Annotated in this window: 108 protein-coding genes, 2 tRNA genes and 4 pseudogenes (1 of these 114 only partly in view); 44 read left to right on the forward strand and 70 right to left on the reverse strand. The window is 62.8% G+C overall.

Going from position 1 to position 112,579, the window contains the following annotated elements; translation table 11 throughout:
* The 4 genes from K4A76_RS14010 to K4A76_RS14025 all read right to left on the reverse strand — a co-directional run.
* Positions 1-128 carry the 5' portion of a thiolase family protein gene (locus K4A76_RS14010; RefSeq protein WP_274410518.1) on the reverse strand. Its footprint begins 1,111 nt before the window's first position, so the window shows 128 of its 1,239 coding nt (coding positions 1-128); its start codon is at positions 126-128; the stop codon falls past the left edge of the window.
* Complete coding sequence (locus K4A76_RS14015; protein WP_274410519.1) at positions 125-2,008, reverse strand: feruloyl-CoA synthase; 1,884 nt, start codon at positions 2,006-2,008, stop codon at positions 125-127. Before K4A76_RS14015 ends, K4A76_RS14010 begins: the two co-directional genes overlap by 4 nt.
* A 74-nt stretch (positions 2,009-2,082) precedes the next feature.
* Positions 2,083-3,531, reverse strand: coding sequence for an aldehyde dehydrogenase (locus tag K4A76_RS14020; protein ID WP_182389933.1), 1,449 nt, complete (start codon positions 3,529-3,531; stop codon positions 2,083-2,085).
* A gap of 72 nt (positions 3,532-3,603) precedes the next feature.
* Positions 3,604-4,434: a p-hydroxycinnamoyl CoA hydratase/lyase gene (locus tag K4A76_RS14025; RefSeq protein ID WP_009685852.1), complete on the reverse strand. Its 831-nt coding sequence runs from the start codon at positions 4,432-4,434 to the stop codon at positions 3,604-3,606.
* A 198-nt stretch (positions 4,435-4,632) separates the two neighbouring features.
* Between K4A76_RS14025 and K4A76_RS14030 the strand changes: the two genes are divergently transcribed.
* From K4A76_RS14030 to K4A76_RS14040, 3 genes are all read left to right on the forward strand, one after another.
* Positions 4,633-5,103, forward strand: coding sequence for a MarR family winged helix-turn-helix transcriptional regulator (locus tag K4A76_RS14030; RefSeq protein ID WP_274410520.1), 471 nt, complete (start codon positions 4,633-4,635; stop codon positions 5,101-5,103).
* Positions 5,104-5,203: 100 nt separating this feature from the next.
* Positions 5,204-5,974 carry an SDR family NAD(P)-dependent oxidoreductase gene (locus tag K4A76_RS14035; protein WP_274410521.1) on the forward strand — a complete coding sequence of 257 codons (771 nt, stop codon included), beginning with the start codon at positions 5,204-5,206 and terminating at the stop codon, positions 5,972-5,974.
* A 178-nt stretch (positions 5,975-6,152) separates the two neighbouring features.
* On the forward strand, positions 6,153-6,917 hold the full coding sequence (locus K4A76_RS14040) for a hypothetical protein (protein ID WP_274410522.1): 765 nt from the start codon (positions 6,153-6,155) through the stop codon (positions 6,915-6,917).
* A gap of 49 nt (positions 6,918-6,966) precedes the next feature.
* Here the strand turns inward: K4A76_RS14040 and K4A76_RS14045 are convergent, their stop codons facing one another.
* From K4A76_RS14045 to K4A76_RS14070, 6 genes are all read right to left on the reverse strand, one after another.
* Positions 6,967-7,191, reverse strand: a complete 225-nt coding sequence (locus tag K4A76_RS14045) for a hypothetical protein (protein WP_054912409.1) — start codon at positions 7,189-7,191, stop codon at positions 6,967-6,969.
* Positions 7,192-7,470: 279 nt separating this feature from the next.
* Entirely contained in the window at positions 7,471-8,544 is a 1,074-nt protein-coding gene (locus tag K4A76_RS14050; RefSeq protein ID WP_274410523.1) for an aldo/keto reductase, read from the reverse strand.
* A gap of 115 nt (positions 8,545-8,659) precedes the next feature.
* Positions 8,660-9,568, reverse strand: a complete 909-nt coding sequence (gene glsB, locus K4A76_RS14055) for a glutaminase B (RefSeq protein WP_009685859.1) — start codon at positions 9,566-9,568, stop codon at positions 8,660-8,662.
* Positions 9,569-9,718: 150 nt separating this feature from the next.
* Positions 9,719-11,293, reverse strand: a complete 1,575-nt coding sequence (locus K4A76_RS14060; protein WP_236184074.1) for an aldehyde dehydrogenase (NADP(+)) — start codon at positions 11,291-11,293, stop codon at positions 9,719-9,721.
* Positions 11,294-11,328: 35 nt separating this feature from the next.
* A complete protein-coding gene (araD1, locus tag K4A76_RS14065) occupies positions 11,329-12,318 on the reverse strand; it encodes an AraD1 family protein (RefSeq protein WP_274410524.1) in 990 nt (329 codons plus the stop codon).
* 31 nt (positions 12,319-12,349) lie between these two features.
* A complete protein-coding gene (locus K4A76_RS14070; protein ID WP_009685862.1) occupies positions 12,350-13,657 on the reverse strand; it encodes an MFS transporter in 1,308 nt (435 codons plus the stop codon).
* 185 nt (positions 13,658-13,842) lie between these two features.
* Between K4A76_RS14070 and K4A76_RS14075 the strand changes: the two genes are divergently transcribed.
* Positions 13,843-15,576: an IlvD/Edd family dehydratase gene (locus K4A76_RS14075; RefSeq protein WP_029884936.1), complete on the forward strand. Its 1,734-nt coding sequence runs from the start codon at positions 13,843-13,845 to the stop codon at positions 15,574-15,576.
* A gap of 174 nt (positions 15,577-15,750) precedes the next feature.
* Positions 15,751-16,473, forward strand: a complete 723-nt coding sequence (locus K4A76_RS14080; RefSeq protein WP_009685864.1) for a FadR/GntR family transcriptional regulator — start codon at positions 15,751-15,753, stop codon at positions 16,471-16,473.
* Positions 16,474-16,493: 20 nt separating this feature from the next.
* Here the strand turns inward: K4A76_RS14080 and K4A76_RS14085 are convergent, their stop codons facing one another.
* Both K4A76_RS14085 and K4A76_RS14090 read right to left on the reverse strand, forming a co-directional pair.
* The gene (locus K4A76_RS14085) at positions 16,494-16,793 is read right to left on the reverse strand and encodes a hypothetical protein (protein WP_029884935.1); all 300 of its coding nucleotides are present in this window, start codon (positions 16,791-16,793) and stop codon (positions 16,494-16,496) included.
* Positions 16,794-17,040: 247 nt separating this feature from the next.
* A complete protein-coding gene (locus tag K4A76_RS14090) occupies positions 17,041-17,439 on the reverse strand; it encodes an NUDIX domain-containing protein (protein WP_054912401.1) in 399 nt (132 codons plus the stop codon).
* 377 nt (positions 17,440-17,816) lie between these two features.
* Here K4A76_RS14090 and K4A76_RS14095 point away from each other — a divergent pair, with 377 nt between their 5' ends.
* Positions 17,817-18,179: a YceK/YidQ family lipoprotein gene (locus tag K4A76_RS14095; protein ID WP_274410525.1), complete on the forward strand. Its 363-nt coding sequence runs from the start codon at positions 17,817-17,819 to the stop codon at positions 18,177-18,179.
* Positions 18,180-18,238: 59 nt separating this feature from the next.
* Here the strand turns inward: K4A76_RS14095 and K4A76_RS14100 are convergent, their stop codons facing one another.
* The 3 genes from K4A76_RS14100 to K4A76_RS14110 form a co-directional block, all read right to left on the reverse strand.
* Positions 18,239-18,502 carry a hypothetical protein gene (locus tag K4A76_RS14100; RefSeq protein WP_009685869.1) on the reverse strand — a complete coding sequence of 88 codons (264 nt, stop codon included), beginning with the start codon at positions 18,500-18,502 and terminating at the stop codon, positions 18,239-18,241.
* Positions 18,503-18,657: 155 nt separating this feature from the next.
* The gene (locus tag K4A76_RS14105) at positions 18,658-19,350 is read right to left on the reverse strand and encodes a lipopolysaccharide kinase InaA family protein (protein ID WP_274410526.1); all 693 of its coding nucleotides are present in this window, start codon (positions 19,348-19,350) and stop codon (positions 18,658-18,660) included.
* A 241-nt stretch (positions 19,351-19,591) separates the two neighbouring features.
* On the reverse strand, positions 19,592-20,536 hold the full coding sequence (locus K4A76_RS14110) for a GlxA family transcriptional regulator (RefSeq protein WP_274410527.1): 945 nt from the start codon (positions 20,534-20,536) through the stop codon (positions 19,592-19,594).
* Between the two features lie 105 nt (positions 20,537-20,641).
* On the opposite strand from K4A76_RS14110, the gene K4A76_RS14115 reads away from it, so the two are divergent.
* The 3 genes from K4A76_RS14115 to K4A76_RS14125 are packed head-to-tail and all read left to right on the forward strand — an operon-like array spanning position 20,642 to position 22,783.
* Entirely contained in the window at positions 20,642-21,436 is a 795-nt protein-coding gene (locus K4A76_RS14115; RefSeq protein WP_161892436.1) for an SDR family NAD(P)-dependent oxidoreductase, read from the forward strand.
* A 25-nt stretch (positions 21,437-21,461) separates the two neighbouring features.
* On the forward strand, positions 21,462-22,226 hold the full coding sequence (locus K4A76_RS14120; RefSeq protein ID WP_274410528.1) for an SDR family oxidoreductase: 765 nt from the start codon (positions 21,462-21,464) through the stop codon (positions 22,224-22,226).
* 38 nt (positions 22,227-22,264) lie between these two features.
* Positions 22,265-22,783, forward strand: a complete 519-nt coding sequence (locus K4A76_RS14125) for a carboxymuconolactone decarboxylase family protein (protein WP_274410529.1) — start codon at positions 22,265-22,267, stop codon at positions 22,781-22,783.
* 64 nt (positions 22,784-22,847) lie between these two features.
* On the opposite strand, the gene K4A76_RS14130 is transcribed toward K4A76_RS14125, so the two are convergent.
* Positions 22,848-23,309, reverse strand: coding sequence for a lysozyme inhibitor LprI family protein (locus tag K4A76_RS14130; protein ID WP_274412296.1), 462 nt, complete (start codon positions 23,307-23,309; stop codon positions 22,848-22,850).
* 106 nt (positions 23,310-23,415) lie between these two features.
* Positions 23,416-23,763, reverse strand: a complete 348-nt coding sequence (locus tag K4A76_RS14135) for a hypothetical protein (protein WP_274412297.1) — start codon at positions 23,761-23,763, stop codon at positions 23,416-23,418.
* Here K4A76_RS14135 and K4A76_RS14140 point away from each other — a divergent pair.
* Entirely contained in the window at positions 23,762-23,914 is a 153-nt protein-coding gene (locus tag K4A76_RS14140; protein ID WP_274410530.1) for a hypothetical protein, read from the forward strand. The two genes, K4A76_RS14135 and K4A76_RS14140, sit on opposite strands and share 2 nt — an antisense overlap.
* Positions 23,915-24,350: 436 nt before the next feature.
* Here the strand turns inward: K4A76_RS14140 and K4A76_RS14145 are convergent.
* The 3 pseudogenes from K4A76_RS14145 to K4A76_RS14155 all read right to left on the reverse strand — a co-directional run.
* A pseudogene (locus K4A76_RS14145) lies at positions 24,351-24,666 on the reverse strand (hypothetical protein).
* Positions 24,650-24,997 (reverse strand): annotated as a pseudogene (locus K4A76_RS14150) (chemotaxis protein); the annotation flags it as partial. The pseudogenes K4A76_RS14150 and K4A76_RS14145, both read right to left, overlap by 17 nt.
* A gap of 1 nt (position 24,998) precedes the next feature.
* Positions 24,999-25,901 (reverse strand): annotated as a pseudogene (locus K4A76_RS14155) (IS3 family transposase); the annotation flags it as partial.
* A 110-nt stretch (positions 25,902-26,011) separates the two neighbouring features.
* Between K4A76_RS14155 and K4A76_RS14160 the strand changes: the two are divergent.
* A pseudogene (locus K4A76_RS14160) lies at positions 26,012-26,711 on the forward strand (tyrosine-type recombinase/integrase); the annotation flags it as partial.
* A gap of 82 nt (positions 26,712-26,793) precedes the next feature.
* On the opposite strand, the gene K4A76_RS14165 reads toward K4A76_RS14160, so the two are convergent.
* The 9 genes from K4A76_RS14165 to thrS all read right to left on the reverse strand — a co-directional run bounded on the left by K4A76_RS14165 (position 26,794) and on the right by thrS (position 34,281).
* Positions 26,794-26,870 (reverse strand) — tRNA-Pro (locus tag K4A76_RS14165).
* A 115-nt stretch (positions 26,871-26,985) separates the two neighbouring features.
* The gene (locus tag K4A76_RS14170) at positions 26,986-27,342 is read right to left on the reverse strand and encodes a MerR family transcriptional regulator (RefSeq protein WP_009685877.1); all 357 of its coding nucleotides are present in this window, start codon (positions 27,340-27,342) and stop codon (positions 26,986-26,988) included.
* Entirely contained in the window at positions 27,323-27,625 is a 303-nt protein-coding gene (ihfA, locus tag K4A76_RS14175; RefSeq protein ID WP_003250679.1) for an integration host factor subunit alpha, read from the reverse strand. Before ihfA ends, K4A76_RS14170 begins: the two co-directional genes overlap by 20 nt.
* Positions 27,626-27,629: 4 nt before the next feature.
* Positions 27,630-30,011: a phenylalanine--tRNA ligase subunit beta gene (gene pheT / locus K4A76_RS14180; RefSeq protein WP_274410531.1), complete on the reverse strand. Its 2,382-nt coding sequence runs from the start codon at positions 30,009-30,011 to the stop codon at positions 27,630-27,632.
* 31 nt (positions 30,012-30,042) lie between these two features.
* Entirely contained in the window at positions 30,043-31,059 is a 1,017-nt protein-coding gene (gene pheS, locus K4A76_RS14185; protein WP_009685880.1) for a phenylalanine--tRNA ligase subunit alpha, read from the reverse strand.
* Between the two features lie 109 nt (positions 31,060-31,168).
* Complete coding sequence (rplT, locus tag K4A76_RS14190; protein ID WP_003250671.1) at positions 31,169-31,525, reverse strand: 50S ribosomal protein L20; 357 nt, start codon at positions 31,523-31,525, stop codon at positions 31,169-31,171.
* A gap of 27 nt (positions 31,526-31,552) precedes the next feature.
* The gene (gene rpmI, locus K4A76_RS14195; protein WP_003250667.1) at positions 31,553-31,747 is read right to left on the reverse strand and encodes a 50S ribosomal protein L35; all 195 of its coding nucleotides are present in this window, start codon (positions 31,745-31,747) and stop codon (positions 31,553-31,555) included.
* 60 nt (positions 31,748-31,807) lie between these two features.
* Complete coding sequence (gene infC / locus K4A76_RS14200) at positions 31,808-32,359, reverse strand: translation initiation factor IF-3 (RefSeq protein ID WP_012052879.1); 552 nt, start codon at positions 32,357-32,359, stop codon at positions 31,808-31,810.
* Positions 32,359-34,281 carry a threonine--tRNA ligase gene (thrS, locus tag K4A76_RS14205; RefSeq protein WP_009685881.1) on the reverse strand — a complete coding sequence of 641 codons (1,923 nt, stop codon included), beginning with the start codon at positions 34,279-34,281 and terminating at the stop codon, positions 32,359-32,361. Before thrS ends, infC begins: the two co-directional genes overlap by 1 nt.
* A gap of 334 nt (positions 34,282-34,615) precedes the next feature.
* Here thrS and K4A76_RS14210 point away from each other — a divergent pair, with 334 nt between their 5' ends.
* Both K4A76_RS14210 and K4A76_RS14215 read left to right on the forward strand, forming a co-directional pair.
* Entirely contained in the window at positions 34,616-34,921 is a 306-nt protein-coding gene (locus tag K4A76_RS14210; RefSeq protein WP_054904112.1) for a hypothetical protein, read from the forward strand.
* A gap of 162 nt (positions 34,922-35,083) precedes the next feature.
* On the forward strand, positions 35,084-35,296 hold the full coding sequence (locus K4A76_RS14215) for a cold-shock protein (protein WP_008100414.1): 213 nt from the start codon (positions 35,084-35,086) through the stop codon (positions 35,294-35,296).
* A gap of 758 nt (positions 35,297-36,054) precedes the next feature.
* Here K4A76_RS14215 and K4A76_RS14220 read toward each other — a convergent pair.
* A complete protein-coding gene (locus K4A76_RS14220; protein ID WP_009685884.1) occupies positions 36,055-36,384 on the reverse strand; it encodes an I78 family peptidase inhibitor in 330 nt (109 codons plus the stop codon).
* Positions 36,385-36,659: 275 nt separating this feature from the next.
* Between K4A76_RS14220 and K4A76_RS14225 the strand changes: the two genes are divergently transcribed.
* Positions 36,660-36,872, forward strand: coding sequence for a hypothetical protein (locus K4A76_RS14225; RefSeq protein WP_274410532.1), 213 nt, complete (start codon positions 36,660-36,662; stop codon positions 36,870-36,872).
* Here the strand turns inward: K4A76_RS14225 and K4A76_RS14230 are convergent.
* The 7 genes from K4A76_RS14230 to K4A76_RS14260 all read right to left on the reverse strand — a co-directional run bounded on the left by K4A76_RS14230 (position 36,844) and on the right by K4A76_RS14260 (position 43,786).
* Complete coding sequence (locus K4A76_RS14230) at positions 36,844-37,845, reverse strand: nucleoside hydrolase (RefSeq protein ID WP_029884926.1); 1,002 nt, start codon at positions 37,843-37,845, stop codon at positions 36,844-36,846. The two genes, K4A76_RS14225 and K4A76_RS14230, sit on opposite strands and share 29 nt — an antisense overlap.
* Positions 37,846-37,917: 72 nt before the next feature.
* Complete coding sequence (gene rbsD, locus K4A76_RS14235) at positions 37,918-38,316, reverse strand: D-ribose pyranase (protein WP_009685887.1); 399 nt, start codon at positions 38,314-38,316, stop codon at positions 37,918-37,920.
* Positions 38,313-39,221, reverse strand: a complete 909-nt coding sequence (rbsK, locus tag K4A76_RS14240; RefSeq protein ID WP_274410533.1) for a ribokinase — start codon at positions 39,219-39,221, stop codon at positions 38,313-38,315. Before rbsK ends, rbsD begins: the two co-directional genes overlap by 4 nt.
* 15 nt (positions 39,222-39,236) lie before the next feature.
* Positions 39,237-40,259, reverse strand: a complete 1,023-nt coding sequence (locus tag K4A76_RS14245) for a LacI family DNA-binding transcriptional regulator (RefSeq protein WP_047149978.1) — start codon at positions 40,257-40,259, stop codon at positions 39,237-39,239.
* Between the two features lie 4 nt (positions 40,260-40,263).
* Positions 40,264-41,256: an ABC transporter permease gene (locus K4A76_RS14250; protein ID WP_047149979.1), complete on the reverse strand. Its 993-nt coding sequence runs from the start codon at positions 41,254-41,256 to the stop codon at positions 40,264-40,266.
* The gene (locus K4A76_RS14255; protein ID WP_274410534.1) at positions 41,253-42,806 is read right to left on the reverse strand and encodes a sugar ABC transporter ATP-binding protein; all 1,554 of its coding nucleotides are present in this window, start codon (positions 42,804-42,806) and stop codon (positions 41,253-41,255) included. The genes K4A76_RS14250 and K4A76_RS14255 overlap by 4 nt, the downstream gene beginning before the upstream one ends.
* A 26-nt stretch (positions 42,807-42,832) precedes the next feature.
* On the reverse strand, positions 42,833-43,786 hold the full coding sequence (locus K4A76_RS14260; RefSeq protein ID WP_274410535.1) for a sugar ABC transporter substrate-binding protein: 954 nt from the start codon (positions 43,784-43,786) through the stop codon (positions 42,833-42,835).
* A gap of 400 nt (positions 43,787-44,186) precedes the next feature.
* Here K4A76_RS14260 and K4A76_RS14265 point away from each other — a divergent pair, with 400 nt between their 5' ends.
* Positions 44,187-45,275, forward strand: coding sequence for an asparaginase (locus K4A76_RS14265; RefSeq protein WP_009685895.1), 1,089 nt, complete (start codon positions 44,187-44,189; stop codon positions 45,273-45,275).
* 52 nt (positions 45,276-45,327) lie between these two features.
* Here the strand turns inward: K4A76_RS14265 and K4A76_RS14270 are convergent, their stop codons facing one another.
* Both K4A76_RS14270 and K4A76_RS14275 read right to left on the reverse strand, forming a co-directional pair.
* A complete protein-coding gene (locus K4A76_RS14270; protein ID WP_274410536.1) occupies positions 45,328-45,819 on the reverse strand; it encodes a GNAT family N-acetyltransferase in 492 nt (163 codons plus the stop codon).
* 117 nt (positions 45,820-45,936) lie between these two features.
* On the reverse strand, positions 45,937-46,857 hold the full coding sequence (locus K4A76_RS14275) for a LysR substrate-binding domain-containing protein (protein WP_029884919.1): 921 nt from the start codon (positions 46,855-46,857) through the stop codon (positions 45,937-45,939).
* Positions 46,858-47,017: 160 nt separating this feature from the next.
* Here K4A76_RS14275 and K4A76_RS14280 point away from each other — a divergent pair, with 160 nt between their 5' ends.
* The 8 genes from K4A76_RS14280 (at position 47,018) to K4A76_RS14315 (ending at position 52,659) form a co-directional block, all read left to right on the forward strand.
* Complete coding sequence (locus tag K4A76_RS14280; protein ID WP_182366533.1) at positions 47,018-47,806, forward strand: YqcI/YcgG family protein; 789 nt, start codon at positions 47,018-47,020, stop codon at positions 47,804-47,806.
* Between the two features lie 2 nt (positions 47,807-47,808).
* Positions 47,809-48,447, forward strand: a complete 639-nt coding sequence (locus tag K4A76_RS14285) for a LysE family translocator (RefSeq protein ID WP_115294176.1) — start codon at positions 47,809-47,811, stop codon at positions 48,445-48,447.
* Between the two features lie 39 nt (positions 48,448-48,486).
* Complete coding sequence (locus K4A76_RS14290) at positions 48,487-49,569, forward strand: hypothetical protein (RefSeq protein WP_274410537.1); 1,083 nt, start codon at positions 48,487-48,489, stop codon at positions 49,567-49,569.
* Between the two features lie 139 nt (positions 49,570-49,708).
* Positions 49,709-50,404, forward strand: a complete 696-nt coding sequence (locus K4A76_RS14295; protein WP_029884916.1) for a hypothetical protein — start codon at positions 49,709-49,711, stop codon at positions 50,402-50,404.
* A 121-nt stretch (positions 50,405-50,525) separates the two neighbouring features.
* Positions 50,526-51,218 (forward strand): AzlC family ABC transporter permease, encoded by a 693-nt coding sequence (locus tag K4A76_RS14300; RefSeq protein ID WP_029884915.1) that lies wholly within the window; start codon positions 50,526-50,528, stop codon positions 51,216-51,218.
* Positions 51,215-51,529, forward strand: coding sequence for an AzlD domain-containing protein (locus tag K4A76_RS14305; RefSeq protein ID WP_274410538.1), 315 nt, complete (start codon positions 51,215-51,217; stop codon positions 51,527-51,529). Before K4A76_RS14300 ends, K4A76_RS14305 begins: the two co-directional genes overlap by 4 nt.
* Entirely contained in the window at positions 51,526-52,359 is an 834-nt protein-coding gene (locus tag K4A76_RS14310) for an AraC family transcriptional regulator (protein ID WP_182389948.1), read from the forward strand. The genes K4A76_RS14305 and K4A76_RS14310 overlap by 4 nt, the downstream gene beginning before the upstream one ends.
* A gap of 72 nt (positions 52,360-52,431) precedes the next feature.
* The gene (locus tag K4A76_RS14315; RefSeq protein WP_029884913.1) at positions 52,432-52,659 is read left to right on the forward strand and encodes a hypothetical protein; all 228 of its coding nucleotides are present in this window, start codon (positions 52,432-52,434) and stop codon (positions 52,657-52,659) included.
* Between the two features lie 32 nt (positions 52,660-52,691).
* Here K4A76_RS14315 and K4A76_RS14320 read toward each other — a convergent pair whose 3' ends face one another.
* From K4A76_RS14320 to K4A76_RS14340, 5 genes are all read right to left on the reverse strand, one after another.
* Positions 52,692-53,183, reverse strand: coding sequence for a copper chaperone PCu(A)C (locus tag K4A76_RS14320; protein WP_274410539.1), 492 nt, complete (start codon positions 53,181-53,183; stop codon positions 52,692-52,694).
* Positions 53,184-53,792, reverse strand: coding sequence for an SCO family protein (locus tag K4A76_RS14325; RefSeq protein WP_009685906.1), 609 nt, complete (start codon positions 53,790-53,792; stop codon positions 53,184-53,186).
* Positions 53,793-54,093: 301 nt separating this feature from the next.
* Complete coding sequence (gene nfuA, locus K4A76_RS14330; protein ID WP_003250416.1) at positions 54,094-54,678, reverse strand: Fe-S biogenesis protein NfuA; 585 nt, start codon at positions 54,676-54,678, stop codon at positions 54,094-54,096.
* Between the two features lie 58 nt (positions 54,679-54,736).
* Positions 54,737-55,771, reverse strand: coding sequence for an acyltransferase family protein (locus tag K4A76_RS14335; protein WP_274410540.1), 1,035 nt, complete (start codon positions 55,769-55,771; stop codon positions 54,737-54,739).
* A 113-nt stretch (positions 55,772-55,884) separates the two neighbouring features.
* Positions 55,885-58,185, reverse strand: a complete 2,301-nt coding sequence (locus tag K4A76_RS14340) for a fatty acid cis/trans isomerase (RefSeq protein ID WP_274412298.1) — start codon at positions 58,183-58,185, stop codon at positions 55,885-55,887.
* A 179-nt stretch (positions 58,186-58,364) separates the two neighbouring features.
* Between K4A76_RS14340 and metH the strand changes: the two genes are divergently transcribed.
* Positions 58,365-62,072: a methionine synthase gene (gene metH, locus K4A76_RS14345; RefSeq protein WP_009685909.1), complete on the forward strand. Its 3,708-nt coding sequence runs from the start codon at positions 58,365-58,367 to the stop codon at positions 62,070-62,072.
* A 160-nt stretch (positions 62,073-62,232) separates the two neighbouring features.
* Positions 62,233-62,451: a DUF2970 domain-containing protein gene (locus tag K4A76_RS14350; protein WP_009685910.1), complete on the forward strand. Its 219-nt coding sequence runs from the start codon at positions 62,233-62,235 to the stop codon at positions 62,449-62,451.
* Between the two features lie 277 nt (positions 62,452-62,728).
* On the opposite strand, the gene K4A76_RS14355 is transcribed toward K4A76_RS14350, so the two are convergent.
* Positions 62,729-63,805 (reverse strand): ABC transporter substrate-binding protein, encoded by a 1,077-nt coding sequence (locus tag K4A76_RS14355; RefSeq protein ID WP_274410541.1) that lies wholly within the window; start codon positions 63,803-63,805, stop codon positions 62,729-62,731.
* A 213-nt stretch (positions 63,806-64,018) separates the two neighbouring features.
* Here K4A76_RS14355 and K4A76_RS14360 point away from each other — a divergent pair, with 213 nt between their 5' ends.
* The 4 genes from K4A76_RS14360 (at position 64,019) to K4A76_RS14375 (ending at position 68,460) form a co-directional block, all read left to right on the forward strand.
* Positions 64,019-65,671 carry a nitrite/sulfite reductase gene (locus K4A76_RS14360; RefSeq protein ID WP_182366548.1) on the forward strand — a complete coding sequence of 551 codons (1,653 nt, stop codon included), beginning with the start codon at positions 64,019-64,021 and terminating at the stop codon, positions 65,669-65,671.
* The gene (locus tag K4A76_RS14365) at positions 65,655-66,149 is read left to right on the forward strand and encodes a DUF934 domain-containing protein (RefSeq protein ID WP_029886967.1); all 495 of its coding nucleotides are present in this window, start codon (positions 65,655-65,657) and stop codon (positions 66,147-66,149) included. Before K4A76_RS14360 ends, K4A76_RS14365 begins: the two co-directional genes overlap by 17 nt.
* A 262-nt stretch (positions 66,150-66,411) precedes the next feature.
* Positions 66,412-67,215, forward strand: a complete 804-nt coding sequence (dkgB, locus tag K4A76_RS14370) for a 2,5-didehydrogluconate reductase DkgB (protein ID WP_182389952.1) — start codon at positions 66,412-66,414, stop codon at positions 67,213-67,215.
* Between the two features lie 96 nt (positions 67,216-67,311).
* Complete coding sequence (locus K4A76_RS14375) at positions 67,312-68,460, forward strand: M14 family metallopeptidase (RefSeq protein WP_274410542.1); 1,149 nt, start codon at positions 67,312-67,314, stop codon at positions 68,458-68,460.
* Between the two features lie 21 nt (positions 68,461-68,481).
* On the opposite strand, the gene K4A76_RS14380 is transcribed toward K4A76_RS14375, so the two are convergent.
* Genes K4A76_RS14380 through K4A76_RS14410 form a run of 7 tightly spaced genes read right to left on the reverse strand, consistent with a single transcriptional unit; the run spans position 68,482 to position 74,819 of the window.
* Positions 68,482-69,453, reverse strand: a complete 972-nt coding sequence (locus K4A76_RS14380) for a Csu type fimbrial protein (protein WP_125854541.1) — start codon at positions 69,451-69,453, stop codon at positions 68,482-68,484.
* Positions 69,450-71,840 carry a fimbria/pilus outer membrane usher protein gene (locus tag K4A76_RS14385; RefSeq protein WP_443218401.1) on the reverse strand — a complete coding sequence of 797 codons (2,391 nt, stop codon included), beginning with the start codon at positions 71,838-71,840 and terminating at the stop codon, positions 69,450-69,452. The genes K4A76_RS14380 and K4A76_RS14385 overlap by 4 nt, the downstream gene beginning before the upstream one ends.
* A 12-nt stretch (positions 71,841-71,852) precedes the next feature.
* Positions 71,853-72,629 (reverse strand): fimbrial biogenesis chaperone, encoded by a 777-nt coding sequence (locus tag K4A76_RS14390; RefSeq protein WP_274410543.1) that lies wholly within the window; start codon positions 72,627-72,629, stop codon positions 71,853-71,855.
* A 39-nt stretch (positions 72,630-72,668) separates the two neighbouring features.
* Positions 72,669-73,172 carry a Csu type fimbrial protein gene (locus tag K4A76_RS14395; protein WP_009685919.1) on the reverse strand — a complete coding sequence of 168 codons (504 nt, stop codon included), beginning with the start codon at positions 73,170-73,172 and terminating at the stop codon, positions 72,669-72,671.
* A 3-nt stretch (positions 73,173-73,175) separates the two neighbouring features.
* Complete coding sequence (locus K4A76_RS14400; protein WP_009685920.1) at positions 73,176-73,706, reverse strand: Csu type fimbrial protein; 531 nt, start codon at positions 73,704-73,706, stop codon at positions 73,176-73,178.
* Between the two features lie 18 nt (positions 73,707-73,724).
* Entirely contained in the window at positions 73,725-74,261 is a 537-nt protein-coding gene (locus K4A76_RS14405) for a Csu type fimbrial protein (protein WP_054913375.1), read from the reverse strand.
* Between the two features lie 30 nt (positions 74,262-74,291).
* Positions 74,292-74,819: a Csu type fimbrial protein gene (locus K4A76_RS14410; RefSeq protein WP_274410544.1), complete on the reverse strand. Its 528-nt coding sequence runs from the start codon at positions 74,817-74,819 to the stop codon at positions 74,292-74,294.
* Between the two features lie 267 nt (positions 74,820-75,086).
* Between K4A76_RS14410 and K4A76_RS14415 the strand changes: the two genes are divergently transcribed.
* The 3 genes from K4A76_RS14415 to K4A76_RS14425 are packed head-to-tail and all read left to right on the forward strand — an operon-like array spanning position 75,087 to position 80,226.
* The gene (locus K4A76_RS14415; RefSeq protein WP_274410545.1) at positions 75,087-77,345 is read left to right on the forward strand and encodes an ATP-binding protein; all 2,259 of its coding nucleotides are present in this window, start codon (positions 75,087-75,089) and stop codon (positions 77,343-77,345) included.
* Between the two features lie 6 nt (positions 77,346-77,351).
* Positions 77,352-77,813 carry a response regulator gene (locus K4A76_RS14420; RefSeq protein ID WP_009685925.1) on the forward strand — a complete coding sequence of 154 codons (462 nt, stop codon included), beginning with the start codon at positions 77,352-77,354 and terminating at the stop codon, positions 77,811-77,813.
* Between the two features lie 13 nt (positions 77,814-77,826).
* Entirely contained in the window at positions 77,827-80,226 is a 2,400-nt protein-coding gene (locus tag K4A76_RS14425; RefSeq protein ID WP_274410546.1) for a hybrid sensor histidine kinase/response regulator, read from the forward strand.
* 141 nt (positions 80,227-80,367) lie between these two features.
* Here K4A76_RS14425 and K4A76_RS14430 read toward each other — a convergent pair.
* Positions 80,368-80,442: transfer RNA gene (locus tag K4A76_RS14430), tRNA-Gln, on the reverse strand.
* A gap of 257 nt (positions 80,443-80,699) precedes the next feature.
* Here K4A76_RS14430 and K4A76_RS14435 point away from each other — a divergent pair.
* Both K4A76_RS14435 and zapE read left to right on the forward strand, forming a co-directional pair.
* Positions 80,700-80,942, forward strand: coding sequence for a DUF465 domain-containing protein (locus K4A76_RS14435; protein ID WP_009685928.1), 243 nt, complete (start codon positions 80,700-80,702; stop codon positions 80,940-80,942).
* Positions 80,943-81,072: 130 nt separating this feature from the next.
* The gene (gene zapE / locus K4A76_RS14440; protein ID WP_274410547.1) at positions 81,073-82,149 is read left to right on the forward strand and encodes a cell division protein ZapE; all 1,077 of its coding nucleotides are present in this window, start codon (positions 81,073-81,075) and stop codon (positions 82,147-82,149) included.
* On the opposite strand, the gene K4A76_RS14445 is transcribed toward zapE, so the two are convergent.
* On the reverse strand, positions 82,146-84,035 hold the full coding sequence (locus K4A76_RS14445; protein ID WP_274410548.1) for a propionyl-CoA synthetase: 1,890 nt from the start codon (positions 84,033-84,035) through the stop codon (positions 82,146-82,148). The two genes, zapE and K4A76_RS14445, sit on opposite strands and share 4 nt — an antisense overlap.
* 178 nt (positions 84,036-84,213) lie before the next feature.
* Between K4A76_RS14445 and K4A76_RS14450 the strand changes: the two genes are divergently transcribed.
* A complete protein-coding gene (locus tag K4A76_RS14450; protein WP_009685932.1) occupies positions 84,214-85,080 on the forward strand; it encodes a LysR family transcriptional regulator in 867 nt (288 codons plus the stop codon).
* Here K4A76_RS14450 and K4A76_RS14455 read toward each other — a convergent pair.
* From K4A76_RS14455 to K4A76_RS14475, 5 genes are all read right to left on the reverse strand, one after another.
* Positions 85,054-86,211 (reverse strand): HPP family protein, encoded by a 1,158-nt coding sequence (locus K4A76_RS14455; RefSeq protein ID WP_274410549.1) that lies wholly within the window; start codon positions 86,209-86,211, stop codon positions 85,054-85,056. The genes K4A76_RS14450 and K4A76_RS14455 overlap by 27 nt on opposite strands.
* A gap of 252 nt (positions 86,212-86,463) precedes the next feature.
* The gene (locus K4A76_RS14460) at positions 86,464-87,780 is read right to left on the reverse strand and encodes an ATP-binding protein (protein ID WP_274410550.1); all 1,317 of its coding nucleotides are present in this window, start codon (positions 87,778-87,780) and stop codon (positions 86,464-86,466) included.
* Positions 87,777-88,445 carry a response regulator transcription factor gene (locus tag K4A76_RS14465; protein ID WP_009685936.1) on the reverse strand — a complete coding sequence of 223 codons (669 nt, stop codon included), beginning with the start codon at positions 88,443-88,445 and terminating at the stop codon, positions 87,777-87,779. The genes K4A76_RS14460 and K4A76_RS14465 overlap by 4 nt, the downstream gene beginning before the upstream one ends.
* A complete protein-coding gene (locus tag K4A76_RS14470; protein WP_009685937.1) occupies positions 88,446-88,760 on the reverse strand; it encodes a PepSY domain-containing protein in 315 nt (104 codons plus the stop codon).
* Positions 88,760-89,068, reverse strand: coding sequence for a PepSY domain-containing protein (locus tag K4A76_RS14475; protein WP_029886952.1), 309 nt, complete (start codon positions 89,066-89,068; stop codon positions 88,760-88,762). Before K4A76_RS14475 ends, K4A76_RS14470 begins: the two co-directional genes overlap by 1 nt.
* 201 nt (positions 89,069-89,269) lie before the next feature.
* On the opposite strand from K4A76_RS14475, the gene K4A76_RS14480 reads away from it, so the two are divergent.
* Both K4A76_RS14480 and queD read left to right on the forward strand, forming a co-directional pair.
* On the forward strand, positions 89,270-90,349 hold the full coding sequence (locus K4A76_RS14480) for a patatin-like phospholipase family protein (protein WP_054881342.1): 1,080 nt from the start codon (positions 89,270-89,272) through the stop codon (positions 90,347-90,349).
* 53 nt (positions 90,350-90,402) lie between these two features.
* A complete protein-coding gene (queD, locus tag K4A76_RS14485; protein ID WP_009685940.1) occupies positions 90,403-90,759 on the forward strand; it encodes a 6-carboxytetrahydropterin synthase QueD in 357 nt (118 codons plus the stop codon).
* Between the two features lie 13 nt (positions 90,760-90,772).
* Here queD and K4A76_RS14490 read toward each other — a convergent pair whose 3' ends face one another.
* Positions 90,773-91,369: a hypothetical protein gene (locus K4A76_RS14490; RefSeq protein ID WP_274410551.1), complete on the reverse strand. Its 597-nt coding sequence runs from the start codon at positions 91,367-91,369 to the stop codon at positions 90,773-90,775.
* A gap of 129 nt (positions 91,370-91,498) precedes the next feature.
* Positions 91,499-91,966, reverse strand: coding sequence for a DUF1289 domain-containing protein (locus K4A76_RS14495; RefSeq protein WP_161892253.1), 468 nt, complete (start codon positions 91,964-91,966; stop codon positions 91,499-91,501).
* A gap of 406 nt (positions 91,967-92,372) precedes the next feature.
* Here K4A76_RS14495 and acnB point away from each other — a divergent pair, with 406 nt between their 5' ends.
* Positions 92,373-94,982: a bifunctional aconitate hydratase 2/2-methylisocitrate dehydratase gene (gene acnB, locus K4A76_RS14500; RefSeq protein WP_029888008.1), complete on the forward strand. Its 2,610-nt coding sequence runs from the start codon at positions 92,373-92,375 to the stop codon at positions 94,980-94,982.
* 253 nt (positions 94,983-95,235) lie between these two features.
* On the opposite strand, the gene prpF is transcribed toward acnB, so the two are convergent.
* The 5 genes from prpF to K4A76_RS14525 form a co-directional block, all read right to left on the reverse strand.
* The gene (gene prpF, locus K4A76_RS14505) at positions 95,236-96,426 is read right to left on the reverse strand and encodes a 2-methylaconitate cis-trans isomerase PrpF (protein ID WP_110679601.1); all 1,191 of its coding nucleotides are present in this window, start codon (positions 96,424-96,426) and stop codon (positions 95,236-95,238) included.
* A gap of 164 nt (positions 96,427-96,590) precedes the next feature.
* Positions 96,591-99,179 carry a Fe/S-dependent 2-methylisocitrate dehydratase AcnD gene (gene acnD / locus K4A76_RS14510; protein WP_274410552.1) on the reverse strand — a complete coding sequence of 863 codons (2,589 nt, stop codon included), beginning with the start codon at positions 99,177-99,179 and terminating at the stop codon, positions 96,591-96,593.
* A 124-nt stretch (positions 99,180-99,303) separates the two neighbouring features.
* Positions 99,304-100,431, reverse strand: a complete 1,128-nt coding sequence (gene prpC, locus K4A76_RS14515) for a bifunctional 2-methylcitrate synthase/citrate synthase (RefSeq protein WP_173890032.1) — start codon at positions 100,429-100,431, stop codon at positions 99,304-99,306.
* Between the two features lie 115 nt (positions 100,432-100,546).
* Positions 100,547-101,437 (reverse strand): methylisocitrate lyase, encoded by an 891-nt coding sequence (prpB, locus tag K4A76_RS14520; protein WP_029884943.1) that lies wholly within the window; start codon positions 101,435-101,437, stop codon positions 100,547-100,549.
* Entirely contained in the window at positions 101,434-102,150 is a 717-nt protein-coding gene (locus tag K4A76_RS14525; protein ID WP_009683857.1) for a GntR family transcriptional regulator, read from the reverse strand. The genes prpB and K4A76_RS14525 overlap by 4 nt, the downstream gene beginning before the upstream one ends.
* A gap of 307 nt (positions 102,151-102,457) precedes the next feature.
* Here K4A76_RS14525 and rloA point away from each other — a divergent pair, with 307 nt between their 5' ends.
* From rloA to K4A76_RS14550, 5 genes are all read left to right on the forward strand, one after another.
* Entirely contained in the window at positions 102,458-102,994 is a 537-nt protein-coding gene (gene rloA / locus K4A76_RS14530) for a retropepsin-like aspartic peptidase RloA (protein WP_029884944.1), read from the forward strand.
* A 5-nt stretch (positions 102,995-102,999) separates the two neighbouring features.
* Entirely contained in the window at positions 103,000-104,535 is a 1,536-nt protein-coding gene (gene rloB / locus K4A76_RS14535; RefSeq protein ID WP_029884945.1) for an osmotic stress tolerance membrane protein RloB, read from the forward strand.
* Positions 104,535-105,515 (forward strand): alpha-L-glutamate ligase-like protein, encoded by a 981-nt coding sequence (locus K4A76_RS14540; protein ID WP_009683854.1) that lies wholly within the window; start codon positions 104,535-104,537, stop codon positions 105,513-105,515. The genes rloB and K4A76_RS14540 overlap by 1 nt, the downstream gene beginning before the upstream one ends.
* A gap of 169 nt (positions 105,516-105,684) precedes the next feature.
* The gene (gene pabB, locus K4A76_RS14545; protein WP_274410554.1) at positions 105,685-107,028 is read left to right on the forward strand and encodes an aminodeoxychorismate synthase component I; all 1,344 of its coding nucleotides are present in this window, start codon (positions 105,685-105,687) and stop codon (positions 107,026-107,028) included.
* An 86-nt stretch (positions 107,029-107,114) separates the two neighbouring features.
* On the forward strand, positions 107,115-107,849 hold the full coding sequence (locus tag K4A76_RS14550) for a phosphoadenylyl-sulfate reductase (RefSeq protein WP_009683852.1): 735 nt from the start codon (positions 107,115-107,117) through the stop codon (positions 107,847-107,849).
* Between the two features lie 52 nt (positions 107,850-107,901).
* Here K4A76_RS14550 and cysB read toward each other — a convergent pair whose 3' ends face one another.
* The 3 genes from cysB to K4A76_RS14565 form a co-directional block, all read right to left on the reverse strand.
* Positions 107,902-108,876, reverse strand: a complete 975-nt coding sequence (gene cysB, locus K4A76_RS14555) for an HTH-type transcriptional regulator CysB (protein WP_009683851.1) — start codon at positions 108,874-108,876, stop codon at positions 107,902-107,904.
* A 127-nt stretch (positions 108,877-109,003) separates the two neighbouring features.
* Positions 109,004-109,501 (reverse strand): universal stress protein, encoded by a 498-nt coding sequence (locus tag K4A76_RS14560; RefSeq protein ID WP_009683850.1) that lies wholly within the window; start codon positions 109,499-109,501, stop codon positions 109,004-109,006.
* 126 nt (positions 109,502-109,627) lie between these two features.
* Positions 109,628-110,575, reverse strand: coding sequence for a putative 2-dehydropantoate 2-reductase (locus K4A76_RS14565; protein ID WP_054912009.1), 948 nt, complete (start codon positions 110,573-110,575; stop codon positions 109,628-109,630).
* A 232-nt stretch (positions 110,576-110,807) separates the two neighbouring features.
* Here K4A76_RS14565 and K4A76_RS14570 point away from each other — a divergent pair, with 232 nt between their 5' ends.
* Positions 110,808-111,884, forward strand: a complete 1,077-nt coding sequence (locus K4A76_RS14570; protein ID WP_009683848.1) for a 3-deoxy-7-phosphoheptulonate synthase — start codon at positions 110,808-110,810, stop codon at positions 111,882-111,884.
* 49 nt (positions 111,885-111,933) lie between these two features.
* On the opposite strand, the gene K4A76_RS14575 is transcribed toward K4A76_RS14570, so the two are convergent.
* Entirely contained in the window at positions 111,934-112,215 is a 282-nt protein-coding gene (locus K4A76_RS14575) for a GNAT family N-acetyltransferase (RefSeq protein ID WP_009683847.1), read from the reverse strand.
* Positions 112,216-112,579: the final 364 nt, after the last annotated feature.

Here is a 112,579-nt window from a genome sequence, read left to right on the forward strand (position 1 = left end):
CGCCCGGCCTTGATGGCCAGGTCAATGGGTGAAACGGTTGCCAGCGCACCCCCAAGGTCAACCCAAGGGGTGCGCACCATATCGACGATGGCAACGTCGTCGAACACGGTGCACAGCCCGCCGCTCATGGCCGCGCCTGTGCGTGCAACTGGCCCGGGGCTTCGCGCCGATACAGCGCCTCGACCAGGGCAGCACGCCGCTGCAACACCGCACGCTGGTTGATCGAGCCCTTGTCGGTGATTTCGCCCGCGTCGATCGAGGGCGGCTCTTCGAGCAGGGCCAGCCATTCGATGCGGCTGGCGTTGCCTTGGGCGTCCCGGTTCAGGTGCGTCAGCCAATTGGCAAACCACTGGCGCACCGCGTCGCTGCCCAGCACCTGGGCGTCGCTGGCCTCTGCCCCAAGCCCCGCCAATTGCCGGCACTCGGGTAGCCGCGGAAACACCAGCATGCCCAGGCACTCGCGATCGGGCGCCGCGACCACGACGTCCTGCACATAGGGCGAGCCTTCCAGCACCGCACGGTTGCGCAGTGGCCCGACACTGACGAATACACCCGACGACAGCTTGAAGTCCTCGGCGATGCGGCCGTCGAACATCAGGCCCTGCTCCGGCTGTTGCGGATCGGCGAGTTTCAGGGCATCGCCCGAGCAGTAGAAGCCCTCCTCGTCGAACACCTCGGCGGTCTGCTGCGGCGAGCGCCAGTAGCCCGGCATGATATGCGGGCCGCGAAACCGCGCTTCGAGCTTGTCGGCCTGAGGCACCAGCTTCACTTCACAACCTGGTGCCGGCAAGCCGACGTAGCCGGCCATCGACAGCGGCCCGGTGGTAAAGGTGCAGGACGGCGCCGCCTCGGTCATGCCCAGGCCCGCCATCATGCGGATACGCTCGCCGCAGTGCTGCTCGGCGATACGGTCCAGGCGGTCCCAAACGCTTTGCGAAAGACCCGCTGCGGCAAAGAAGAACAGCTTCATGCGGGCGAAGAACACCTCGCGCAGCTGGGGGTCCTGCTCCAGCGCCTTGGCCAGCTCTTCCCAACCCCTGGGTACGGTGAGGTAGGCCGTGGGCGAAATCTCGCGCAGGTTGCGCAAGGTTTCCGCGAAGCCTTGCGGGGTCGGCTTGCCGGCGTCCAGATAGAAACTGCCGCCGTTGTACAGGACGATGCCCAGGTTGTGGCTGCCGCCGAAGGTGTGGTTCCAGGGCAGCCAGTCGACCAGCACCGGCGGCTCTTCGGCAAACACCGGGAAGGTCTGCAGCAGCATCTGCTGGTTGGCGCAGAGCATGCGCTGGGTGGTGATCACCGCCTTGGGCAGCTTGGTGGAACCCGAGGTGAACAGGAATTTGGCAATGGTATCGGGCCCGGTGGCGGCGAACGCAGCGTCTGCCGGCGCCAGGTCACGGGGCTGCAGCAGGCTGGCAAAACTGAAATGGCGGCGGCGTGGCGGCTGGCCATGCACGCTGACCACCGGCACCGATTCATCCAGCACGGCATCGAAGGCACGCTGGAACGGCTGGCTGTCGGTGGCGAACACCAGGCCAGGGGTTAGCACCTCGCAAACGTGGCGCAGCTTGGCGAAGTCCTGCGACAGCAGTGCGTAGGCAGGCGACACTGGGCAGTAAGGAATGCCGGCATACATGGCCCCCAGAGCAAGCTGCAGGTGCTCGATGTCATTGCCGGAAAACAGTACCAGCGGCCGTTCGGCGCCAAGGCCGAACCCCAGCAAGTGGGCAGCGATGGTACGTACCTGGTCGAGCATCTGCGCATAGCTGACTTCACGCCAGCCACCGCTGGGCTCGCGCGCGGCGATGAAGGTGGTGTGCGGGCGCACGCGCGCCCAGTGCAGCAGGCGGTCGAGCAGGCGCGCCGGCAAAGGCGCCAACGGCTCCAGCGGCAGCATGCGCAGCACACCGTCGGTGTCACTGACCTGCACTTGTGGGTGCCCAATGGACACCTGCCGGTAGCGCGGCGGTTGGCCAGGGTCGCATGACCGCAGGCGGGGTTGGGTATTCACGCAGGTTGCTCCTTGTTCTTGTTGTACAGGCTGCCGCCGCCGGGCATTGCCCGGGGCGGCCCATTGCGTGTTGCTCAGATGGGGTAATGCCGGGGGCCCTGTTGCAGGGTGACCCAGCGCAACTGGGTGAACTGGTCGATGGCCGTGCGGCTGCCGAAGCTGCCATAGCCGCTGGCCTTCACCCCGCCGAAGGGCATTTGCGCTTCATCGTGCACGGTCGGCCCGTTGATGTGGCAGATACCCGATTCCACGCGCTGGGCCAGGGCCAGCGCCCGGCCGGTGTCCCGGCTGAAAATGGCTGAAGACAGGCCAAACTCCGAATCGTTGGCCAGTTGCAGCAAGGCCTCGTCACCTTCGGCGCGCAGCACTACAGCCACCGGCCCGAACGACTCTTCGCGGTACAGGCGCATGCTGCTGTCGACATGGTCGAGCAAGGTCGGCTGCAGGATGCTGCCGTCCAGCTGGCCGCCGCAGACCAGGCGAGCGCCCTTGGCCACGGCATCGTCGATCAGCGCCTTGATGCGTTCGCCCGCCGCACTGCTGACCAGCGAACCGAGCACCGAGTCGCTGGCCTGGGGGTCGCCGGCGCGAAGCCCGCTGACCTTGACTGCCAACTTGTCGACGAAGGTATCGGCAATGCGGCTATCGGCCAGCAAGCGCTCGGTGGACATGCAGATCTGGCCCTGGTTGAAGTAGGCGCCAAAGGCCGCCGCTTCGACCGCGGCGTCCAGGTCGGCGTCGTGCAGCACCAGCAACGGCGCCTTGCCGCCCAACTCCAGCAAGGCCGGTTTCAGGTGGCGTGCGGCCAACTCGCCGACGATGCGCCCTACCTGGGTAGAGCCGGTAAAATTCACCCGCCGCACAGCGGGGTTGGCAATCAGGCGTTCGACCACCGCTGGCGCATCCTCCGGGGCGTTGCTGATGACGTTGACCACGCCATCGCCCAGCCCCGCATCCTGAAGCACCTGGCCGATCAACCGGTGCACGGCCGGGCTCTGCTCCGACGCCTTCAGCACGACGGTATTGCCGCACGCCAGGGGCATGGCGATGGCGCGCGTGGCCAGAATGACCGGGGCATTCCAGGGCGCGATACCCAGCACCACCCCGCACGGTGCGCGCAAGGCCATGGCGAAACTGCCAGGCACATCGGAAGGGATCACCTCGCCGGTGACCTGCGTGGTCATGGCAGCGGCTTCACGCAGCATGTTGGCCGCCAGCTTCACATTGAAGCCGTACCAGTTGGCCATCGCCCCGGTTTCACCGGCCGCAGCGATGAACTCGCCGGCGCGCGCCTGCAGCAGGTCTGCGCCGGCCAGCAGGCGGCCACGTCGCTCACTGGGCGCCAGTGCTGCCCACGCCGGGAATGCCGCGCTGGCGGCTGCCACGGCAGCATCGGCATCGGCCAGCGAAGCCGCGGCCACCTGCGATACCACTTCACCACTGACCGGGTTGCGTCGCTCGAAGGTTCGTCCATCGCTGGCGGGGCACGACCGCCCGCCAATCAGCAAAGGCACCTGCAACATGCTCATTCCTCTTGTTGTATTCATGGGCACTATTCACGGGCTGCCGCCAGGGGCGGCGCGGCCCGCTGGCACTCAACGCTTGTAAGCCTGCAGGCCTGGCTTGATGCTCTTGTCGTCGAGGAACTGCTTCATGCCCTGCTCGCGCCCCCCTTCGGTGTCCAGCAGGCGGGACTGGTCGAGCTTGGCGTACAGGTAGTCTTCGTTCTGCTCCCAGGTCAGCTCGCGGCAACGCTTGAAGCCGTTCTTGGCGGCACGCAGCACCACCGGGTTTTTCTCCAGCAGGTTCAGCGCCAGTTCGCGGGTGGTTTCGCGCAGTTGCGCCAACGGCACGCTTTCGTTCACCAGGCCCATTTCGGCCGCCTTTGCCCCACCGAAGGTCTTGCCGGTCATGATGTAGTACAGCGACTGACGGTGGCCCACGGTGTCGGCCATGGCCTTGCTGACCAGGTTGCCGGGTGGGATGCCCCAGTTGATTTCCGACAGGCCGAACGTGGCTTCGTCGGCACAGATGGCCAGGTCGCAGGCCACCAGCGGGCTGAAACCGCCGCCGAAACACCAGCCGTTGACCATGGCGATGGTCGGTTTGGCGTACATGCGCAGCAGCTTCCACTGCCACTGCGATGCATCGCGGCGGATTTTTTCCTGAAGGATTTCCGGCCCGGCGTCCACCTCGCGGAAGTACTCCTTGAGGTCCATGCCGGCCGTCCACGATTCCCCGGCACCGGTCAGGACCAGTACGCCAGCCTCGGCGTCCTGCTCCAGGGTTTCCAGCACGTCGATCATTTCCCGGTTCAGGGTGGGGCTCATGGCGTTGCGTTTTTCTGGCCGATTGAGGGTGACCCAGGCAATGCCCGACTCCAGCTCGACTTTCACGGTAGCCCAACGGCCTGCGTATTTGCTCATGGTTCTGCACTCTTGTTGTTCGGGGTGATGCCCTCAAGCTAAGGGAGTAAATTAGTTATGTCAATTAACTATTATGAAAATTATCCTTTGCAGCACCTCAGCCCCCGCTCTTTTTCACCAGCCCTCCTCTAGCCGGATCCTGCCAAGGCAGGCAAACTAGGTAACTTTATTACCCATGCCCCAGGAGCCATTCACCCGATGGGAAGGTCTGCCCGCACCACCGATACCGCTGCCACCGCCGTTGCCGGGGCGGATGTCGTGCTTGAAGACTTGATCGGTTATGCCCTTCGCCGTGCCCAGTTGAAGCTGTTTCAGAACTTTATCGGCCGGCTGGCTGCCCATGACCTGCGCCCGGCGCAGTTTTCGGCACTGGCGGTGATCGAGCAGAACCCAGGGCTGATGCAGGCGGACCTGGCCCGCTCGCTGGCCATCGAGCCACCCCAGGTGGTACCGCTGTTGAACAAGCTGGAGGAACGCGCCCTGGCCGTACGGGTGCGCTGCAAACCGGACAAGCGCTCGTACGGGATTTTTCTCAGCAAGGCTGGTGAAGTACTGCTCAAGGAGTTGAAGCAGATCGCCAGCGACAGCGACCGGGAAGCTACCGCGGCACTGAATGACGAGGAGCGCGAGCAATTACTGCGCTTGTTGACCAGGATCTACCAGGCGTAAAACCTGTGAGCCGCGCTATCGCGGTGCTGCTGCCGGTAGCGCATGATCTGCAATGACCCGGTGTACTCATTGGGAGTACCCGCAGTGCCGAGGGAGCCACATGCACCTGATCCCTGGATTGACCGGGCAAGCCAACGCCCTGATAGGCGGCGCCAGCCAAGGCATCGGCCTGGCACTGTGCCAGGCCTTGCTGGCCCGCGACGATATCGACCTGGTGTGGGCGGTATCGCGCAGCGCCAGCCGTAGCAGCGCATTGCTTGCGCTGACGGCCGCACACGGCCAACGCCTGAGGCTGGTGGATTGCGATGCACGCGACGAGGCGGCCCTTGCTGCGCTGGCCTGCACGGTCAGCGCTGGCTGCAAGCACCTGCACCTGGTGGTGAGCACGCTGGGCATTCTGCACCAGCAAGGCGCCAAGGCGGAAAAATCCCTGGCCCAGCTGGACCTGGCCGGGTTGCAGGCCAGCTTCGTGACCAATGCCTTCGCCCCTATTCTACTGCTCAAGCACCTGCTACCCCTGCTGCGCCACCAGCCGGCCACCTTTGCCGCGTTGTCGGCGCGGGTGGGGTCGATCGGCGACAACCGCCTGGGCGGCTGGTACAGCTACCGCGCGAGCAAGGCGGCGCTGAACCAGCTGTTGCACACGGCAAGTATCGAGCTGCAACGCCTGAACCCGGCGGCTACGGTATTGGCGCTGCACCCCGGCACCACCGATACCGCGCTGTCGCGGCCGTTCCAAAGCAATGTGCCGCCGGGCAAGTTGTTCGAGCCGGCGTTTGCCGCCCAGTGCGTGATCGACCAGGTAGGCCGGACAGGCCCAGCCGACAGTGGCAGCTTCTGGGGGTGGGACGGCCAGCGGATCCCGTGGTGAGCCGCTTCGCGCCGCAGGCCCGGCCCGCGCGGCATGACCTTGCAGGCACGCCACAGCCTTGACCCCAGCCCTTGCGCCGCCGCATGCTCGCAGGCTTGCCCCCACGCACAAGGAACGATTGCATGCTGCTGCAGCCCCTGGCCACCCACACCGAGCTGGGCCTGGGCCCATTCGCGCAATGACGCTGTTGTACCTGAAGCTAATCGTCACCCCTTTGCTGATGTGGGCCATTTCCCTGGCGTCGCGCCGATGGGGCGGCCTGCTGGGCGGGCTGTTGTCCGGCATGCCCATTACCTCGGCACTGGTCATGACCTTCCTGTGCCTGGAACAGGGCAGCACCTTTGCTGTAGCTGCAGTGCCTGGCGCACTGGGCGGCCTGGTGGCGGTGCAGGCGACGTACTGCTGCTTCATGTGGAGCACCCGCCGGGCAGCGCTGGTACCCGCCGTGCTGCTGGCGTTGCTGGCTTACGGCCTGGTGGCTTACGCATTTACCCACTGGGGCAACCTGCACCTGTCGGTGGCCGTAGCGCTGGTTCTGATCGGGGTACTGATACGCGCCAGTGGCCGCGAGCCCAGCCCGGACGTGCTGGCCCGCCCCAAGCACCGATACTGGGAAATACCGCTGCGCATGGTGGCGGCGACCAGCCTGCTGATGCTGACCACAAGCCTGGCCGACTGGCTGGGCCCGGCAACCAGCGGCATGCTGGCACCGATACCGGTAATCGCATGGCCGCTGGTCGTGTTTGCCTACGTACAGAATGGCCGGCCCGGGATGGCCGCGATGGTGCGGGGCAATGCGATTGGCGCGGTGGGGGTGATCGCGTTCTACCTGGTATTGGCAGCACTGCTGCAAGCCTGGGGCGCCGCGGCTGCCATCGGCCTGGCAATCGCCAGTGCGGTGGTGCTGACCCTAGGGCTGGCCGCCGCATTACGGCGGCGCTGAAGTTCAGCCTGCCACGCCAAGGGGTGGCGGGCTCACCCGGTGGGCTTCGTCACGCCACGTCGATCTGGGTCAGCCCCATTACCTTGGCCTGGGCCAGGATTTCTTGCGGGCTGGCATCAGCGGGCGGCATCAGCAAACTGTTCTCGCCGTCGCCGAAGTGCAGCACCATCAGGTGCAGCGCTGCCTGGTGCAGGGCAAGCTCGGGCTGTTCGAGTTCGAAGGTGTGTGTGCAAGGCTGGCCATTGAGTTGATAGCGGACCGTGTAGGCGTGCATAAGAACCTCTTGATTGAACAAGGACTCAATACCTGACCGGTCGGGCAGAAAATAATTCAGGTAAATAGCGGCCGCCTGGCCCATTGGGCCAAACGACCACCAGGTTGGCACTGCCCTGCGATTACTCGGCGCCCGGCGGAATGCCGTCCTTGTTCTTGTCTTTCAACCGGGCCTTCTCCTCTTCCGTGGAATGGGCTGGCACTTGGGTTTGCTGGTCTTTCTGCTGCTCGGCCATGGGCATGTCCTCTTCGATGGTGGCTGAACGATTACCGGCACTCGTCACGGTTGCTGGCGCTGCATCGTTTTGCGGTGCAAGCCGATGAATGGCGCCTCGGCAGGGTCGATGCGGTCCATTTCGGCCGCGATCCGGTGCCAGTAGGGATACTGGGGCGCGATCCGCGTGGCCTGTTCCATCTGCTCCAGGTCTTCTGGCAAGAGCACCAGCTCGGTCGCCTGCAAATTGTCATGCAGTTGCTCGAAGCTGCGCCCCGCCGTGATCACGCTGGTGATGCCTGGGCGGTCCTTGAGCCAGGCCAGGCATACCCGTGCCGGCGAGCAGCCATGGCGCTGGCCGATGGTGATCAAGGCTTCGATGATGTCATAGGCCCGCTCGCGATCATGCACGTAGGGTTCTGGCCAGTCATTGCCCTGGCGGGTGCCCTTGGGGGTCTGCTGGCCGCGCCGCACCTTGCCGGTCAGCAACCCCTCGCCCAAGGGCCCCCACACCAACGTTGCAACCCCTTGGTCGATGGCCATGGGCAGCAATTCGTACTCGGCTTCGCGCGCCTCCGGGGTGTAGTAGATTTGCTGCGAGACCGGCTGCTGCCAGCCATTCACGCGCGCGCTGCCGAGGGTTTTCATCATTTGCCAGGCGGTGTAGTTGGACGTGCCGAAGTAGCGGATCTTCCCGCTCTGCACCAAGTGGTCCAAGGCCGCCAGGGTTTCCTCCACCGGCGTCACGCCATCCCAGTTGTGTACCTGGTACAGGTCGATATGGTCGGTACCCAGGCGCTTGAGGCTGGCCTCGCAGGCGCGAATCAAGTGGTAACGCGACGCCCCGCTGTCGTTGGGGTTGTCGCCCATCGGGCTGCGCGCCTTGGTCGCGAGGATGATCGACTGGCGCCGCTGGGCCAGCGCCTGGCCAACGATTTCTTCGGCAAGGCCGTGCGAGTACAAGTCGGCCGTGTCCACCATATTGACGCCGGCATCGAAGGCCATGTCGAACATGCGCCGTGCCTGGTCGACATCAACGCTACCGGTTTTTTCGAATGCGCCACGCCCGCCGAACGGGACCGTGCCAACCACCAGTTCCGAAACCAGCAGGCCAGTGTTGCCGAGTGCGCGGTATTTCATGGGCTACCTCCATTGCATAAGACATGCAATACCGACGGCCCATGGTGCTGAAACGTTCAATCAGGTTGGCCGAACCCGGCTGGGCAAGCGACCACGCGCCAGGCCAGCCTGGTATTCAGAACACCGACCAGCCAATGCGTGCGCTCAGCAACTCCAGCGCGGCCATGCCGGCCAGCGAGTTGCCCGCCGCGTTCAGCTCCGGCGACCACACGCACACGCTGAACTGCCCCGGTACGATGGCGACGATGCCGCCGCCCACGCCACTCTTGCCCGGCAACCCTACCCGGTAGGCGAAGTTGCCTGCCTCGTCATACAGGCCACTGGTGGCCATGATCGAGTTCACCTGCTGGGTCTGGCGACGGCTGAGGATTTGCTGACCGCTGTGCTTGCAAAAGCCGTCGTTGGCCAGAAAGCAGAATGCCCGCGCCAGGTCCAGGCAGTTCATGCGCAGTGCGCAGTAGCTGAAGTAACTGCGCAGCACCGTTTCCACCTCGTTGTGGAAGTTGCCAAACGACTGCATCAGGTAAGCCATGGCCGCATTGCGCGCGCGGAACTGATACTCCGAATCGGCGACGCGGGTGTCGATCTGGATGTGCGGGTTACCGGACAGGCGCCGGACGAAATCGCGCATCGACAAGGTTGGCGCAGCGAAGCGCGACTGGTTGATGTCGCAGATGACCAAGGCCCCCGCGTTGATGAACGGATTGCGCGGGCGCCCGCGCTCGAACTCCAACTGCACCAGCGAGTTGAATGGCTGGCCGGACGGCTCATGGCCAAGCCGCTCCCAGATCGCTTCACCCGAATGGCCTATCGCCTGAACCAGGCTGAACACCTTGGAAATGCTCTGCACCGAGAACGGTTCCAGGGCGTCGCCTGCACAGTAGTGACTGCCATCGTTGCTGTAGACGGCGATGCCCAGTTGCTGGGCAGGCACGTCGGCCAGCGCAGGAATGTAATCGGCTACTTTGCCCGTGCCGATCAAAGGGCGTACTTGTTCAAGGATCTCGTTCAACAGCGTTTGCATGGCGGGCCCTGGTTCAGTCCCCCTCGACGACGGCGGGGGTCGCATTCTTGACGCCGAGTGCGTGAAGGAAATCACACATTTGGCAACAAACTCCCCCGTCGGCGCCGTACGGCCTTCAAGGCCTGGGCTGCCGCCATGCTCAAGCCTGTATCAGCTCAATGCCTCACGGCTGTGCTGGCCGTCGACCAAGCGCTGCAGCCCCAGCGGGTTGGCATTTTTCAGCGCATCGGGCAGCAGCGCATCGGGGTAGTCCTGGAAGCACACCGGGCGCAGGAAGCGGTCGATGGCCAAGGTGCCGACCGAGGTGCCACGGGCATCGGAGGTGGCCGGATAGGGCCCACCATGCACCATCGCTTCGCACACTTCGACCCCGGTGGGGTAACCGTTGAGCAGCAGGCGCCCTGCCTTGCGCTGCAGCAGCGGCACCAGCGTGGCGAACTGCTGGAGGTCTTGCGGCTCGGCAATCAGGGTGGCGGTGAGCTGCCCGTGCAACGCTTGCACGGCGCGGCGCAGCTCGGCTTCGTCGGCGACTTCGACCAGCACCGTGGCAGGCCCGAACACTTCTTCCTGCAGCAGTTCGTCACCGTTTAACAGCAGGCTCGCATCGGCCTGGAACAGCTGCGCCCGGGCCTGGTCGCCAACCTGCTCGGCACCGGCCAGGTGGCGCACGCCTGGGTGCTGGTGCAGGCGCTGCACGCCACTGGCATAGCTGCGCAAGGTGCCGGTATTGAGCATGGTTTGCGCGGGCTGGTCGGCCAATTGCGCAGCCAGCGCCGCAGTGAAGGCGGTGAATGCCTCACCGGCAATGCCAATGACCAGCCCGGGGTTGGTGCAGAACTGCCCGCAGCCCAGCACCACCGAAGCCGCCAGCGCCTCGGCCACCTGCCCGCCGCGCGCGCGCAACGCGCTGGGCAAGACCAGCACGGGGTTGATGCTGCTCATTTCGGCGAACACCGGAATCGGCTGCGGGCGTGCTGCCGCCAGGTCACACAGGGCGCGCCCGCCCTTGAGCGAACCGGTGAACCCCACCGCCTGGATGGCCGGGTGGCGCACCAACGCTTCACCCACACCGCTACCGTAGACCATGTTGAACACCCCGGCAGGCATGCCGGTCGCCTGCGCCGCCCGCTCGATAGCCTCGCCCACCTGCGCTGCCGTGGCCATATGGCCGCTATGCGCCTTGACCACCACCGGGCAGCCAGCGGCCAGCGCTGCTGCGGTGTCGCCGCCGGCAGTGGAGAACGCCAGGGGGAAGTTGCTGGCACCGAACACGGCTACCGGCCCTACGCCGGTGCGGTACTGGCGCAAGTCCGGGCGTGGCAGTGGCTGCCGGTGTGGCTGGGCGCGGTCGATGCGCGCCGCCAGGTAATCGCCGCGGCGCAGTACCTTGGCGAACAGGCGCAGCTGATTGCTGGTTCGGCCGCGCTCGCCCTGGATGCGCGCAGCAGGCAAGGCCGTTTCGCGGCACACCGTGGCGATGAAGCTATCGCCCAACGCGTCCAGCTGGTCGGCAATGGCATCGAGAAACTGCGCGCGACGCTCGGGCGCCATGCCGTTGTATTCGACGAATGCCGCTTCGGCGGCCTCGGCAGCGGCGGCCACCTCGCCAGGGGTGGCCTGGGTGAAGACCCCCGGCAAGGCTTCGCCGGTGCGCGCATCGAGGCTTTGCAGGTGAACGCTGCCAGCAGCGCTGCGCTGGCCGCCAATGAAGTTGCTTGCAGACATGGTTGACTCCTGTAACAAGAAAGAAGGCCTGGCCCTCACAGGCTTTTCACCAGCCCCGGGCGAACCTGCCCGGGCGCTGCGGCAATGCCGTTGCGCAGCGGCTGGCCAAAGGCGTCGAGGCTGATTTCGAAGGTATCGCCCGGTCGGGCCTGGATGCCGTCGGCGAACGACAGTGTGGCGGTGCCGAAATAGTGCACATGCACATCGCCAGGGCGCAGGAACTGGCTGTATTTGAAGTGGTGGTACTCCAGGTTCTCGAAGCTGTGGCACATGTTCTGCTCGCCGGACAGGAACGGCTTGCTCCACAGCACCTGGCCATCGCGCAGAATGCGGCTGGTGCCTTCGAGGTGCGCTGGCAACGCTCCCAGGCGAAGCTCCGGGCCGAAACTGCAGGCGCGCAGCTTGGAATGCGCCAGGTACAGGTAGTTGCGCCGCTCCAGCACATGGTCGGAAAACTCGTTGCCCAAGGCGTAGCCAAGCCGGTACGGGGTATTGCCCGGGCCGATCAGGTACAGCCCGACCAGCTCAGGCTCCTCGCCGGCGTCTTCGGCAAAGGCCGGCAGCGGCAGGTCGGCGCCGGGGCGCACCACGATCGCGCCGTCGCCCTTGTAGAACCACTCCGGCTGCGCACCCTCCTCACCCGCTGGCGGCCGCCCGCCCGCCAGGCCCCACTGGAACATGCGCATGCTATCGGTCAAGGAACCTTCGGCCTGTTGCTGGTGCATTTTGTCGCGGGTGGCGGCGCTGCCCAGGTGGGTCAGCCCGGTGCCGGTGACCAGGCAGTGCGCCGGGTCCGGATGGTCCAAAGGTGGCAGCACACGGCCCTGGGCCAGCAAGGCCAGGTAGTCGTGCCGCTCACCCAGCCCAGCGGCCCGGACTTCACTGGCCAGATCGCGGCCGGCGGCAATGGCCTGCAAGGCCAGCTCACGGGTGCTGCTGACGCCCCGCACTTCAAGGGCGTACTCGCCTTCCACCACGCCCACATGGCGCGCGCCGGCGGCGCTTTCGAATTGAATCAGTCGCATAGTTGATGTGCTCGCTTGTCGGTTGCAAAGTTCAGCGGGCGCCTTCGGCGGCCCGCGTGGAAGCCAGGCGTTGGCGACGCTCCAGGCGGTTGTAGACGACGCCGGTGAGCAGCACGCCGAACAGCATCACCAGGGCAAGGAAATACAGCCCCGAAGACAACTGCCCGGTGTGCTCCTTGAGCGCGCCGATACCGAACGGCCCCAGGTAGCCGCCAAGGTTGCCGATAGAGTTGATCAGGGCGATGCCTGCGGCTGCGCTGGCACCTGAAAAGAACCGCCCAGGCAGCGTCCAGAAGATGGCCGTGCAGGAAAACAGGGCAAACGCCACCACGCACAGCGCGGCCAACTGCAGCACCGGCACCGTCAGCCAGGCACTGAGGAACAGGCCTATGGCGCCCAGCGCACACAGCAGGCCCAGGTGCCCGTAGCGGTCGTTGAGGCGGTCAGAGCTGCGGGGCATGATCAACAGGCCGATGATGCCGAACAGGTACGGCACCGCCGAAACGAAACCCGTGACCAGATCGCTACCGCCAAACTGGTGGATCAGCGTTGGCAGCCACAAGCCGAGGCCGTAGATGCTCAAGGTGACCGGCAGGTAGAACAGCGCCAGCAACAGCACGCGGCCGTCCTTGAGCGCATGCAGCGGGTTGCCATGGCGGGTCTGGCCAAAATCACGCAGGTCGTTGGCCAGTTGCTCCTGTAGCCAACTGCGTTGTGCCTCGCTGAGCCAGCGCACCTGGGCAGGCCCGTCCGGCAGCAGGCGCAAGGTAGGCCAGGCGAGCAGCACCGCCGGGGTGCCGATGCAGATGAACAGCCACTGCCAGCCATGCAGGCCGTAGCTGCCCTCCAGCCCCAGCAGCGCGCCGGAAAGCGGCCCGGTGATCAGCATGGCCAGGGGCTGCGAGAGGATGAAAAAGCCCAGGATCTTGCCGCGATGCCGCACCGGGTACCACTGGGTTATGTAGTACAGCACCCCCGGAAAGAAACCCGCCTCGGCGGCGCCGAGCAAGAAGCGCATCACGTAGAAGCCATTGGGCCCGGTCACGAAGGCCATGCCGATGGTGATTGCACCCCACGTCACCAGGATGCGGGCGAACCAGCGCCGCGCGCCAAAGCGGTCGAGCAGCAGGTTGCTCGGCACTTCGAACAGAAAATAGCCGATGAAGAACAGCCCGGCACCCAGGCCATAGGCCGCGTCACCCAGGCCGATGTCGGCGCCCATGTGCAGCTTGGCAAAGCCCACCGCCGAACGATCGACGTAGGCCACCAGGTAAAGCAGAACCAGAAAAGGGATGAGTTTCAGTGTGATCAGGCGGACAAGCCGCTGCTCCTGAATCATGGCGATGTCTCCAATTGTTCTTGTAATGAGCACAGCACCCGGCCGGGGCTTTTTGGCAGACCGCTAACCTGGCGACAGGATAATATAGTAATACTATTTGCAGCGACAAGCCTTCACATACGCGATTTCACGCAGTACAGTTAGGCGATAAACGACAAATAGTAATACTAATAAGGTCTCCCGATATGTCTGACGCCAAACGCCCCCTGCGCTCTGCCCAATGGTTCGGAACCGCCGACAAGAACGGCTTCATGTACCGCAGCTGGATGAAGAACCAGGGCATTCCGGACCATGAATTCCAGGGCAAGCCGATCATCGGCATCTGCAACACCTGGTCGGAGTTGACGCCGTGTAACGCGCATTTCCGCAAAATTGCCGAGCATGTGAAAAAGGGCGTGCTGGAGGCTGGCGGCTTCCCGGTGGAGTTCCCGGTGTTTTCCAGCGGCGAGTCCAACCTGCGCCCCACCGCCATGCTCACCCGCAACCTGGCGAGCATGGATGTGGAGGAAGCGATCCGCGGTAACCCGGTGGACGCCGTAGTGCTGCTGACAGGCTGCGACAAGACCACCCCGGCGCTGCTGATGGGCGCTGCCAGCTGCGACGTGCCGGCGATCGTGGTGACCGGCGGGCCGATGCTCAACGGCAAGCACAAGGGCAAGGACATTGGCGCCGGCACCATCGTCTGGCAGATGCACGAGGCCTACAAGGCCGGCCAGATCGACCTCAACGAGTTCCTTTCTGCCGAAGCTGGCATGTCGCGCTCGGCGGGCACCTGCAACACCATGGGCACCGCCTCGACCATGGCCTGCATGGCAGAAGCGCTGGGCACCTCCCTGCCCCACAATGCCGCCATCCCGGCAGTGGATGCCCGCCGCTATGTCCTTGCCCACCTTTCCGGCATGCGCATTGTCGATATGGTTCGCGAAGACCTGCGCCTGTCGAAAATCCTCACCCGCGAAGCCTTCGAGAATGCGATTCGCGTCAACGCCGCCATCGGCGGCTCGACCAACGCCGTTATCCACCTGAAGGCGATTGCCGGGCGCATTGGCGTAGACCTGCAACTGGAAGACTGGACCCGCGTTGGCCGCGGGACACCGACCTTGGTCGACCTGCAGCCATCGGGCCGCTTCCTGATGGAAGAGTTCTATTACGCCGGTGGCTTGCCCGCGGTCATCCGTCGCCTGGGCGAACATGGCCTGCTGCCCAACCCCGGCGCGTTGACGGCCAACGGCAACAGCCTGTGGGCCAACTGCCAGGCCGCGCCGTTATATGACGAAGCAGTGATACGCCCGCTGGCCAACCCACTGGTGGCCGATGGCGGTATCTGCATCTTGCGTGGCAACCTGGCGCCCAAGGGCGCGGTGCTCAAACCGTCAGCCGCCACCCCGGCGCTGATGCAGCACCGTGGCCGCGCCGTGGTGTTCGAAAACTTCGAAGACTACAAGGCCCGCATCAATGACCCTGAACTGGATGTAGACGCCAATTCGGTACTGGTGATGAAGTACTGCGGGCCCAAGGGCTACCCGGGCATGGCCGAAGTCGGCAACATGGGCCTGCCGGCGAAGTTGCTGGCCCAGGGCGTAACCGACATGGTGCGTATTTCGGACGCACGCATGAGCGGCACTGCCTACGGCACCGTGGTACTCCATGTGGCGCCCGAGGCCGCAGCAGGCGGGCCATTGGCCGCAGTGCGGGAAGGTGACTGGATCGAACTGGACTGCAAGGAGGGCCGGCTGCACCTGGATATCAGCGCCGAGGAACTGGCCGGCCGGCTGGCCGACCTGCAAGCCCCGCCGCAGTTGATCACCGGCGGGTATGCCAAGCTGTACCTGGACCATGTGATGCAGGCCGATGAAGGCTGCGATTTCGACTTCCTGGTGGGCTGCCGAGGGGCAGCGGTGCCCAAGCACTCCCACTGACCTGCCGCACCCCGCAAGGAGCGGGCTCAGCCGCGAACACCGACGAAGCCCGTTCCACCCACCACGCTGTTTCCCGCCGAACCAAGCCAAACTGCTGCGACCTCGCCAAAAGGCCGCCGCCCATTCACTGATGTTATGATGCTCCCCCCGCTTGAAGGACCTCCCGCGCCCCACATGAACTACCGCCAGCCCTCCACGCGCAAGAGCATGCACACCACTTTGGTACAGGACCTCGGCCTGCAGATCGTCTCTGGCCAACTCGCGCCCGGGCAGAAGCTGCCCAACGAGGCCAGCCTGTGCGAAAGCTACGCGATCAGCCGGCCCGTGTTCCGCGAAGCGATGCGTGCGCTGACTGCCAAAGGCCTGGTCGAAGCCCGCCCCCGGGTCGGTACCCTGGTGCGGCCGCGCCATGACTGGCACATGCTTGACCCAGACGTGCTGCACTGGCTGATGCAGGCCACGCCGCAGAAGGACTTTTTCAATACCTTGTCCAGTGTACGCTGGGTCATCGAGCCCGCCGCCGCCGCGCTGGCCGCCACCAACGCTACGGCCGAAGATGTGCAGTCCATCAGCGAAGCGTATCAACGCATGGAAGCCGCGCGCACCCATGAAGAGCGGCTGCAACCGGACCTGGACTTCCACGCACGCATCGCCGACGCCACCCACAATGACCTGCTGGCCTACCTGTGCAACATGTTGTCCATGGCCCTGCGCGAATCGGTGCGCTATTCCAACCAGCGGCCAAACTTCGACCAGCTCGCCCTGCCCCGGCACAAGGCCATTTTGACCGCCATCCAGAATGGCGACGCACTCGGTGCACGCCATGCCTCGCTGGTGCAGCTTGAGGATGCCCGCGTGGCGCTGAGCAAAGTATTGGGGCAGGACCCGACCAGCTAAGGCAGAAGGCCGCCGGGTGCTTATTGCAGGGCGGCCTTGGGGGGCACGGCAGACACCCCTGTTTCGGCTATCTGCCGCGCACGCATGCTGCCCCAGGCCAAGGCACGAACCAATGAGCGCTTCGGCCAGCAGTCGTAGGCCTCTTCGTGCAATGCCATCCCGGAACGGGCATACACCCCCAGGAACATCTGCGTGGTCCCGCTGCGCGAAAGCCTGACCTGTACATCGATCCGGCTGCCGTCTGCCAGGGTTTCTTCATGGCTGCGATGGTTCAGCGCAGGGTCGACCCACGCCCAATACACGTTACCCCTCATCCGCATAGCGCCTCCAGCGATCGAAATTGGCTATACCCCAAGCCGTGCGGCTTACCCTACTTTGGGATTAAACCGATACAACTGGATCGACCGCCGAGCGTGCGTATGTGCTGCAAATATTTATGGGCCGCATTTGCCGTCAATTGGCCTGGGTGCGCTGCGTGCACGCTCAGCCCTGGCAACCTGCAAGGGCCAATGATGAACAAGATATGAGAAAGATGAGACCGTGCGCGATGCCGCTGCGCTGAAGCGACTAAGCGGTCAACGCAGGCAATTGACTTGATAGCAGCTCAGCGGCCGTAGCATTGAGAATGGCTGGGCTCAGCTTGTCTCTGAGGACCCACTTGCAAGCCACGATCTCATTGCGAGCCACGGGTTTTTCCTGATCATCGACATGCGTAGTGAACACATGGTGAATGGTTGAACCCAGCTGAAGGGTGCACAGGTGAAAGAGACCGTGGCCTTCAATGGACGTTTCCTCTTGCAGCTCCCGCGCAGCCGCTGCAACAGGCGACTCGCCCGGTTCGATAACGCCGCCGGGGAAGTTCCACTTCCCGCTTTTTTTCCGTACCAGCAAGATCCTGCCGCTGCGCAGGCAGAGGACCGTTGCCCTGTCTTTGATCTTGGCTCCGCGCGCCTTCTTGTCCCGCATACACACACTCAGCTCGTCAGTAGGTCCATGTCCGTATCGTTGCAGCCAATAGAGACTTGCTTCCTGAAGACTCACTTCGGTGACGACTCGTTCACCCTGAACGGCACAAATCACAGGCTGAGCACGTTATTTTCACCTCATTTTCACGCCTGCAGAGGGACAATCAAGCCATCCCCATGTGAAACACCTCTAGCCCGACTAGCAGCGGGCTTTCTTTTGCCTGCAAGAAATAGAAGTCGCGGCCTTACTGGCATGGCGTGCCCCCGAGGTGATCCAGAAGCGTCAGAAACGAACGAGGTATGATCACTAACCTTGTACGTTCAATCGACGAATAGGGCTGATGCACAATGGCTGTCCATTGCAGAGGAGACAGCATCATGAGGCCATGGATCGGGATCATCATCGCAGCGGTGATAAGCGGATGTGGAACCGTGCGTACGGTATCGAATGAGTCGAAGGCAGTGGGCGATCTGGCTGAGTGGAACTCCTATTGCCCAGCCATTCCTCGAATGTATAGCGGTGTAGCCTACCAATTTTGCAATTTGACTGGCCCTGAGAGAACTGGAGCCCATTCAGATCCGTACCAGATTCTGGTCGATATGGCGATGTCGGGCATTGCGGACACCGTTATGCTGCCCTACACCAGTTACCAGCAATTCAAACTCGGCAATATGGTTGTGCCAAGCATAAGCCCACAAATGCCCCAGTCACCGGCTCAAACCAGCCTTGCGCAGGAGTGACGGGGGCGCCAGGCGAACGGCCGCAGTACACCACTGCGGCCGTCTCGACGCTGAATAGATTAGGATCTGCCGCGGATGGCCTCGAGGCGATCCCGACCAGCCTGTGTGATGGCGTTCTCCCCTTCATCGCTGATGCGATACCGGCCAGACGCCATCTTGGCGATTGTGAACTGGACCAGACCGCTTTCGGACAGGGCTTCGCCCGCTTCGAAGCTCATCGCCTGTTCCAGGTCGAAGATTTTGATTTCTCCGATTTTGTAGCGGGCGAAGGCTACCAGAGCGTTATCCAATGCTTGTTGGCTGATCTTTCGAGCGACTTCCATTCGACCTCCCAGGTCATGAGAGTCCCGGTCCGTGGGATTGGCGACAACGCACCGGGGGGTTGTTGAAGGCGGACCGTACTATGCAACCCGGGAAGTCGCTACTGGCTTTCCATCCATGCTGGATGGGTGGGCAGGTCATGGAGCACAACGGGCCGTCACAGCAATACATCGGCTTTTTTGCCGAACGAATGCCTGTAGCCCCGACAGAACGCCCCCCACTCTTCGCCATCCCAGCCTGACCGACGCTTGACCTGCCGCAAGTCATGGCGGGCGGCCTGTTTGGCGCTGAAGCGCCTCCTGGCCTTTTCCAGGTCTAGCAAGGCGACAGCCACGCCTGGCGCCCTGAAATCGACGAAGACATGTTTCAGATACAAGCAACCGTGCTGCCACTTTCCAAGATTCAGCTTGCCAAGTGCTCGGCCATAGGCTTCAAGAATTTCAAGATAGCGATGATGCCCTAGCGTTTTTTCCAGCTGCCGGGCACGGAAGTCTTCGAGCGACATGTAGCCCTCCAGCGCCGCCGTGACCATCACGGCCTGCCACTCTCCCTGGTGTTTATGAATATGGCTGTACACAAGCTCGGGCGTACCCACCCCCAGCGCTGCGGCGGCACGCACAGCCTTTGCCTCGCGTGCAACGGTTGGGTGGCCGAAAGGGTGACGCAGGCTTCGATAGACATGCCCGACTTGCTGCTTTTTATAGAACGTCAGCCCGCCCAGCTCCACCCGCAACACACCGCTCTCACCTCCCCTGCGGACATTAGGCGGCTCTACCCACACGCCTGGAGCGTTGAGAACATCAGCCAGCAGTACCTCGCCAAGCTTCACATCGGTCGGATTTGCAGTCACGGAACACCTTCACGCTTGGCGCCAATTTGGCTGAAATATCTTGAAAACAACAGTGAAAGTATATGGAAATCGAAGGGAAATCAGGGTGGCAGAACTGACACAACACCTATCCATTCGGCCAACACTTACGAGCTGCGGCTGGAGAGCTCGTGGCCTGTGCAGCATGCGCTTGCTGGCGATGAAGCCAGACCCGGCCCTGGACATTGGATCGCGGCCAAATCACATCGTTCAGGTGGCGTGCCTATCCGATCCGCCTCGCATCGCGGCGCACGGCTTGCGGGGGCACACCAAAACCTCGGATAAATACCTCACGCATGTGTCGACGGTCCCTGAACCCGGTTTCCCTTGCAACCGTGTCCAGGCTGTGGCGACTCTGTTCGATCATTAGCCGAGCGGCCTCCAGCCGTAGGCTTTCCACCGCTTTTGCAGGGGACTGCCCGGTTTCGGCGGTGAACACCCGGGTGAATTGCCTTGGGCTCAGGTGCGCAACCTCTGCGAGCTCTTCAACACTCAACGCCCTGTTCAAATGCTTGCTTGCATAGTCCAGAGCGCTTTGAATGCGATCAGACTTGGCCGCCAGGGCAAGCAACTCAGAGTGCTGGGATTGCCCCCCCGACCGGCGCTGGTGCATGACGAGCCTATGAGCTACCGATTTGGCAACCTCCGCCCCCAAATCCTTCTCCACCATCCCCAATGCCATGTCCAGACCTGCGGTCATTCCCGCAGAGGTCCAGACAGGGCCGTCCACAATGAAGATCCGATCCTCTTCCACCTCAATGCTCGGGTGCATGCTTTGAAGCGCTTTGGCATAGGCCCAGTGGGTAGTCGCGCGCCGGTTATCGAGCACACCTGCTTGAGCCAGGACGAAAGCGCCGGTGCAGATGCCCGCGATGCGCCTGGCGCTCTGGGCAAACCCCTGCACGCTCGACAGCACCTCGGCAGCGGGTGGCGTAAGCGGCGTGAGTGTTCCTGTGATCATCCAGCTATCTGCTAGCCCTGGGGCATCCAGTGCCAGCGTGTCGATGTGCATGCCCAGGGAGGACCGAATGATCCCGCCCGATACCGAATAGTTTTGGATCCGGTACACAGGCTCGCCCGCGACCAGGTTCGCGAACTCGAAAACCGCCTGGGTGGCCAGTGACATGACCTGAAATCCGTCTGTGACCAAGTAGCCGATTCGATGCATGACCCCGCTCCATTAACAATGTCCTAAAACATGACTATAAGCGTCATTTAAGACAAATCTGTTTTTTTGCATCATGGCTCCACACCCAACCAACGGAGCTGGACCATGACCCAGGACTACAAAGGCACCGCCCTGATCACAGGCGCATCCACCGGCATCGGCGCCATTTTTGCAGACCGCCTGGCCCGACGTGGCTATGACCTGGTACTGGTCGCCCGCAATCGTGACCGCCTGAACGCGCTTGCCAGCCGCATCACCAACCAGACTCAGCAGAGCGTTGAAGTCTTCCCCGCTGACCTGGCCAACGCAGCGGACCTGGCGCGGGTGGAACGTAAATTGCGCGAAGACGCCAGCATCAACCTGTTGGTCAACAACGCCGGCATCGGCACACACACCCGTTTGCTGGACAGCGACGTCGAGCGCATGGCCGAGATGATCAGCCTCAACGTTACTGCACTCACTCGGCTGACCTACGCCGCAGTTCCAGGCTTCATCGCTCGCCAACAGGGCGCGATCATCAATATCTCATCGATCGTCAGCCTGGCACCGGAAATGCTCAATGGCGTGTACGGCGCAAGCAAAGCGTACGTCACGGCCTTCACACAGTCACTGCACAAAGAGCTGGCAGAACAGGGGATCAAGGTTCAGGCGGTGTTGCCAGGCGCTACGGCTACCGACTTCTGGGAGATCGGGGGGCTGCCCGTCGAGAACCTTGATCCCAACATCGTGATGTCGGCAAGCGACCTGGTAAGTGGCGCCCTTCAAGACTTCGACAGCGGTGTGCTGATCTCCATCCCGGCCATGCAGGACATACAGCATTTCGAGCGGTACGAAAGCAGCCGCACGGCGCTGTTCGGACACCTCTCCAGCAACAAACTCGCCCCGCGTTATGGCGTTTGATCACTCCATTGAAAGGAAACAAATCATGAAAACCAGCGCCAATACCCTCTTCATCACTGGCGGTACCTCGGGCATCGGCCGCGCGCTGGCCGAAGCGTTCCACCAGCGTGGAAACAAGGTCATCATCGCGGGCCGACGCCAATCGTTGCTGGATGAAATCGCCAGCGCCCATCCCGGCATCGACACCGTTCTGCTGGATATCAATGACCCCCAGCAAATCAAGGATGTGGCACAGGAGGTTATCCGTCGCCATCCCTCGCTGAACGTCATCATCAACAACGCCGGCATCATGCCTTTCGACAACCCTGGCTCTGGCGATCTTGACGATGAGCAGGCTGTAGGGCTGCTGCAGACCAACCTGTTGGGCCCGGTGCGTGTTAGCGCCGCGTTTGTCGAACACCTCAAGCGCCAGCCTGATGCCTACATCATCAACAACAGTTCGGTGCTGGCCTATCTGCCACTGGCGGCGACAGCCCTCTACTCGGCGACCAAGGCCGCGATTCACTCCTACTCGCTGTCGCAACGTTTTGCCCTGCGCGAGACCAGCGTCAAGGTGCTGGAAATCGCACCGCCGTGGGTCGACACCGATCTGATCCACAAAAGTGGTGATGAACGCGCCATGCCGCTGGACGACTTTATCCAGGAAACCCTGGAAAAACTGGAGGCAGCAACAACCGAAGTACTGGTTGACCGCGTCGTGCCACTGCGCGCCAACCAAGGGCCAAACGAGCACGAACTGATCAACCAGTTCAACCAGGCGCTGGTCGACAACCCTATCCCTGTGGCCTGAACAGGCACGCCTCGAACAACCTGGAAGGAAGCAAAATCATGACCCGAATTGCTGCTTTGTCCCTTGACCAAGCGCCAGCCGCTGCGCGCACTGCCCTTCAGGGCATTGAAAAAGGCTTGGGTTTCCTCCCCAACGCTTTCGCTACCCTGGCTCACTCGCCAGCAGCCTTGGCAGGCTATCTCGCGCTGTCACAAGCGCTGAGCAAGAACAGCCTCACACCGGCCGAACGTGAAGTGGCGGCACTGGCGGCTTCTGAAATTAACGGATGCGACTATTGCGTTGCGGCTCACAGCTTCTTCGGTGGGAAGACCGGACTGAGCGCTGATGACCTGCTGGCAGCGCGGGCCGGCACGCTGAATGCAGTCGCTGCACTGGCTCGGGCTATCACGCTCAACCGCGGCCAAGTGAGTGACGAGCATCTCTCGAACGCACGGGAAGCAGGGTTGGACGATGCAAAAATCGTCGACGTCATCGCGCAGGTCTCGCTGCTGACGTTGACGAACTACCTGAACAACGTGGCGCAAACAGACATCGACTTTCCACCGAAAGCGACCTGATCTGCCACCTTACTCAAGCGGCCTCTGCGCCAACCGACGATTGAAGGGCTGAAGATCAAAGGTTCTATAACCATTCATCCAGTGCGCGCAAGCGATGAAGCGCGTGCTTGTATTTGCATAAGAGAGCATACGAAGCGCGCGCGGTGCCAGCGGCACTCTCGGCGCCTATTCCGCTGCAGTCAGCTTTGACATATTGCTCCCACAACGCCTGAGAATCTTGGAGCAAGGAAGGAACCGCCTCATAGGTCGCAAATGCGTCAGGATGCTTAGCCATATCCTGAGCGGTCACAATCTTTTCCTGATACTTTTGTTCGACCGCTTCGTTACTCGAGCGCACCATCGCAGACAGACACATATCGCTATCGTTCGTAGTGTGCACGTTTGGTCTCCTGAGGCACTGCTGCCATACGGCCTCCACACCTGCCGCGAACTGGCGCACTGCGGCATCCAGTGATTCCTCCCGGCCTACATCAGCATGGGCCGTACCGACCACTAGCACTGACCCCATGCAGATCGCCTTAAACATACTTTTCACGTGCCTCACTCCTTGTGGTGGCTATACATGGACTGAATGGTGCAGCAAAAAGAGTATGCGCGCCACGAAACGGCGCACCTCTGTTTTGTGGCGCGGATCATTGATTGCGGCGTTTGATACCGCCCGGCCCGTAACGGCAATCCTTCAGGCAGTGCTCGCAGCGTAGCGCGTGGCACAGCCAAACCTTCAGCCCGGGCCACCAAGTGACCATGAAGATGCGTCGCACCCCGGCCATGGCCAGCGTAGCGTGCATGGTGAGCACCGCTGTGGACTGGCCGAAGACCAAGCTCTGGTTGCGGGCCGTCACGACAAACCCGCTGATGGCGATAGCTGAATAGATCAGCTTGCCGATCACCCCGTCACGCACCCTTCCGGCCAGCACGCACCAGGTTGCCCAGAGGGCGATCAGTCCGCAGGCGATGGTGTTGATGGTTGTGAAAGGCATGCGCAAGGCCGATCTGTGTCGCCTGCTCGGCGTGAGCCAGAGCCAGGGTGACCGGCTCGTTGACTTCATGCATGGCACGAAGCTGGAGGCCTTGGAAAGCGCCCTAGCGTCGCTGGGCAAACGCCTGGTGATGTCTGTCGAGCCGGCCTGAATTGGCGTGGGTCTCCCCGCCTGCCCACCGAAGACCATCCCAGCGCTGGCACTCTGATGCACCAGTCTCGCCGATCCGGTCACGCGCCACCCCGACAGCATGTGGGGTCAGGGTGCGCGGGCTGCCGGCATTTTTCCGCACACCACACTCCCGGATAGCAGTGTCCAGGCTCATCACGACCTCCTCAGAGTGCGATTGAGCTTCTCTTGAAAGATGATTAAAAGGCCACGACGGGGTACCGGAGGTTCAAGCTTTAGACAATCACCTCCTCTATCGACCGACCCGCACCTGAGTTGTGATCCATAGCATTTGGGAGGTCTTTCACTTACTAGACTTTTCACAGACCTCGCTCCTTGAGGTGACTAATGGACGGCTGCATGATTTCGGAAAAACAAACCGTGCGCTACTAAACCACGCCTTCACGCCTCATCGCGCACTACGGCGATACCCGATTGAGGGCCTCATCAGCTTTGTCGGCGGCCAGGGTAGCGGTGGTCGGCCTTCGATGCTTTTTTTGGCGCACTCTCGGCCTTGCTGGTCAGCTCATCCAGGCGCTTGTCGCGCTCGGCCATGGCGGCATCATAAGCCACCCGGATCTCGGCAACCTGGTACGCCTGAGTGTTGGCCATCCACCAGAACGCCGACTGCCAGCCCAAGACCGCACCACCGGCAACCAGCAGTAGGGCAATTATCCAGACCTCTGCGCGACCCCACCAGCGGCGGGCAAGGAGCTCCAGTGCGCATCTGTCCATCATGATGTACCTCCAAGCTTGAGGCTCAGGCGGGCGACCTCATCGCCGCAACGTCACCCGCTCTGTCAGGCCAGCCACTTGGCTGGTCAAGGCCTCGATCTTTCCCTCCATCCGGCCAACAGTGGCCGCGAGATCGCTCGCTCCCTAGCGAACTGATCTGCGCGGGCCTCAGCTTCTTTCCGGCCCTCGCGCTCGATGTCGAGCAACTCATTCAGGCGGCGTACGACGACGATGTCGGCAGTGTCCATCGCCCGGTCAGTCGCATCCCTCGACAGCCACCTTCGCAGCCAAAGGAAACTACCCAGCAAAATACGGTGCCCGTACCGCTCAGCCTCCCAGCAGTTGCCTCGGCGGCTCATGCTCTGGCGAATGCGGTAGCGCCACAGTCCCTGGCGGAACTGACGGCTGCCATATTGCGATCCCTGGTCGGAGTGGAACAGTAGTCCGTGAGGCTTTCCACGCTGTTCGTAGGCGACGTCCAGCGCTTTGACCACCAAGTCTCCATCCGGCTTTTCGGATAAGGCCCAGCCAACCACTCTGCGTGCATAGAGATCCAGGACAACTGCCAGATAGTGCCATTTGCCCTGTGCCCAGACGTAAGTGATGTATCCACACCAGACCTGATTTGGAGCCTAGACATCAAACGCTCGGTTCAAGATATTCGGTATATCTGGCCGCTCCACTTTGGCCTTTTTGTACGCATGTGATCCTGGCTGCTTGCTGATCAACGCCAGCTCTCGCATCAGGCTGCGTACCTGAACCGCCCGATTTGCTAACCCTCTTCTTGCATCATTGCCATGATGGTACGGCTGCCGGGTGCACTTCGACCTCGCGTGAACAACTCATTCACTCGACTGCGCAACCGCAGTCGTTCAACGTCCGAAGTTCACCTTCAGTGACGATGTGCGTAGTAACTTGAGCGAGTGACTTCAAACACTTCGCACAAACAATCAACGGGCTCATGATCGCTGAGCTGGCGGATCAGCGCGTACGCTTGAGATCTTCCGACATCAAGAGCGCGGTAGCCTTTTTTAGTACCGATTTCTCGCGTTCAAGCGCGTGATCCGGGCTTCTAACTCTTGGATTTTTTGCTGCTCTGGCGTCAACGCTTTGCTGGCCGGCGTAACGCCGCCGCGCTCCTGCTGAAGCTGATTAACCCATCGGCGCAGTGCCGACTCGACCAAGCCGAGCGAACGGGCCGCTTCGGCATGGCTGGAGCCTTGATCGAGCACCAGGCAGGCAGCTTCGCGCTTGAACTCAGGGGTAAAGGTACGGCGTTACTTGGTCATCGGACACCTCTCTGTGGCGAGCATTCTCGCCTAAATGGGTGTCAGGGGTTAGTAGTCCACTACACAGTGTGCCCATGCTGAGGAAGCTCGAAGAGAAAAAGTCGAGCCGTAAGCCCTACCCAATGTCATGGGAAGAGCAGTCGATCCTGTTCAATGAGTTACTGGGCCATCTGCAAACCATGGCCCTGTTCAAGGTAAACACCGGTTGCCGGGAGCAAGAGGTGTGCAAGCTGAGGTGGGATTGGGAGATATCGGTGCCGGAACTGGGAACCAGTGTTTTCCTGATCCCTGCTGACTTCGGCGGGGGACACGCCCGGTCGGGCGTAAAGAATGACGACGAGCGCCTGGTGGTGCTGAACAACGTGGCCAAGACGATCATTGAAAGGCAGCGCGGGATCAGCAAGGAATGGGTATTCCCATACAACGGCACAGCGATGCACCGAATGAACGATTCGGCATGGAAGAAGGCACGGGTGATAGCGGCGAACCTCTGGCAGGAGGAAAACCCTCGCCCCGCTCACCCTGGATATGCCTCGATCAGGATTCACGACTTGAAGCACACCTTCGTGTCGACGACTGCGGGCAGCAGGAGTCACTGAAGAGGATCGTAAGTCGTTGCTTGGGCATAAAAACGGCAGCGTGACCCGTCACTACTCCGGCGCGGAGCTTGGTCAGCTGATTGAAGCGGCAAACAAGGTTTCAGCAACCGACTCCCGCGGTCCGGTACTGACGATTTTGAAAAGGAGGATCGGATGAGGAAAACAGCGAAGTCACTCGAAAAGTCACTGTACCCCGAAACAACAAAGCCACCCGGAGGTGGCTAAGTCGTTGAAATATATGGTCGGGACGGAGTGATTCGAACACTCGACCCCTTGCACCCCATGCAAGTGCGCTACCGGGCTGCGCTACGCCCCGACTGGGCTTGAAGCATGTTCTCAATACTGCCGAGAACGTTGAAGAATGTACCCTAACCCTCTGATAAATGAAAGCTTTTTCTCAAAAAAATTTCACTCACCAGAAAAGCCACAGCTCACTTCTTCAACACGACCAGCACATCCTCCAATTCGACAATCATCTGCCGAATCAGCTGCTTGTACTGGCTCGAATCATCTTTAGCCTCATCACTGGAGAGCCGCAAGCGCGCCCCGCCAATGGTGAACCCCTGCTCATACAGCAGCGCGCGAATCTGCCTGATCATCAGCACGTCTTGCCGCTGATAATACCGCCGGTTCCCCCGCCGCTTCACAGGGTTGAGCTGGTCGAACTCCTGCTCCCAATACCGCAGCACGTGTGGCTTTACGGCACACAACTCGCTCACTTCACCAATGGTGAAGTAGCGTTTGCCCGGTATGGGGGGCAGTTCGTCGTTATGGCTTGGTTCCAGCATAGGCCTCAACCCGGGCCTTCAACTTCTGCCCTGGACGAAAGGTGACGACGCGCCGTGCGGTGATCGGGATTTCTTCCCCAGTCTTGGGGTTGCGGCCCGGTCGCTGACGTTTGTCGCGAAGGTCGAAGTTGCCGAAACCGGACAGCTTGACCTGCTCGTTCTCTTCAAGTGCGTGCCGAATTTCTTCGAAAAACAGCTCGACCAGCTCCTTGGCCTCACGCTTGTTAAGCCCCAGCTCCTCGTACAGCCTTTCGGCCATCTCAGCTTTCGTCAGAGCACCCATGCCGTTATTTCCTTAACGTGGTGTTCAACCTTTGTTCGAGCGAGGTGAGGATGTTTTGCAGGGTAGTGTTCACCTCATCGTCGTTAAGAGTGCGCGATGGATGCTGCCAGGTCAAGCCGACTGCCAGGCTTTTTCTATCAGGATCAATACCTTTACCCTGGTAGACATCAAACAGCCTGAGGTCTGTGAGCCATTCGCCTGCATTGTCACGAATTAATTCAAGCACCGCACTGGCTGCCACGTCACGACCGGCGATCAAGGCCAAGTCACGACGGGTTTCCGGGAACTTGGACAGTTCGCTGAATTTCGGCAGGCGGCCTTCGACCACGTCGCCCAGCACCAGCTCAAACAGGAACACCGGGCGGTCCAGGTCCAGGGCTTTGGCCAGCTCTGGGTGGATGGCGCCGAGGTAACCGACCAGTTTGCCGTCGCGCTCGATGGCGGCGGTCTGGCCTGGGTGCAGGGCTGGGTGCTTGCCGGCGCTGAAGGTGAAGTCGCTCAAGGCACCGGAATAACCCAGCAAGGCTTCCACGTCGGCTTTAACGTCGAAGAAATCGACGCCGTCGCGGCCGTTGGCCCAGCCTTCTGGCAGGCGGCTGCCGGTGACCACGCCAGCGATCATGGGCTGCTGTTGCAGGTCACCCAGCTGGCCGACGAAACGCAGGCCGCTTTCGAACAGGCGCACGCGGTCTTGCTGGCGGTTCAGGTTGTGCTGCAAGGCTTTGACCAGACCCGGCCACAGCGAGGCACGCATGGCGGCCATGTCGCTGGAAATGGGGTTGGCCAGCAGCAGCGGCTCTACGCCCGGGCTGAACAGTTCGAACAGTTTCGGGTCGATGAAGCTGTAGGTGATGGCTTCCTGGTAACCGCGGGCAACCAGCAGGCGGCGCAGGGTCGGTAGGTCACCGCGGGTTTCCGGCTTGCCCTGTGGCGCCAGGCGCGCTTGCGGGTAGCGGACCGGCAGGTTGTTGTAGCCGTACAGGCGGGCCAGTTCTTCGATCAGGTCCACTTCCAGGCTGATGTCGAAGCGGTGGCTTGGCACGGTGACGGTCCACTCCCCTTCGGCTGCCTTGCTGGTGGTCAGTTCCAGGGCGTTGAGCAGTTGCTCGACCTGGGCTGGGTCCATTTCCATGCCAAGCATCTGGGTGATGCGTTCGGCGCGCAGGGTAACCGGGGCCACCTGCGGCAGGTGCTGTGCGCTGACGGCTTCGACGACCGGGCCGGCTTCGCCGCCGACAATGTCCAGCAGCAGCTGGGTGGCGCGTTCCATGGCTTCGCGGGCCAGGTGCGAGTCGACGCCGCGCTCGTAGCGGTGCGAGGCATCGGTGTGCAGGCCGTAGGAACGGGCTTTACCGGCAACGGAAATCGGCTCGAAGAAGGCACTTTCCAGGAACAGGTCGCGGGTTTTTTCGGTGTTTACACCACTGTGCTCGCCACCCATGACGCCGGCGATGGCCAAGGCACGGGTGTGGTCGGCGATCACCAGGGTGTCGGCGCGCAGGGCCACTTCCTGGCCGTCGAGCAGAACGAGCTTTTCGCCCTCTTCGGCCATGCGTACGCGAATACCGCCGTTGATTTCTGCCAGGTCGAAGGCGTGCATCGGCTGGCCGAGTTCGAGCATCACGTAGTTGGTGACGTCTACGGCGGCGTCGATGCTGCGCACGTCGCTGCGGCGCAGGCGCTCGACCATCCACAACGGGGTTGGCTTGCTCAGGTCGACGTTACGGATAACGCGGCCCAGGTAGCGCGGGCAAGCAGCCGGGGCGCTGACTTCGACCGGGCGCACTTCGTCGTGGGCTGGTGGTACGGCAGGCACTACCGGGCGGGTCACCGGGGTGTCGTACAGGGCGCTGACGTCACGCGCCAGGCCGGCGATGGAGAGGCAGTCACCGCGGTTCGGCGTAAGGCCGATTTCGATGCTGGCGTCGTCCAGGCTCAGGTAGGTACGAATGTTCTCGCCTACCGGGGCATCGGCTGCCAGTTCCAGCAGGCCGTCGTTTTCTTCGCTGATTTCCAGCTCGGCAGCCGAGCACAGCATGCCGAAGGACTCGACGCCACGCAGCTTGGCCTTCTTGATCTTGAAGTCGCCAGACAGCTCGGCGCCGATCATGGCGAATGGCACCTTGATGCCTGGGCGGGCGTTAGGTGCGCCGCACACGACCTGGAAGGTTTCCTGGCCGTTGGTTACCTGGCACACGCGCAGCTTGTCGGCGTCCGGGTGTTGTTCGGTGGCCAGGATCTCGCCTACCACGATGCCGCTGAACTGGCCGGCAGCGGGGGTAACGCTGTCGACTTCAAGGCCGGCCATGGACAGGCGGGCAACCAGTTCGTCACGAGAGACTTGCGGGTTTACCCAACCGCGCAGCCACTGTTCACTGAATTTCATGCTGTTCTCCTGAAAGTTGCGTCGATTGGGCCTAGCGGAATTGCGCCAGGAACCGCAGGTCGTTGTCGAAGAACAGACGCAAATCGTTGACGCCATAGCGCAGCATGGCCAGGCGCTCGGCCCCCATGCCAAAGGCGAAGCCTTGGAACTCTTCCGGGTCGATGCCAGACATGCGCAGCACGTTCGGGTGCACCATGCCGCAACCCATCACTTCCAGCCAGCCGGTTTGCTTGCACACCCGGCAGCCGTTGCCGGAGCACATCACGCACTGGATATCGACTTCGGCGGACGGCTCGGTGAAGGGGAAGAACGATGGGCGGAAACGCACCGCCAGTTCTTTCTCAAAGAACACGCGCAGGAACTCTTCGATGGTGCCCTTGAGGTCGGCGAAATTGATGTCGCGGTCGATCAGCAGGCCTTCGACCTGGTGGAACATCGGCGAGTGGGTGATATCCGAGTCGCAGCGGTAAACGCGGCCCGGGCAGACAATGCGGATGGGCGGCTGGGTGGACTCCATGGTCCGCACCTGCACCGGCGAGGTGTGGGTACGCAGCAGCATGTTGGCATTGAAGTAGAAGGTGTCGTGCATCGCCCGCGCCGGGTGGTGGCCGGGGATGTTGAGCGCTTCGAAGTTGTGGTAGTCGTCTTCCACCTCAGGGCCTTCGGCAATGCCGTAGCCAATGTGGGTGAAGAACTGCTCGATGCGCTCGAGGGTACGGGTGATCGGGTGCAGGCCACCGGTGGCCTGGCCACGGCCTGGCAGGGTGACGTCAATGCATTCGGCAGCCAGGCGAGCGCTGAGCTCGGCTTCTTCAAAGGCAGCCTTGCGGGCATTGAGCACAACGGTAACGCGCTCTTTGGCGTCGTTGATCAGCGCGCCAACTTTCGGCCGCTCTTCGGCTGGCAGGTTGCCCAGGGTCTTCATCACCTGGGTCAGCTCGCCTTTCTTGCCGAGATAGTTAACCCGGATCTGTTCCAGGGTAGTGATGTCTTCAGCGCGCTCCACGGCCTCTAGGGCTTGGGAGACCAGCGCATCCAGGTTTTCCATGTACAGACTCCAGATACGAAAATAGGGGAAGAGCTTTGAAGGCTCTTCCCCTATCGATGACGTTCAATGCCCGGCGCCGCGAGCGCCGCCGGGTGATTGTCGCGGGTACTTAAGCCAGAACGGCTTTAGCTTTCTCGACAATCGCAGCAAACGCCGCTTTTTCGTTCACTGCCAGATCGGCCAGAACCTTACGGTCGATTTCGATCGAAGCCTTTTTCAGGCCAGCAATCAGACGGCTGTAGGACAGACCGTTGGTGCGGGCACCGGCGTTGATACGAGCGATCCACAGTGCGCGGAACTGACGCTTCTTCTGGCGACGGTCGCGGTAGGCGTATTGGCCAGCCTTGATGACCGCTTGCTTGGCTACACGGAATACGCGCGAACGTGCACCGTAGTAACCTTTAGCCAGCTTCAGAATTTTTTTGTGACGCTTACGAGCGATAACGCCGCGCTTAACACGAGCCATGAGTAACTTCCTCTATCTTAACCAGAATTAACGTACGCGCAGCATGCGCTCGACTTTCGCCACGTCGGACGGGTGCAGCAAGCTGGCACCGCGCAGTTGACGCTTACGCTTGGTCGACATTTTGGTCAGGATGTGGCTCTTGAAAGCGTGCTTGTGCTTGAAGCCCGAAGCAGTCTTCAGGAAGCGCTTCGCAGCACCGCTCTTGGTTTTCATTTTTGGCATGTTGGAACTCCGCATTCGATAAAATTACACATAATCATCAGGCCTGCCGTGCCCGGGAGATTATTTCTTTTTCTTGGGGGCGATGACCATCATAAGCTGGCGTCCTTCCATCTTAGGATGCTGCTCAACGGTGCCGTATTCGGCGAGGTCGGCTTCGACCCGCTTCAACAGCTCCATGCCCAGCTCCTGGTGGGCCATCTCACGGCCGCGGAATCTCAGAGAGATCTTGGCCTTGTCCCCATCGGTAAGGAAACGTACCAGGTTGCGTAGTTTTACCTGGTAATCCCCATCCTCCGTCCCTGGACGAAACTTGATTTCTTTGATCTGGATCTGTTTCTGGTTTTTCTTGGCTTCGTTAGCCTGCTTCTTCTTCTCGAAGAGGTGCTTGCCGTAGTCCATCACCTTGCAGACAGGTGGTACTGCGTCTGCAGAGATTTCTACCAGGTCCAGCTTCGCTTCATCAGCGATACGCAGCGCTTCATCAATCGAGACGATGCCAACTTGCTCGCCGTCTGCGCCAATTAACCGAACCTCGCGGGCCGAGATATTCTCGTTGATCGGGGCCTTCGGTACAGCACGCTTATCGTTTCTCATTTCACGCTTAATAGTCATTACTCCGATTCTTGGCGACCACGCCGGGAAACCGCTTGATTCAGCAGCTCAACGAACTGGGCGACGGGCATGGAGCCCAGGTCAGCACCTTCGCGAGTGCGCACAGCGACGGTTTGCGTTTCGACTTCGCGGTCCCCTATAACCAAAAGGTACGGGACCTTGAGCAAAGTATGCTCGCGGATTTTAAAGCCGATCTTCTCATTTCTCAAGTCCGACTTGGCACGGAAACCGCTACCGTTCAGAGATTTCTCCACCTGAAGGGCGAAATCGGCCTGTTTGTCGGTGATGTTCATGATCACCGCCTGGGTCGGTGCGAGCCAGGCCGGGAACACGCCAGCGTAGTGCTCGATCAGCATACCGATGAAGCGCTCGAACGAGCCAAGGATGGCGCGGTGCAGCATTACCGGGCGCACGCGGCTATTGTCTTCGGCGATGTAGCTGGCATCCAGGCGCTCTGGCAGGTTCGGATCGTACTGCAGGGTACCGCACTGCCAGTTACGGCCAAGGCAGTCACGCAGGGTGAACTCGATCTTCGGACCGTAGAAGGCGCCTTCGCCTGGCTGGTATTCCCACTCCAGGCCGGATTCGTTGAGGGCGTCGGCCAGTGCACCTTCGGCACGGTCCCACAGCTCTTCGGAACCGACACGCTTGGCCGGTCGGGTGGACAGCTTCATGGCAATGTCGCTGAAGCCGAAGTCCTTGTACACGTCCAGGGTCAGCTTGATGAAGTCGGCTGCTTCTTTCTTCACCTGCTCTTCAGTGCAGAAGATGTGTGCGTCGTCCTGTACGAAGCCACGTACGCGCATGATGCCATGCAGGGCACCGGATGGCTCGTTGCGGTGGCAGGCACCGAACTCGGCCAGGCGCAGCGGTAGGTCGCGGTAGCTTTTCAGACCCTGGTTGAACACCTGCACGTGGCACGGGCAGTTCATCGGTTTTACCGCGTAGTCACGGCTTTCCGACGAGGTGGTGAACATGTTCTCGGCGTAGTTGGACCAGTGGCCGGAACGCTCCCACAGAATACGGTCGACAACCTGCGGGGTCTTGATTTCCTGGTAGCCGTTTTCGCGCTGCACGCCACGCATGTACTGCTCGAGCACCTGGTAGACGGTCCAGCCGTTGGCGTGCCAGAACACCATGCCTGGGGCTTCTTCCTGCAGGTGGAACAGGTCGAGCTGCTTGCCGATCTTGCGGTGGTCGCGTTTTTCGGCTTCTTCGATGCGCTGGATGTAGGCTGCCAGCTGCTTCTTGTCCGCCCAGGCGGTGCCGTACACGCGCTGCAACTGCTCGTTCTTGGCATCGCCACGCCAGTATGCGCCGGACAGTTTGGTCAGCTTGAAAGCCTTGAGGAAGCGGGTGTTGGGCACGTGCGGACCACGGCACATGTCAACGTATTCTTCGTGGTAGTACAGGCCCATGGCCTGTTCGTCCGGCATGTCTTCGACCAGGCGCAGCTTGTAGTCTTCGCCACGGGCGGTGAATACGTCGATGACTTCGGCGCGCGGGGTGACCTTCTTGACCACGTCGTAGTCTTTGTCGATCAGCTCCATCATGCGCTTTTCGATGGCGGCCAGGTCTTCAGGGGTGAAGGGGCGCTCGTAGGCGATGTCGTAATAGAAGCCTTCGTCGATCACCGGGCCGATCACCATCTTGGCGGTCGGGTACAGCTGCTTCACCGCGTGGCCAACCAAATGGGCGCACGAGTGGCGGATGATCTCCAGTCCCTCTGCATCTTTAGGGGTGATGATCTGCAGAGTGGCGTCGTGGCTGATCAGGTCGCAGGCGTCGACCAGCTTGCCGTCGACCTTGCCGGCCACGGTGGCCTTGGCAAGGCCGGCACCAATGGATGCGGCGACATCGGCTACGGATACGGCGTGATCAAACGAACGCTGACTGCCATCGGGAAGAGTAATAACGGGCATGGCGCCTCCTCTCCTAGTGGTGACCCCTACCAAAGGTCACGTGGGTTGGGATGAGCCAGTACAAGATCCGACCTGCCTTCCTGCAAAGGAAGCCTGCCTCACAGTGGCAGAAGCCTTTCGGCTTGCGAGGGACGAACCAGAGTGACTGGAAAGAAAAATGGCTGCGCCAGGCAAAGGCGCGAACACAAGCCGGGCATGCTAGCACGCGGGTTGCACCGCAGGCAGAAATATTTGGAAATTACGGGGTTGGGGTGAACTAACCCGGAAAAAGCCCTATCAGACTTTGGGAAGCAACCTACTCTTGATGAGACCTTAACCCAAGGAGTAACTGGTTATGCGAGTTCCCTCTCTTCTGGCCCTGGCGGCCACTGCTGCCCTGCTGCTGCCGGTAGCCGCGAACGCTGGCAACTTCCCACCGGGGAAAGAGGCCGGCTACATGGCCCAGTGCACGCAGGTGGCCAGCGGCCAGGGCGTTGATGCAGCAACTGCGAAGAAACACTGCGACTGTGGCGCCCAAGCCATCAAGAAGAACTTTACCGATGCCGAAATTGCCGACCTGGACAGCAAGGATGGCGTGGACGCCAAGCTGATGCAGAAAGCGCAAACGGTTGTGAAACAGGCCTGCGCACCGAAGAGCTGAAACCTTAAAGCCAAAGTCGGCCGGTAAATCTTTGAGCTGGATCAATATCCGGCGAAGGTAAAAGGCGCTAGATGCGCAGAAATGGACTATGATACGTCCCGTGCTCCGTAGCCTCGGCCGCATTGCACCACCGAAAAAACTAAATGTTCTGGAGATTCACCCATGTCCAATCGCCAAAACGGCACCGTCAAATGGTTCAATGATGAGAAAGGCTACGGCTTCATCACCCCAGCAGGCGGCGGCGACGACCTGTTCGTTCACTTCAAAGCCATCGAATCTGACGGCTTCAAGAGCCTGAAAGAAGGCCAGGCTGTTACCTTCGTCGCCGAGCGCGGCCAGAAAGGTATGCAGGCTGCACAGGTTCGTCCGGAGTAATTCGGATAGCTGTAAAAAACCCGCCCTCGTGGCGGGTTTTTTTATGGGCGCGCCCCAGGCCGATGGCGCTGCATTTTTTTGTATAAGCGGCCTTGTGTCGCGATGGGCAGCGCAGCGGCCCCGGCGATTTGGCTGGTAGTCCTGCAGGGCCGGGCCGGCATCATCGATCGAGGTAGGAGCGGGTTCACCCGCGAATACGGTGGTAGCGGCAGCGCACAATGCCTGGCAGAACCTGGCCAGCAGGCCCGGCCCTTTCGCGGGTAAACCCGCTCCTACAACGGGCGGGGATGGCTGGTAGTCCTGCGGGGCCGGGCCGGCATCATCTATCGATGTAGGAGCGGGTTCACCCGCGAATACGGTGGTAGCGGCAGCGCACAATGCCTCGCAGAACCTGGCCAGCAGGCCCGGCCCTTTCGCGGGTAAACCCGCTCCTACAACGGGCGGGGATGGCTGGTAGTCCTGCGGGGCCGGGCCGGCATCATCTATCGATGTAGGAGCGGGTTCACCCGCGAATACGGTGGTGCCGGCAACGCATAATGCCTGACAGAAACTGGCCAGCAGGCCCGGCCCTTTCGCGGGTAAACCCGCTCCTACAACGGGCGGGGGGCCGGTAGCCTGCGGGGCCGGGCCGGCATCATCTATCGATGTAGGAGCGGGTTCACCCGCGAATACGGTGGTGCCGGCAACGCATAATGCCTGACAGAAACTGGCCAGCAGGGCCGGCCCTTTCGCGGGTGAACCCGCTCCTACGAGCTGAATCAGCCGCAGTTGACGCGGTTGACCACACCCTGCTCATTGACGTTAAGGTTCAAGCGCTCGGACCGGTACTCCAGGGTTACCACGTCGTGCGGCTTGAGAATACGCGCTATTTGCGAACCACTGGCCTTGCGCGCCTGCTCCAGCAACTCGGCACTGGCCTGCTTGCCCATGGCAAAGTCTGCGCCGCTAGCATCGCAGCGGCCGTCGTTGCCGGCCGGCGCAGCCGGTGCAGCCCCACCGGCATTACCACCAGCATCGCCACCAGTGCTGCAACCAGCCAGGACAGCAGCCATCGCCAGGGTTGCCAGGTAAGCACGGGTACGGAACATGAAGCCTCCTAAATCGGTATGGGAATGTCTGATCCGACAGTTCCGCTCATCATTTGTTGCAAAACCGGTCAAGTCTGCCTGAACTCGATCAATGAGGGGGAAAAGCAATCGTGACCGGATTTTGCACAACCCGCTGCGTTTGCCATATGCTTAGCGCGCACGGTCACTGGCGCAAAGCCATGATTTGCTGCAAGAAGTGGAGTGCATCCCGCCTCCATCGAACACCAGGGTCAGGTGTTCACCCCTTCGTTCCGGGCCCCTAGCGAGAGCTTTTCATGAGCAGCCACACCATCGATGCCGATATCAAGGTCAAGTGGGCCGAGGGCCAGAGTGCGTACAGCCCTGGCACACCAGAGGAGTTGCTGTTGATCGGCATCGACCTGCTGGTGCGCGACCGCGGCCCCGAGGCAGCACGCAGCTTCATCGAGCAGGTGCTGGAGCGCTACGCCCCGCACGCAACTATTGCAGCCGCGCCAACCGCGCGCTAAGCAGGTCGAACAGGCCTTGGGCGTCACCCTGCTCCACCCACAGCACATTGGCCGGCTGCTTGAGCACGCCGTACCAGTCAGCGACGGTCTGACCAAAGGTCGGGCCTTCGCGGCTGTCGATGCTCAGGTGAATGCGCCGGCCGCTGAACAGTTCGGGCTTGAGCAAGTAGGCAATGACGCTGGCGTCGTGCACCGGACCGCCGGGCATGCCGTACAACGCCATGTCGTGCTTGATGTACACGTTGAGAATGTCCACCACCCGCTTGCTGGCTTGTGTATTCACCGCGGCCAACTGCTGCAGCCGGGCGTCGCTGGTCAGCAGCTTGTGGGTGACGTCCAGCGGTAGATAGGTCAATTGCACCCCGCTGGCCAGAACCACCTGGGCTGCATGGGGGTCGGCGTAGAGGTTGAATTCTGCCGCCGGGGTGATGTTGCCGCCGTTGAAGTGGGCGCCGCCCATGACCACCACCTCCTTGATGCCCTTGGCAATCTCCGGGCGCTGGATCAGCGCCAGGGCCAGGTTGGTCTGTGGGCCGAGCATGGCCACCGTGATGCTGTGCGGCTTGGCAGCCGCCAAGGTGTCTACCAGGTACTGCACGGCGTTGCCGGCGGCCAGCGGGGCTTTCGGCTCATGCACTTGAACGCCGGCCAGGCCTTCTTCGCCGTGCACTTCTGCGGCATAGACAGGTGCGCGCACCAGCGGGCGGCCGGCCCCCGCGTAAACCGGGATGTCTTCGCGGCCAGCCCATTCGCGCGCCAGGCGCGCGTTGCGGGAGGTTTTATCCAGGCGCACATTGCCGGCCACGGTGGTGATGGCGCGTATATTGAGTTCCTCTGGCGAGGCCAGGGCCAGGAACAAGGCGACCACGTCGTCGGCACCGGGGTCGGTGTCGATGATCAGGTCGATGGGGGCAGCCTGCAAGCTGGTGGCAGTGAGCATGAAAGCGAGTCCTTGAAGCCAGGGCTTGAGCATGGAATGGCACTCCTGTTGCCTTTGGTGAATAACGGCCGACGCGCCGGGTGGCACCGGCGGCTGGTCAACGGCTCAGAACGTGACGCCGGAAACCAGCGCGATATTGCTGTAGGGCTGGCACTCACCGGTACGCACCACCGCCCGGGCACTGCGCGACAGCACCTTGAATGCTTCATGGCTAAGCCATTCGCGCTTGCCCAACTTGCCCTTCAGGCGCTCGAGCTCGACCAGCGCTGGCGGCACCACTTTCTGCATTTCCTCGGCCAGCACATGCCGCTCCACCTGGAGCTCGCTCAGCACGGCGCGCAACACACTGGCGAAGTCCGGCAAGCCAGGGGTGATCGCCAGGTCGATCATTTCCACGCCTGGCGGCACCGGCAGGCCCGCATCGCCGATCACCAGGATATCGCCATGGCCCATGCCGGCGATGGTGCGCGAAAGGGCAACGTTCAGCAGCGGGGTTTTCTTCATGGCACCAGCTCCGCCAGGTAAGGGATTGATGGCTGCGCGCCAGCGCGTGTCACCGACAGCGCCGCAGCACGCTGGCCGAAGGCGATGGCCTCGCCCTCCTCCACACCACGCACCAGGCCCGCAGCGAAGCCGCCAATGAATGTGTCGCCAGCAGCAGTGGTGTCCAGCGGCTGCACCACCGGTGCGGGGTAATGCTGGTGGCCCTCGGGCGTTACCAGCAACGCCCCTTGCGCGCCCAGCGTGACGATCACCTTGCCCGCCCCCGCCTGCAGCAAGCGCTCTGCGGCAAGCTGCGCGCTAGCCTGGTCGGTCACCGCGATGCCGGTCAGCGCTTCGGCCTCGCTTTCATTGGGGGTAAGGTAATCGATGAACGCAAACCATTGCGCAGGCAGCGGGCCGGTGGCAGGCGCCGGGTTGAGGATCACCTGCTTGCCCAGATCGTGCGCCCGCTTCAGCGTCCAGGCCACTGTCTCGACCGGCACCTCCAACTGGCAGATGACCACCTGCGCAGCCTGCAACAACGCCTCAAAGTGCTGCACCGACTGCGGCGTCAGCAGGCCATTGCCGCCGGGGATGATGACAATGCAATTCTGACTGGCGGCATCCACGGTGATCAGGGCTACACCGCTGGACACGCCCGGGCAGGTACTGACGCCCTGGCAGTCGATGCCTTCTGCAGACAATGCCTGGTGCAACTGGCGGCCATAATCGTCATCGCCGACATTGCCAATCATCGCCACGCTGGCGCCCAGGCGCGCAGCTGCTACGGCCTGGTTGGCCCCCTTGCCGCCCGGCACCGTGAAAAAACGTTCGCCGGGCAGGGTTTCGCCGGCGCGAGGCAAGCGCTGGGCGCGGACCACCAGGTCCATGTTGAGGCTGCCGACCACCACAACCTTGGCATTCATGACAGTTCCTTAGCGTTAGCGGTAATCGTTGAACAGGTCCGGGCGCGGCCCGGTGGATTCGCGCAAGACAATGCGCGGGGCGACGATGCGCTGCTCCGCCACGCCTTGCCGGGGTGTGCCGATGCGCGCCAGCAACAGCGAGGCAGCGCTCTCGCCCAGTTCGCGGATCGACTGGCCCACGGTGGTCAACGGCGGGTACACGTAGCGGCTGAGCTCGATGTCGTCGAAGCCGATCACCGACAATTCGCCGGGCACGTTGATATTGCGTTCGGCGGCAGCGCGCAGCACGCCGAAACCGATCATGTCGTTGCCCGCAAAAATGGCCGTAGGGCGCCGCCCCTGCAACACTTGCGCAGCGGCGGCATGGCCGCCCGGGCTGGTGAAGTCGCAGTGCAGCACACGGTCACTGTGCACCGGCGCCTGCGCCTCGGCCATGGCCCGATGAAAGCCGCGCAGGCGCAGCTGGGTTACCCCGGTATCGGCGGGGCCGCCGATATAGGCGATGTCGCGGTGCCCCAGGGCCAGCAGGTGCTGGGTCGCCAGGTAAGCGCCGTGCTCGTGGTCGATGCGCACCAGGTCAGCGTCCACCCCTTCCAGCTCGCGGTCGACGATCACCATGGGCGTACGTACGCCGGCCAGGCTTTGCAGCAGGTCGCTGTCCTCGCCCACCGACGCCACCACCAGCCCGTCGATGCGCTTTTCCAGCAACACGCGCAGGTAGCTGCGCTGCTTTTGTGGGTTGTCGTCGGAGTTGCACAGAATCACGCAATAGCCGTTGCGTTCACAGGCATCCTCGATGCCCCGCGCCAGCTCGGCAAAGTAAGGGTTCACGCTGCTGGGCACCAGCAGGCCGATGGTCGCCGTGCTACGAGCCTTCAGCGAACGCGCCACGGCACTGGGCACGTAGTCGAGTTCGACAATCGCGGCCTCCACTTTCTGCCGCACCTGCTCGCTGACCGGTCGGGTCTTGTTCAATACATGGGACACCGTGGTGTAGGAAATACCCGCCAATGCCGCGACATCTTTGATGGTTGCCATGTTGTCAGTTCCGCCGGCCTGCACGCCGGCTACGGTAAGTGTCGAGCACCACGGCAATGACGATCACCGCCCCGGTGATGATGCGCTTGGTCGGTTCGCTGGCACCGATCTGCGCCAACCCAGCGGCCAGCACGGAAATGATCAGCACGCCGAAGAAGGTGCTGATGACCGAGCCGCGCCCGCCCATCAGGCTGGTGCCACCGATCACTACGGCGGCAATGACCTGCAGTTCCAGGCCCGAGCCCGCATTGGGGTCGGCCGCCTCCAACCGGGAAATCTGGAACAGCGCAGCCAGCCCGGCCAGCAGGCCCATCAGCGCGAACACCAGCACTTTGTAGGGCCGTGGGTCGATACCTGCAAGGCGCACGGCCTCTTCATTGGTGCCGATGCCGATCAGGTAGCGGCCGAACACTGTGCGGGTCAGCACCAGGTGGGCCAGCACGATCACCAGCAAGCCGATGATGAACGCTGGCGAGATGCCAAAGGCGACCGGGTCGGAGAACCAGGCATAGGCATCGCCGATGTAGGCGGTGCGCGAGTCGGTGAACTGGTAGGCCAGGCCGCGGGCCATTTCCAGCACGCCGAGCGAGACGATGAACGAAGGGATGCGCCAGGCCACGGTCACGCTGCCGGTGATGCTGCCGGCCAGCGCAGCCACGGCCATGCCCAGTAGCGCGGCGGGTAGCACGCCCCAGCCCCAACCGAGCATGGCCACGCTCACCGTCGACGCGGCCAGGGCCAGCACCGACCCCACCGACAGGTCGATACCGCCGATGATCAGCACGAAGGTCATGCCGACCGCCAGTACCATCAGGTCCGGGATCTGGTTGGCCAATGTGCTGAAAGTGTTGTACGACCAGAAGTGGCTGCTGAGGAACGAGAACAGCACGATCATCGCCAGCAAGGCGCCGGCCAGGCCCAGGTAGGTGCCCAGGCCATAATAGGAACCGTTGCGGCGCACGGCGGCGCCTTGGCTATCGAGCGGTGTGGTTTTCATACGTCCATCCTGGGGGCTGCCTCATGCAGCAGAGCGTCACGTTTCTGATAACCGGCAAAGGCTGCCGCCAACAGTTGATCCTGCGTCCAGTGCTCACGGTCGAAGGTGTCGATCAGGCGGCCGGCAGACAGCACGGCGATGCGGTCGCAGATCAACATCAATTCGCGCAGGTCGCTGGACACCACCACCAGGGCCTTGCCTTGGCGTGCCAGTTCGGCCAGCAGGCCGTAGATGTCGAACTTGGCACCGACATCGATGCCCCGGGTGGGCTCGTCGAACAGCAGCACCTGGCAGTCGCGCTCCAGCCAACGGCCGATCACGACCTTCTGCTGGTTGCCACCCGACAGCTCGCCAACCACCTGTTGCGCACCGGCGCTGCGAATACGCATGGCCTGGATCTGACGCTCGGCCAAGGCCCTTTCCGCCTCGCCGTCGAGCACGCCGGCCCGTGACACGGCGCCAAGGTTGCCCAAGGCAATGTTGGCGCTGATCGACTGGCTCAGCAGCAGGCCCTCGCCTTTGCGGTCTTCGGTGATCAAGGCTATGCCTGCGCGCACGGCCGCCTTGGGCGAATCGATGGTCACCGGCTGCGGTGGCTGGCCCAATGCGATGCTGCCGCTGTCAGCACGGTCGGCGCCGTAGATCAGGCGCAACAACTCGGTGCGGCCCGCGCCGATCAGGCCGGAGATGCCGAATATCTCCCCCGCCCTGACCTCGAAAGATACCTCGCGCACCTTGTCGCTGCGGGTAAGCCGCTCAACCTTGAGCAAGGGTGCGCCAAGCTGCCGCCGGCCGAGGTCGATGTGTTCGCCCAGTTCGCGGCCCACCATGAGGTTGACCAGTTCGGCGCTGCTGTAGCGCTGGATGGGCTCGTCACACACCTGCCTGCCGTCGCGCAGTACGACGATCCGCTGGGCGACGCGCTGCAGTTCTTCCAGGCGGTGCGAGATGTACACGATGGCCACCCCGCGCGCGCGCAGGCGGTCGATCTGGGTGAACAGCAGCTCCACCTCACGCGCGGTCAGCATCGCGGTAGGTTCGTCGAAGATCAGCACGTGGCAGTCGCCGATCAGGTTACGGGCGATTTCGACCATTTGCTGGTGGCCGATACCCAGTTCGCCGACTGGGGTATCCGGGTCGATGGCATCGAGCCCGACCCTGGCCATGGCCGCCGTAGCCAACTGGCGCAGGCGTTTGTGGTTGATCCAGCCAAAACGGCTGGGCAGGTTGTCGAGAAACAGGTTTTCCGCCACGGTCAAGGTTGGCAGCAGGTTCAGTTCCTGCATGACCATGCGCACGCCAAGGCGCTCCGCCTCGCTGCGGCTGGCAGGGGCGTAGGCCTGGCCGCGGTAGGTCATGTGCCCGGCGGTGGGGGTTTCCAGGCCGCTGATCAACTTGGACAGCGTGCTCTTGCCCGCACCGTTCTCGCCGGTCAGGGCCAGCACTTCGCCGGCCCGCAGGTTCAGGCTGACCTCGCCCAGAACCGGCTGGGCATAGGTCTTGCCAAGGCCGCTGGCAGCGAGCACCACTTCATTGGCCGATGCAGGCATGGCCGGTTCTCCTGGCAGGGTCGGGGCTACTTGGTAACGAGCTTGACTGGGGTCTGGATGACGTTGTCGGCATCCACGTCAGGCTTTTCGCCTTTGACCATTTTCAATGCGGCTTGAATACCGAATACGGCTTGCTGGCTGGCGGCCTGGTCAAGGGTGGCGAGCACGCGGCCATCGGCCAGCATCGGCTTGATGGCGTTGATGTTGTCATAGCCGACCACTTGCACCTGGCCCGCCTTGCCGGCGGCACGCACAGCCGAAACCGCACCCAGCGCCATGCTGTCGTTACCGGCCAGCAGGGCCTTGAGGTCGGGGTATTCGTTGAGCATGGAAGCGGCGACGGCATTGCCTTTGTCGATCTCCCAGTTACCGCTTTGGACCGAGACGATGTTCATTTTGGCGGCTTCCATGGCGTCCTTGAAGCCTGCCGTGCGCTGCTGGGCATTGGTGGTGGTTGGCACCCCTTCGATGATGCCCACCTGGTCACCGGCCTTGAGCTTCTGGTGGGCCAGGTAGTCACCCACCATACGCGCCCCCTTGCGGTTGTCAGGGCCGACGAAGGGCACGCTGATGCCTTTGCTCTTGAGCAGCTCTGGGTCCAGGCGGTTATCGATGTTGATCACCACCACGCCTTTGTCCATGGCTTTCTTCACCGCTGATACCAGCGCCTTGGAATCGGCCGGGGCTATCACCAGCGCCTTGGCGCCGGCGTTGACCATTTGCTCGACGATGCGGATCTGTTCGCCAGTGTCGGTTTCGTTCTTGATGCCGTTGGCAATCAAATCAAACTCAGCGGCGTGGCTTTTCTGGTAGTCCTTGGCACCGTCTTCCATGGTGCGGAAGAACTCGTTGGCCAGCGATTTCATGACCAGGGCGACCTTGGGCTTGTCTTCGGCGTGGGCGGCAGAAAACGGCAAGGCAAGGGAGAGTGAGGAAACGACAGCGAGGGCCAGCAGACGACCGGGGAACGGCAGCTTCATGGACGATGACTCCGAATCTTGTTTTTTTATCGGATCGCAAACGTTTGCGGTACGTAACTATGGAAACAGTACCAGGGTTTGTCAAATCCGTTTTTCAGGTCAGCGGCCGAAACCGTTGGCGCTGATTATCCAGAATCTTTCCGCAAAACCGAACACCTTTTCCTACGCCTGTTCGGATTCTCGAATGGAACACTACCCCCGCAACGCCCCCCCCCTGGGTCGCGCCGGGCTGCGCTGCACCTGCGCCAACCTGCGCTGCGGCCTTGGTTTCGGGGCTGCTGCGCACAGCACTGCAACACATGGCGGTGCCTGCACCACTGCGCGCGCAAGCTGGTATGAAAGATGCCTTGCAAGCTGCGCGATTCAAAAACCATCTCATTTGGAAGAGAGCACAAGAACGATGAATGCCGCACTGAAAACCTTTGCCCCCAGCGCCCTCGCCCTGCTGCTGGTCCTGCCCACCGCCGCCTCGGCCAAGGAAGCCGAAACCCGGCAGAAACTGGCCAACGTGGTCATCCTCGCCACCGGTGGCACCATCGCCGGCGCTGGCGCCAGCGCCGCCAACAGCGCCACCTACCAGGCTGCCAAGCTGGGGGTGGACAAGCTGATCGCCGGCGTGCCGGAGCTCGCCGACATCGCCAATGTGCGCGGCGAGCAGGTGATGCAGATCGCCTCGGAAAGCATCAGCAACGATGACCTGCTGAAGCTGGCCAAACGCGTCGCCGAACTGGCCGACAGCAAGGATGTGGACGGTATCGTCATCACCCACGGTACCGACACCCTGGAAGAAACCGCCTACTTCCTCAACCTGGTCGAGAAAACCGACAAGCCAATCGTGGTAGTCGGCTCGATGCGCCCGGGCACCGCCATGTCCGCCGACGGCATGCTCAACCTCTACAATGCAGTGGCCGTGGCCGGCGACCAGCAGTCGCGAGGCAAGGGCGTGCTGGTGACCATGAACGACGAGATCCAGTCTGGCCGTGACGTGAGCAAGGCGGTCAACATCAAGACTGAAGCGTTCAAGAGCGCCTGGGGGCCAATGGGCATGGTCGTGGAAGGCAAGTCGTACTGGTTCCGCCTGCCGGCCAAGCGTCACACGGTCAACTCCGAGTTCGACATCAAACAGATCAGCAGCCTGCCGCAGGTGGACATCGCCTATGGCTATGGCAACGTGACCGACACCGCCTACAAAGCGTTGGCGCAACATGGCGCCAAGGCACTGATCCACGCCGGTACCGGCAATGGCTCGGTGTCTTCACGGGTAGTGCCGGCGCTGCAGGAATTGCGCAAGGAGGGTGTGCAGATCATTCGCTCGTCGCACGTCAACCAGGGTGGCCTCGTGCTGCGTAACGCCGAACAGCCAGATGACAAGAACGACTGGGTGGTGGCACACGACCTGAACCCGCAGAAGGCGCGGATTCTGGCGATGGTGGCGATGACCAAGACCCAGGACAGCAAGGAGCTGCAGCGGATCTTCTGGGAGTACTGATACCCCAGCAACCTCAGCAGCCACGGGCTGCTGAGGCCCGCTTCACGGTTGCCTAGAGGGCCATGACCATTTCGTGCCAAGCCATGCCGCCGTGGTCGGAGGGCGAAGGCCGCACGTACTGGTAGCCCATCTTGCGGTACAGCTCCACATGCTGCTCCTTGCACATCAGGTGAATGGTCTGCTTGCCTTGCGCCTTGGTCCGCGCAATGAATTCATCCATCAGCCGCTTGGCGTAGCCTTTGCCCTGGTGCGCGGGGTCCACCACCACCGACATGATCACCACATTGGCTGCCTGCGGGTCATGCCCGACCAACTCTTTGAACGCCTCGTCAGCCATCACCACGGCATGGGCACAGCCACTGTTGATGAACCCCACGATGCCGGCCTGCTCTTCGAGCAACAGGAAGCCTTGTGGGTACTGGCTGATACGGGTGCGGATCTTTTCCAGGGTGGCCGCCTCGTCGCCCTCGTAGGCACTCACCTCAATCTGGTAGCAGCGCTCGGCGTCGGTCATGACGGGCTGGCGGAATTGCAGGTTGCTCATGGGCAGGCTCCGGGTAACAAAATGGCAAGCCGGCCATTCTAAACCGCTGGCTGGCATGCGCGCAGCCGTTGCAAGGCACTTTGGCCACAGCGCTCTGCCACCGCGAAGCAGTACGGCTCAACCGTACAGGTAGTCGATATCCTTGTAGGCCAGCGGCGGCACCTGGCCCATCAGGAAGTCACGCAGCTTGTGCATCTGCCGCGCCTTGGGGCTGGCCTTGAGCCAGGTCATGTAGTACCCGTCGCCGGTGGCCACGGCATGCTTGAATGGCGTAACCAGGCGCCCGGCCGCCAGGTCGGCACTGGCCAGTACCAGATCGACGACCGAAATGCCCAGGCCCTGCTGGGCAGCCGAAATGCCCTGGTCCAGCGTGTCGAATACCTGCCCCTGGTCGATACTGATGTGCAGCGCGTCCATCCGCGCCAACCAGCGCCGCCAGTCGCGCCGGTCGGGGGAAGGGTGCAGGAACTCGCACTGCGGCAGGTCGCTGAGGGCTGGCTGCGCTTGCGCCATGTAATCGGGGTGGCATACCGGTATCAGCCACTCGTCGAACAGTTTGAAGCTGTCGATATCGGCAGGGAAGCGCCCGCTGGCCAGAAGAATGGCGCAGTCGTATGGCTCGGAATAGAAGTCGACGCTGTCGATGTCCATCCACACGCTCGACAGCTGCACACTGCAGTGGTCTTCGTGCTTCTTGAACGCATCCAGCGCCCGCAACAGCCAGCGTACGGTCAGCGTGGAAGGCGCCTTCAGGCGCAAGCCATAACGGTCCTGGCGCAACAACGCGCAGGCATTTTCGATGATCTTGAAGCCCACTTTCAGTTCCTGGGCCAGCACACGGCCATGCTCGGTCAGGCTCAGCTTGGGCCCACGGCGCTCGAACAGGTCGCAACCAAACATGGCTTCTAGAGTCTTGATGTGGTGGCTGACTGCACCCTGGGTCAAGGCAAGCTCCTCGGCCGCACGGGTGAAGGAGCCATAGCGTGACGCCACCTCGAAGGCACGCAATGCGTGCAGGGCCTGGATGCGTTCCGACATGGCGATATCCCGAGCATGAGTGAGACTAATAGTAGGTCATAGTTCCACGCGTTTTACAACGTGAAGTGCGTCTCGGAAAATGCAGGTAAAAAACAAATATAACCAAGATCCTGCCTGCATATGACTGGAACGTTCATTTAAATTCACGCCTGGGGAAATCATGTTTACGGGATATGGAAATTGCTATCGCCTGGATGCGCTAGAGCTCGCCGCTGAACATGGTCATGACATGCAACACTGGACGTACACCACCGTAGAACAATTTCGCACCATTCTCGCCAACCCCGAATTTCCGTGCCTGTTCGGCCGCAAGGCGGTAAACGGCGAAACCTGTTACATCCTGTTCGCACGCGCCGAGCAACTGGCGGATGATATCGCACAGGGCCTGGCCGATTATGTGCGCCTCATCGCACCTGTCACACCCCGGCAGCGCATCGGCAGCCCACTGGTGGTGTTTCTGCAGACGGCAGCCGACAGCAGCCTGAGCGAACAGCAGGCGCTGGCCTGGAAGGTGCTGCGCGGGGTGCATGCGCGCGATCCCCACCCCTGGCCACAGGGCATACCGACCGACCCCGCCGATACCGGCTGGTCGTTCTGCTACGCCGGCATGCCGCTGTTCATCAACATGAACTTCCCCGGCCACCAGCGCATGAAAAGCCGCAACCTGGGCCAGCACATCACCTTCGTCATCAACCCCCGGGAAAACTTCGACGAAGTGGCCGACACCAGCAGCGAAAGCGGCCGGCGCATCCGCGCGCGCATACGCGAGCGGGTACACCACTACAACGATGGCGTCGTGCCCGACACCCTTGGCGCTTTTGGCGATGCCGACAACTACGAATGGAAGCAGTACCAGCTGCAGGAGGCAGGTTCGCTGAACCCGTCGCGCTGCCCGTTTCATACCCACACCGCACACCAGCCGACACCCGACATACTGATCGAGAACTGACCGTGAATACCGCACTCACCGCCACTTATGCCCTCACCGTCCTGCTGCTGATCGCCACGCCCGGCCCAGTGGTGGCACTGATCGTCAACACTGCGGCCGCTTCGGGCTCGCGCAAGGCCATGTTCACCGCCGTCGGCACCAACTGGGCGTCCCTGGTGCTGATTGGCGCAGCCGCCTGGATCATCCTCACCAGCGCGGCCATCGACAAGACCTGGCTCAACATCATGAGCCTGCTGGGCTGCCTGTTCATCGGCCACATTGCCGTGGGTACCCTGCGCGAGGCGCTGCAGGCGCCGGCTGCTGCGGCCTCGAACGAGGCCCCGAACGAGGCGGCCAAGCCCGGCCGTGGCGGGCTGCTGCAAGGTTTCATGGTGGGCATTTCCAACCCGAAGGACATCATCTTCTTCATCGCCTTCTTCCCGCAGTTCATCCAGATCACCGAGTCGTTCGGCAAAAGCATGGTGGTCCTGTCGCTGCTCTGGGTGGCCATCGACTTCGCTGTGCTCAGCCTGTACATCTTCGCCATCGGCAAGATCGCCTCGCAGCGTAGCAACCGGGTCATCAGCCTGGCGTCCGGCGTGGCGCTGCTGCTGATCGCCGCAGGCGGCCTGCTGTACAACCTGAAAGAACTGGCGGCCTGAAACTGCTGTGCACCCTACGGCGCCATTGAAGGAGCATTCATGAACCCCACCCACACCAGTCCGCCTCCTTCGCCGCTGCCACAGGACTACCAGCGCTTTCTGCTGTGCGGCAGCCGCCGCGCGCCACACACCGTGCATGTGCACGAAACCAGCTACCGCTCCGGCACCATCAACACCGATGCCCTGGGCCTGCGCTACAGCCATTGCGCCGGCAAGCGCTTTTCTGCGGGCGAGCGCGGCGGCGCTTCACGCATCAACTTGCTGGTGGGCGGCTCGACAGCTCTGGGCATCGGCGCCAGCTCCGACGAGCACACCGTGGCCTCGCACCTGTCGATGCTCACCGGCGAAGTCTGGCTGAGCCTGGCCGGTTGCGGGCTCAATGCCAGCCAGGAGCTGCTGTTGTTCCTGACCCACCAGCATCGCCTGGGCCAGCTCGGCCACGTGGTCGTGCTTAGCGGCCTGAACAGCCTGGCCCACGAAGCCCTGTGCGAAGTGCTTGCCAGCCCCGCAGCGGCCCATGGCAAGGCTTACCAGGACTTTCTCAACAGCTTCAGCGAAGGCCTGCAGCCTGCCACCGCCGCCCGCCGGCAATCGTTGTGGCGGCGCATCGGTCAAGCCTTGGCGCCGCCGCCGCCAGCCGAAGCCGTGGGCAGTTGGCCGCTATCTCCCCCGGAGAAGCGCCTGGCCCGCGCTGCCGACACCATTGGCCGCACGCTGCGGCAGTGGGACCGGTTGCTGGCCGACAGCCACGCCACCCTGACCTTCATCCTGCAACCGTTGCTGCCCTGGTGCCGGGAAACCCTGCCTGCCGGCGAACAGGCCATGTTGGCGGCACTGGAGCAGCAGCCGGGCAACTTCGACCGGCTGCTCGACGGCGCGCTCGACAGCCAACTGCACTCGGCGTTTTTTCGCCGCATCAAGAGCCAGGCCGATCCGGTCCCCTGCTACGACATGAACGGCATGCTCAGCAGCTCGCCCGTGTTCGGGGCAGATTTGTTCATCGATCGCCTGCACCTGAACGACCTGGGCAACAATGCCTTGGCCAAGGTGATCACCGCCAAGCTGGGCCTGGCCCAGGAAAAACACGCCCAACGTAATGTCACCCCTATCAGACTCGTCTGACATTTGCACAGCGGCCTTTCGGCCAGGCCCCTTGGCTGGCTAGAATACGTGGTCGTTCCGATTTCCCCGAGGCGCAATGCTTGACCGCCATGACCGTCGAAACCGTGCACTCTTACCTGGCCGCCCATGGAGTTCACCTGTGAGCCTGGCCATGCGCCTGCCCGCGCTACTGGTTGCGTTACTGCCGCTGGCTGCCCAGGCGCTGGAGGTTAATATCGACCCGCATGCCGACCTGCTCTACCGCCAGGCGTTGCCATTGCTGGAACAGGCCGACAATCAGGAAGAAGGCAGCAGCACCCTGCGCACGTCGCTGGGCGCCGACCCGGAGCTCAGCCGCCAGGGGCAGGCAATGGCTCACACCTTGCCTACAGCGGTGGCCCTTTTGAAAAAGTCGGTCGAGCTGGGCCACCCGGTCGCCCAGTACCGGTTGGCCCTGTACTACATGACCTACCTTCCCGCGGCGCAGATCCCTGAAGCTGCCTGCCCGTTGCTCGAAGCCAGCCTAAAGCAGGGCTTTGCCGCACCCGCACCGGCCATCGCCACCTGGTGCCAGCCCTACAATGCCAGTAGCGATTACCGCACAGCCCTGGAGGCCATCCCCAGCATGGCCACCGTGTACGCCCCCTATTACCCGCAGCCTGCCACCCACCTGGCCTGCCGACGCAACCAGCCACAAGGCCTGGAAATGCTGTGGGGGCGCCAGCGTGACTACCAGGCCGAGGTGTACCGCCTGCTCAGCGAACTGGACCCACAGCACCGGTTGAGCCTGCTGCAGAAGGCGGTCGACATCAATGGCTGCGTGACAGCGCAGCAACACCTGACCCGGCACCCCTAGCCGGTGCCCGGGGGCATTACGGGCGCTCACGCCAAAAGCGCTGTCGACCAGCAAGATCGTTCAAGCCAACCCCCTGCCCGTCTGGCATGCTGGCCTGCCCTGTAAACGCATTGCAGACACCATGCCCACCATTGCTCGCCAAGCCTTTCTCCACGGCGCCATCGCCATCCTGCCGCTGTCCCTTGCCGTCGCCCCTTGGGGCCTGCTCGCCGGGTCGATGGCCATCGAGGCCAACCTAAGCCCTTGGCAGGGCCAAGGGCTGTCGGCCATCGTTTTTGCCGGCGCCGCGCAACTGGTGGCCATCGGCATGCTCAAGGGCGGCGCCAACCTGGCATCGATACTGCTGACCACTTTGCTGTTGACCTCACAGCACCTGCTGTATGGCCTGTCGATGCGCCCAGTGCTGTCCAACCAGCCGCTGCGCTGGCGGCTGGGCCTGGGCTTTCTGTTGACCGACGAATTCTTCGCCCTGACCAGCCAGTACGACCAGCAGCAGTTCAACCGCTGGTACGCGTTAGGGGTGGGCCTGACCTTCTACGTTGCCTGGAACCTCTTCACCCTGGCCGGTATCCTGCTGGGCCAGAGCATTCCACACCTGGACCAGTACGGGCTGGACTTTTCCATCGTCGCCACCTTCGTGGCCTTGATCGCGCCGCTGGTGCGCAACCTCGCCACGCTGGCGTGCGTAGCCGTGTCGCTGTTCTGCTCGGTACTGTTCAGCTACTGGCACTGGGAGACCGCCCTGGTCGCCGCCGGGCTGCTGGGCATGAGCGCCGGTTTCATCTGCCAGAAATTTGCTGGCGCACGCACATGACCTGGGTGCTGATTTTTGCCATGGGGGCCATCGTGTTTCTCAACCGCTACGCGTTTCTGGAACCACGCCTGCCCTTACGGCTTAGCTCCAACGCGCGGCAATTTCTGAGCTTTGCCGTGCCGGGCATGCTCACGGCTATCTGCGGCCCCATCATTTTCCTGCCCGAGCACCAGCTCGAACTGAGCCTGCTCAACCCCTACCTGCTGGGCTCACTGGCGGCCATCACCTTGGTGCTGTTGACCCGCAGCGTAGTGCTGAGCATGCTGGTGAGCATGTTGATCTTCTTCCTTTTGCGCAGTTGGCTGGCATGAGCGGGGCACTGCGCGAGCAGACACACCTTTGGCAGGCGCCAGCGCTGGGCGACGTCGAGATGCTGCACGCGCGTTACGTTCAGCAGCGCTTCGCCCCGCACGTCCACGAGGGCTATGTGTTCACCGTGATCGAGTCCGGCGCCCAGCGTTTCTGGCACCGCGGCAGCGAGCACCTGGCCCCGGTCGGCAGCATGGTGCTGATCAATCCGGACGAACTGCACACCGGCGCCACCGCTCACGAAGCCGGTTGGCGCTATCGCGGTTTCTACCCCGACCATGAACGGGTCACAGGGGTGCTCGAGGAACTGGAGCTGGGCCGTCACGGCATGCCCAGCTTCAAGGCCAGCGTGATCCAAGACCCGGCGCTGGCCGTTGCATTCAGCCAACTGCACCAGTTGTCCGAAGCCGGTGCCAGCGCCCTGCAGCAACAGACGGCCTGGCGCCAGGCGGTGCTGGCGCTGGTGCAGCGCCATGGGCAATGCGCGGCGCCTTCGGCCCCCGGCCAAGAGCCCCTGGCAGTGGCCCGCGCGCGCGAACTGCTGGAAAGCCGGCTGGCCGACCCGCCTTCGCTGGAGGCGCTGGCAGCGGCGGTCAACCTGTCGCCATTTCACTTCGCCCGGGTGTTTCGCCAGGCTACCGGCCTGCCGCCGCATGCCTGGCTCAAACAGCGGCGCCTGGCCCGTGCACGGGAAATGCTGAAAAACGGCCTGGTGGCGTCGCAGGTCGCGTTCGACCTGGGCTTTGCCGACCAGAGCCACCTGAGCCGGCAGTTCAAGCAGGCCTACGGCGTGCCGCCGGGCGTCTATCGCAGCGCCTGCCGGCCAGGCTGAGCTGTGGCACCTCGCCACAGGCAGGCCGCCTAGCCACTGCTACACTAACAGGGCTGAACGGAGGATCCTGCCATGTCCCAAAGAGAGCTCACCACCCTACTGTCGCTGATGAACCAGCGCCAGGCCTGCCTGAGTAGCGCGTGCAAGGAGATTGCCGACTGGATCGACCGGCAGGGCGATGTGCCCGCCGCAGGCAAGATTCGCGCGAGTTTACGGGCGCTGGAAGCCGACGAGGCGCAAGTCCGCAAGACCTTGACCTCGCTGACCCTCGACCGGCCACTGCCCAAGTTTCGCAGTTGACCGGCGCGCCAAGGCTAGCTTGCTGGAACCTGTCAGTGCTGCATGTGCATGTGGTCGTGGCCGCCGCCCGCCTCGGCGGTGAGCGCGCGCACTTCAGCCTGCACTTCCACGGTTTCCTTGGCGCCTTTGGCGCCTTCGATGGTCAGGCTCAGCGGTACTTTCTCGCCTTCCTTGACCTGGCCGTTCAGGCCCATCAGCATCACATGCAGGCCATTGGGGTCCAGCGTAACGGCTTTGCCCGCTGGTAGCTCGACAGCCTTCACCTCACGCATGCCCATCACATCGCCGTTCATGGTCATTTCGTGTACCTGAACGGTCTTGGCAACTGGCGACGCCACGCTCACCAGCTTGCTGTCGCTGCTGGCGGTCAGGGTCATGAATGCGCCGGTGGACTGCTGGTGCGGCACGCTGGCACGCACCCAGGCTTCACTCACGGTGGTCTGGGCCAGGGCCGGCAGGGCCGGCAGGGCCAGCCCGGCAAGGGCCAGGGCAGCCAAGCCGCGTTTGATCGGTTGCATCAACATTCAGCAGATCTCCATCAGGGTGACCAGGTCTTCGGCGCATTCCTTGGCTGTCAGGGAATGGCCCAGGCTCAGGCGCAGGGTGCCACGTGTATCGTAGACGTAGCTGGTGGACGAATGAGAAATGGTGTAGGTGTCCCCGGCCGGGACTTTCTCGTAGAACACCTTGAATTCCTTGGCTACTGCGGCAATTTCTTCGGGGGTGCCGGTCAGTGCGATGAACGTGGGGTCAAAGGCCTTGACGTAGGCATCGAGCACCTCGGGGGTGTCACGCTCCGGGTCCAGGGTGATGAACACCACCTGGAACAGGTCGCGGTCGCGGCCGCGCAGGGTCTTGCGGATCTGCGCCGCACGCGCCAGCGTGGTCGGGCAGATCGCCGGGCACTGGGTGAAGCCGAAGAAAATCATGGGCATGCTGCCGTAGAAGCTCGACAGGGTACGCACGTTGCCTTGCGGGTCCTTGAGGCTGAACTTGCGCCCGAGGATCTCGTTGCTCATGTTCTTGCCGTACTTGAACTCGAGCCCCCGCGCCGGGCTGCAGCCCGCCAGCAGGCCGAGCCCGAGAACGCCCATGCCGGCGACGACTGCCCGCCGGCTATATAGATCATTCATGAAACCATCCTTTACAGGGAAGGCGCCGGCCCTCGGGACGGGCCGGTCGAAAAACCGGGGCATTCTGGCATGACACCCAGAGGGGTTCTACCCGACCTGGGCAGGGAGGGCCTGCAGCCCTTGAAATACGGGCTGCGGCCTGTTGTCGCAGGGCTTGAAAACGTAACACTTTATTGCTAAGTGTGCGGACTTTAGCGGCCTGTTCAGGCGCGGTCATGTGTCGCGATCGGGCTGCAACGCAGCCCGAGCAAGCATGCGCCAAGGCAACGGTGCGGCTGCAGCCCAGCAGCCGCCGGAAGGCTTAGTAGTAGGCGTTTTCTTTCTGGCTGTGGTCAGTCACGTCACGCACGCCCTTCAGCTCCGGGATACGCTCGAGCAGGGTGCGCTCGATGCCTTCTTTCAAAGTTACGTCAGCCTGGCCGCACCCTTGGCAACCACCGCCAAACTGCAGCACAGCAATGCCGTCATCCACTACATCTACCAGGCTGACCTGGCCGCCATGGCTGGCCAGACCAGGGTTGATCTCTGTCTGCAGGTAGTAGTTGATACGCTCGTTGATCGGGCTGTCTTCATTGACCATCGGCACCTTGGCGTTCGGCGCCTTGATGGTCAGCTGGCCACCCATGCGGTCGGTGGCGTAGTCGACCAGGGCGTCTTCCAGGAACGGCACGCTGACCGCATCCAGGTAAGCGGTAAAGCTCTTGAGGCCAACGGCGGTGTCGTCAGGCTTCTCTTCGCCCGGCTTGCAGTAGGCGATGCAGGTTTCGGCGTACTGGGTGCCCGGCTGGGTGATGAAAATACGAATGCCGATGCCAGGCGTGTTCTGCTTGGAGAGCAGATCGGCCAGGTAGTCATGGGCGGCGTCGGTAATGGTTATAGCGCTCATGTAGGTTCCTCACAGACTTGCCGCCAAGTGTACGCCAACCGGCGCATCGAACAAAGTCCTAGTATTTGACTCGGGAAAGCGCATAGGCCGGCTCGCCCCCTCGCGGCGCCGCCAGCCACGCCTGCATGCGCCGGTACAGGCCACGTTCCAGCCAGCGGTAGCTGAACCACGACATTAGTCCAATGGACGGCACGCACACGGCGAATACCCAGTAAGGATTCAACTGCAGCCGCTGGCTGGCGAACCAGCCGGCATACAGCACCAGCACATGGATCAGGTACACGGAATACGAGCAGTCGCCCAGCGCCTTGAGCAGCCGGTTGTCTTTGAACATCGGTTCCAGGGCGATGAAGGCAAGCACGATCATTGCGCTCGGCACGCCCCAATGCAGCAAGCGCTGCGATGCATCGAGGTGATAGATGGCCAGGCCTGCCGCCCCCAGCAACAGCAACGCCAGCACGCGGCCCTGGCGGATCAGCCCATGGCGGTACAAGACCCCAAGGCCGATGCCGAGCAAGAACTCATAGATGATGTCGTTGTTGTAAAAGCGGCTGAGCAAGCCGAACCGCCCCAGCACCTCGCTGACCAGCAGCAAGGCGCCAGCCACCAGCAACAGGTGGTGCCGTTTGCGCACGAGGAAAGCCAGGCCGAACAGCAGGTAGAAGAACATTTCGAAGTTCAGCGTCCAGCCCACGTTCAAGGTGGGATACAGGCCGTAACCGCCGGGGTTCTCCGCCGGGATGAACAGCAGCGACAGCAGCAAGTGATGCCAACTGAACACCTGGTGCGGCATCCATTGGCTGAACGCCAGCAACAGCAAGGCCATCAGGGCCGTATAGAACCAGTAGGCGGGAACGATGCGCAGCACCCGGTTGAGCAGAAACTGTCGCGGCTCGACCGGCTTGTCGCAGGTCGACAGGTAGATGACCAGCCCACTGATCACGAAGAAGATGTCCACGCCCACGGCGCCCCGGTCAGTGAGCAATTGGCCGACGGGGCCCGTGGCATGGAAGTCGAAGAAGATCTGCATGAAATGGTGGCAGACCACCACCCAAGCGGCGAACGCCCGCAATGCCTGAAGCGAATACAACATGAAAGAACCTGCGCTTTTCGGTGCATTGAGGCCCGTATCGGCTGCGTGAGCACCGATACAGGCCACCTAACCCTTTCCGACCGCAGGTGTATCGGAAAGGTCAGCCAAACCGATCAGAGGTTTTCATAGCGGTTCATGTCCAGCACCCCGGCCTCGAGCGGCTCGGTTTCCTTGATGTAGCTGTTCAGGTCATGGAAGTAGCGCCAGAACTCGGGGTGGCTGCGGCGCACGCCCCAGCGCATGACAATGCGTTCGAACTTCGCCGCATCGTCCTTTGCGTACTCCATGTCCTCGACGAATTCCGGCACATCCTTGGTCGGGATGTTGAACATGAAGTTGGGGTAACTGCTGAGCACACCGGGGTACAGGGTCAGGGTGTCCAGGCCAGGCTGGTAGCGATAGGCCTCGCCAAGCAGGAAGGCCACGTTGCTGTGCGCGCGGTTGCGTAGCAGGCTGTACACCTGGCGCTGGCCGCCCTGCCCTTCGATGCGCAACATCGTCGCCTCGGGCAGCTGGTTGATCACCTTCAGCCCGGCCGCCGGGCGCGAGACCAGGCGGCTGAGCGACTGCTCGGCATTGCGGAACTCTTCGCTCATTTGCGGCCGCGAGCAGAAGGCGCCCTGGCAGCGGTTGATCGGGTCGGGACCGGCATTCAGGCTGCCGGTGCGCTGCAACAGCTTGAGGCCGAAGTCGCGCGTGGGGTTGCGCGGGTCAAGCTTGATACCGCTCGGCGTGTCACTGTCGATGTCCTCGTAGTCCAGCCACATCTTGACCTTGCCGCTGTTCTGGTACCAGTCGCCAAGAATCGCCTTGCGCTGGTCTGCCGGCATCAGGCGCAGGAAATTGACCTCGGCACCGTTGCGGATCAGGTCGAAGTACAGGCGCGTCTGCAACTGGTGGGACACGTTGCCATACACATCGAAATTGACTGCCAGCTGGTAATAGGTGCGTTCGAGCAGCGGGTAGTCGAACAGCCAGACGGTAAGGGGCACATCGCCGACCAGGCCCTTGGTGACCGAGGCGCTGTCGAAATGACGGAAAATGCTCAGCAGGGCATTGTCGTTACCCGCCCACAGCGTCGCCCAGCCTGGGGCCGGCATCTCGGCATAGGCTTCCCGGCGCAGCTTTTCATACGCGTTGCGCTTGTCGCGGTACGCGTGCCACAGGCTCAGCACACTGCCCACGTCGTCGTTCTGGCCTGGCATGGCCAGCAACGGCGTGGCTTCGCCGCGGTAGTGCGCATCGGTGATGTAGCGGTCGTGCGCGGGCTCCTGGAACAACGCCCAGAAGTTGTCGCGAATCACGTCGGTGGCGATCTGGCCCCGGCAAACAGGCCCGCGGATGAAGGTGCGCACGAAGTACTCGGCGTTATCCAGCATGAACTGGTAGCGCGCCACCGCCGGGATGGCCTCGAAGGTTTCGAACGGGTTGGCGCGGTGGCGCGGGCCATAGCCGGGCAGCGCAGCGGCATGCCAGTCACCGGCATAGAACAGCTGCTTCACCCGCTTGAGCTTTTGCGGCCCCATTGGGTAGGTGATGTGCGTCTTGTGCACGATCACGCCCTGCACCGGGATCAACCGGTAGTAGAAGTCGGTACCTGGGGGGTCGTTGGGCCGCCGCGTGGCGATGATGTCTGCCGGCTGGCCGCTTGGCGTGCGCGAGCGCACCCACTGGAAGAAGTGGCCCTGCTCGCCCCCTGTAAAATAGATATGCGCCAGGAACAGGTGCTCGTACAGCCAGCGGCCAACCAGCGCTTCGGTGGAGCCTGGGCGGTTGAGCAGCTCCTCCCATTCGGCGATTTGCCGGGCTTCAGCAGCGCTGGGTTGGATCGGCTGGTATTCGACCGGCGCGCCGGCGGCCAGCCAACGGCGCATGGTGTCGTATTCCTGGTCCGTCAACCCGGTCACGGCCAGCGGCATGCCTTCCCTGGGATGGGCGCCGGCGTAGGCATCGAACTCATGGGGCAAGGGGCACATGTTGTTGCGGTTCAGGCCCAGGACGATCTCGTCAGGCACCTTGGCATTGGGCGTGAGTGGCGTCTTGTGCCCCAGTTCGAGCATGCGCGCCATCAGCGCGGCCTGGCTGCCCTGGTTGTCGAGCACCGAGTAAAAGCCTTTCTTGCGCCACTCGCTCTCGCTGTGGGCGTCGTAGAACAGCCGCGTGGTGGGCACTGCCTGGCTGCGTTCGCCCTGGTACACCGGAACCTTGCTGGCCCCGCGTATTGCGCCTTCGGGGCTTTCCAGCTTCAGTTGGCAGGCGGCATCGTTGCAGGCATGGCAGGCCACGCATTTCTCGGTGAAGATGGGTTGAATGTCCCGGGTGTAGGATATGGCCGGGCTCGACTGGGGAGCTTGCCCAAGCACCGCGCCACTGAGGAGCAGGGCGAAAGCGCCGGCAAGGATACGTTGCACCATGTGCGGAAAGTCCTGGTTCTTGAAGCCATTACGATTTGTTGCCTGGTCGTCCTTGGCCACCGTTTTCACCGGCTAGGCCAACATGAGCAGAATTCATGGAAATGGGCGATGCACCTAAAAACCGCGCAGCTTTGTTATGATTCGGCCCCTTCTGATATTCGCCCGACCAGGTAGTTCCTATGTCCGACCGCAGCGCTCGTCTCCAAGCACTCCAGAACGCCCTCAAAGAGCGCATCCTGATCCTCGACGGCGGCATGGGCACTATGATCCAAAGCTACCGGCTCGAGGAACACGACTATCGTGGCACGCGTTTCGCCGATTGGCCAAGCGATGTCAAGGGTAACAACGATTTGTTGCTGCTCAGCCGCCCAGACGTGATCGCTGCCATCGAGAAAGCCTACCTGGATGCGGGCGCGGATATTCTCGAAACCAACACCTTCAATGCCACGCAAATCTCCCAGGCCGACTACGGCATGGAATCGCTGGTGTACGAGCTGAACGTCGAAGGCGCGCGCATTGCCCGCCAAGTGGCCGATGCCAAGACGCTGGAAACCCCCGATAAGCCGCGCTTCGTTGCTGGCGTGCTCGGCCCTACCAGCCGCACCTGTTCGATTTCACCGGACGTCAACGACCCTGGCTACCGCAACGTCACCTTCGACGAGCTGGTGGTCAACTATGTGGAGGCCACCCGTGGCCTGATCGAAGGCGGCGCCGACCTGATCCTGATCGAGACCATCTTCGACACCCTCAACGCCAAGGCGGCGATCTTCGCCGTACAACAGGTGTTCGAGGAAGACAGCATCGAACTGCCGATCATGATCTCCGGCACCATTACCGATGCCTCCGGGCGCACCCTGTCGGGCCAGACCACCGAAGCGTTCTGGAACTCGGTACGCCACGCCAAGCCGATTTCCGTGGGCCTGAACTGCGCCCTGGGCGCCAAGGACCTGCGCCCGTACCTGGAAGAACTGTCGACCAAGGCCGACACCCATGTCTCGGCACACCCCAACGCCGGCCTGCCCAACGCCTTCGGTGAATACGACGAAAGCCCTGCCGAAATGGCCGCGGTGGTCGAGGAGTTCGCCGCCAGCGGGTTCCTCAACATCATCGGCGGTTGCTGCGGTACCACCCCGGGCCACATCCAGGCGATTGCCGAAGCGGTCGCCAAATACCCGCCGCGCGAAATTCCGGAAATCGCCAAGGCCTGCCGCCTGTCGGGCCTGGAGCCGTTCACCATCGACCGCCAGTCGCTGTTCGTGAACGTTGGCGAGCGTACCAACATCACCGGCTCCGCCAAGTTCGCCCGGCTTATCCGTGAAGAGAACTACACCGAAGCCCTGGAAGTCGCCCTGCAGCAGGTCGAAGCCGGCGCCCAGGTGATCGACATCAACATGGACGAAGGGATGCTCGACTCCCAGGCCGCCATGGTCCGCTTCCTCAACCTGATCGCTGGCGAACCGGACATCTCGCGCGTGCCGATCATGATCGACTCGTCGAAGTGGGAAGTGATCGAGGCGGGCCTGAAGTGCATCCAGGGCAAGGGCATCGTCAACTCCATTTCCATGAAAGAAGGCGTGGAGCAGTTCAAGCACCATGCCCGCCTGTGCAAACGCTACGGCGCCGCCGTGGTGGTCATGGCCTTCGACGAAGTGGGCCAGGCCGACACGGCTGCGCGCAAGAAGGAAATCTGCCAGCGCAGTTACGACATCCTGGTCAACGAAGTGGGCTTCCCGCCGGAAGACATCATCTTCGACCCGAACATCTTCGCCGTCGCCACCGGTATCGAAGAGCACAACAACTACGCCGTCGATTTCATCGAGGCCTGTGCCTACATTCGCGATCACCTGCCGCATGCGCTGAGCTCGGGCGGTGTGTCCAACGTGTCGTTCTCGTTCCGTGGCAACAACCCGGTGCGTGAGGCGATCCATTCGGTATTCCTCTACCACGCGATCCAGAACGGCCTGACCATGGGTATCGTCAATGCCGGCCAGCTGGAAATCTACGACGAAATTCCCGCTGCGCTGCGCGAAAAGGTCGAGGACGTGGTGCTCAACCGCACCCCGCACGGTACCGACGCCCTGCTGGCAATCGCCGAAGACTACCGCGGCGGCGGCGCCACCAAAGAGGTGGAAAACGAAGAGTGGCGCTCGCTGCCGGTGGAAAAACGCCTGGAGCACGCGCTGGTCAAGGGCATTACCGCATTCATCGTCGAGGACACCGAAGCCTGCCGCCAGCAGTGCGCACGCCCGATCGAAGTGATCGAAGGCCCGCTGATGAACGGCATGAACGTGGTCGGGGACCTGTTCGGCGCGGGCAAGATGTTCCTGCCCCAGGTGGTCAAGTCGGCCCGGGTGATGAAGCAGGCAGTGGCGCACCTGATCCCCTTCATCGAGGCCGAGAAAGGTGACAAGCCCGAAGCCAAAGGCAAGATCCTGATGGCCACGGTGAAAGGCGACGTGCACGACATCGGCAAGAACATCGTTGGCGTGGTGCTGGGCTGCAACGGTTACGATATCGTCGACCTTGGCGTGATGGTGCCGGCCGAGAAAATTCTGCAGACCGCTCGCGACGAAAAGTGCGACATCATCGGCCTCTCTGGCCTGATCACGCCGTCGCTGGACGAGATGGTCCACGTTGCCCGCGAAATGCAGCGCCAGGGCTTCACGCTGCCGCTGATGATCGGGGGCGCCACGACGTCCAAGGCGCATACCGCGGTCAAGATCGAACCGAAGTACAGCAACGATGCCGTGGTCTACGTCACCGACGCCTCGCGCGCGGTTGGCGTGGCTACGCAGTTGCTGTCCAGGGAGCTCAAGCCAGGTTTCATCGAGCGGACGCGCCAGGAGTACGTGGAAGTACGCGAACGCACCGCCAACCGCAGTGCCCGTACCGAGCGCCTGAGCTACGCCCAGGCCATCGCCGCCAAGCCGCAATACGATTGGGCCGGCTACCAGCCAGCGGTACCCTCCTTCACCGGCGTGAAGGTGCTGGAAGACATCGATCTGCGCACCTTGGCCGAATACATCGACTGGACACCGTTCTTCATTTCCTGGGACCTGGCCGGCAAGTTCCCGCGCATCCTCACCGACGAGGTGGTCGGCGAAGCGGCCACGGCGCTGTACAACGATGCCCGCGAAATGCTCGACAAGCTGATCGACGAAAAGCTGATCAGTGCCCGGGCGGTGTTCGGCTTCTGGCCGGCCAACCAGGTCGCCGATGACGATATCGAAGTCTACGGTGCAGATGGCCAGACCCTGGCCACCCTGCACCACCTGCGCCAGCAGACCATCAAGCCGGACGGCAAGGCCAACTGGTCGCTGGCCGACTTCGTCGCGCCCAAAGGCAGCGGCGTGACCGATTACGTGGGGGGCTTCATCACTACGGCCGGCATTGGTGCCGAGGAAGTGGCCAAGGCGTATCAGGACAAAGGCGACGACTACAGCTCGATCATGGTCAAGGCCCTGGCCGACCGCCTGGCCGAAGCCTGTGCCGAATGGCTGCACGAACAGGTGCGCAAGGAACACTGGGGTTATGCCCGCGACGAGCAACTGGACAACGAAGCGCTGATCAAGGAGCAGTACCGCGGCATCCGCCCGGCACCGGGCTACCCGGCCTGCCCGGACCATACCGAAAAAGAGACCCTGTTCCGCCTGCTCGATGGCACGGCCATTGGCGAAACCGGGCCAAGCGGCGTGTTCCTCACCGAGCACTTCGCGATGTTCCCGGCCGCGGCGGTCAGTGGCTGGTACTTCGCCCACCCGCAGGCGCAGTACTTTGCCGTGGGCAAGGTCGACAAGGACCAGATCGAGTGTTACAGCGCGCGTAAAGGCCAGGATGTCAGCGTCAGCGAGCGCTGGCTGGCCCCTAACCTGGGTTACGACAGCTGAGTCTGCCGGGGCCGCCTTGCGGCCCTTCGCGACACCCGGTTGCGGCTGACCGGGCCCGGTTGCTTCGGCAGGCGCGGGCTCGGGTCGCGAACGGGTTGCACGGTAGCGGCAAACCCCACCTACACTGTCCCTGATTGCCTCTGATTATTCAGGAGCCAGCATGGACGATTCCAGCCAAGGCAAACCGCCGACCTTCTGGCAGATGCTGCACAGCATCCTCGCCGCCGCCTTCGGCGTGCAAAGCGGCAAGAACCGCGCCCGCGACTTCACCCATGGCAAGGCAAGCCATTTCATCGTCATGGGCACACTGTTCACCTTGGTGTTCATTGCCGTGCTGATTGGCCTGGTGCAACTGGCGCTACACCTTACCGCGCGTTAATCACGGGGCCGCAAAGCACAACGCCTGCGCAATGGCTGCCGCAGGCGCCGTGGCTGCATCACGGTCGGAAGGTTCAAGTCACTGGTGGCTGACCCAGTACACGGCGGTGACGACCACCAGCACGATCAGGCAGAGGATCGCCCAGGCATCGACACTGCTGTCAGCTTTGCGGACCTTGGTTGAGTTTCCCATTGCATTGCCTCTTGTAGTGGTTATGGGAATGCACTTCACAACCAGCAGTTAAGACGAGCAATGCCCTTCTCTCAAGCAGGGTCTTTCAATATTCGACCGGCGACGTCAAAAACGGGTATTGGTAACTGGCAGGCCGTCCTTCGGCGCTGTAACGCTGAAAATCCACGCCATAGTCGTCCCGCTCCAGCAGTTTCAGCCAACGCCTGGCCTTGGCCTGGTCAATCACCTGCATGACCGGCGCCGTGTGTACACGCAAGCCATCACGGTTCAGCGCCAGCCCCTGGGCATCATCGTGCAGCATCACCATGGCCCAGCCACCGAGGGTGAAATGCCCACCCAACAGCACGCTCAGGCGGCCGTCGATGCGCGCACGCAGCGCCTCGGGCGAGCTGTTCACCGCACCGAACAGCACGTCACGCCCCGGCGTATGGCCGGCTTCCTGGAAAGCTTGCATGGCGCCGAAGGCCATTTCGTCATTGGCCGACCACACCAGGCCGATGTTCGGGTAACGCTGCAGCAGCAGCTGTGCCTGCTCGTAGGCCCGCTGTCGGCTCCAGCCGCCATACACCACCTGACGCAGGCGCACCTGGGGGAAATCGGCCAGCGCCCTGCGCATCCCCTGCTCGCGAAGTTGCGAGGCCGGCGTGGTCTTGACGCCGACAAACGCCAGCAACTCTACCGGGCCATGGTCACGTGGCAATTGCGCGACCATCTGATGCAACATCTCGAAACCCGCCTGTTCGTCATTGCTGGTCAGTGTGCCCAGTGGCGCGGCGAACTTGTCGGGCTGGGCCAGGATGCTGCGCTCCTGGCTGGCCGTGAGGCCATTGTTCACCAGCAGCAGCTTCACCCCCGTGCCGCGCGACAGGCGCAGGATTTCCGGCGCCACGTATTGCTCGTTGACCACTATCAGGTAATCGGGCCGCTGCGGCGCGGTGAGTATCGCCCTTGCCTGGGTCAACGCCCGGTCGGCACTGCGCTCAGTGTATTGCACGCGCAGGGTCATGCCCAGCTCCTGGGCGGCGGCCTGCATGAACCGGCTGTAGCTGTTCCAGAACGTCTCGTTGGACAGCCCCGGGTTGAGGAACACCACCGAAGCCGGTTGTGCGCTCGCCGCCAGCGGCAAGGCAAGACAAACGCTTTGGCACAACGCCTTGAGCATGGGCTGACATCTCTGTAACGCAAACCGCGGATTATACCCGCCACGCCATATACCGGGCACAAATGGCAGTCAGTCTCACATAGTCCATTTGGTTCTTTTCATATGCAAAAACATCACTTTAGCGCATAAACGCAACCTGCTATCGTTCCCCGGCTCCGTACCGGAGTGCGCGGCCGTGCGCGCGAATAGCTGCATGCCTGAGACAGGACTTTTATGTACGTATACGACGAGTACGATCAGCGGATCATCGAGGACCGCGTCAAGCAGTTCCGTGATCAGACCCGCCGCTACCTGGCCGGTGAGCTGAGCGAAGAAGAATTCCGCCCTCTGCGCCTGCAGAACGGCCTATACATCCAACGTTTCGCGCCGATGCTGCGTGTCGCCGTGCCGTACGGCCAGCTGAACGCCACCCAGGTTCGCACCCTGGCCAAGATCGCCCGCGACTACGACAAGGGCTACGCCCACATTTCCACCCGGCAGAACGTGCAGTACAACTGGCCGGCGCTGGAAGATGTTCCGGACATCCTTGCCGAGCTGGCCAAAGTGCAGATGCACGCGATCCAGACCAGCGGCAACTGCCTGCGCAACACCACCACCGACCAGTTCGCCGGGGTAGCTGCAGACGAGGTCATCGACCCACGGCCATGGTGCGAAATCGTGCGCCAGTGGACCACCTTCCACCCGGAATTCGCCTTCCTGCCGCGCAAGTTCAAGATCGCCATCAATGGCTCGCAGGAAGACCGTGCCGCCATCGAAGTGCACGATATCGGCCTGGAGCCGGTGCGCAATGCGGCCGGTGAGCTGGGCTTCCGCGTATTGGTAGGCGGCGGCCTGGGGCGTACCCCGGTGGTGGGCTCGTTCATCAACGAATTCCTGCCATGGCAAGACCTGATCAGCTACCTCGACGCCATCCTGCGCGTGTACAACCGTTACGGTCGCCGTGACAACAAGTACAAGGCGCGGATCAAGATCCTGGTCAAGGCCCTGACCCCGGAAGTGTTCGCCGAAAAGGTCGAGGCCGAAATGGTCCACCTGCGTGGCGGCAGCACTACCCTGACCGAAGCCGAAGTGCAGCGGGTATCGCGCCACTTCGTCGACCCCGAATACCTGGCCCTGGACAACGTCGACTTCGCCACCCAGGACGCCGAGTACCCTGGCTTCGCCCGCTGGCGCTCGCGCAACACCCGCGCTCACAAGCGGCCGGGTTACGTGGCCGTTACCCTGTCGCTCAAACCCACCGGCGTGGCCCCGGGTGACCTGACCGACAAGCAGCTGGACGCCGTGGCCGATCTGGCCGAGCGCTACAGCTTCGGCTTCCTGCGTACCTCGCACGAGCAGAACATCATTCTGGCCGATGTCGAGCAGCGCCAACTGCACGCGCTGTGGCTGGAATTGCGCGAAAGCGGCTTCGCCACCCCGAACATCGGCCTGCTGACCGACATCATCTGCTGCCCGGGCGGTGATTACTGCTCGCTGGCCAATGCCAAGTCGATCCCGATTGCCGAGTCCATCCAGCGCCGCTTCGACGACCTGGACTACCTGTTCGACATCGGCGAAATCGACCTGAACATTTCCGGCTGCATGAACGCCTGCGGCCACCACCACGTGGGCCACATCGGCATCCTCGGCGTGGACAAGAAAGGTGAGGAGTTCTACCAGGTGTCGCTGGGCGGCAACGCTGCACGCGGCGCAAGCCTGGGCAAGATCCTCGGCCCGTCCTTCGCCCAGGATGACATGGCCGATGTGATCGAAAAGCTGATCGCGGTGTACGTCGAGCAACGTACCGAGGAAGAGCGTTTCATCGACACCTACCAGCGTATCGGTATCGACCCCTTCAAGGAACGCGTCTATGCAGCGAATCATTAAGAACAATCAGATCGTCGACGAAACCTGGCACCTGCTGCCCAAGGAAACGGCTTTCGACGAGCTGACCAACTGCGACGACTACATCGTTCCGCTGCAGATGTGGCGTGACCATGCCCATGTGCTCAAGGCCCGCGACGGCGGCCTTGGCGTGTGGCTGGACAGCGACCAGGAAGCCGAAGAAATCGGTGAAGACGTGCAGTACTTCCAGGTCATTGCCTTGAACTTCCCCGCCTTCACCGACGGGCGCAGCTACTCCAACGCGCGCCTGCTGCGTGACCGCTACGGCTTCAAGGGCGAGCTGCGTGCCATTGGTGACGTGCTGCGCGACCAGTTGTTCTACATGGCCCGTTGCGGTTTCGATGCATTCGCCATCCGTGCCGACAAGGACCCGGAAGACGCATTGCAGGGCCTCAAGGACTTCTCGGTGACCTACCAGGCCGCTACCGACGAGCCGCTGCCGCTGTTCCGTCGCCGCTGATTGCCACCTGCAACACCCACGGCCCGCCGCGATGGCGGGCCGTTTCATTTGCACCCGCCGGTACCGCTCAACCCTGCCCCAGCTTCCTCCCCGCCCACCCACGCCTGCGCCCTTTTTTGCCTGGGGATCAAATGTCCTTGGCCGAACACCGCCTTAATCAAACCGCGTCAAACTTGCACACTGCTCCACACTCAAACAACGGACGGGGCTGCACCCCCTGGCTGAATTCCAGCCCCTTCCCTCACCTACCAGGAGCCACCTCATGAGCATTCCATCTTTTGGTCTGGGTACTTTTCGCCTCAAAGGCCAGACGGTCATCGACTCGGTCAAGGCCGCCCTCGAGCTAGGCTACCGGGCCATCGACACCGCGCAGATCTACAAGAACGAAGCAGAGGTCGGCCAGGCCATCGCCGAGAGCGGTGTACCACGCGGTGAATTGTTCATTACCACCAAGATCTGGGTCGACAACTATGCCCCTGGCAAGCTGCAAGACAGCTTGAAGGAAAGCCTGGAAAAACTGCGCACCGACTACGTGGACCTGTTGCTGATCCACTGGCCAGCCCCGGGCAACGGCGTTGAACTGCCCGACTACATGGCCGCCATGGCCGACGTCAAGAAAGCGGGCCTGACCCGCCAGATCGGGGTGTCGAACTTCAACATCGCGTTGACCGAGCAAGCCATCGAGGTGGTGGGCAAAGGCGAAATCGCCACCAACCAGATCGAGCTCAGCCCATACTTGCAGAACAGCAAGCTGGCTGCCTACCTCGAGGCGCAAGGCATCACTGTCACGTCCTACATGACCTTGGCCTACGGCAAGGTGCTGAAGGACCCGGTGCTGACCGAGATCGCCACCAAGCACAAGGCCACCGTGGCTCAGGTTGCCCTGGCCTGGGCCCTGCAACTGGGCTACGCGGTGATCCCCTCGTCGACCAAGCGCGAGAACCTGGCCAGCAACCTGTTGGCCCGTAGCCTGAAGCTGGATGACCAGGACATGGCACGCATCGCCACGCTGGAACGCAATGGCCGTGAAGTCAGCCCGCCGGGCCTTGCCCCTGATTGGGACTGAGACACTCTGCAGGGGGGGCATGGGACCGAGCGCCACTTTGCACGGCCAAGCCGTGTACAGTACGCCTACAACAATGCCCACAAAGGAGCCCGGCCCATGAGCGTAACGCTGTCCCCCCTGCACATCGACTGCGATTTCGATTCTGGCAATATCCAGGTACTGGATGCCAGCAACCCGGCGCAGGTGCGCCTGGCCATCCGCCCGGACACCCACAGCGACCATTACCAGTGGTTCCACTTCAGGGTCAGCGGGCTGACGCCGGACCAGGTCCACCGCTTCAGCCTCGACAACGCCTCTGGCGCTTCGTACAAGCATGCCTGGAGCGGCTACAACGCCGTTGCCAGTTACGACCAGCAACGCTGGTTCCGGGTACCCAGCCAGTTCGATGGCAGCGCGCTTTCGTTCGAGCTCAAGGCTGAGCAGCCGCAGGTCTGGTTCGCCTACTTCGAACCATACCCACGCGCCCGCCACAACCAGTTGATCGAGCGGGCCCGGCAACTGCCCGGTGTCGAATTGCTGGCCAGCGGCCGCAGCGTGCAAGGCCGGGACATTCCCCTGCTACGGGCGGGTGATGGTGCCGAGGGCAAGCGCAAGCTATGGCTGATCGCCCAGCAACACCCCGGCGAGCACATGGCCGAATGGTTCATGGAGGGCGTGATAGACCGCCTGCAGGCTAACGACACGGTGATCCAGCAACTGCTGGGCAAAGCCGATCTGTACCTGATCCCCAACATGAACCCCGACGGCGCCTTCCTTGGCCATCTGCGCACCAACTTCAAAGGCAAGGACCTCAACCGTGCCTGGCAGGACGCCAGTGTCGAACTCACCCCGGAAGTGTTCTTCGCCCAGGCGCAGATGAAGCAATATGGTGTGGACGCCTTCATCGACGTGCACGGTGATGAAGAAATCCCCCATGTATTCACGGCGGCGTGCGAGGGCAACCCAGGCTACACACCCAGGCTGGCAAAGCTTGAGGCGCAGTTCCGCAGCACCCTGTGCAGCCTTACCCGCGACTTCCAGACGGTACATGGCTACACCCGCGACGAGCCTGGCCAGGCGAACACCACCCTGGCCTGCAATGCGGTGGGCATGGCGTACGACTGCCTGTCGCTGACCCTGGAAATGCCATTCAAGGACCATGATGATGCGCCCAACGCCGCTACCGGCTGGTCGGGCGCGCGCTCCAAGGCACTGGCCGGCGCCGTGCTGGAGACGCTGGCAGGCATGCTTGGCGACTTGCGCTGACCCCGCGGCTGGCGCACGCCTTCAAAACTGCACATCCAGGATCACACTGTCGGCATAGCTGGCCGCGGGCGGCGTGGCCTGGTCGGTGTAGACCTTGGCGTTGTAGTTGAACACCTGGCTGCCGGTGCCGGTACCGGCACCGGGGTTCACATCCGCATCAGTGCTCGCGCGGCGTGCCGCACCAACCGCGCCCCACCGCACCGTACCGGCACCCTTGAAAATGTCGTATGCCAGGTAATTGCTGGTGGTAGATTTCATGCGCCGCCTGCCATTGGCCACGTTCTGCCCGTCGTCCAGGCCAACCGTGTAGTTGCTGCCCTTGGTGCACGACACACTCAGGCTCTGGCTGACCGTGGCGAACCCTGCCACCACCGGGGCACTGCCGAAGTTGATGTTGGGCGTGGTGATCTGGCAATCGTTGGTCACTGTCAGGCTCACGGTCAGGGTTTTGCTGCCTGAACCGATGTCGCGCCCAAGGCAGGCGCCGAGCAAGCCAATGCCCGAACAGTAGTCCCAGCTCCAGGCAATGGTCAGGGTTTCCTGGTACAGGCCAGCGGCGACATTGCTGCCCACCTGGGTGCGCATGTACAGCGGCACCGATTTGGGGGTGGTGCCGCCGAGCAAACCCAACAGGTCGAGAATGCCGGTACGGGCGAAGTCATAGGCCACGCCGCGGGCAATCGGGTAATTGGTGGTGTTGTCGCCGTACACCGTGTAAGGAATCACATCCCCCGTCGGGCCTACCAGGCCGCTGCTGGGCGACGTGATAGTGAGATAGAAATGGTCGCTGTTGCTCAGCACGCTCAGCAGCGACCCTGTGCACTGCAACCCCGAGTTCAGCGTCGAGGCGTTCTGTGCCGTGGTGCGCACCTGCGTGGAATTGAGGCTGCCGAACGCGGCCGGCAGGGTTGCCACCGATGAGCACAACCCCCAGGCGGCCCCCATCGGCAACCACAGCAAGCTTGCCAGCAGGCCCCGCTGCCAGGCCGTCATCGGCACACCAACGGCCCAAGCAATGGGATCGAACCTTGCGCTTCGGGGAAGTCGAACTCGACCTGGCAGCGCCCGCCCCCCTCCAGCGCGACCTGCAGGCGGTTGCGTGGCGACAGGTTCTCCAGGTACACCAGCCCGTCCCAACCGACCACAGCCTGGCTGCCCGATTGCTCGTGGGTCACCCGGCTGCCCAGTTTCAGCGGCTGCTGGCTGGCATCAACCAGCTCGATGCTCGCCGCCAGTACCCGTTTCAGCGGGAACTCCAGCAGGTAGCCACTGCCGCGGCGCACGGCCACACGCTGCTCCACATTCGGCGCCAGCACATCGGGCGGCAGGTCCATGGGGTCGATCTCGTACTTGCCGCGGTAGTAACCACTGCTGTACGGCACCAGAAGGTGGCCGCTGGCATCGGTACGGCCGACCTCCTGGTTTTCATACCGCACCGGTACATCGGCATAGCCGTCGGTACTGACCACGACGAAAGCGTCGTCGATCCGGTTGGCGGCGAACAGCCCATCCATCCATACCAGCGACCCACTGGCATCGGCCCAGCGGGTCGTTGCGCCGCTGCTGCCATATACGCCGGCCTGTAGCTGTACCGACTGCAAGCGCCAGGTCACATCGGCCTGGCGATAGGCATCGCGGTCGCTACCCTGGGCATAGCCGAGGTTATAGCCCACGCCGCTGCCTACCGGCACGGCGCGCCCGTAATTGACCCGCTGCAGGGTTTCACCGGTGTTGCTGCGTTCCAGGCCTAGCGCCAGCGTGCCATGGGTGTCGAACGGAATCACCAGTTGCGCCTGCACGGCCCACTGCCCGCCAGCGATTTCGCGGTTGGCCGACAGGTACACACTGCTGCTGCCTGACAACGGCCTGCTGTAGCTCAGGTTGATCAGCCGGGTACGCGTGCCGTCTGCAGCGCGCACGTCAAAGTAGCCGGCACCGACATTGCCGTACCTGTCAAGGTTGAGGCTGAGGCTGACCTGCTCGCTGCGTGTGCTTGCCTGTATGTCCGGGGTGTCGACCCGGCTCAGGTCGGCATAGTCGGCACGCCGTTGCAGGCGCTGGTAGCTGAAACCGAAGCGCTGGCTGTTGTATTGGTAACCCAGCGCGACCTGCTGCCCCTGATCGCCGTCGAAACGGCTCTGCGCGAGCGCGGCATTGAGCACACCGAAGTTGCCCAGCCGCAGGTTGCCACCCAGGCCACCCAGCATCAGCGAGGCAGCGGTTTCAAGGTGGGTTTCCACGGTGAACGTGTCGCTTACCCCATGGCGCAGGCTGGCGCTGGCCGCCCCCGCGCCGTAGGCAAAGTCCCGCACACCGTAGTCACGCCTCAGGCTCCCGGCCGCTATCGAATAGTCTGACAGGCCTTTTTGCAACAGGCTGCTGGTGACGTAGAACGGCAAGGTGGTGGAAACCTGCCGGCCCAGGGCGTCGGTGGTGACCACCACCGCTTCGCCGGCACCGTTGATGAACGGCACGTTGGTCAGCGTGTAGGGGCCTGGCTGCAATTCGTTGGAACTGGCCTTGTAGCCGTTGATGAACAGGTCGAGCGAGGTCGGTACCGCGGCTTCGCCGGCAAAGGCCGGCAAGGGGTAGGTGACCAGGTCCGGCCGTGCGGCGAAGTCGCGCGACAGTTGCACGCCGCCCACCCGTACCGAACGGGTCCAGGGCAGTGCCCCGGTAATGAAATCGCCGGCCTCGTAGGTCAACAGGCGCTGCTCGTCTGTGAAGCGCCAGGTGGTGTCGTAGCGCAGGAAGCCCCGCCTTGCCGGGTCGGCCTGCGCGCCGTTGAACGATTGGCGCCATTGCCCGGTGCTGGCGAAGGTGCCCCAGCCGTCGAACACGCGCAGTTCGTTCCAGGCCGCCAGGTAGGTGCCGCCGTCATCGGTGTCGTTCAGGTACAGGTCGTAGTTGAACAACGCGCCGAAGCTGCTCCGCGCATCGCTAGGCGGGTACAGGTTACGATCGCCGACCTGTTGCTCGGGCAACCAGGCCGGCGGCACTTGCAGCAACAGCCGCAGGTTCCGGCTGTCGTAATCGGCGTGCAGCCCGCTCACCGCGTCCAGGGCGATCTCGCCCTGGGGGTCGCCGGGCAGTGTCACACCCGCCGCACGCAACACGGCGCTGTCCAGGTACAACTGGCCGGCCCGCTGCTGCACCGGCACCAGCTCAGCCTTGGGCATGCGGTTCACCATCAGGTCGAGGAACAGCGTGGCGTCGGCAATGGCGGACAGCTCCGTGGGCGGCGGCGGCAGGTCGTCGGCCAGCGCCAGCGCTGGGCCAAGCACGGCCAACTGCAGGCACCCGCGGCGCAACCTCAGCGCTAGCCATTTCACACACGGTATCCAACCATTGCCGGGTCCTCCTTGGCCCCTGCGCTGCATTCTGGTGCTGGTTCACTGCCCCTGGGGTATGGTGCCGGCCTTGGCCTGGCCGTTGACCCGGCCTTGCAGCACACTGCCTGTATTCGGCGCCACGGGTGCCGGCCAACGCATACTCGCGCCCGGCAGCACATAGCCCAGCAAACCTTCGACCAGCGCCTTGCGCTGGCCGCCCTGCTGCAGCACCACGTCGGTCAGCCGTGCATGCACCGGGCCGGTATTGCGCAGCTCCACATAAGGCTTGCCCTGCACCGTGACAGGCCGCCAGCTCAACTGGGGCTTGCCCACGCTGGCGGTGGCGCGCCCGCCCTCGGGGTCCGCCTTGCCCCACAGCCCTTCGCCGTAGACGAACAGCGGTACGGAATAGCGCATCTGCAGCCGAATGGCGGCCGTGGTGCCGGGGCCGGCCTTGTCGAGCGGGATGGCCGGCGGAATTTCGTCGATGATGATGCGATAGGCCTTTTCCTGGCCGGCAGGTGAAGGGCCGGTGCGGGTCAGGCGGATCAATTGCTTCTGCCCAGGAGGAATATTGGCCACCGGCGGGCTGCCGATGATCTCGCGCTGGGCCTGGAACTGCTCCTGGTAACGCCCTTGGTGCCAGGCAAACACCCGCACCTGCAAGTTGGCAGCCTCGGTACCGCGGTTTTCCAGCCACAGTGCGCCGGCCTTCTGGTCGGCCTCCAGCACCGGGTCGATCGGCCAGATCAACACCGAGGTGGCTGCACCAGCCGGCAGGCTGGCCAGCCACCACAACCCGATCAGCCCTCGCGCCCACTTCGCGCCTACTGCCATCAAGCTCTCCTTAGCACTGGTCATTGGCGCCGCTGGCGTTCACCAGGTCACCATCACTTGCACAACATCGGTATAAGTCCCTGCCGGCAGCTTGCCGGTCAGCTGAACCCGCCCATACACCGGCAGCTTGATCGCCGTGGCGTCGCTGTAGCTCACGGTGGCGCTCTGCCCTATGCCCAACGGCTGGCTGTAGGCGGCATCCCGGTACAACTGGTAGGCCAGGACCTGGCTGCCGCTGGTGTTCTTCAAATAGCGCGTGCCGCTGGTACTGTTCTGGCCACCGCCCAGGCTCATGCTCACCGCCACACCCGGGGTGCACTGGAAGGTCACCGTGGTGCCGCCCAGCGAGGTACTGAGCACGCTGGTGGACAACGCCGACTGGGTGCCATAGTTCAGGACCCCATACTGGCTGACACCACCCACCACCAGGCAACCGGCAGCGACCTGCGCCGCGACCGTGAAGGTGCTGGTAGTGGCCGCATCCAGTGGCGCCGCCAGTAGCGCACCAAGGCCAGCCAGGCCCACCGTCAGCCAATGGCGCATGGCTCAGAACGACAACTCGACGGCTACCGTGTCGGTGTACACCCCAGCCGGCAACCCGGCCTTGCCACGCGCCTGGCCGTACAGGTTGACGGTTTGCGCCACACCGGTACTGGTTGGCAGGGTGATGGTGCCATCGATGGCCAACACGGTGGTGCGCCCGGAGTCGGTATAGAAGTCGTAGGGCACGAAATTCCCCGCGCCGTCAGCCAGTGCACGGGTGCCGCCGGTCGATTGGCCGTCATGCGACCCTGCACGCACGCGAATCGCCGGCACCGTGCCCGCCGAGCACAGAATGCTCAGCGCGCCACCGCTACCCAGCACCTGTGCGTTGGCCGTGGTGAACAAGGCATCCTGGGTGCCGAAATCCAGCGAGCCGAAGTTCAACCCCGAGGTGCCTGAACTGCCATTCACCTGGCAGGCCGCCGTCAAGGTCAGCGTCGAGTTGATGGTCCCGGTCACCGTGGCGGCCTGGGCCTGCGTGGCCAGCGCCAAACCCAGGCCGGCGAGGATGCAGCATGAAAGGTTCGTTCGCATCGGAGTCTCCTTGCGTGGTTACCAGTCCAGGGTCACCCGGAGGGTGTCGCGGTACAGCCCGGCTGGCAGCGCGCGCGGTTGCGCGACCACCACGCCGTAGATGGGGATCGGTATCTGTTGCGTGCTGCTGATGGTGAAGGCCCGTGCCTGGCCAATGCCGTAGCGGCTGTTGCCGCCCGGGTCGAGTGCCAGTTGATAAGGAATCAGCTGGCTGCCGTTGCTGAGGCGGCGAATGCCGTCGTCGCCATGCATGCCACCATTGATGCGCACGTTGAATGCACGCACTTCGGGGGTGCAACTGATTTGCAGGCTGCCCTCGCCGCCTGCTTCATCCACCCGGCTACGCAGCGGCTGGTCCCAGTTCGGGCCCCGCTCGCCGAAGTCCAGCAAGCCCGGGTTGGCCAGGGTCGCCGGTTGCGCTTCGTTGCTGCTGATCTGGCAGGCAGCGCTGATCACCAGCCGCGCCTGAATGAAGCCAGTGGCGCTGCCATGCGCTGCACCGCCTGGCACCAGTAAAGGCCCCAGGGTCAACAGCAGGATCGAGGTGCGGTTCATGGCTGCGCGTCCTTGTGCATGGCAGCATCCTCACCAAGTGACCGTGACTTTCAACAGGTCGGCGTACAGGCCGGCTTTCGGCACCCAGGCCAGCGTGTCGATTCGCGCATACAGCGGCAATTCGGCCGAGCCGCTATCCGGTACCCGGGCCGCCTGCGCAACGTTCACTGGCAGTGGCTCGCGCCAGGCCGCGTCGCGATAGAGCCGATAAGGAATAGGCCGGCCCGGGGCGTCGTCGCTGGCCAGGAAACGCACGTCGCCAGTGCCGCCGTGCTGGCCGCCGTCGACCTGTACTTGATAAGGCGTGTCGGGGTTGCACTCAAGGCGCGGCGGGCGCTGGCTGAGCAACACCCCGGCCAGCGGTGCCGCCGGGCCATCCAGCCGCGGCGCAGCACCCAGGTCGATTCGCCCAGCAGCCTGCACGCCCGCGTCGCGGGCCTGGGTGACCAGCATGCAGCCGCGCTGCACCAGGACCCGCACCTCCACCAGGAAGTCTGCCGCTGCGCCAGCGTTGCTCAGTAACAGGCCAAACAACCCGGCCAGTAAGCGCTCCTTCACCTTGTCGTCCTTATCGCTCTATGCTCAGTTGAGCCTAGCAGCGAGGCACGGCGCCAAAAGCTGCAACCGACCGTTTTTTGGTATTAGCAACAAAGCGATAGCGTTCGATGAAAAAAAACCTGCAAGGGGCAGAACCCATCGTGATTCACAGACCTCAAATGGCCAGAAGCCGGCGAATGGGCCGATATTCTGATAAGGTGTACCTCCATCATCCTGCCTCAAACTCGTGCGGCAAGCATGGACCGACAAGACAGGAGCTTTCAATTGATGACTGCAGATAGCACGCTCGCCCAAGCCGTGGAGCGTTGCGCTCAGGAACCGATCCAGGTGCCCGGCAGCGTCCAGCCCCACGGTTTCCTGGTGGTCGTCGACGAAGCCGACTTGCGGGTACTCCAGGCCAGTGAAAACGTCGAACAGTGGCTGGGCAAGCCGGCCAGGGAGCTTATCGGTTGCCATTTCGCCGAGCTGGTCAGTGGCGGGTTCGACTTGCGCATGCACCTTTCGCGGTTACCCGAAGACGAAGTATTCCCCTTTCACATTGGTGATGTGCACCTGTGCGAAGGGGCACCGCACACCGCCGCCTTGCACCTGCTGGCCCACCGTCACGATCAGGTGCTGATCGCCGAATTCGAACCACCGCGGCTGCCGTCCGACCTCATCGGGCAAGGCGATTACTACCCGCTGGTGCGCAACTTCGTCAGCACCCTGCACCTGGCCGGCAGCCTTGAAGAGCTGCTGCAGCAAACGGTGGTTCAACTCAAGCGCATCACCGGTTTTGGCCGGGTCAAGGCTTATCGCTTCGATGCAGAAGGCAATGGCCAGGTTCTGGCAGAGGTCGCCGACCCGGGCTACCCCAGCTACCTGGGGTTGTGCTTTCCGGCCTCGGACATCCCGCGCCAGGCGCGCGAACTGTACCGGGTCAACCGTATCCGCGTGATCGAGGACGCCAACTACCAGCCTTCGCCGCTGCTGCCGGCAGCCAACCCGCGTACCGGCAAGGCGCTGGACATGAGCTTTGCGACACTGCGCAGCGTTTCACCGGTGCACCTGCAGTACATGCGCAACATGGGCACCCTGGCGTCGATGTCATTGTCGATCGTGTCCGATGGCAAGTTGTGGGGGCTGATCTCTTGCCACCATCAGCAGCCCAGGCCTGTAGACCTGCGTACGCGCACCGCCTGCGAGCTGCTGGCCAGCGTGCTGTCGTTGCAGGTCGAGTCCCGCGAGTCGCACGCCAGCACCAGCAAGGTACTGGAATTGCGCCAGCACATTGTCCGCATGATTTCGTCCATGGCCGACCATGACAGCGTCAGCGATGGCCTGCGCGACGTGCCCGACGTCCTGTTGACCTTTGCCGACGCCCAGGGCGCCGCGGTGATCTCGGCAGAGCGCTGCGACCTGTTCGGCCAGACGCCACCCACCGCCCAGGTCACGGCGCTGGTGCACTGGCTGAGCCAGCGTGGCGACGAACATGTATTTTGCACCGACAACGTGCGCCGCGACATCGACGAGTTGCCCGAGCTGGCAGACCATGCCGGTGGCGTGCTGGCCGTTGCGATTTCGCAGATCCATTCGCACTACCTACTGTGGTTCCGCCCCGAACAGGTACGCACGGTGAATTGGGCAGGCCAGCCGACCAAGCAAGTGGGGCCACAGGGCAACCTCGACCCGCGGCACAGTTTCGAGCGCTGGCAGGAGCGACTGCATGGCTACTGCGCACCTTGGGAGCCACTGGTGGTCGAGGGCGTGCAGGATCTACGCACGGCGGTGCTTGGCATTGTGCTGCGCAAGGCCGAGGAGTTGGCACAGCTGGCCGGTGAACTGCGCCGCTCGAACAAGGAACTCGAGGCGTTTTCGTACAGCGTTTCCCACGACCTTCGCGCGCCGCTGCGGCACATTGCCGGCTATACCGAGCTGCTCGGCGAAATCGAGGGCGCAGGGTTGAGCGAGCGTGGCCAGCGCTTCCTGCAACACATCGGTGAAGCCGCCAATTTCGCCGGCAGCCTGGTGGACAACCTGCTCAACTTCTCGCAAATGGGCCGCTCTGCCCTGCGCATGTCCGATGTCGACCTGAACGCCCTGGTCGAGGCTATCCGCAGCGAACTGGCGCCCGATTACCAAGGCCGCGAGATCATCTGGGACATTGCGCCACTGCCGAAGGTGATCGGGGACCCGGCATTCATCAACCTGGCATTGCACAACCTGATCGCCAACGCCATCAAGTACACCCGCGGTCGTGAGCCCGCGCGCATTTCGATCAGCGCCGAGCAACACCCGGACGAAACCGAAATCTGTATCCGCGATAACGGCGTGGGCTTCGACATGGCCTACGCCAACAAGCTTTTCGGGGTATTCCAGCGCCTGCACCGCATGGAAGAGTTCGAAGGCACAGGGATTGGCCTGGCAAGCGTGCGCCGTATCATCGAGCGCCATGATGGCCGTGTCTGGGCCGAGGGCCAGATCGACCATGGCGCTAGTTTCCACTTTTCTCTACCGCGCCAACCCGCGACTACCCGAGGCACCTGAACAATCATGCTCAAACCCATCCTGCTGGTCGAAGACAATCCACGAGACCTGGAGCTGACGCTTTTGGCTCTGGAGCGTAGCCAGTTGGCCAACGAGGTCATCGTCCTGCGCGACGGTGCCGAGGCGCTGGACTACCTGTTGCGCCGCAACGCCTATGCCGATCGTGATGACGGCAACCCTGCTGTAATGCTGCTGGACCTGAAGCTACCCAAAGTCGACGGCCTGGAGGTACTCAAGGAAGTGCGCGCCACCGCCGAGCTGCGTAGCATCCCCACGGTCATGCTGACCTCGTCCCGCGAAGAGCCCGACCTGCTGCGCGCCTACGAGCTAGGGGTGAACGCGTATGTGGTCAAACCCGTGGAATTCAAGGAATTCGTCGCCGCCATTTCCGACCTGGGCATCTTCTGGGCCGTACTGAATGAACCACCACCTGGCTCGCTGCGGCTGAACCGTCGCGGTAGCAATTGAGGCCGCCGCAACGATGCCGCAAACGCCGTTGAAACTACTGATGGTCGAAGACAGCTCGATGGACGCCGAGCTGACCTTGATGCGCCTGGAGCGCAGCGGGCTGCATGTGCAATCGCATCTGGTCTTCGACCATACGGGGGTCGAGCATGCCCTGAAGCAGGACCACTACGACCTGATCCTTTGCGACTGCGTGCTGCCGGGCTCGTCCGGCACCGAGGTGCTGGCCATCGCCCAGCGCCTGGCTGTCGACACCCCGTTCATTTTTCTCTCCGGGATCTACGGCGAAGAGCATGCCGTGGAAATGATCCGCCTGGGCGCTACCGACTATGTGCTGAAGAAGAACCTGCCGCTGCTGCCCAAGGCGGTACGCCGGGCAATGACCGAAGTGCAGGAGCGCCAGCGCCGGCGCCGCGCCGAGGAGGCGCTGGTCGATGTCGAGGCGCGGGCGCGCATCGCCATCGACGCCGCGGGCATGGGCACCTGGGACCTGCGCCCGCAAGATGGCCTGTTGATATGCGACGAGCGCTGCAAGACCCTGTTCGGCCTGCCCGCCAGCGCCGACATGACCATGCAGGTATTCTACGACGGCATCTACCCAGACGACCTGGCGCTGGTGCGCGATGCCGTCGAATACGCCATGCTGCCCGAAAGCGGTGGCCAGTACCGGGTGGAATTTCGCACTGCCCAACCCAGTGGCCAGGAGCCGCGCTGGTTGCTTAGCAGTGGTCAGAGCCAGTTCGTCAACGGCCAGTGCGTGCGCTTTTCCGGCGTGCTGCAAGACATCAACACCCAGCGCCTGGCCACCCAGGCACTGCGCCAGCTCAACGAGATGCTGGGCGAGCGGGTGGAACGCCGTACCCGTGAACGCGACCGCGCCTGGGAGCTGTCACAGGATCTGCTGGCAGTGCTGAACAAGGACCTCACCCCGGTGGCACTGAACCCCGCCTGGGAAGCCAGCCTGGGCTTTTCCCGCGAGCGCCTGAGCCAGTCGTCGCTGTTGCACCTGCTGCCCGAAAGCGATCAGGAACTGCTGTTGACCGAACTGGCCGCGCTCGCGCACGGCCGCACCAGCGCACGTTTCGTCGGCCGTATCCTCCACGCCAGTGGCCAGCAACGCTGGCTGTCGTGGGTCGTGGTGCCCGAAGACACGCTGCTTTACGTGGTCGCCCGGGACATCACCAGCGAGCGCGAAACCGCGCTGGGCCTGGCCGAAGCCAATGCGCGCCTGCGCGAGCAGATCGATGAGCGCGAGCGCATCGAGGCCGCCTTGCAGCAGATGCAGCGCCTGGAAGCGGTCGGCCAGCTGACTGCCGGCGTGGCGCACGACTTCAACAACCTGCTGACCGTGATCCTCACCGGTGCCAGTTTCCTTGAGCGCGATCTGACCCGGGGCGACCTGGACAAAGCCCGGTCGCGCCTCAAGCATGTTCGCGAAGCGGGTGAGCGCGGTGCCAAGTTGACCTCGCAATTGCTCGCCTTCTCCCGTCGCCAGCGCCTGGAACCGGTACCGCTGAACCTCAACCGCACCCTGGCGGGCCTTGAGGAACTATTACGCCGCACCTTGGGCGGCAATATCTCGGTGCGCCTGGACCTGGACCCAAGCCTGTGGCAGGCGCTGACCGACCCGACCCAGACTGAAATGATCATTCTCAACCTGGCCATCAATGCCCGCGATGCCATGCCCGATGGCGGCCAGTTGATCCTGGCGACCCACAACACCTGCATCGACACCCCCCCACAGCGCCCGGAAGACCCTGAGCGGGGCGAATACGTGATGCTGAGCATTCGCGACACCGGGTGCGGCATGAGCGAAGAGGTGGTGGCCAAGGTGTTCGAGCCGTTCTTCACCACCAAGGATATCGGCAAGGGTTCAGGGCTTGGGCTGGCCCAGGTCTTTGGTTTCGCCAAACAGTCCGGTGGTGGTGTGCGCATCGACACCAAGCCAGGGCGTGGTACCGAGGTGGCGGTATACCTGCCAGCAGTGAAAGACCGCGCGGTCAGTGAACCGGCAGCTGCCGTGCTCAGCCTTTCGATCAACGATAGCGGCCGTAACCGGACCGTACTGCTGGTGGACGATGACCACCTGGTACGTGACATGCTCGGCGATGTACTGCGCCAGTACGGCTACCAGGTGCGCCAGGCGCACAGCGGCGAACAGGCACTGGCGTTGCTGGATGACGAGATCGACTTGCTGCTGACCGATTTCGCCATGCCGGAATTCAACGGAGGGCAACTGGCATTGGCGGCCCGCGAGCGGCGCCCGCACCTGCCGGTGGTGTTTCTTACCGGCTATGCGGAGTTGCAAGGGTTGGAATTGCCGGGCAGCCTGGTGATGCAGAAACCGGTGCAAGCCGATGAACTGGCGCGCGTGCTCAACGAGATGCTGGGCGGCCTGGCAGTGCGCCAGGGCTGACCAATGGCTGGGCCGCTTTGCGGCCCTTGGCCAACGCAACGCTGCGGCCACAGTGGGTGTGGCATTTCGCACGCGCAGAAACGACAAAACCCGACGCTCATCAGAATAAGCACCGGGCAAGTTACGTTTGGAACTGGGAAATGGCAGGGGCGGCTGGATTCGAACCAACGCATGGCAGGATCAAAACCTGCTGCCTTACCGCTTGGCGACGCCCCTGTATCGGATGCAGCGTGAACTGCTCTGACAATTCCAAGTGAGTGACAACTGCGTGTTGTCTTGGAATGCGCGGCACTTTAACAACAAAGTTTCGGTCTGTGAACCCCCTGATGAAAAAAAATTGCCAAAAAACAGCGGCTTAGTCATTTCTGCCGCCGCCGCCTACCATCCGTCGTTTTCTTCTCGCTTCGCTTCAACACATTCGCATTCCTCCCTTCAAATCAGATAACCCATCTGCATTGACCAAGGAGGAACCCATGCCCGTCTCTCACGACCTTTACCAGGACCTGCACTACCCACGCGAGATCGTTCAACAACGTCGCCAGGCCGACAAGGCACTGGATCGCTTGCTGGATGAGTACGTCGATATCGACAACCAGGTACTGGCCGCCGAGGCCATCTCGGCAGGCAATTTCGTCGACGAAGACCTGCGCCACCTGAAAGAGCGCCGCCTGGCGGTGAAGTACATGATTGAGCGCCAGCTGGAACGCAAGGCATAGCCCAGCGGCAGCCGTGGCGGCGACACCTATCGCGAGAAGTGATGATTGCCGCGCAATTTCTCTATTGGTCAAAATCGCCGCCCTCGGGCAAGCTGCACACTGCCCCGTCAATGCCCAAGGAGCTGTGCTTTTGCCTGCCTGGATCCCTACCCCGCTGCGCCAACTTGGCCAACGCCTGCGCGGCGCTGCCGCGCATCAGAGCGAACTGCTCGCCTGGTTCGAAGACAAGGCGCACAGCCGCGGTTATCAGCTCAGCGATGGCCAACGCCGGGTGATCGACTGCATGGCCAGGCAATTGGCACAATTGGAGCAAGGCCAGCCGCGTAGCCTGTACCTGTACGGCTCGGTCGGCCGGGGCAAAAGCTGGCTGCTCGACGGCTTCTATCAGGCCGTACCGGTCGAAGCCAAGAAGCGCCTGCACTTTCATGATTTTTTTGCCCGCCTGCACCAAGGCATGCATCGCCACCGGGCGCTGGACGACGCACTGGGCGCGACCCTGGACGAGCTGATAGGCGATTGCCGGGTGCTGTGTTTCGATGAATTCCATGTACATGACATTGGCGATGCCATGCTGCTCACCCGGCTGTTCAATGCCTTGTTCAGCCGCGGGGTGTTTTTGCTGGTGACGTCCAACTACGCGCCTGAGGGGCTGCTGCCCAACCCCCTGTACCATGAGCGTTTCCTGCCGGTGATCCGCCTGATCAACAGCTCGATGGAGGTCCTCGAAGTCGGTGGCGATACCGACTTTCGCAGCCTGCCGGCCAACCGCGAGCAGCAGCGGTTCACCCAGGGGCATTATGTATGGCCCGGCACTGCCGCGCAGCGCCAGGCGTTGCACGTACCCGCGCCACAGCCCGTGCAGCTGGACGTGAACAAGCGCCCACTGCGGGCGCTGGCGGTGGAGGGCCGGCGCGTGGTGCTCGGCTTCGACGACCTGTGCGAAAAGGCCACGGCGGTGATCGACTACCTGGTGCTGGCCGAGCAGTACGACGAATGGGTCATCGATGGGCTGGATGACCTGGCGGACTGCTCACTGGCGGCGCAACAACGGTTCGTCAACCTGGTGGATGTGCTGTACGACCAGGACAGGCAGGTGACGGTAATCGGCAAACGACCGTTGGAACAAAGCCTGGGTGGGCCGCTTGCCGACCTGATGCGCACCCGCAGCCGCCTGGGGCAACTGCAGGTGGTCGGGCCTCAGGGCTAAACCGCCCTGGGCAAGTCAGCCAGCAGCGCCTCGATCTCTCCCAGCACTGCCGGGTCGTCCAAGGTCGAAGGCGGGACGTAGTCCTGCCCATCGGCAATCTTGCGCAACACCGCCCGCAGGATCTTCCCGGAGCGGGTCTTGGGCAGGCGCTTCACCAGCCGCACTCGGTTGAAGCACGCCAACGGGCCTATTTCCTCGCGCACGCAGCCCACCAGGTCGACCAGCAACTGCGCCTCGGCAATGCCCTCGCCGTCCTTGAGCACCACCAGCGCCAACGGCACCTGGCCCTTTATTTCGTCATGCACGCCAATCACCGCGCACTCGGCCACCGCCGGGTGGCGCGCCACCAAGTCTTCCATTTCCCCCGTGGAAAGCCGATGCCCGGACACGTTGATCACATCATCGGTGCGCCCCATGATGTAAACGAAGCCATCATCGTCCAGGTAGCCGCCATCGCCCGTGTGGTAGTAGCCAGGGTAGCTGTGCAGATAGGCCTGCAGGTAACGTCCGTGGTCGCCCCACAGCGTCTGGCTGCAACCGGGCGGCAATGGCAGGGCGATCACGATCGAGCCCTGCTGGTGGGGGCCCAGCAGGCGCCCTTCGTCGTCCAGCACACGCACGTGATAGCCGGGCACGGCGCGATTGCTCGAACCCGGCCGTGCCGCGCTGCCCTCCAGCCCCACGCAGGGCGCAGTGACTGGCCAGCCGGTCTCGGTCTGCCACCAATGGTCGTGCACAGGCTTGCCACTCACCTGCTCCAGCCATTGATGGGTGCTCGAGTCGAGCTTTTCACCCGCCAGGAACACATGGCGCAGCGAGCTGAGGTCATGGTTGCGCACCCGCTCGCCCTGCGGGTCCTCCTTGCGAATGGCACGCATGGCCGTGGGCGCACAGAACAGCGCATTGACCCGATACTGCTCGACCACCCGCCAGTAGGCAGCGGCGTCTGGCGTGCGAATCGGCTTGCCCTCGTAGAATATCGTGGTGCAGCCGCTCATCAACGGCCCGTAGACGATCAGCGAGTGCCCCACCACCCAGCCCACATCGGAAATGCCCCACCACACATCACCGGCTTGCATGCCATAGATATGGCGCATGGCGTAACACAGTGCCACTGCGTTGCCGCCGTTTTCGCGGACGATGCCCTTGGGTTTGCCCGTGGTGCCCGAGGTGTACATGATGTACAGCGGGTCACCGGCATCCAGCGCCACCGGCTCAACCGGCTTGGCAGTTCGCACCGCCACCTGCCAATCCAGGTCGCGCCCTGGCAGCAGATCGGCCTTCACCTGCGGCCGCTGCAGCACCAGCACCGAGCGCGGCTGGTGCCTGGCCAGTTGCAGCGCACGGTCGACCAGTGGCTTGTAGGGGATGACCTTGTCGAACTCCAGCCCGCAGGAAGCCGTCAGCAGCAGCGCCGGCCGCGCGTCATCGATGCGCAGGGCCAGCTCGTTGGCGGCGAAGCCACCGAACACCACCGAGTGCACCGCACCAATCCGCGCACAGGCCAGCATGGCCATGGCCGCCTGAGGCACCATGGGCATGTAGATGATCACGCCGTCGCCTTTGTTAACGCCCAGTTCACGCAGCAAGCCGGCCAGGCGCGCCACCTCGTCGCGTAACTGCAGGTAGGTGTAGGTTTGCTGCACGCCAGTCACCGGCGAATCGTAGATCAGCGCCAATTGCTCGCCGCGGCCCTGCTCGATCTGGTGATCGAGGGCCAGGTAGCAGCTATTGAGCCGGCCATCGGCGAACCAGCGGTGGGTGCCATCGGCGTTCTCTTGCAAGACCTGGGCAGGTTTTTGATACCAGGCCAGGTGAGCGGCCTGTTCCGCCCAGAAAGCGGCAGGGTTGGAGATGGACTGGGCGTAGCTGTGCTGGTAGCTCATAACGAAAGGAACCCGATTTTGTTGTTATTGAAGGGCGAACCTGAAGTATGGCCTGCACCGCCCGCCTCGCCAGGCGACTAAAGTCACAACCGACCTGCAAATTTGCATAACGCGCCAATGCGCCCTATTTCGGTGCAAAACCCCTAGAATAGGCCCCCCTCAAGCCACCGAGCAGCCCATGGATATCGAACAGGCCCGTACCTTTCTGGAGATCGTGCGTTGCGGCAGCCTGGTCGCTGCCGCCGAGCGCCTGTTCGTTTCGCAAACGGCGATCACCGCCCGGGTGCAGCGCCTTGAACAGCAACTGGGTTGCCAGTTGTTCGTGCGCAGCCGCAGTGGCGCCAGCTTGACCTGCGATGGCGAAGCTTTCGTCAGTTATGCCAACCAGTTGGTGCAGACCTGGGAGGCGGCGCGCCGTGACCTGCCGCTGCCCGAGGGCTGCCAGCAGGTGCTGCATGTAGGCGGTGAAGTGAGCCTGGGCAACCCGATGATGCTCGATTGGGTCAGCGCCCTGCATCGCGAACTGCCCAGCCACGCGATCCGCAGCGAGGTCAGCGACGGCGAGGCGCTGCTGCGCAAGGTCGAGATGGGCCTGCTGGACGCTGCGCTGGTCTACCAGCCAACCTATGGCCCGGGTTTGCAGGTCGAGCAGTTGATGGAAGAAAAGCTGATCCGCGTGCGCCGGGTCGATCGGCCCGAGCCGTATATCTACATCGACTGGGGCCAGGCCTTCCGCCGCCAGCATGACGCGGCCTTGCCCGACTGCGCGCGCCCGGCGCTGAGCTTCAACCTCGGGCCACTGGCGCTGCAGTTCATTCTCGACCAAGGCGGTAGTGGCTACTTCCGCACACGGGTGGTCCAGGCCTACCTCGACAGTGGGGTTTTCGAGCGAGTCCCGCACGCGCCTGAATTCACCTACCCAACCTATCTGGTCTACCCGCGCAAACGCGACAGCGAAGCCCTGCAGCAGGCGTTCAGCGTGCTGCGCCGGCTGGTGGCCGCCGGCGCAAGCGACTGGTCACAACGCTGGGACCCTGTTCTCTGAAACCCGTTGGGCCTTGCTGAGCAACTGGCGCTTGAGGCCGGCGATCAGGTCGGTCTGGGTGATCACCCCCACCAGGCGCCCATCGTCGAGCACCGGCAGGCAATGCAGGCCTTGTTCGCACAGCAGCGGCAGCAGGCGCTCCAGCGGGTGCTGGCTGCTGACGCTGACCACTGGCTGCATCATCACCTGGGCCAGGCGCACGGGCGGGCGGCCGAACAGTCCGCGCCAGGTGAAACGGCCACGTTGCATGGCCGGGCCAACCAGATCGCTGAGGCTGACTATGCCCACCAGTTTGCCGTGCTGCAGCACCGGCAGTGTTTTCAGATGGTGGCCGGCCAGCATGGCACAGGCCTGCTCCAACGTCGTGTCGGGGCTGGCGAATTGCACATCGCGAGACATCACTGACGCCGCGGTGATGCCGCCCAGGCTGCGCTGCAAGGCATGCTGCTCGGTGGCCAGGATAATGCGCTCCAGTTCGTCACGGGTGACGTCCACGAACTCGCCCAGCTCTTCGAGGGCATGGTCCAGGTCTTCGCCGCGCACGCCAACGCGCTCGGTAGGCAGCGGGTCATGGGTATGGTGCAGGTCCTTGCGGATTACCGCGCCTTTGGGGTAGCGCACGCCCGTCAGGCGGTTGTAGAGCACTGCCACCGTTACCAGGATCAGTGCATTGAGCAACACCGGTTGCAACAGGTGGTCGCCCAGGGCGGTCAGGCCCGGGTCGGCCAGTACCGCACTCACGGCCACCCCGCCACCCGGGGGGTGCAGGCAGCGCAGCAGGCACATGACCAGGATCGAGATCCCCAGCGCCACGGCGGCCACCCACAACTCGGGGCCGAACCCCTGGCGCATGGCCAGGCCAACAGCGCCTGCCAGGGCGTAACTGCCCAGCACTGGCCAAGGCTGGGCCAACGGGCCGGAGTGCACCGCGAACACCAGCACCGCCGACGCGGCCAACGGGCCGAGCAAGTGCAGAGCGATACCGGGGCCGTAGGCCATGCTGGTCAGCCAGCCGGCGAGGAACAAGCCAAGCAGTGCGCCAATACCGGCACGCAACCATTCTTTGGGGGGGATATTCAGGGCGGGCGGCAATAGCCGCAGCAGACGACTTTCGGAACGCGAGGCAGGCATTTGAACTATCGGGGTCGTGTTTTTTTCGGTTTGAAAAGAAAGCCCAGGGCAGCTGCCTGGGCCTGGTATTGCGCAGGCAATATCACAAGGGGCTCCGTCCGTGGAGAGATGGAAACCACGCGGCTTCGTGAAGGCATTGTGCCGAGCGCGGCGCGAATGGGCCAATTCAAAAAAATGCGCCTGTACTGCAATTTTTTTGCAGTGCCTATCGGCAAAGCAGGCCGCCGCAGCCGCAGGCGCGGCTCGGGACCACTAGGCCTTGCGCGGCAGGTTCAGGCTCACCCGCAGCCCGCCCAACGGGCTTTGCTGCAACGCCAGTTGCCCTCCCCAGGCCTCCACGATGTCGCGCACGATGCCCAAGCCCAGGCCGTGCCCGTCCACCTGTTCATCCAGCCGCGACCCGCGCCCCAGCACCTGCTGGCGCTGCCCCTCGGGAATGCCTGGCCCATCATCATCGACCCACAGCCGATACCCTTCGGCATCCGCCTCGGCCCCCAGGCGCACTTCGCTGTCAGCCCACTTGCAGGCGTTGTCCAGCAGGTTGCCCAGCAGCTCCAGAACGTCTTCCCGGTCCCATGGCAGTGACAGCCCGGGCGGCACATCACTGGCCAGCAGCAAACCTTCGCCATGGATCATGCCCAGGGTTTCGAGTAGCCCGGGCAACTCGGCATCGCAATCGAACTGCGCGCCTGGCAGGGCGTCGCCGGCCAGGCGCGCCCGGTTCAACTCACGGGCCAGGCGTTGCTGGATCTGCTCCAGTTGCTCACGCATCTGCGCGCTGACTTGCGGCAAATCCTTGAGGCGCTCGCTCGACGCCAGGCTGAGCAGCACCGCCAGCGGTGTTTTCAGCGCATGGCCAAGGTTGCCCAGGGCATTGCGGGAACGGCGCAGGCTGTCTTCGGTGTGGCTGAGCAAATGGTTGATCTGCCCCACCAACGGGGCCAGCTCGCTGGGGACTTCGGCATCCAGTTGCGAACGCTGCCCCTGCTGCAGCTGGGCGATCTGCTGGCGTGCCCGCTCCAGCGGCCGCAACGAGCTGGTGACGGTAATGCGCTGCAGCACCAGCACCAGAATCAACGCCACCAGGCCCATGCCCAGGCCGATCTGTTGCAGGCGCCGGAACCCCTGGCGTACCGGGGAATAGTCCTGGGCCACGCTGATGGAAATATCCTGCCCCAGGCGCCGGTAGTCGGCACGCAGTGCCAACAGGTGCTGCCCTTCCGGCCGCAGCTCATGGCTGTCGGAAAGCCCTGGGGCCGCCGGTTTGGGCATATCCAGGTCCCACAACGAGCGAGAACGCCAGGTGCCCTGGTCGAAGTCGATGCGGAAGTAGTAGCCGGAAAACGGCCGCTGGTAAGCCGCCGAGATACGCCGCTCGTCCAGCTGCAGGCCGGACGGCCCCCGCACCAGGGCCACCAGCAGGTTCTCGCTTTCCTTGCGCAGGCCGTTTTCCAGGTAGCGTTGCAGGCCGGCTTCGAACAACCACAGGGTCAGTTGTGCCAGCACCACGCCCACCACCACCAGCACAGCGACCAGGCCCAGGCTCAAACGCGCCTGGATCGACTTCACTCGGCGCTCCCGGCGTAGATGTAACCTTGCCCACGGCGGGTTTCGATCACGCTGCGCCCCAGCTTGCGGCGCAAGTGATTGACGTGCACCTCCAATACATTGGAGTCACGCTCGGTTTCACCGTCGTACAGGTGTTCGGCCAAGTGGCTTTTGGACAGGATCTGCTGTGGGTGCAGCATGAAGTAGCGCAGCAAGCGAAACTCGGCAGCGGTCAGCTGGATATCTACACCGTCGCGGCTCACGCATTGGCGGCCTTCATCCAGGTGCAGGCCGGCCGCTTCCAGCCTGGGCTGGTTGGCCAGGCCGCGGGCACGGCGCAACAGCGCCTGTATGCGCAACTGCAACTCTTCGGGGTGAAACGGCTTGCTCAGGTAGTCATCGGCCCCTGCCTTCAACCCTTCGATACGCTCGGCCCAAGAGCCGCGCGCGGTCAGGATCAGCACCGGCGTGGCCAACGCAGCGGCACGCCACTGGGCGAGTACCTCCAGGCCCGGCATGCCCGGCAAGCCGAGGTCGAGGATGATCAGGTCATAAGGCTCGCTCTGGCCCTGGTACACCGCGTCACGGCCATCGGCCAGCCAGTCCACGGCATAGCCCTGGCGTTGCAAGCCGGCAATCAGCTCATCGGCCAGCGGTACGTTGTCCTCGACAAGCAACAGGCGCATTCAGTCGTCTTCCTCATCTTTGAGCAGGGCGCCGGTGCTGGCGTCAAGCTTGATTTCGCGAACCACGCCAGCAGGCGTCAGCAGCTCGACCTCATATTCGTAGCGATCATCGTCCTCTTCCAGCTCGGCTTCCAGCAAACGCGCCCCGGGGTAACGCCCCAGGGCGGTTTCCAGCAACTGTTCGAGTGGCAGGATGACGCCCTTTTGCCGCAGTTTAAGGGCTTCATCCTGGTCGAGGTCGCGGGCGGCTGCCAGCGAGCACACGGCCAGCAGCGCCAGCGCCAGGTAGCGCGCTGGCCGTGGTAAGCGACGCATCAGTTGTCTCGCTCGTCCTTCACCACTTCACCGGTCTTGGCGTCCAGTGCCACGTCCCATTCCACGTTCTGGGTATCGCGCAGCTCGACTTTGTAGATGTAACGGCCGTACTCGTCTTCCAGCTCGGAATCAGTAACGGTGGCGCCGGGGTGCTTGGCCATGGCAGTGGCCTTGAGTTCGTCCAGCGACTTGATTGTCTTGGCGTTTACCAGTTTGACCACTTCGTCGGGCTGCACATCCTTGGCGAAAGCGGCATTGGCGCCCAGGGCAAGGGCGGCGGCGGTGAACAGGGCAGTCAAGGTTTTCATCGTGCTTCTCTCCTGAGAGCTGTACAAGTTGTCTACGGGGTTAAGATTACCCGGCGGTCCTTAATTCAACCTGAAAGCAACGGGCGGCATGATAGCGCAGCCTGCGGGGCCGTGTGATGTTCCACCGAGCCGTTGCATCAGCACGCAGTATTCGCTTCACCGAACCTTATAATCACCGGCTCGATACCCAGGAGATCCGTCATGAGCGCCATCCACATCAAATACCCTGCGCTCACGTTCAAGGCGGGCCAACGTGCCCTGCAGCACATCCGCGAGCGCGGGCTACAGGCGGCCGATGTGGGTGTGCTGCCAGGCGCAGCGGGCGGGCCGAAGCCACTCGGCATCCAAGGCCTGGACCTGGCCCTGTTCGGTGAGTGGCTACCGTCGGCACCCCGCCAACGCGCACTGATCGGCGCCTCGATCGGCGCCTGGCGCTTCGCCAGTGCCTGCCTGCAAGACCCGGTGGCCGGCATCCGCCGGCTTGGCGAACTGTATACCGAGCAAGACTTCGCCAAAGGGGTAACACCGGCCGAAATCAGCCGCAGTTGCGCAACAATGCTCGATGACCTGCTGCAGGGCCGCGACGCCCAGTTGCTGGCCAACCCGCACTATCGCCTGAACATCCTGGTGGTGAAAAGCCACGGTCAGCTCGCCCACGACCAGCGCGCCCGCCTGGGCCTCGGCCTGGGCTCGGTGGTCGCCAGCAATCTTTTGGGCCGGGCACGCCTGGCGCGCCACTTCGAGCGCATCATCCTGCATGACGGGCGTAGCGCGCCGCCGCTCGATGCCTTGACCGACTTCCCTTCGCGCTGCCTGCCGCTGGACCTGGCCAACCTGCGCCAGGCCCTGCTCGCCTCGGGCTCGATCCCGATGGTCATGCAGGGAGTGAAGGATATTCCTGGGGCGGGCGCCGGTACTTACCGCGACGGCGGCTTGCTCGATTACCACCTCGACCTGCCTTACCACGGCGACGACCTGGTGCTGTACCCGCACTTCACCGACAAGGTCATACCCGGCTGGTTCGACAAGGCGCTGCCCTGGCGCAAGGGCGATGCCAGGCGGCTGCAGAACGTGTTGCTGATGACGCCCTCACCGCACTATCTGGCCGCCCTGCCCTTCGGCAAGTTGCCAGACCGCAACGACTTCAAGCGTTTCATGGGCGATGCCGCGGGGCGCAAACGCTATTGGTACAAGGCCATTGCCGAAAGCCAGCGGCTGGGCGACGAATTGCTGGAACTGGTCGCCACCGGGCGGCTGCATGAACGCCTGCAAGCCTTGTAGCGGTCATGCTGTTAAACTGCGCGCATTATTGATTCACTCAGAGTTCTGACAGCGTGGAAATCTTCAAGGAATTTACATTCGAATCGGCCCACCGGCTGCCACACGTGCCTGCCGGGCACAAATGCGGCCGCCTGCACGGCCACTCGTTCAAGGTCGGCCTGCACCTGACCGGCCCGCTGGACCCGCACACCGGCTGGATCCGTGACTTCGCCGAGGTGAAGGCCATTTTCAAGCCGATCTACGAGCAGCTCGACCACAATTACCTGAACGACATCCCCGGCCTGGAAAACCCCACCAGCGAGGTAATCGCCAAGTGGATCTGGGATCAGGTCAAGCCGCTGCTGCCGGAGCTGTCCAAAGTCCGCATCCACGAGACCTGCACCAGCGGGTGCGAATACTACGGCGACTGAAACACCGCCAGGGTCAGGCGGCCCCTATGCTCAGCACCTGCAGATGCAGATAGCCTGCTTCACCTTGCACCTCGCTGAGGTAGGGAAAGCCGTCCTCGACCAGCCGCCTGACCGTCTTGCCATGCAGGCTGACCAGGCTCACGTCGCTGACCGCATCGCCTTCGGCAAGCTGCTCTGGCGCCAGGCCATCCAGGCGCCAGAGCATGGTGCCGGCGGCCAGGGCGTCATGGCCAACGGCCTGCGCGGCCGAGTACAGGGCCAGATAGCCGTTGCGGCTGACATCCAGGCGGTGACCGCGCCGCCGCCAGTGCGGATGGCTGTCTTCGTCACCCACGGCGCGGATCTCGAAGTCGTACTCACCATCGGTCTCGTAGCAGCCGAACCAGAACAGCGTGCGGAATTTGCGCCGTGAGATCACATACGCCGGTGCCACCGGGTCGGTGTAATGGTCTTCACCGGCGTGCAGCCAGCCACCACTGGTAAAGGGCGAATCGCCATTACCTGTGTCACCGATGGGCACGCCTTGAACCTGCCCTTGCGTGCTCAAGCGTGGCTGCCAGTACAGCCTGGCAATGAAGCTTTTCTGAGGTTGAAATTGGTAGTGGGACATGCCGTCGAGCCCTCTTCACTGGCGGAAAAGGAAGACACTAGTGAGTGCTGTTGCCCGCTTGCAGCCGGAACCCGCTCCCAGGCCATGCAAACAAGGCGTGAACCGCGGCGAAGGCGCTGATGCCAGCGCTTAGCCCAGCGAGCTGGCGAGAAACGCAGGGGCGATGTAACGCTGGTAGTGCGCTTCGGACAAGAGGAAGAATTCGCGGTCGATGGCATCGCGCAACTGCGGCAGTTCCCAATCGCGAAATTCCGGCAGCAGTACCATGCCGTAGGCTTCCAGATCACGGATCATCCGCGCACCGCGGGCGATCAGCTGGTAGGCCCAGCAATATTCCGACTGCTGGTCGACGAAGCGGATGGAGCGCTGCTCCAGTTGCTGGCGCAACAGGCTTTTGTCGAACACCTCGAGCTTGGCCATCATGACCTGCACCAGCAACTGCTCAAGGCGCAGCCACACAGCGCGCTTTTGCGCGTCATCGTAGCCGTTCCAGTGGATCACTTCGTGGTGGAAGCGCTTGCAGCCGCGGCAAACCGTGTCCCCATACACCGTGGAGCACAGGCCGACGCAAGGGGTCTTGATGGAGTTGTTGGACATGAAAAACAACAGCATGGCGATGGAACACGCGCCCATGTTAGCCCTTTGTCTAACCAGGGTCACTCGTTAAAGTGATGTTCTGCGCCTTACCTTCGGGCTTTTTTTGCCGTAGAATCATCCGGCCTTTTCACAGGCAACAATGTCCGTAGGAAGCTGTTTTCAAAGCGTCACGAGCACAGTTGATCCGGTAGAACGGCGTTGGCCCGGGCCATGCATCCCTCGCATGCCCGCGCCAGCCCTCATCAGCACCCCGTTCTGCAGGCGTAAAACTTTGAAAGCAGCTTCCGTAAGGATTCTTTGCGACCCTGGCCGGGCGGCTCAAAAAGCCGTGGCGGCGCATGGGTGCATTGAATGCTGGATGAGCGTCCCGGACCCCCTTTAGGGACCACTGATGAGGGAAATAACTGTGCTTGAAGCCTACCGCAAACACATCGAAGAGCGCGCCGCCCTGGGCATCGTGCCCCAGCCGCTGAACGCCGAACAAACCGCAGGCCTGGTCGAGCTGCTGAAAAACCCGCCGGCCGGCGAAGAAGCCTTCCTCGTAGAACTGATCACCCACCGTGTACCGCCAGGGGTCGACGAAGCTGCCTATGTCAAGGCTGCTTTCCTCTCTGCTGTCGCCAAGGGCGAAACCCAATCGCCACTGATCGACCGCAAGCACGCCACCGAACTGCTGGGCACCATGCAGGGCGGCTACAACATCGAAACGCTGGTCGCGCTGCTGGATGACGCCGAACTGGGCGCCGTCGCGGCCGAACAGCTCAAGCACACCTTGCTGATGTTCGATGCCTTCCACGATGTGGCCGAAAAAGCCAAGGCTGGCAACGCCAACGCCAAGGCCGTGCTGGAGTCCTGGGCTGCCGGCGAGTGGTTCACCTCGCGCCCGGCCATCGCCGACAAGTACACCCTGAGCGTGTTCAAGGTGCCTGGCGAGACCAACACCGACGACCTGTCCCCTGCACCCGATGCCTGGTCGCGCCCTGACATCCCGCTGCACGCCCTGGCCATGCTGAAAATGGCCCGTGACGGCATCGAGCCGCAGCAGCCGGGTTCGGTAGGCCCACTCGCCCAGATCGAAGCGGTCAAGGCCCAAGGCTACCCGGTTGCCTATGTCGGTGACGTGGTCGGTACCGGTTCCTCGCGTAAATCCGCCACCAACTCGGTGCTGTGGTTCTTCGGCGACGACATCCCGTACGTGCCGAACAAACGCGCCGGTGGTTTCTGCTTCGGCACCAAGATCGCCCCGATCTTCTACAACACCATGGAAGACGCCGGCGCCCTGCCGATCGAGTTCGACTGCACCAACCTGGCCATGGGCGACGTGATCGACGTCTACCCGTTCAAAGGTGAAGTGCGCCGCCATGGCAGCGACGAGCTGGTCACCACCTTCGCCCTGAAAACCGAAGTGCTGCTGGATGAAGTGCGCGCAGGCGGCCGTATCCCGCTGATCGTCGGCCGTGGCCTGACCGAAAAAGCCCGTGCCGAGCTGGGCCAAGGCCCATCGGAGCTGTTCAAGAAACCGGAGCAGCCAGCCGACAGCGGCAAGGGCTTCACCCTGGCGCAGAAAATGGTCGGCCGTGCGTGCGGCCTGCCTGAAGGCCAGGGCGTGCGCCCAGGTGCCTACTGCGAACCGAAGATGACCACCGTCGGCTCCCAGGACACCACCGGCCCGATGACCCGTGACGAGCTGAAAGACCTGGCTTGCCTGGGCTTCTCCGCTGACCTGGTGATGCAGTCGTTCTGCCACACCGCGGCTTATCCGAAGCCGATCGACGTCACCACCCACCACACCCTGCCAGACTTCATCCGCACCCGTGGCGGCGTGTCGCTGCGCCCAGGCGACGGCATCATCCACAGCTGGCTGAACCGCATGCTGATGCCCGACACCGTGGGTACTGGCGGCGACTCGCACACCCGCTTCCCGATCGGCATCTCGTTCCCGGCCGGTTCCGGCCTGGTCGCGTTCGCCGCGGCCACCGGCGTCATGCCGCTGGACATGCCAGAGTCGATCCTCGTGCGCTTCAAGGGCAAACTGCAGCCTGGTATCACCCTGCGTGACCTGGTCCATGCCATCCCTTACTACGCCATCAAGCAAGGCCTGCTGACCGTCGAGAAAAAAGGCAAGAAAAACGCCTTCTCCGGCCGCATCCTGGAAATCGAAGGCCTGGACGAACTGACTGTCGAACAAGCCTTCGAGCTGTCCGATGCTTCGGCCGAGCGCTCGGCTGCCGGCTGCACCATCAAGCTGCCAGAAAAGGCCATCGCCGAGTACCTGAAGTCCAACATCACCCTGCTGCGTTGGATGATCGGCGAAGGTTACGGCGACGCCCGTACCCTCGAGCGCCGCGCCCAGGCCATGGAAGCCTGGCTGGCCAAGCCTGAGCTGCTGTCGGCCGACGCCGATGCCGAGTACGCCGAAATCATCGAGATCGACCTGGCCGACGTCAAAGAGCCTGTGCTCTGCGCGCCGAACGACCCGGACGACGCGCGCCTGCTGTCCTCGGTTCAGGGCGAGAAAATCGACGAAGTGTTCATCGGTTCGTGCATGACCAACATCGGCCACTTCCGCGCTGCCGGCAAGCTGCTGGAGAAGGTCAAGGGCGGTATTCCGACCCGTCTGTGGCTGGCCCCGCCAACCAAGATGGACGCACACCAGCTGACCGAGGAAGGCTACTACGGCATCTACGGCAAGGCCGGTGCACGCATGGAAATGCCAGGCTGCTCGCTGTGCATGGGTAACCAGGCACGTGTGCAGACCGGTTCGACCGTGGTCTCCACCTCGACCCGTAACTTCCCGAACCGCCTGGGCGACGCCACCAACGTGTACCTGGCGTCGGCCGAGCTGGCTGCCGTGGCTTCGATCATCGGCAAGCTGCCGACCGTCGAAGAGTACATGCAGTACGCCAAAGACATCGACAGCATGGCTGCCGACGTCTACCGCTACCTGAGCTTCGACCAGATCGCCGAGTTCCGCGAAGCGGCTGCCAACGCCAAGATTCCGGTGGTACAGGCGTAAGCTGAGCGGCAAGTTGTAAGCTGCAAGCTACAAGAAGAAGCCCTGGCAGAAATGCCGGGGCTTTTTTGTTCCTCACCGGCCCTATCGCTGGCAAGCCAGCTCCCTTTGGGAGATTCTATGGTTTCTGGCAAGGGTAGCCGCTGCATATCTTCTGACAAACACCTATCAGCCCTGATGCGATCCCTGTGGGAGCTGGCTTGCCAGCGATAGGGCCGCGCAGCGGCCCCGCTTGAGGCCGAGCGCCAGGGGTGGGTTAGAAGCTGTCGCCAGGCACGCGAACCCAGCCCTCCATCAGCACCCGAGCACTGCGGCTCATGATTGCCTTGGTCACTGTCCACTCGCCGTTTACCTGGCGGGCTTCGGCGCCGACCCGCAGCGTGCCCGAGGGATGGCCGAAACGCACAGCGCTGCGCTCGCCCCCGCCCGCGGCCAGGTTGACCAGCGTACCGGGAATGGCCGCCGCCGTACCGATCGCCACCGCCGCGGTGCCCATCATGGCATGGTGCAGTTTGCCCATCGACAAGGCCCGTACCAACAGGTCGATCTCGCTTGCCATTACCGCCTTGCCACTGGACGCCGTGTAGGTGCTGGGTGGTGCGACGAAGGCCACTTTCGGTGTGTGCTGACGCCCGGCAGCCTGGTCGACATGGTCGATCAGGCCCATACGCACGGCGCCATGGGCACGGATGGCCTCGAAGCGCAGCAGCGCTTGCGGGTCACCGTTGATGGCGTCCTGCAACTCCGTGCCGGTGTAGCCGATATCGGCAGCATTGATGAAAATGGTCGGGATGCCGGCATTGATCAAGGTGGCCTTGAAGGTGCCGACACCCGGCACCTCAAGGTCGTCGACCAGGTTGCCGGTCGGGAACATGGCACCGCCGGCACCGTCCTCGTCCGCAGCCGGGTCAAGGAACTCCAACTGCACTTCCGCTGCCGGGAACGTTACCCCATCCAGCTCGAAGTCTCCGGTTTCCTGCACCTCGCCTTCAGTGACCGGCACGTGGGCAATGATGGTCTTGCCGATGTTCGCCTGCCAGATACGCACGGTGGCCACGCCGCTGCGTGGAATGCGCGCGCTGTCGACCAGGCCGCTACTGATGGCGAAGGACCCGACCGCAGCAGACAGGTTGCCGCAGTTGCCGCTCCAGTCGACAAAGGCCTTGTCGATGCTGACCTGGCCGAACAGGTAATCGACATCATGGCCCGGCTTGATGCTGGGCGACAGGATGACGGTCTTGCTGGTGCTGGAGGTCGCGCCGCCCATGCCGTCGATCTGCTTGCCGTAAGGGTCGGGGCTGCCGATGACCCGCAGCAATAGCGCGTCGCGGGCAGGGCCTGGGACCTGCGCCGGCTCGGGCAGGTCTTGCAGGCGGAAGAACACGCCTTTGCTGGTGCCACCACGGATGTAGGTGGCGGGTATTCTTGTTTGCGGTACGTGAGCCATTGCTTTGCTGTCCTGTCTGATGGGCATGAGACCCTCGGGATTGCTTTGCTGCCCATCGCCGGCAACCCAGCTCCCACAGGGACCGTGCTGCCATCGAGATTGCGCGACTCCTGTGGGCGCTGGCTCGCCGGCGATGGGCCGCAACGCGGCCCCTGCTCTTAGGGTTAGGCGGTAGCTTCGAGGAAGTCCTGGGCGAAGCGCTGCAGCACCCCGCCCGCTTCGTAGATCGACACTTCCTCGGCCGTGTCCAGGCGGCAGGTCACCGGCACATCGATGCGCTCGCCGCTGGCCCGGGTAATCACCAGGGTCAGCGTAGCGCGCGGCGTACGCGCACCCAGCACGTCATAGGTTTCGCTACCGTCCAGCCCCAAGGTCTTGCGGTCGGTGCCGGGTTTGAACTCCAGCGGCAGCACGCCCATGCCTACCAGGTTGGTGCGGTGAATGCGCTCGAAACCTTCTGCGACAATGGCCTCGACACCGGCCAGGCGCACGCCCTTGGCCGCCCAGTCACGCGATGAGCCCTGGCCGTAGTCGGCACCGGCCACGATAATCAGCGGCTGCTTGCGCTGCATGTAGGTCTCGATCGCCTCCCACATGCGGGTCACCCTGCCTTCCGGTTCGATTCGCGCCAGCGAGCCTTGCTTCACGCTGCCGTCTGCGTTGCGCACCATCTCGTTGAACAGCTTGGGGTTGGCAAAGGTCGCGCGCTGGGCGGTCAGGTGGTCACCGCGGTGGGTCGCGTAAGAGTTGAAGTCTTCTTCTGGCAGGCCCATTTTCGCCAGGTACTCGCCCGCAGCACTGTCGAGCATGATCGCGTTGGATGGCGACAGGTGGTCGGTGGTGATGTTGTCCGGCAGCACCGCCAGTGGGCGCATGCCACGCAGGGTACGCTCACCGGCCAAGGCGCCTTCCCAGTACGGCGGCCGGCGAATATAGGTGCTCATTGGCCGCCATTCATACAACGGTGCCACTTTCGGCCCGCGGTCTTCCTCGATGGCGAACATCGGGATGTACACCTTGCGGAACTGCTCCGGCTTGACCGCCGCACGCACCACGGCGTCGATCTCTTCGTCACTGGGCCAGATGTCCTTGAGGCGGATTTCCTGGCCATCGACCACGCCCAGCACGTCCTTCTCGATGTCGAAGCGAATGGTGCCCGCAATCGCATAGGCGACCACCAAGGGTGGCGAGGCCAGGAAGGCTTGCTTGGCATACGGGTGGATACGCCCGTCGAAGTTGCGGTTGCCCGACAGAACGGCGGTGGCGTACAGGTCACGGTCGATGATTTCCTGCTGGATCACCGGGTCCAGGGCGCCAGACATGCCGTTGCAGGTCGTACAGGCGAAGGCGACGATGCCAAAGCCCAGTTGCTCCAGTTCTTTCTCCAGGCCAGCCTCTTCCAGGTACAGCTGCACCGCCTTGGAGCCCGGGGCCAGCGATGACTTGACCCACGGCTTGCGGGTAAGGCCCAGCCTGTTGGCGTTGCGCGCAATCAGGCCTGCGGCGATCACGTTGCGCGGGTTGCTGGTATTGGTACAGCTGGTGATGGCGGCAATGATCACCGCACCATCAGGCATCTGCCCTGGCACTTGCTGCCAGCTGCCGGCAATGCCTTTGGCCGCCAGCTCGCTGGTGGCCACGCGGGCATGCGGGTTGGACGGGCCCGCCATGTTGCGTACCACGCTCGACAAGTTGAAGCTCAGGGTACGCTCGTATACCGCGCCGGCCAGGCTGTCGGCCCAGAGGCCGGCGACCTTGGCATAGGTTTCCACCCGTTTGACCTGCTGTTCTTCACGGCCGGTCAGGCGCAGGTAATCGATGGTCTGCTGGTCGATGGCGAACATGGCCGCCGTAGCGCCGTACTCCGGGGCCATGTTGGAGATGGTCGCGCGGTCCCCCAGGGTCAGGGCGCGCGCACCTTCACCGTGGAACTCCAGGTAGGCGCCGACCACTTTCTGCTTGCGCAGGAACTCGGTCAGGGCCAGCACCAGGTCGGTGGCGGTGAGGTTCGGCGCCAGCTTGCCGGTCAACTCGACGCCGACGATTTCCGGCAGGCGCATCCACGATGCTCGGCCAAGCATCACGTTTTCCGCTTCCAGGCCACCCACGCCAATGGCGATCACGCCCAGGGCATCGACGTGCGGGGTGTGGCTGTCAGTGCCCACGCAGGTATCCGGGTAGGCGATGCCATGGTCGCAGTGCACCACCGGCGACATCTTCTCCAGGTTGATCTGGTGCATGATGCCATTACCCGGCTGGATCACGTCGACATTCTTGAACGCTTTCTTGGTCCAGTTGATGAAGTGGAAGCGGTCCTCGTTACGTCGGTCTTCGATGGCGCGGTTCTTGTCGAACGCTTGCGGGTCATAGCCGCCGCACTCGACAGCCAGCGAGTGGTCGACGATCAGTTGTACCGGCACCACCGGGTTGACCTGGGCCGGGTCGCCGCCCTTGTCGGCGATGGCGTCACGCAGGCCGGCGAGGTCGACCAGCGCGGTCTGGCCGAGGATGTCATGGCACACCACGCGCGCCGGGAACCACGGGAAATCGAGGTCGCGCTTGCGCTCGATCAGTTGGCTCAGCGAGGCGTCGAGGGTGGCCGGGTCGCAGCGACGCACCAGGTTTTCGGCGAGAACGCGCGAGGTGTACGGCAGGCCGTCGTAGGCGCCGGGCTTGATCGCCTCGACGGCCGCGCGCGCATCGAAGTAGTCCAGGTCGGTGCCTGGCAGAGGCTTGCGGTATGCAGTATTCATATCGTTATCAGGCTCGGTCACGGTACTCGGTATACAGATCTGGCCAATGGGGGCGCTGCGCAGTCCCTGTGGGAGCGGCCTTGTGTCGCGATTGGGCTGCGCAGCAGCATTGGCGATCCATGCCTCAGCGCTGCTCGATCGGCACGAACTGGCGCTGCTCGACGCCGACATACTCGGCGCTCGGGCGGATGATGCGGTTGTTGGCGCGCTGCTCGAACACGTGCGCCGCCCAGCCAGTCAGGCGCGAACAGACGAAGATCGGGGTGAACAGCTTGGTCGGAATACCCATGAAGTGGTAAGCCGAGGCATGGTAGAAGTCGGCATTGGGGAACAGGCGTTTCTGCTCCCACATGGTCTTGTCGATGGCTTCGGAAACCGGGTACAGCACCTTGTCGCCCACCTCATCGGCCAATTGCTTCGACCAACCCTTGATCACCTCGTTGCGCGGGTCGGACTCTTTGTAGATGGCATGCCCGAAGCCCATGATCTTGTCTTTGCGCTCGAGCATGCGCAGCAGCTCGGCAGTGGCTTCCTGCGGGCTCTGGAAGCGCTCTATCAGCTCCATGGCAGCCTCGTTGGCCCCCCCGTGCAGCGGGCCGCGCAGCGTGCCGATGGCTGCGGTAACGCAGGAATACAGGTCGGACAGCGTCGAAGCGCACACCCGGGCCGTGAAGGTCGAGGCGTTGAACTCGTGCTCGGCGTAGAGGATCAGCGACACGTTCATGACCTTGACGTGCAGCTCGCTGGGCTTCTTGCCGTGCAGCAGGTGCAGGAAGTGGCCGCCCAGGGTGTCTTCGTCGCTGCTGCAGTCGATGCGCACGCCATGGTGGGTGAAGCGGTACCAGTAGCACATCACCGCCGGGAACAGGGCCAACAGCCGGTCGGTCTTGTCGCGCTGGGCTTCGAAGGTGAGCTCGGGCTCGAGGGTACCGAGCACCGAACAACCGGTGCGCATCACGTCCATGGGGTGGGCGTCGCGGGGAATGCGCTCGAGCACTTCCTTGAGTGCCGGTGGCAGGTCACGCATGCCCTTGAGCTTGTGCTTGTAGTCGGCCAGTTCAGCCTGGGAGGGCAGCTCGCCGTACAGCAGCAGGTAGGCGACCTCTTCGAATTCGGCACCAGCGGCCAGGTCACGCACATCGTAACCGCGGTAGGTCAGACCGGCACCGGCCTGGCCCACGGTGGAAAGCGCAGTCTGGCCGGCCACCTGGCCGCGCAGGCCTGCGCCACTGAGTACTTTTGCTTCGGCCATGGTGTTTCTCCTTTCTTGAACTTGTTATGGAAATCTGGCTGGCTAATCGGGCTTGCCTGTACCCGCCCTTTCGCGGGCAACCCCGCTGCCATGCGGGGCTGGTGTTGTCACTGGCTCAGCCCTTCTTCTGGGCAAACAACGCGTCGAGGCTCTGCTCGAAGGCGTGGTAGCCAATGGCATCGTAAAGCTCCATGCGCGTCTGCATGGTGTCGATCACGTTCTTCTGCGTGCCGTCGCGGCGCAGCGCGGTGTACACATTCTCGGCTGCCTTGTTCATGGCGCGGAACGCCGACAGCGGATACAGCACCAGCGAAACATCGACCGCAGCCAGCTCTTCGGTGGTGTACAGCGGAGTGGCGCCAAACTCGGTGATGTTGGCCAGAATCGGTGCCTTCACCCGGTCAGCGAAGGTCTTGTACATCTGCAGCTCGGTGATCGCTTCCGGGAAGATCATGTCGGCACCCGCCTCGATGCACGCTGCGGCACGGTCCAGGGCAGCGTTCAAGCCTTCGACGGCCAAGGCGTCGGTACGCGCCATGATCACGAAGCTGTCGTCGCTGCGGGCGTCGACGGCTGCCTTGATACGGTCGACCATTTCCTGCTGGCTGACGATTTCCTTGTTCGGCCGGTGGCCGCAACGCTTGGCCCCGACCTGATCCTCGATATGGATCGCCGCCGCACCGAACTTGCTCATCGAGCGCACGGTGCGCGCCACGTTGAAAGCCGAGGCACCGAAGCCTGTATCGACATCCACCAGCAGCGGCAGGTCGCACACATCGGTGATACGGCGCACGTCGGTGAGCACATCGTCCAGGCCAGTGATGCCCAGGTCCGGCAGGCCCAGGGAACCTGCTGCCACGCCGCCACCGGACAGGTAGATGGCCTTGAAACCGGCGCGCTTGGCCAGCAAGGCATGGTTGGCATTGATGGCGCCAACCACCTGCAGGGGGTGTTCAGCGGCGACGGCATCGCGAAAACGCTGACCGGGTGTGCTGTTCACAGTCATTTCTCACCTCGTGGGTTATTGTTGTGGGCGTCCAGATAGTGACGCTCGATATTGCGCTTGGACGCACCGATGTGACGGCGCATCAGAAGTTCGGCCAGTTCGCCGTCACGTTCGGCGATAGCATCGAGAATGCGATGGTGTTCGGCAAAGGCCTGGCGTGGCCGGTTGGGCGTGGCCGAGAACTGGATACGGTACATGCGCACCAGCTGGTACAGCTCGCCACACAGCATCTTGACCAACGTCTGGTTACCGCTGCCCTGGATGATGCGGTAATGGAAGTCGTAGTCACCCTCCTGCTGGTAGTAACCCAGGCCAGCCTGGAACGCGGCATCCCGCTCATGGGTATCGAGCACCCGGCGCAGCTCGTCGATATCGGCCTGGCTCATGCGTTCAGCGGCCAGGCGGCAGGCCATGCCTTCCAGGGACTCACGAATCTCGTACAGCTCGATCAGTTCGGCATGGTTGAGCGATACCACCCGTGCGCCTACATGGGGCACCCGCACCAGCAGGCGCTGGCCTTCCAGGCGGTGGATGGCCTCGCGCAGCGGCCCGCGGCTGATGCCATAGGTGCGTGCCAGCTCTGGCTCGGAGATCTTGCTGCCAGGGGCAATTTCCCCTTTGACGATGGCCGCCTGAATACGCCGGAAGACGTTTTCCGACAAGGTTTCCGATTCGTCTGCCAGCATCGGGCCAGGGGTGGAAAGGTCTTGCATATTGTCGACACCTTGGGAAATCTCTTCGCCAGAAGTTAACCATCGATGCCACTCAAGTCAAAGACAAATTCAATATTGTCGACAATCGTATAAGAACGAACTTAGGCAAGCCAAGCGCTGTCAGATCGCGCACCGCTGGCGTCAATACGTCGTCGTGATAGAATGCCGCGCCTCCGATGGGGTATGGATAGCCTGTCTGTCATGCAGTCATGCTTGTTGACAGATGAACGAGGAAGCTTGCGCAGTAGTTGCCAGTCACCTTGACCTGAACCTTGCCTAGAACCTTGCACTGCATCGCGCCAGGATTATGAGACTCACACCCGTTTTATTGCTGCTTTGCCTCACCCTGCTGCCGGCCATTGGCCAGGCGGCCGGCAAGACCGTGTACGGTCTCAACGAATACGCACGCCTGGGCGACCTGGACCTGGAAGTGGCGGCCAAACTCGACACCGGCGCCAAAACTGCCTCGCTCAGCGCCCGCGACATCAAGCGCTTCAAGCGCAACGGCGAAAGCTGGGTGCGCTTCTACCTGGCCATCGATGCCGCCCACTCGCACCCGATCGAACGGCCCCTGGCCCGCGTCAGCAAAATCAAGCGCCGAGCGGGCGACTATGATGCTGAATCGGGCAAGGCCTACACCGCCCGCCCGGTCATCGAACTCGAAATCTGCATGGGCCAGGCCTTGCGCACCATCGAAGTCAACCTCACCGACCGCAGCGCCTTCCAGTTCCCGCTGCTGATCGGCTCCGAGGCGCTCAAGCACTTCGACGCGCTGGTCGACCCAAGCCTTAAATACGCGGCCGGCAAACCTGCCTGTGCCACCGACGCTCCCAAAGCAGAGTAATCCCGATGCGCTCTCTTACCCTCCATCTGAAAGTCCTGATCACCGTACTGGTGTTGTTGGGCGTGGCAGTCACGGCTTATCAGATCTTCTTCCTCGGCATCCCGGTGACCGAGGATGAAACCGACGACCTGTGGAACATCGACGCCAAGGTCGAGTTCGTGGCCAGCACCAAGGACCCGGTCAAGGTGCAGATGTTCGTGCCGCCACTGAACCGCGACTACGTCAGCCTCAACGAGAGCTTCATCTCCAACAACTACGGGGTCAGCGTCAACCGTGCCGATGGCAACCGCAAGGTCACCTGGTCGGCCCGTCGCGCCAGCGGCAACCAGACGCTGTACTACCGCCTGGTGCTGACCAAGCGCTACAGCAACGAAAAAACCGCGGTAAAAGGCCCGACCTTCCGTGACAGCCTGGCTATCGACGGCCCCGAAAAAATCGCCGCCGAGGCGCTGATGGCGCCTATCCGCCAGCATTCGGCCGACGTCGAGACGTTCGTCAGCGAAACCATCAAGCGGGTCAACAACCTCAACGATGACAACGTCAAACTGCTGCTGGCCGGCGATACTTCACCGATGAAAAAGGCCCAGGTGATCGACCTGCTGCTGTCGATTGCCCACGTACCGATGGAAAAGGTGCACACCATCCGCCTGGTGGCCGACACCCCGCAAACCCCCGAGCTGTGGCTGCGCAGCTACAACGGCAACGACTGGCTGTACTTCAACCCGGACACGGGCGAACAAGGCCTGCCCAGCGACCGCCTGCTGTGGTGGACCGGTGACGACAACCTGATTACCGTCGATGGCGGCAAGAAGGCCAACGTCACGTTCAGCATGAACAACAGTGAAATGAACGCCATTCGCCTGGCCAAGCTGACTGACGAGAACACCGACGCCGACTTCCTCGAATATTCGCTGTACGGCCTGCCCCTGCAAACCCAGCAGACCTTCATGATCATGGTCATGATCCCAATTGGTGTGCTGGTGATCCTGGTGCTGCGCAACCTGATCGGTATCCAGACCCTGGGTACCTTCACCCCTGTGCTGATCGCCCTGGCATTCCGCGAAACCCAGCTGGGCTTCGGTATCGTGTTGTTCACGGTCATCACGGCACTGGGCTTGTCACTGCGTTCGTACCTGGAACACCTGAAACTGCAGATGCTGCCGCGCCTGTCCGTGGTGCTGACCTTCGTCGTGGTGCTGATTGCGGCGATCAGCCTGTTCAGCCACAAGCTGGGCCTTGAACGCGGGCTGTCGGTGGCCCTGTTCCCGATGGTGATCCTGACCATGACCATCGAACGCCTGTCGATCACCTGGGAAGAGCGTGGCGGCGGCCATGCCATGAAAGTGGCCATCGGCACCCTGTTTGCCGCATCGCTGGCACACCTGCTGATGATGGTGCCAGAGCTGGTGTACTTCGTGTTCACCTTCCCGGCCGTGCTGCTGATCCTGGTCGGCTTCATGCTGGCGATGGGCCGTTATCGCGGCTACCGTCTGACCGAGCTGATGCGCTTCAAGGCATTCGTGAAAAAGGCAGACGTGTGATGTTTGGCCTGATCAAGACGTGGAAAGCCCTGGAGGCCCGGGGCATCATGGGCATCAATCGGCGTAACGCAGACTATGTGCTGAAGTACAACAAGCGCAGCCTGTACCCGATTGTCGACGACAAGATCATCACCAAGGAGCGCGCCCTCGCGGCAGGTATCCACGTGCCGGAAATGTACGGTGTCATCGAGACCGAGAAGCAGATCGACAAGCTTCACGAAATCATCGGCGGCCGCAACGACTTCGTCATCAAGCCGGCGCAAGGTGCCGGCGGTGACGGCATCCTGGTGATCGCCGACCGCTTCGAGGACCGCTACCGCACCGTTTCCGGCAAGATCATGAGCCACGAGGAAATCGAGCACCAGGTCTCGAGCATCCTCACCGGCCTGTACTCGCTGGGCGGGCACCGTGACCGGGCACTGATCGAATACCGGGTCACACCTGACCAGATCTTCAAGAGCATCAGCTATGAAGGCGTGCCCGACATCCGCATCATCGTGCTGATGGGCTACCCGGTCATGGCCATGCTGCGCCTGCCCACCCGGCAGTCCGGCGGCAAGGCCAACCTGCACCAGGGCGCCATCGGCGTAGGCGTCGACCTGGCTACCGGCGTGACCCTGCGCGGCACCTGGCTGAACAACATCATCAGCAAGCACCCGGACACCACCAACGCGGTGGACGGCGTGCAACTGCCGAACTGGGACGGCTTCATGAAGCTGGCAGCCGGGTGCTACGAGCTGTGCGGGCTGGGCTATATCGGCGTGGACATGGTCCTGGACCAGGACAAAGGCCCGCTGATTCTGGAGCTCAACGCCCGCCCAGGGCTGAACATCCAGATCGCCAACGACTGCGGGCTGACCCAGCGCACCCATGCCATCGAAGCGCACATCGAAGCGCTGGCCAAGGACGGCCTGACGGAGGACGTCGAACAGCGGGTGAAGGTGTCGCAGGGCTTGTTCGGGCACGTACACCCGGGCTGACATCGCCGAGGCGGCTGCCACAAGGGGCAGGTGCTCCTGTGGCAGCGGCCTTGCGTCGCAGCCAGCCCCAGGCGCCAAACACAGGGTTGAATGTCGCGCCCAGTGCTAGGCGCTGCTCCCGCACAGGTCTACAATCGCCCTCCTCGCTTTTACATCGCCGTCCATACTGATGCCGACCTGTACGCTCCACCCCCTGCCCTACCAACCCGACCCAGCCGCCTATTTCGCCCGCCTGCGCCAGGCGCCCGGCGCCATCCTGCTCGACAGCGCCCGCCCTGGTGCCGAGCGCGGGCGCTTCGATCTGCTCAGTGCCTGGCCGCTGCAACAACTGCAAGCCGAACCCGCAGAGGATGGCCGCGCCTTTCTCGCCCGCCTGCGCGAGGGCCTGGCGCGCCTGGGCAGCGCCGATTTGCCCAGCGGCGTAGAACTGCCTTTCGCCGGCGGCCTGATCGGCTACCTGAGCTATGACTTCGGCCGCCGCCTTGAACACCTGCCAAGCAACGCCGTGGATGACCTCGGCCTGCCCGACGCGCAACTGGGCCTGTATGCCTGGGCGCTGGTCAGCGACCACCAGTACGGCACCAGCCAGCTGGTGTTTCACCCAAGCCTGGCGCAGCACGAGCGCGAACGCCTGATCAGCTTCTTCGCCAGCAGCGAGCACACGCCCGATGGCGACTTTCAGCTGTTCGCACCCATGGCCGGCGACTTGCAGCCTGCGCAGTACCAGGCCGCCTTCGACCAGGTGCAGCGCTATATCCAGGCCGGTGACTGCTACCAGATCAACCTCACCCAGCGCTTTCGCGCGCCGTGCAAGGGCGACCCGTGGCAGGCCTACAAGGCACTGCGCCAGGCCTGCCCGACGCCCTTTTCGGGCTATCAGCAGTTGGCCGACGGCAGCGCCCTGCTCAGCTTTTCACCCGAGCGCTTCATTCGTGTCAGCCAACGCCAGGTTGAAACCCGCCCGATCAAGGGCACGCGCCCACGCGCCAGCGACCCGAGCGAAGACCGGCGCAATGCCGAGGCGCTGTTGCACAGCCCCAAGGACCGCTCGGAAAACCTGATGATCGTCGACCTGCTGCGCAATGACCTGGGGCGTACCTGCGAGGTGGGCTCGGTAAAGGTACCGGAACTGTTCAGCCTGGAGAGCTACCCCAACGTGCACCACCTGGTCAGTAGCATTACCGGCCGCTTGGCCAGCGGCAAGGACGCCCTGGACCTGATCGCCGACAGCTTCCCTGGCGGCTCGATTACCGGCGCGCCGAAGATCCGCGCCATGCAGATCATCGACGAGCTGGAGCCCACGCGGCGGGCACTGTACTGCGGCTCCCTGCTGTATGTGGACGTGCGCGGCGAAATGGACAGCTCGATCGCCATTCGCAGCCTGCTGGTCAAGGATGGCCAGGTCAGTTGCTGGGGTGGCGGCGCAGTGGTGGCCGACTCCGAATGGCAGGCCGAGTACGAAGAGTCGATTGCGAAGGTGCGGGTATTGCTGCAGACACTGCAAGGCCTGTGAGCGCCAGCCCGTCCAGACCCTGTTTTTTTGTTACCATCACCCCCACTACGAGCGCACAGCGCCACAGCCAAGATGGAAACCGCCTGATGAGCCAACCCTTCGACGTCGCCGCCCTGGCCGCGACCTATGCCAACAAATCCCCGCAAGACATCCTCAAGCTTGCCTTCGAGCACTTCGGCGACGACCTGTGGGTTTCCTTCAGCGGCGCCGAGGACGTGGTGCTGGTCGACATGGCCTGGAAGCTTAACAAGCAGGTCAAGGTATTCAGCCTCGACACAGGCCGCCTGCACCCGGAAACGTACCGGTTCATCGACCAGGTGCGCGAGCAGTATGGCCTGCCGATCGAAATCCTCAGCCCGGACCGCGCCCAGCTTGACCCATTCGTCAAGGAAAAGGGCCTGTTCAGTTTCTACAAGGACGGCCATGGCGAGTGCTGCGGCATTCGCAAGATCGAGCCATTGCGGCGCAAGCTGGCAACCGTCAGCGCCTGGGCCACTGGCCAGCGCCGTGACCAGAGCCCTGGCACTCGCAGCCAGGTGGCAGCGCTGGAAATCGACAGCGCCTTCTCCACGCCCGAGCGCACGCTGTACAAGTTCAACCCGCTGGCGCAGATGAGCAGCGCAGAAGTGTGGGGTTATATCCGCATGCTGGAGCTGCCGTACAACAGCCTGCATGAACGTGGCTTCATCAGCATCGGCTGCGAGCCCTGCACGCGCCCGGTGCTGCCGAACCAGCATGAACGTGAAGGGCGTTGGTGGTGGGAAGAGTCCACCCAGAAGGAGTGCGGGTTGCACGCTGGCAACCTGATCAGCAAGGCTTGAAACCCTAACGCCGCTGTAGAACCGGGGGCGCAAAGCCCCCGCTGTTCGCGTTTCAGTGCACCGGCAGCTCGACCCCTTCGAACAGCGCTTCCAGCTCCTGCTTGTTGTGGCACTGGATTGCCTTGGCCATCACTTCGCGGGTCAGGTGCGGCGCGAACTTCTCGATGAAGTCACACATGAAGCCGCGCAGGAAGGTGCCACGGCGGAAACCGATCTTGGTGATGCTGGCCTCGAACAGCTCGCTGGCATCGAGTGCCACCAGGTCGCTGTCGAGCTTGGCGTCCACTGCCATGCCGGCAACGATGCCCACGCCCAGCCCCAGGCGCACATAGGTCTTGATCACGTCGGCGTCGGCGGCAGTGAACACTACCTTCGGCGTAAGGCCGCGGTGGTTGAAGGCCTCATCCAGCTTGGAGCGCCCGGTGAAACCGAACACATAGGTCACGATCGGGTATTCGGCTACGGCCTCCAACGTCAGCTTGGGCAGCTTGGCCAGTGGGTGACCTTGCGGCACGACCACGCAACGGTTCCACTTGTAGCAAGGCATCATGACCAGGTCGCCGAACAGCTCCAGTGCCTCGGTGGCAATGGCAAAGTCGACCGTGCCGTCTGCGGCCATTTCGGCAATCTGCATCGGCGAGCCCTGGTGCATGTGCAGGGACACTTCCGGGTATTGCTTGATGAAGCTGCTGATCACCGGGGGCAACGCGTAGCGCGCCTGGGTATGGGTGGTGGCGATGGACAGCGTGCCCTTTTTCTCGTTGGAGAACTCCTGGGCGATCTGCTTGATGCTCTCGACCTTGCGCAGGATTTCGCCCGCGGTATTGATGATGCGCTCACCGGCCGGGGTAACGCGGGTCAGGTGTTTGCCACTGCGCGCGAATACTTCAACACCCAACTCGTCTTCCAGCAGGCGGATCTGCTTGCTGATACCCGGCTGGGAGGTATACAGGCTCTGCGCCGTCGCGGAGACATTGAGGTCATGATGCGCCACTTCCCAGATGTAGCGCAGTTGTTGAAGCTTCATAGATTTCCCTCGGTTCAGCGATGAGTCAGCGGCAGCAAGCAGCGACGATATATAACTATATTAGTGGTTCCGGAAATAAATCTAGAACAATTTTGTTACATGCTGAGGATATGCCCTACAGCCGGGCTCACGTTTTCCTACGCCCCAAATGCTGCGCCAACGGCACCATGTAGACCGGGACCGGCGACAGTTGCAGCAGCCGCACCGCCGTACGGCCGATTGGCACATCCACCCCGGCACCGGCACTGTGGCTACCAAAAATCAGCAGGTCGACACTGAGCCGTTGCGCCTGATCCAGAATGACCTGCGCCGGATCGCCCTGGCGAACCCGTACGGCCTTGATGACGGCAAGGTCGGCCTCCTCGCCCAGCTCATCGCGAAAGTTCTCCAGCACGCGCTGCTCTATATTGGCCATTACCGTATTCACCCCCTGGCTGTGCAACTGGTCGAGCGTTTGCTCGTCGAGATAGCTTTGCAGGAGAGATTCAGCGAACTGGCCCATGGGCTCGACCGCATGGATCACGTACAACTCAGCCCCGAATGTCCGCGCCAGCGCCAGCGCATGTTGCATGACAAACGGGGCATAGACACCGAGGTCGGTGGCGTACAGCATGGAGCGGATCATTCGACCTCCTGGACTGCCGCTGCGGCAGATCAAGCTTCAGCTTAGCAGCGCGGCAGAGGCACGCTTCGCCGTCCGGCGCGCTGCACGGGTGAGCTGTATCGGGCTGGGAATACCCCCTCGAAACGCTCAGACCCGGCCTTGGTGCTGGTCGATGAACAACAGCGCCTGGTAGAGCATTTCCATGCGCGGCAAGCGGCAGCCAGCCGCCCGCGCCTGCGCCAGCGGCTCGGCATAAATGGCCTGCAACTCCAATGGGCGCTTGTGTGCATGGTCGTGGTACATGCTGGGCCAGTAATCAGGCATGCGCTCGGTGACCTGGAACAGGTGTTGGGCGTAGCCTTCCGGCAGCACATGGCCGCATGCTGCGGCACCCTGCACAACTTCTGCCATCAGCGCCAGGACCAGTTCACGGCTGGCGGCGTTGCCCATCAATGCAGTGGTGCTGGCACCCAGCAATACCGAGAGCCCGTTGTAAGGCACGTTCCACACCAGTTTCTGCCAGCGCGCCAGCGCCAGGTTCGGCATGGCGTGCGAGTCGATGCCCGCCGCTTGGAACAAGCCCGTGCCCTCACTGACCAGCGCCGTACCACCATCGCTGGCAGGCCCGCTGTGGTACCCCAGGTTCACGGTACCCAAGGCCTGATGCCGGATCACCCCTGGCCCCTGCCGGTTGACACAGATGAAACACAGCCCGCCCAGCAGGTGCATGTCGCTGCGCAGTGCCGGGCGCAACTGCTCCTCGACCCCCAGGCCGTTCTGCAATAGCACCACCTTGGCACCCGGTGCGGCAGCCTGCACGATCAACGGGGCCAAGTGGTCGTTGCTGGTCGCCTTGGCCCCGATCAACAACCAGTCACAGGGCGGCATATCGGCGGCCCTGGCATAGGCTTGCACCTTCATGTGCAGCGTGCCGTGCTCGGCACTGTCCAGGCTCAGGCCATGCTCACATACCGCCGGGTACTCGCTACGCAGCAGAAAATGCACATCGAAACCGGCCTTGGCCAGCATCAACCCATAGAAGCCGCCAATGGCGCCACTGCCAATGATGCCAATACGTAGTGCGCGCGAATGCATGCCAATCTCCAGCTAACAGGTAGGCGTTCTTTTTACACCGGCTGGGCAACGCTGGGCAGGCCATTCGCGCTTCAACCCTTGGTACAGGTAAAAACCCCACAATGACTGGGCTCAGCCCATTGTCCCGCCCCTTGTAACGCGCTAAGGTTCGGCTCCCCGTTGCGATTATTCTTGCTGCTGGGCCGCACGGGGATTGTTGGCGGCCGGCACCCGTGACCTGACGAGTAACACGATGGCTGATTTACCGATCGATGACTTGAACGTTGCCTCCAACGAGACCCTGATCACCCCTGATCAGCTCAAGAAGGAAATCCCCCTCAGCGCCAAGGCCCTGCAGACCGTGACTGCCGGCCGTGAAGTGGTGCGCAATATTCTCGACGGCAAGGACCATCGCCTGTTCGTCGTGGTCGGCCCTTGCTCCATCCACGATATCAAGGCCGCTCACGAATATGCCGAGCGCCTGAAAGTACTGGCCGCAGAGGTGTCCGACACTCTGTACCTGGTCATGCGCGTGTACTTTGAAAAGCCGCGCACCACGGTCGGTTGGAAAGGCCTGATCAACGACCCGTACCTGGATGACTCGTTCAAGATCCAGGACGGCCTGCACATCGGCCGCAAGCTGCTGCTGGATTTGGCGGAAATGGGCCTGCCGACCGCGACCGAAGCGCTGGACCCCATCTCCCCGCAATACCTGCAGGACCTGATCAGCTGGTCAGCTATCGGCGCCCGTACCACCGAATCGCAAACCCACCGCGAGATGGCCTCGGGGCTGTCATCGGCGGTAGGTTTCAAGAACGGCACCGATGGCGGCCTGACCGTCGCCATCAACGCCTTGCAGTCGGTGTCCAAGCCACATCGCTTCCTGGGTATCAACCAGGAAGGCGGCGTGTCGATCGTCACCACCAAGGGCAACCCATACGGCCACGTGGTACTGCGCGGCGGTAACGGCAAACCCAACTACGATTCGGTCAGCGTTGCGCTGTGCGAGCAAGACCTTGCCAAGGCCAAGATCAAGGCAAACATCATGGTCGACTGCAGCCACGCCAACTCCAACAAGGACCCGGCCCTGCAACCACTGGTGATGGAGAACGTCGCCAACCAGATTCTCGAAGGCAACCAGTCGATCATCGGCCTGATGGTCGAAAGCCACCTGAACTGGGGCTGCCAGTCGATTCCGAAGAACCTGGAAGACCTGCAATACGGCGTGTCGGTTACCGATGCCTGCATCGACTGGTCGGCAACCGAAAAAACGCTGCGCAGCATGCGTGCCAAGCTGAAAGATGTATTGCCGCAGCGCAAGCGTGGCTGATTGACGCCCTACTGAACGGGCTCACCATGGCCCGCTCTCATGGCCTGGCTCAGGCTTTGGTGGAGTGCCGCTGCTGGCGCTCCATGTAGCGCTCCACGTATGAACACGACGGTATCACCGTGTAGCCCATCTGCTCGGCATAAGCCAGGGCCTGCTCGGTCAGCGCGGCAGCGATGCCACGGCCGCGCAGGGCGTTAGGCACGAAGGTGCGATAGATATCCAGCGTTTGCTTGCCTAGGTCCATGTACGTCAGGTAGGCACGATGACCGTCCACGGTGGTCTCGAACTGATGACCGGCCTGGTCATGGTGGATGGTCAACGATTCGCTCATCACTACTCCTCGCAGGTCTTTCAGGTAGACCCTTCCCTTAACCGATGGTGGTTTAATCCGGCACAGAATGCTCTACGCCACCTGTTGCCCATACGACCACTGGACGATTGCAATCGTTCGAGTCTTCTGGCGCTCACAAGATAGTAGGCGCGGCATGCGGATTTACTCAAGGTTTCGACAGTTAAAAAGGCTTGGCGCTACCCTCTTCACTTAATGCCGTTGCCCCTGCAGCCGCCGGATGCTCTAGGCTTTAAGACGCCGAAAGACCGTGCAAGTCACCCTTAGTTCAACAAAAAAGTTCCTGTACTACACTTGCTTGCGGGCACGGCAGGTTGTTGATCACGCCCAGCTCGCACAGCGTGCC

It is taken from the genome of Pseudomonas sp. NEEL19 (assembly GCF_028751975.1).
GTDB classification, from domain to species: Bacteria; Pseudomonadota; Gammaproteobacteria; order Pseudomonadales; family Pseudomonadaceae; genus Aquipseudomonas; species Aquipseudomonas juntendi.

Bases quoted from the DNA above. Each gene is read 5' to 3' on its own strand.
- K4A76_RS14525 (WP_009683857.1), bottom strand. From the start codon at position 102,150: ATGCAAGACCTTTCCACCCCTGGCCCGATGCTGGCAGACGAATCGGAA.
- K4A76_RS14270 (WP_274410536.1), bottom strand. From the start codon at position 45,819: ATGAGCAACCTGCAATTCCGCCAGCCCGTCATGACCGACGCCGAGCGC.
- K4A76_RS14560 (WP_009683850.1), bottom strand. From the start codon at position 109,501: ATGATCCGCTCCATGCTGTACGCCACCGACCTCGGTGTCTATGCCCCG.
- K4A76_RS14475 (WP_029886952.1), bottom strand. From the start codon at position 89,068: ATGAAAACCTTGACTGCCCTGTTCACCGCCGCCGCCCTTGCCCTGGGC.
- pabB (WP_274410554.1), top strand. From the start codon at position 105,685: ATGCCGACCTGTACGCTCCACCCCCTGCCCTACCAACCCGACCCAGCC.
- K4A76_RS14210 (WP_054904112.1), top strand. From the start codon at position 34,616: ATGCGAGTTCCCTCTCTTCTGGCCCTGGCGGCCACTGCTGCCCTGCTG.
- K4A76_RS14225 (WP_274410532.1), top strand. From the start codon at position 36,660: ATGAGCAGCCACACCATCGATGCCGATATCAAGGTCAAGTGGGCCGAG.
- K4A76_RS14495 (WP_161892253.1), bottom strand. From the start codon at position 91,966: ATGTCCAACAACTCCATCAAGACCCCTTGCGTCGGCCTGTGCTCCACG.
- K4A76_RS14445 (WP_274410548.1), bottom strand. From the start codon at position 84,035: ATGAGCTACCAGCACAGCTACGCCCAGTCCATCTCCAACCCTGCCGCT.
- K4A76_RS14080 (WP_009685864.1), top strand. From the start codon at position 15,751: ATGAACTACCGCCAGCCCTCCACGCGCAAGAGCATGCACACCACTTTG.
- K4A76_RS14450 (WP_009685932.1), top strand. From the start codon at position 84,214: ATGGATATCGAACAGGCCCGTACCTTTCTGGAGATCGTGCGTTGCGGC.
- K4A76_RS14570 (WP_009683848.1), top strand. From the start codon at position 110,808: ATGGCTGATTTACCGATCGATGACTTGAACGTTGCCTCCAACGAGACC.
- K4A76_RS14070 (WP_009685862.1), bottom strand. From the start codon at position 13,657: ATGATTCAGGAGCAGCGGCTTGTCCGCCTGATCACACTGAAACTCATC.
- K4A76_RS14265 (WP_009685895.1), top strand. From the start codon at position 44,187: ATGAATGCCGCACTGAAAACCTTTGCCCCCAGCGCCCTCGCCCTGCTG.
- K4A76_RS14455 (WP_274410549.1), bottom strand. From the start codon at position 86,211: ATGCCTGCCTCGCGTTCCGAAAGTCGTCTGCTGCGGCTATTGCCGCCC.
- K4A76_RS14335 (WP_274410540.1), bottom strand. From the start codon at position 55,771: ATGTTGTATTCGCTTCAGGCATTGCGGGCGTTCGCCGCTTGGGTGGTG.
- K4A76_RS14425 (WP_274410546.1), top strand. From the start codon at position 77,827: ATGCCGCAAACGCCGTTGAAACTACTGATGGTCGAAGACAGCTCGATG.
- K4A76_RS14280 (WP_182366533.1), top strand. From the start codon at position 47,018: ATGTTTACGGGATATGGAAATTGCTATCGCCTGGATGCGCTAGAGCTC.
- K4A76_RS14320 (WP_274410539.1), bottom strand. From the start codon at position 53,183: ATGTTGATGCAACCGATCAAACGCGGCTTGGCTGCCCTGGCCCTTGCC.
- K4A76_RS14245 (WP_047149978.1), bottom strand. From the start codon at position 40,259: ATGGCAACCATCAAAGATGTCGCGGCATTGGCGGGTATTTCCTACACC.
- K4A76_RS14350 (WP_009685910.1), top strand. From the start codon at position 62,233: ATGGACGATTCCAGCCAAGGCAAACCGCCGACCTTCTGGCAGATGCTG.
- K4A76_RS14290 (WP_274410537.1), top strand. From the start codon at position 48,487: ATGAACCCCACCCACACCAGTCCGCCTCCTTCGCCGCTGCCACAGGAC.
- rloA (WP_029884944.1), top strand. From the start codon at position 102,458: ATGAGACTCACACCCGTTTTATTGCTGCTTTGCCTCACCCTGCTGCCG.
- thrS (WP_009685881.1), bottom strand. From the start codon at position 34,281: ATGCCCGTTATTACTCTTCCCGATGGCAGTCAGCGTTCGTTTGATCAC.
- K4A76_RS14415 (WP_274410545.1), top strand. From the start codon at position 75,087: ATGACTGCAGATAGCACGCTCGCCCAAGCCGTGGAGCGTTGCGCTCAG.
- K4A76_RS14490 (WP_274410551.1), bottom strand. From the start codon at position 91,369: ATGTCCCACTACCAATTTCAACCTCAGAAAAGCTTCATTGCCAGGCTG.
- K4A76_RS14395 (WP_009685919.1), bottom strand. From the start codon at position 73,172: ATGCGCCATTGGCTGACGGTGGGCCTGGCTGGCCTTGGTGCGCTACTG.
- K4A76_RS14380 (WP_125854541.1), bottom strand. From the start codon at position 69,453: ATGACGGCCTGGCAGCGGGGCCTGCTGGCAAGCTTGCTGTGGTTGCCG.
- prpB (WP_029884943.1), bottom strand. From the start codon at position 101,437: ATGACTGTGAACAGCACACCCGGTCAGCGTTTTCGCGATGCCGTCGCC.
- K4A76_RS14375 (WP_274410542.1), top strand. From the start codon at position 67,312: ATGAGCGTAACGCTGTCCCCCCTGCACATCGACTGCGATTTCGATTCT.
- K4A76_RS14140 (WP_274410530.1), top strand. From the start codon at position 23,762: ATGCGCAAGGCCGATCTGTGTCGCCTGCTCGGCGTGAGCCAGAGCCAG.
- glsB (WP_009685859.1), bottom strand. From the start codon at position 9,568: ATGCAAACGCTGTTGAACGAGATCCTTGAACAAGTACGCCCTTTGATC.
- K4A76_RS14115 (WP_161892436.1), top strand. From the start codon at position 20,642: ATGACCCAGGACTACAAAGGCACCGCCCTGATCACAGGCGCATCCACC.
- K4A76_RS14120 (WP_274410528.1), top strand. From the start codon at position 21,462: ATGAAAACCAGCGCCAATACCCTCTTCATCACTGGCGGTACCTCGGGC.
- K4A76_RS14095 (WP_274410525.1), top strand. From the start codon at position 17,817: ATGAGGCCATGGATCGGGATCATCATCGCAGCGGTGATAAGCGGATGT.
- K4A76_RS14075 (WP_029884936.1), top strand. From the start codon at position 13,843: ATGTCTGACGCCAAACGCCCCCTGCGCTCTGCCCAATGGTTCGGAACC.
- K4A76_RS14575 (WP_009683847.1), bottom strand. From the start codon at position 112,215: ATGAGCGAATCGTTGACCATCCACCATGACCAGGCCGGTCATCAGTTC.
- ihfA (WP_003250679.1), bottom strand. From the start codon at position 27,625: ATGGGTGCTCTGACGAAAGCTGAGATGGCCGAAAGGCTGTACGAGGAG.
- rbsD (WP_009685887.1), bottom strand. From the start codon at position 38,316: ATGAAGAAAACCCCGCTGCTGAACGTTGCCCTTTCGCGCACCATCGCC.
- K4A76_RS14215 (WP_008100414.1), top strand. From the start codon at position 35,084: ATGTCCAATCGCCAAAACGGCACCGTCAAATGGTTCAATGATGAGAAA.
- K4A76_RS14435 (WP_009685928.1), top strand. From the start codon at position 80,700: ATGCCCGTCTCTCACGACCTTTACCAGGACCTGCACTACCCACGCGAG.
- prpC (WP_173890032.1), bottom strand. From the start codon at position 100,431: ATGGCCGAAGCAAAAGTACTCAGTGGCGCAGGCCTGCGCGGCCAGGTG.
- K4A76_RS14090 (WP_054912401.1), bottom strand. From the start codon at position 17,439: ATGCGGGACAAGAAGGCGCGCGGAGCCAAGATCAAAGACAGGGCAACG.
- K4A76_RS14135 (WP_274412297.1), bottom strand. From the start codon at position 23,763: ATGCCTTTCACAACCATCAACACCATCGCCTGCGGACTGATCGCCCTC.
- K4A76_RS14130 (WP_274412296.1), bottom strand. From the start codon at position 23,309: ATGTTTAAGGCGATCTGCATGGGGTCAGTGCTAGTGGTCGGTACGGCC.
- K4A76_RS14020 (WP_182389933.1), bottom strand. From the start codon at position 3,531: ATGTTGCAGGTGCCTTTGCTGATTGGCGGGCGGTCGTGCCCCGCCAGC.
- araD1 (WP_274410524.1), bottom strand. From the start codon at position 12,318: ATGCGACTGATTCAATTCGAAAGCGCCGCCGGCGCGCGCCATGTGGGC.
- K4A76_RS14220 (WP_009685884.1), bottom strand. From the start codon at position 36,384: ATGTTCCGTACCCGTGCTTACCTGGCAACCCTGGCGATGGCTGCTGTC.
- K4A76_RS14480 (WP_054881342.1), top strand. From the start codon at position 89,270: ATGAGCGCCATCCACATCAAATACCCTGCGCTCACGTTCAAGGCGGGC.
- K4A76_RS14360 (WP_182366548.1), top strand. From the start codon at position 64,019: ATGTACGTATACGACGAGTACGATCAGCGGATCATCGAGGACCGCGTC.
- K4A76_RS14035 (WP_274410521.1), top strand. From the start codon at position 5,204: ATGCACCTGATCCCTGGATTGACCGGGCAAGCCAACGCCCTGATAGGC.
- K4A76_RS14405 (WP_054913375.1), bottom strand. From the start codon at position 74,261: ATGAACCGCACCTCGATCCTGCTGTTGACCCTGGGGCCTTTACTGGTG.
- K4A76_RS14060 (WP_236184074.1), bottom strand. From the start codon at position 11,293: ATGTCTGCAAGCAACTTCATTGGCGGCCAGCGCAGCGCTGCTGGCAGC.
- rbsK (WP_274410533.1), bottom strand. From the start codon at position 39,221: ATGAATGCCAAGGTTGTGGTGGTCGGCAGCCTCAACATGGACCTGGTG.
- K4A76_RS14310 (WP_182389948.1), top strand. From the start codon at position 51,526: ATGAGCGGGGCACTGCGCGAGCAGACACACCTTTGGCAGGCGCCAGCG.
- rplT (WP_003250671.1), bottom strand. From the start codon at position 31,525: ATGGCTCGTGTTAAGCGCGGCGTTATCGCTCGTAAGCGTCACAAAAAA.
- K4A76_RS14045 (WP_054912409.1), bottom strand. From the start codon at position 7,191: ATGCACGCCTACACGGTCCGCTATCAACTCAATGGCCAGCCTTGCACA.
- K4A76_RS14385 (WP_443218401.1), bottom strand. From the start codon at position 71,840: ATGCAGCGCAGGGGCCAAGGAGGACCCGGCAATGGTTGGATACCGTGT.
- K4A76_RS14470 (WP_009685937.1), bottom strand. From the start codon at position 88,760: ATGCGTCGCTTACCACGGCCAGCGCGCTACCTGGCGCTGGCGCTGCTG.
- K4A76_RS14565 (WP_054912009.1), bottom strand. From the start codon at position 110,575: ATGCATTCGCGCGCACTACGTATTGGCATCATTGGCAGTGGCGCCATT.
- K4A76_RS14420 (WP_009685925.1), top strand. From the start codon at position 77,352: ATGCTCAAACCCATCCTGCTGGTCGAAGACAATCCACGAGACCTGGAG.
- K4A76_RS14025 (WP_009685852.1), bottom strand. From the start codon at position 4,434: ATGAGCAAATACGCAGGCCGTTGGGCTACCGTGAAAGTCGAGCTGGAG.
- acnD (WP_274410552.1), bottom strand. From the start codon at position 99,179: ATGAATACTGCATACCGCAAGCCTCTGCCAGGCACCGACCTGGACTAC.
- K4A76_RS14540 (WP_009683854.1), top strand. From the start codon at position 104,535: ATGTTTGGCCTGATCAAGACGTGGAAAGCCCTGGAGGCCCGGGGCATC.
- infC (WP_012052879.1), bottom strand. From the start codon at position 32,359: ATGACTATTAAGCGTGAAATGAGAAACGATAAGCGTGCTGTACCGAAG.
- rpmI (WP_003250667.1), bottom strand. From the start codon at position 31,747: ATGCCAAAAATGAAAACCAAGAGCGGTGCTGCGAAGCGCTTCCTGAAG.
- K4A76_RS14100 (WP_009685869.1), bottom strand. From the start codon at position 18,502: ATGGAAGTCGCTCGAAAGATCAGCCAACAAGCATTGGATAACGCTCTG.
- K4A76_RS14400 (WP_009685920.1), bottom strand. From the start codon at position 73,706: ATGCGAACGAACCTTTCATGCTGCATCCTCGCCGGCCTGGGTTTGGCG.
- K4A76_RS14170 (WP_009685877.1), bottom strand. From the start codon at position 27,342: ATGCTGGAACCAAGCCATAACGACGAACTGCCCCCCATACCGGGCAAA.
- cysB (WP_009683851.1), bottom strand. From the start codon at position 108,876: ATGAAGCTTCAACAACTGCGCTACATCTGGGAAGTGGCGCATCATGAC.
- pheT (WP_274410531.1), bottom strand. From the start codon at position 30,011: ATGAAATTCAGTGAACAGTGGCTGCGCGGTTGGGTAAACCCGCAAGTC.
- nfuA (WP_003250416.1), bottom strand. From the start codon at position 54,678: ATGAGCGCTATAACCATTACCGACGCCGCCCATGACTACCTGGCCGAT.
- K4A76_RS14040 (WP_274410522.1), top strand. From the start codon at position 6,153: ATGACGCTGTTGTACCTGAAGCTAATCGTCACCCCTTTGCTGATGTGG.
- K4A76_RS14340 (WP_274412298.1), bottom strand. From the start codon at position 58,185: ATGGTGCAACGTATCCTTGCCGGCGCTTTCGCCCTGCTCCTCAGTGGC.
- K4A76_RS14315 (WP_029884913.1), top strand. From the start codon at position 52,432: ATGTCCCAAAGAGAGCTCACCACCCTACTGTCGCTGATGAACCAGCGC.
- metH (WP_009685909.1), top strand. From the start codon at position 58,365: ATGTCCGACCGCAGCGCTCGTCTCCAAGCACTCCAGAACGCCCTCAAA.
- K4A76_RS14085 (WP_029884935.1), bottom strand. From the start codon at position 16,793: ATGCGGATGAGGGGTAACGTGTATTGGGCGTGGGTCGACCCTGCGCTG.
- K4A76_RS14355 (WP_274410541.1), bottom strand. From the start codon at position 63,805: ATGCTCAAGGCGTTGTGCCAAAGCGTTTGTCTTGCCTTGCCGCTGGCG.
- K4A76_RS14275 (WP_029884919.1), bottom strand. From the start codon at position 46,857: ATGTCGGAACGCATCCAGGCCCTGCACGCATTGCGTGCCTTCGAGGTG.
- K4A76_RS14305 (WP_274410538.1), top strand. From the start codon at position 51,215: ATGACCTGGGTGCTGATTTTTGCCATGGGGGCCATCGTGTTTCTCAAC.
- K4A76_RS14230 (WP_029884926.1), bottom strand. From the start codon at position 37,845: ATGCTCAAGCCCTGGCTTCAAGGACTCGCTTTCATGCTCACTGCCACC.
- prpF (WP_110679601.1), bottom strand. From the start codon at position 96,426: ATGGCTCACGTACCGCAAACAAGAATACCCGCCACCTACATCCGTGGT.
- K4A76_RS14110 (WP_274410527.1), bottom strand. From the start codon at position 20,536: ATGCATCGAATCGGCTACTTGGTCACAGACGGATTTCAGGTCATGTCA.
- K4A76_RS14465 (WP_009685936.1), bottom strand. From the start codon at position 88,445: ATGCGCCTGTTGCTTGTCGAGGACAACGTACCGCTGGCCGATGAGCTG.
- pheS (WP_009685880.1), bottom strand. From the start codon at position 31,059: ATGGAAAACCTGGATGCGCTGGTCTCCCAAGCCCTAGAGGCCGTGGAG.
- K4A76_RS14365 (WP_029886967.1), top strand. From the start codon at position 65,655: ATGCAGCGAATCATTAAGAACAATCAGATCGTCGACGAAACCTGGCAC.
- K4A76_RS14125 (WP_274410529.1), top strand. From the start codon at position 22,265: ATGACCCGAATTGCTGCTTTGTCCCTTGACCAAGCGCCAGCCGCTGCG.
- K4A76_RS14250 (WP_047149979.1), bottom strand. From the start codon at position 41,256: ATGAAAACCACACCGCTCGATAGCCAAGGCGCCGCCGTGCGCCGCAAC.
- K4A76_RS14050 (WP_274410523.1), bottom strand. From the start codon at position 8,544: ATGAAATACCGCGCACTCGGCAACACTGGCCTGCTGGTTTCGGAACTG.
- K4A76_RS14300 (WP_029884915.1), top strand. From the start codon at position 50,526: ATGCCCACCATTGCTCGCCAAGCCTTTCTCCACGGCGCCATCGCCATC.
- K4A76_RS14325 (WP_009685906.1), bottom strand. From the start codon at position 53,792: ATGAATGATCTATATAGCCGGCGGGCAGTCGTCGCCGGCATGGGCGTT.
- K4A76_RS14550 (WP_009683852.1), top strand. From the start codon at position 107,115: ATGAGCCAACCCTTCGACGTCGCCGCCCTGGCCGCGACCTATGCCAAC.
- K4A76_RS14390 (WP_274410543.1), bottom strand. From the start codon at position 72,629: ATGGCAGTAGGCGCGAAGTGGGCGCGAGGGCTGATCGGGTTGTGGTGG.
- K4A76_RS14260 (WP_274410535.1), bottom strand. From the start codon at position 43,786: ATGAAGCTGCCGTTCCCCGGTCGTCTGCTGGCCCTCGCTGTCGTTTCC.
- K4A76_RS14255 (WP_274410534.1), bottom strand. From the start codon at position 42,806: ATGCCTGCATCGGCCAATGAAGTGGTGCTCGCTGCCAGCGGCCTTGGC.
- K4A76_RS14030 (WP_274410520.1), top strand. From the start codon at position 4,633: ATGGGAAGGTCTGCCCGCACCACCGATACCGCTGCCACCGCCGTTGCC.
- rloB (WP_029884945.1), top strand. From the start codon at position 103,000: ATGCGCTCTCTTACCCTCCATCTGAAAGTCCTGATCACCGTACTGGTG.
- dkgB (WP_182389952.1), top strand. From the start codon at position 66,412: ATGAGCATTCCATCTTTTGGTCTGGGTACTTTTCGCCTCAAAGGCCAG.